We start from the raw sequence: 115,343 nt of genomic DNA on the forward strand, positions 1-115,343 counted from the left end.
GCGCTTTAGTGGTATTTTTAGAGATGTATATTTATATACGACACCAAAGACACATATCTATGATTACTGTGTTCGAACAGAACTTGATGCTCAATATCAGAATGCTGAATTCCAGCTTGATGTGAAACTGATTGATTATTTCGAAAGCACCTCCGGAAACGTCACGGTTGAAGCCAGGCTGTATGATCACGAGCATAAGCTTGTATTCGATAGTCCACTTTCGCAGATGGTCAACTTCCATGATGCATCTACTCAAACGTTAAAATTTACAACTACCGTCATCGATCCATTGAAATGGAGTGCTGAACAACCCAATCTATATACGTTGATCTTATCGCTACACAATCACAACGGAGATTTGCTTGAGGCCATTTCCTGCCGGGTGGGTTTCCGTAAGTTCGAGCTGAAGGACGGCTTAATGAAGATCAATGGGCAGCGGATTGTATTTAAAGGCGTTAACCGCCATGAATTCTCATGCGATGAAGGCAGAGCAATAGGTGTCGACGACATGATCCGAGATATTCAATTAATGAAGGCCCATAACATCAATGCCGTTCGAACATCTCATTACCCGAATCAAACGATATGGTATGACCTGTGTGATGAATATGGTCTTTATGTCATCGATGAGACAAACCTGGAAACACACGGGTCGTGGAATTATGGGCAGACCGAACTCGGTGAAATCACCGTGCCAGGAAGTAAACCTGAGTGGCGTGAGAATGTATTGGATCGATGTAATTCAATGTTTCAACGGGACAAAAACCATCCTTCCGTTGTCATATGGTCACTTGGTAACGAATCATTTGGTGGAGATAATTTTATCGCTATGCATGATTATCTTAAGCAGCAGGACCCTACACGACTTATCCATTACGAAGGTCAATTCCACTACCGCGCAAGTAGCGCAGCTTCCGACATTGAAAGTACGATGTACGCCAAACCGGTTGAAGTGGAGCAATACGCCCTAAATGATCCTAAGAAACCTTATATTATATGCGAGTATAGTCATGCGATGGGTAACTCTTGTGGTGGTCTACATCTCTATTGGGAACTGTTTGAAAAGTATGACATTTTACAAGGTGCGTTTATTTGGGACTGGATCGATCAGGCAATTAGAATTGAGCACGCAGATGGGACTGTACAAATGGCTTACGGGGGAGACTTTGGTGAATCACCTCATGACGGGAATTTCTGTGGAAATGGCTTAATCTTTGCAGACGGGTCTGTATCTCCGAAGCTATATGAAGTGAAAAAATGCTACCAGAACGTCAAGTTTGAAGCCGTTGATATAGAACGTGGATGTTTCCGCGTAACGAACCGCAATCTATTTATTGATCTAGCAGAGTATGATCTGAAGTGGGAAGTAGCTTGCAACGGCAAAACAGTTCAAGCTGGCCAAGTCGATCTTGCTGTACCAGCGGGAGAAGCTGCTGAAATTACCGTTCCTTTTGACCCTACAACTGAAACGAGCTCAGCAGGCGAATATGTGCTGACACTCAGCATGGTACTTAAAGAAGCTACGCTGTGGGCAGCAGTTGGGCATGAAGTTGCCTGGGAACAATTCGTATTACCTGCGTCTAGTTATGAGCATCAACCAGCCCAGACAACAAACAGTAGCATTGTTCATGTGCAGGAGCAGGCGGATCAATTGATCGTTCAAGTTGCAGATATCTCCTTACAATTCAATACGTCTAACGGTTGTCTATCCTCGATTCAGAACGAGGGCGAAGAGCTTCTACTTGAGCCCGTACGTCCAAACTTCTGGCGTGCTGTTACGGATAACGATTTGGGTAACAAGCTTAACGAACGCTGCGCCATTTGGAGAACGGTATGGGATACGAATACACTCCGCTCATTTGAATGGAGTAAAGATGGAGAAGACGTTATCGTTCGTGCCGAGTACTTATTGCATACCGAGCCTGTCTCCTCACTTACATTGGAGTACAAAGTCGGTAGTAATGGATCCATCAACGTATTTGAAGAGTTCTCACCAGGCCAAGGGCTGCCGGAAATCCCCGAGATCGGAATGTTATTTGTGTTAAAAGATTCGCTCAATACCGTATCGTGGTATGGGCGTGGACCTCATGAGAACTATTGGGATCGCAAAACGGGAGCACGCCTTGGTTATTTCTCGGGACGAATTCAGGATCAATTTGTCCCTTACATCCGGCCTCAAGAATGCGGCAACAAGACGGATGTTCGCTATGCTAACATCACTCAAGGGACGGATGGCGCTGGTATCCATATCGAAGGTGACCCGGTACTAGAACTTAATGCCCTTCCATGGACACCAAATGAACTTGAAGCTCACGATCATGTGTATAAACTACCTGCTAGTAATAAAACAGTAGTACGCGTGAACCACAAACAAATGGGTGTAGGTGGAGATGATAGCTGGAATGCACCAACACATGAAGAGTTCACCCTGCCAGCGGGTACAACTTATGGATTCCGCTTTGCATTTCGAGCTATTTAACAGCTAGATGAAAGAACAACTACAAGTTAAGTGAACTATGACCCGTAAGATGGAAACTTTGAAAAAAAGTGATCCCCTTACGGGTCATTTATGTGTTGACATGACAAAAAGAGAACCGCTCGAGAGCGATTCCCTTTATTTCCTGAACTTATTCCGTTAATAACTCTTTCATTCTTGCTACAGCTTGGACACGACTATTCACCTCTAGTTTCTGATAAAGGTTATGTACATAGCGTTTGACCGTCCCTGGAGCAATAAAGAGTTGTTCGGCAATTTCACTGTTCGATCGTCCTTCCGTGATCAAGAGCATAATCTGCTTCTCCCGTTCGGTCAAAGAAACCAAAGCTGTATTGTCATCATTCCGACCAGCCGCTCGCTTCTGTCTTAGACTCGAAGTAGTCAAGCTGAACGCTTGAAGCAGACGTTCTACATAGATGCTCAATACTTCCTCATCTAATTGCTTCTCCTTCAACCACCAGCTTAACAACCGTAGCAGTGGTTTGCCTTCGTCTAGGAAAATACGAATATATCCTTCTGGCTCCGCTAGCTTTAAAGCCTGATCTATTCGTTCAACTGCGAGCGAATGCTGCCTAAGGGCATAATGAGACAGTCCAATCAGGAGTAGAATTTCGATCTGGCTCCCTAGACGATCCGTCCGCTTGGCTTCGTTTAATAGCACGGTTAACCACCGAATAGCTTCTTCTTCCTGATGATTAGCCATTAGGACACGCGCGAGTGTCACATGTTCGTACTCTCTTTGCACGCTACTTTTGTCTTGTACCTGTAGATGACGTAAGCGAATCCACTCTAGACCTGCCTCCACATCTCCTCTTGTCAGCTTGATCCGAATAAGCCTCGCCTCAAGTAACAACTGCCAATACGGCGAATGAATAGCCTCCATTTCACTTATGGCCCCTGTTATCGTCTGCTCTGCTTCCAATAGATGACCTTCAGCCTGATAGATCTTGGATTGCAGTATGTACCCTGGAGTTATCACACCCAGATTAGGCTCGATAACATTTGCAGACAAACATTGATCCAGTGCGATCCTCGCTTCATCTAACCGATTCCATTCGTAATTCAAATCAGCTAGAAACACAAACCCATGTCCTTGCAACGTAGCGTGGATGATAGCTCTTCGTTCTTCGGAAGTTGAGACCAGTGAGATCAAATGAGCCATTTTCTTCAATCTACCGCCAAACCCAATCGGTCCGCGATACAGCAGTGCTTCACCTAAATTAACAACATGTACAATCGAAGGAAACCGCAATAATCCCTCTCGGTTGACATCCAGTGCTTGGATAAACGAATCTACATTCCCCTGGTAGAAATCGAGCGATGCACCATATAGCCCCATCCGCATCTGGACTTCCGTCCTTACCTCGGGAGCAAAACTAGATGCCTCCACAGTAAGGATCTGTTCAACACGTTCTAGGAAACGTCTAGCATCTGTAATATGACCCGACCTTGCCATGGCTCCCGCCTGAAAATAAAATAAATCAGGACGACGAATAATGTTCACCAGCGGAGTCTGTTCCAGCCATAGCTTAAGCCTCAACTCTTCTCCTTGTGTGATAATCGCAGAGAAATTCTGTTCCATCATTTGCGCCGCTATATCATGGTCACCGCTATTTAGCGCATGTTGGATCGCTTCTATAAACAATCCTTGGCTCTCATACCATCGGTAGGCTCTACGATGCAGTTCAGAGATTTCCTCAGCGTTACATTTATGTTGTAATCGTTCCCTCAGCATATCAGCAAAAAGATGATGATACCGATACCAGACCCGGTTATCATCCAGTGGTATGAGAAACATTTGAGCGCTCTCAAGCGTATGAACTAATTCAGCTGAATGAGGGTTCCCTGTAACTGCTTCAGCAAGCAACGCACTGAACCGATCCAATATAGATGTTTGCAATAATAAAGACTGAAGTTGTTCTGATTGCCTTAGCAGCACTTCATCCATTAAGTAGTCAAGCACATAGCGATGATTACCAGCGAACGACTCTATAAAGGAGGAATGATCACTTCTCCCCGACATGGATAGGAAAGCAAGGATCAGACCTGCTGCCCATCCTTCCGTCTTCTCTTCCAATAAGATAAGATCTTCCGAAGAGAGCACGTGACCCAGCGACTTGTGTTCTAGTGATTTAATCTCATTCCTTGTGAACCGTAAATCTAAGCTATCTAGCTGCATCAATTGCGAACGAACTCTTAAGCGTGATAATGGATAAGAAGCAGGAGGAAGATTTCTGCTCATCAAGATCAGATGAAGATGAGGAGGGAGATGTTCAAGAAGAAAGCAAATACTATCATGAATATCTGGATTCTCAATCACATGATAATCGTCTAGCACGAGAACCAGTTCATGCGATAGTTGATTCAATTCGTGCAACATAAATGAAACCATCGCTTCCACAGATGCGCCGCGGGAGGATTGATAAAAATAATCTGCCCTTCTTATAAAACCAGGTGAACACTTATCAACCGCAGCTACTATATAAGTCCAGAATCGATTGAAATCATTATCTACGGATTCCAAGGAAACCCAGCATGTTTTGATATTACACTGTGTAACCCAGCTACTAACAAGCGTTGTCTTGCCAGATCCCGCTGGAGCTGTAACGAGTATCAGCCTGTATCTCACACTCTCATTAAGCTGCTCCATTAACCGTGCCCTTGGCACATAATGACTGCTAACCGATGGAATTGAAATTTTGGAAGCTAACATGGGTGGTCTCATATGAATAACTTTATCCATATATAATTGTCGATTATTATCCATAAACTAACCTACTTTCCATGAAAAAAGGCACATCTCTAAGATTAATTCGACAATTATCGCTAAACCCCTTTTGAGTTGTCCTATTTTTTCGATAGTTATATTTCATATCCAATATCAGAAACAGACGTTTAAACTGATATCCATTGACTGGACAGTTCGCCAAAAAGGTGTTTAGGGAAGACAAAAAATGACTCCTGTAAAGTACAGGAATCATTACAATGAGTGAGCCTTTGGTCTCAAATACTTGACACGCTGAATATCGGTTTTCCCAGCATTTGAGGCAAGATTCTCTAATTTATTTACTTGCTTATTTCATAGCTTTTGAGAGCTCCGTGAAAATAACACCTAATGCATAAGCTCCTGCATCTGGATAACCAATACTGCGTTCACCTACCGTACCGGCTCTTCCCATCCGAGCAACAATAGCCTCGGTTTGTTGTGCGCCAGATACCGCGGCCTCTGCCGCCTTGATCGACGCTGTCTTGATATCCTCTCCGTGTACAGCGCTATGTTCCCAAGATGAAGCATACGGAACAAGAGCATCAATCAATGTTTTATCTCCAACGACAGCTCCTCTACCAAACGATCTTTCCCCGGTATCTTGAATTCCTTTGACAACGGCAGACATCATACCGGCAATCTCATCAATAGTTAGCGATTGCTTATTCCAGGTATATTTGCTGGCAGCACGGAACGCAGATCCCCAAATCGGACCCGATGCTCCTCCGCAATGCTCCATAATAACTAATGAGCATGCATCCAGAAAACTTCCAATATCCTGTGTACTATGCGATAAAATATCCTTCCACTCTACCTTTAATTGCTTGAATCCCTTGGCGACACTCATTCCGAAATCACCGTCTCCTGCATGGGCATCCAGCTCACAAAAGGGTACCTCATTCTCAATAATGATTTCACTCATTTGATCGATCAGATACTCGATATTGTGCAGGGATAATTGGTTATCTTTAATGATTGCACCCGTTGGGTCCGTCTCATTCTTATAAGAAACCAACTGATTCACGCTTTGTCCTTCCACGACTTCCATAAAATTTACAGGTTCAAAAGGTTCTTGAACGAATAGAGCTGGCGTATTACATGGTTCTGATAACAACTTCTTAAGTGTAGGGTTCAGCTTCATGATCGTGACCGATGCTCCTGCCATATCAATACTGGTCATGTAATTACCTACAAACCCTTTGAATATTTTCTTATTCTTCGCTACTAATTCACGAGTGACCGAATTATTCAGCAAATACAATTCTTGTAGCGGTGTGCCGCCAAATCCATTGATCAACACCGCCACTTCTTGTTCTGTGTCATCCTCCAGCTGCAAGTTATTGAGCAAAGCCGTCACCATCCGGTGAGCTAACTCATCAGCCGATATTGCAGTCTCCCTCCTGATGCCAGGTTCACCATGAATGCCTACACCATACTCCATTTCATGATCTTCAATGTGGAATGTAGGTGAGCCCTTTGCAGGAACAGTGCAAGAAGTAAAAGCAAAGCCAATACTTCGAATATTGTCTATGGCTTGTTGAGCTACTTCTTTTACTTCACGCAAAGACAATCCTGTTTCAGCAGCCGCTCCCGCAATTTTATGAACAAGAACCGTACCCGCTACACCTCTTCTTCCCACGGTATAGAGACTATCTTCCACTGCAATATCATCATCAACTTTTACAAAATCCACTTCGATCCCATCTTCACTAGCAAGATGAGCCGCATTTTTAAAATTCATGATATCGCCGCTGTAATTTTTTATAATTAACAACGTTCCTTTGTTACTGGTGGAGTTACGAATCGCTTGATAGACCTGAATTTGCGACGGAGAAGCAAATACATCCCCGCATACCGCTACATCCAGCATCCCCTTCCCAATAAATCCGGCATGTGCAGGCTCATGTCCACTTCCACCACCACTGATCAGCGTTACCTTATCCTGATTCATTTCACGTTTGGCTATGATTTTATATTTGCTATTAAACACTAAATTCGGATATGCCAAGACTAATCCATTACACATTTCACGAACGAGGGTTTCAGGTTGATTGATTATTTTCTTCATCTTACATCCCCTTGCTTATTTTAAATTCACGCCCAATTTGGTCTGCAACGGTAATCGCTGCTGCTACTGCTTCTGCCGTAATCGGGAATGGCATCGAATGAATGGATTCTTCCTTAATACAAGCCTTCTCGGCAACTTCCATCAATTCTTCATCCGACATGTGAACTACACCAATATCGGCCAGACAAATTGGAAGACCAACCGCAGCGCAGAACGTTATCACTTCCTGGATCTCAGCTTTATCCGCATTTTCGAGGACCAATTGCGCGATAGTACTAAAGGCTACCTTTTCCCCATGATAATAATGATGAGTTCCTTCTAATGAAGTTAACCCATTATGAATAGCATGAGCAGCCGCTAATCCTCCGCTTTCAAACCCTAGGCCCGATAGCAAAATATTTGTTTCAATAATATTCTCCAACGCAGGCGTTACAACATTTCGATCACTAGATAGTTTGGCCTTCACACCATCTTCCAATAATGTCTCATAGCATAATTTCGCGAGTGCTAATGCCGTCTTGGTTCCTTTTGCCTCGGCACATACACCTTCATTAACACCACAGGGCAATCCAGCATTCACATTGGAATAGGATCTTGAGGTTGCTCTCGCTTCAAAATAAGTAGAAAGTGCATCACCCATACCGGATACAAGAAATCTTGTTGGGGCGTTCGCAATGACTGTCGTATCAATCATGACCACGCTTGGGCTTTGCTTGAAATAGGCATAGTCGTCAAAAGCTCCTTCAGGTGTATATAGCACGGCTGAATGACTTGTTGGTGCATCGGTAGCAGCAATCGTTGGAACGATGATCAAGGCTTCCCCTTCCGCTACACATTTCGCAGTATCAATCGCTTTCCCACCGCCTAATCCGATCGTACAGGAGCAGCTATATTCCGTGGCCAATGCTTGTAGTCGCGCAACTTCTTCTCTAGAACACTCTCCATGGAAATCGCTTTCAACAAGCTTGATATTAAATTTATTTATAGTAAAATCCAACTTTTCCTTCACACGCGACACATCATCAGGGTGAGCGATCAATAAGGCAGAATCTCCAAAAGTTTTGACAAAGTAACCTAAATTAAGTAGTTCATCTTCACCTTGAACATATTTCGTTGGACTAATAAATGCTTTTCTCATAACACGATTCCTCCCTTGACGAATTTAACTCTATTATAGGCGGACGTTAGAGGTTAATCATGGAAGGATGATCTCTATTTAAAGCGTTTTCAAATCGTATTTTTTTGTCATTTTGCTGCAATTTCATACTATCTTGTCCTATCGCATATCGAAATCTAGTATAATAATAGCAAGTTACGTCGAAGACAACTACATTCAAACGGAGAATATACAATTATGGTAAAATCTCGTTTTGATTTAGAGCATATTATTGATTTGGAAAAATGGCACAAACTACAAGACTCTCTGTCGCTCGTAACCAAAATGGCAATCATTACAGTAGACTACAAAGGGGTTCCTGTAACCAAGCACAGTTATTGCCAGTCCTTTTGTCAGGGAGTAAGACAAGATTCTTATCTCTCTGAATATTGTCAAAAATGCGATGCACGCGGCGGATTGGAAGCCGTTCGGTTAAATAAGCCTTATATCTATTTATGTCATTTCAATATTCTTGATATCGCGATCCCGATCATTGTCGATAATCAATATATCGGAGCCATTATGGCTGGACAAATAAAGCTACGCGATACAGATGTGCCACTACTTGAACAAATCGTATCCAGACCAACTAATACGGAAACAAACGGTAAATTCAAAGCGCTTAAAGATGACTATCATTCATTGCCCATCTTATCCTACGAAGAAGTGACTATTATTGCTGATATGCTATTTCACTTATGCACCTACATCGTAGAAGAAGCAATCCATAAGAATACGACACTTGATATGTACAAAAAAGCTCTATCACATGATATAAATCAACCATCACTCGATACCATAAGCACTTCAGACCGTACATATAGAAATATCCAAGCGATTCAAAATGAACTATCTAGCGCCCTCATTGAGACAAAAGTCAAAAAGTCTGCTTCTCATCCTTTCACTTCTTCAAATCCAGTGCTTCAACCTGCATTTGATTACATATACTCCCATAAAAATGAAAATTTCACACTACAAGAGATGGCGGGAAGGTGCCATATAAGTCCTAGCTATTTTAGTCGCATTTTCACGAAGGAAATGGGGGAGAACTTCTCACTCTTCATAGCGCGTCTCAAAGTCGAATGGGCTAAGCAGCTCTTGGAGACAACAAATCTAACCATAAATCAGATAAGTGATGATTTGGGATTCTGTGATGCAGGGTATTTTATTAAAACATTCAGAAAGTTCGAAAATCTAACTCCAAGCGTATACCGAAATGCATATAAGAATCCTTAATAACACTCTTACTACTTGCTTTAGAAAATGAAAATTTCATCTAAAGACCTTCCGTCACAATGATTAAAATCAATCCCTAAAATTTTTGCCATCGTAGGGGCTATATCTACCATTTTAATATCCCCGATATGATAGTCATTTTTAACCTTATTTCCGGAGACAACTACGTTGCATCTATAATCGTCTTTATCGGGAGAATAGCCATGCGTCGCATATTTAACGCCTTGCTTGTCCAAATCGACAATCGTTGGTTCATCCATGCTCTCATCGAAACAATAACCTCGCTTAGCTTCAAGCATATACTTTGTTGTTTGACCCACATGAAGATGATCCAGTTCATCTCTAGCATACAATTCCTCTATGCCAGAAGCTTCATCTTTCATATCATCCCGAATCACAGCTAATGCTAATTGTTCGGCTTCTACATCCCCCTGTTTGATATGTAGATAAGCCGATCCGCCTCCACACTGAAAGTAAGCTCTCCACTTCATTTCACCGTTTTCTTCATAGATCAGCCCTTTTTCCTGCAAAAGATTGTTCAAATGTACTTTGTACCTAACATTGAACTGTCCATGGTCTCCCAAAATCAAAAAAATCGTATCATCCTTTATACCGGCTTCATCCACTGCCTGCAAAATATCGCCTAACCGTTTATCCATACGCGTGATGACCTGCTTCACTTCGTTGCTGTCAGTTCCATACACATGCTTAGCATCATCCAAATCAATCATATGCATCATGAGAAGATTGGGCTTTTTGCGTTTAATCGTGTCTACTGCACACTTGGTCGTGAAGTCATCCAGATAGGGCTGCTCGATCCCTTTGCGAACCCGTCCGTATTTCAGCTCCATTTCGATACAGTATAAGGGACTCCCACTTTTCAATATCTTCAGTGCTTGATTTTCGTTATTAATGGCTCTGATTTCAGGTATATTGTATTGGATTGCGGATTTACCGGATACCGGCCATAGGATTCCGGCTGTGCTCAGGTTATGTTCGCGCGCAGCATCGTAAATCGTGGGCACCTTGATATCATTTCTAAACCAGAACCAGCTTTGCTCCTCTTCCTTAACAAACGGCTGAAGCGGATTATTGTGATGTATGCCATGTTTATCCGGGTATACGCCGGTTGCAATTGTAGTGTGCACCACATAAGTGAGCGTGGGATACACACTTTTCAATATATTGCTATACGCTCCGTTTTTAATTAATCTCGATAAGTTTGGAAGATGGCTTGCCGTTTCCCATTGATCTTCTGAAAAGGCATCGTAGGAGATGACGATCAGATGTTTGGCCATTGCCGTTTGTTCTGTCATTGATTTCATAAGGTTACCCCTTGTCTATCATCATGTTCAGGCTGCTCTTTAGGTAAAGTTATAAATACGAAAAATCCAATAATAAATAGTGGGATAATCGCTAAAATACTAAATTTTGCATTGCCTGTTAAGGTTGTTGTTAAAGACATCACCGCAGGACCAACAATCGCCGCAAACTTGCCAAAGATATTGTAAAAGCCAAAGAATTCATTGGATTTTTCCTTAGGAATAATCTTCGCATAATAAGACCTGCTAAGCGCCTGAATTCCCCCCTGAGCAGAACCAATTAATGCACCTAGAATAAATATATGCCAAATTGAAGTGATAAAGTAAGCCGCGATACAGGAAATGATGTATGTAAAAATTCCTACGATAATCATCGTTCTCGCTGAGTATTTTTTAGCTAGATTACCATAAATAATGGCACACGGAAATGCGACGATCTGGATAATTAGTAAAATTCCCAGTAAGCTGAAGGTGTCTAAGGCATCCGCACCCAGAATCGATGTGGCATAGGGTACTACCATTTTAATAATTGTATCTACCCCATCTATATAGAGAAAGTAGGCAATTAAAAAAACAAATACCACTTTATGCTGTCTGACATTCTTGAATGTGTCTCCCAGTCTTTTAAAGCTATTCATAATCGGTTTTGGTTCAGGCTCAATATAATATCTCTGCTGCACATCCTTGATCATAGGCATGGTCAACAATCCCCACCAAAGGGCAGTGATTATAAATCCAATCTGATAACCGATCGATTTATCCATCCCCATAAAGAGAATCAATATTAGACTGATACCAAATGGAATGACGCTGGCGATATATCCAAAAGCAAAACCTTTTGAGGATACCTTATCCATCCTATCGTCAGTGGTTATATCCACCAGAAACGAGTCATAAAAAATATTGGCTCCCGCAAAGCCTATGACTGACAAAATATAAAATACAATCAATAACTGCCACTGTCCACTCGCAGGTGCAACGAAAGCCAGCGAAGCCGTAGCCAGCACACCGATCAAAGTAAAAAATACGAAGAAGCGCTTTTTCTTATCCTTGTAATCTGCAATCGTCCCTAAAATCGGACTAAGGATAGCCACCAGAATACTTGCAATCGAATTAAAATACCCTAAATCCATGCTGTTGTTAACATTCGAAAACATCCCAAATACGATAGGCAGTAAAGCAGTTGTAACCGCCATGGAATAGGCCGAATTACCGCAGTCATATAAAATCCATGATTTTTCCTCTTTGCTTAGTTTCATCTAACAGCCACCTTTTCACCTAGTTCTTACTGTTATATCACTTAAGCATAAGAGTCGTGTTAAATGACTGTTAAACTACATATCGATAACGTTACTCGATTCAAATAAATCATGAAAAAACCATCAAGACCTTACTCCGAGCAGCAGGTTATGATGGCTTTTAACAATTTTGGTTTGAGTTTTCAGTTAGTCTTGGAAGACTTACTATATAATTTCACTAGGTGACACTCACCTTAAAAGCATCGACACTGAACGTTGCCCCATTGATAGTCAATGTACCATTGTAGTAGCCCCGCTCACCATTTGGCTTGCATTTATAATCTCCAGAACATCCACAAACAAAAAATTTAGTCTTGGTGTAACCAGGATAGATGTTATTCAGTTTCCGGTAGAATTTATGCCCGTGATGCGTAAAAATCGCTAGCACGTTATCTCTCACCTTTGTAGGAATGGCCGCAAAAAACTTACTGGTCTCCGCTGCACTTAACACATGACTAGGATCAACCGTAATCCCGCTCACTTTCAAGGGCCAATGAAAATCAATAATATAATAATGCTGATCATCCAAATTTCTTAACAAACTTAAACTAGCTGGAGTGAACTTTCCAAGTGCACAATCGAGCCATACGTACTTCACCTTTGCTTGTGTTCCCGGGAAATTCAATTTCCCAGCAACAGCCCCTAAATATGTTGTAAATAAAGACTGAGTACTTGCCTCCCAATTTCCGATAGAAGCTTTATAAGGGATGCTCCCGAGTGTGCTTGTCACCGTATTCTTAAAGTCCGTATAGTAAGCATCCGCGTTATTTCCATGATTTGCTCCCGCTTGTGTATTATCTCCCCCAAAAATAATAAACTTTTTATTCCCACTGCTCACTACTTTAGGCAAAAGCTTACTAAAAATGCTTGAACTATTCCCATACCCTACATGACTATCACCAACAACCGCAAATTCTATGATCTTGGGTGTCGCTTTAGGATTAAAGCTGCGTTTAGGTTGAAGTCTAGAGAGAAGACTCCTTCTTCTTGTGGGCTTTACCTGCCTGTTTATCTTGAACCACCCCTTTGAAATGGATTAAGTACACCTAGTGTTATTTATATTCGGTACGGGTTGGCAACTCTTGGACCAACAGATTCTTCACGAAAAATATAGATTTACTCCCCCGAATGAGATATTTTAAGGTCTCTTAAAATTCCATCTACTAAAAAACAGACTACGAATTTTCGTAGTCTGTTTTTTTTATATTATTAGATCTAGAACTATCCTTATAACGCATGCCGCCGTTTTCTCCACATATAGGCAAGGAATAGCGCACCAATACCGATTAGAATATAAATGGCGCTCATGTTCCAGGCATTCAAACCGGCACCAGTTACCCATGAGTCCTCCGATGTCCCCACCTCACCCATAAAATTGAGAAAAGGCATTTTATTAAATGGACCCAGATACCAGATGATCATGTACAATACTTCAAAGGTTCGATTCGTCTTCGTCAGCACACCGGAAGCTAAAGCTAGACTTGGGATCAAAATAACACCCGCCACCCAATACGCTAAAGCTTCCACATTTCCCTCCAGAATGAACCTTATGGCCATACCGCTCCCGGTTAGACAGGTCAGCATGACAGCGGCAATCCATACTGCCGATAACTGCCTTATGACGAATCGGGGAGTTGAAGCAACTAGATCATATGTCTGATGGCGTGCTTCTCGACTTCCTATACCCGACCATAACATTAACGGCCAAATCCAAGCTACCGATCCTATCATCCCCTGTGAGGCAGATGATGCAGGAAGAAGGAGGCAGAGAATGATTAAAATGCTTGTTATCCCGAACCAAACCATAGAAGCACCACTCATCATCAAGCGCCATTCTGCAAACACCAAAGCTAGGAAGGACTTACGGACTTTCACCGGAGTTAGATCAGCTACGTGAATGCTTCGGAGCGATTCCCCCTGATCATTATCAATCAAATCGGCAATCTCACGATCTCTATCCTTCTGCTGACTGCTTCTACTCTCTTTCTTTCTCTTGATTGAATCCTCTTTAAAGCCACGAAACGACAAGGTTGCCCCTATAATGACTATGAAGGACAGAATGAAATACAAAGCTCGTTGTTGCATGATTGCTGCTGTCCATTCTACGCCTTGCCATTCGAACAGTTCTAGTGGTTGCTCTAGAACGAGAATCCCAATACTATAGGAACCCGTAAAGTCCGGGTGAATCGACACAACTTCATTCATCATATCTGACGTAATGATTTCCGTTCCAAATGCCGAAAAGCTAGAGCTAGTACCAATAATTATATACAGGAAGAAATAGATTACATTCCCTAGCCCTCCTTGCAGAAATGGCCTTGTTTCGAACAACACAGCTAAGGCAGCAACGACAGCCATGACAGGCAACGCCATGAATAGAAATGGAGACACCAATTGCCACAGCTCAACTTGCATCACCTCTCCCCTCACCACCTGCATGATCAGAGCGACGATTAGGATAAAGAATACGATAATCGATAATACTGCGAAGTTGCTGAGCGCTTTCCCTAGTAAGTAGTGGAATTTTTTCACCGAGGTCGATGCGATGATTTGTCCAACTCGGGTTCGTTCGTCCCGGAGAATGCTGTTCTTCACCAAATAGAATCCAAACAAACTGAGGAATAAGGTTGTAGAGAGGGCGACGGCTCCACCTACCCAGGCTGAATTATAGATCCCTCGATATTTATCGAAATAAAGCGTTACGAATCCAGCATCCGCGGGAGGTATGAAGAAATAAGCAACCAGCATGGTGATGGCCAGTGTGACTAAAAAGGAATATTGTCTGATTCTTTCGAGAAGATCAGCCCGGGCAATATGATAGATCGTACGAATGCCATTCATCCTAGGCTTCCCCCTGTTTCATCCTGATGTAGAGATAGGCATCTTCAAGAGTGGGGGTCGCTTCTATTGCTTCAGGTAACGGCGGAACATTCGAGACGATACGAAGCTGCAAGCCATTATCCTGCCTTATTGTACCGCTGATTGTCCATTTGGCACGGGCATTCTGAATCTCTTCATCAGGAATGATCACAGACCAGACCTTTCCTCGAACACTCCGTAGGAGACTAGATGGATCGGAGTGAGCGAGCAGTCTTCCTTCGGATAGAATAGCAATCTGATCTGCGGTCGCTTCAATATCCGATAGGATGTGTGTGGAGAAGACGATGATTCGATCGCCAGACAAATCGGTCAGCAAGCTACGAAACCTTACACGCTCTTCCGGGTCCAGTCCAACGGTGGGCTCGTCGATTACCAACAATCGCGGATCATTGAGAAGAGCCTGTGCAATGCCAATTCGTTGGCGCATACCACCAGAAAAGCTGCCGATTGGACGCTTCAGTGCATGATGTAAGTTCAGAAGCTCCAAAAGCTCCATGATTCGCTGCTTCGTCTGGCGTCCACCCAGGCCTTTTAATGCTGCCGCATATTCCAAAAATTCGATAGGGTTTAAATGAGGATACACTCCAAAATCCTGTGGCAAATAACCAAGCATCTGCCGCAGCTCATCGGGTTCTTTCCTAATATCGATCCCATTCCAGTTAATCGTTCCAGTCGTTGGTTGCGAGATCGTTGCAAGAATACGCATAAGTGTTGATTTGCCAGCGCCATTTGGACCAAGCAAACCGACTATTCCTTTTTTCATATGTAGATTCATTTCCCGTAAAGCCCAGACATCACCTTTATATTGTTTACTCACTTGTTTAATCTCCAGCTGCATGTACTTTCCTCCTTATCTGCTATCCTCTATGGACTATAAGAGAAATTGTAGAGGTTGAAAGTAACATTCAGGTAAACGACAGATGAAATCCAGGCTAACTTTACTGCGGAAGCATGACCGTTATACTTGTGCCGACGTTAACAGTGCTAGTCACATGGATGTCCCCTCCATGGGCCAACACCAGCTGTTTGGCAATCGCCATACCAAGTCCCGTTCCCTCCGAGCGCGAATCGGTTGTCGTCCCTCGGTAATATTTATTGAAAAGACCCTCCAATGATTCCTCGTCCATCCCAATTCCATCATCGGTAATCCTAATGTTTAGGTGAGTGGTTCGCGAGATTTGGATGTGGACCTTCGTCCCAGCTGGATTATGTAAAATGGCGTTAAGCAGCAGATTATGCAACGCCCGTCCAAGCAATTTAATGTCCAACAGCTTCTCCATAAAGGGTTCATCGGTTTCAAAAGACAAATGATAACCAACAGCCCTCGGATCATTAGCTACATCAACCATTATTCTTTTCACATATTCAACAAGATCAGTTGATTCAAGCTTTAGAGGAAGCTGTTGGTCATCCATCCGAAAAGATAAATTCAAATCGCCAATGAGCTCTTGCATATGATCGGCTTTATGCTCAATCTCCATCAGAAACTTTCTTTTTTCTTCTGTATTCCAGTCATAGTGAGGGGTAAGCAGCATGGAGGAATACCCCTTAATATAGGTGAGAGGGGTTTTTAAATCGTGGGAAATACCAGCAATCCACTCTTTTTGCATGTTATCGCTACGGATTCTAGCCTGCTTGCTTGTCTCTAAAACGTCCGCTAAAGTATGTAATTGAACAATCAGCTCTTTATACAAGTGATAGGGTCTCTTTAGCTTTTTTTTGTTTCTGGCATAAATTTTGCGATGATGGTCTGGTCTCACATATATACCACTGGCCAACTGATTAATCCAACCTATGATGTAGAATAACGGCTTTCCTATCGTCCAGCCAAGAAATAGGATAAAGAATAGGATGATGAAGAGCATACCGTTCAGAACGAAAGCATCCTGCCTATCTCCCGACTGTGGCAATAGCCATTCTGTTAGAACATAAAGTTCGACGTTAATGAGCACAACTACAAGAACCAGACTTAAGGTTACATGAATAGCAAGACGAAAGATGAGTCGAAAATTAACCTTCATGAGCAGATCCTTTCTTCGGCGGAAGGAACTTGTAACCGATACCGCGCAAATTTACAATAAGCTTCGGAGCAGCCGGATCTGCCTCCAACTTTTTTCTAAGTCTCGATAGATGGATAACCACTGTTTTCTCATCCCCCATCAGCGCCCTCCCCCATACTTGCTCATACAATTGAAGGGCAGTGAACACCTGGTTTGGATTCTCGCACAGAAAAACTAGCAGCTCGAATTCTTTGGCTGGGCAATGAATATCGATACCATTGACCATCACCTGAGCAGAAGATTTATTCACAACAAATACACCATAATCAAATATGTTTGATTTATGTGAGACACGTGCTTGATACAGACTTTGCCGACGTAGGTGAGTCTGGATTCTCGCAACGACCTCAAGCGGGTTAAAGGGCTTGGTGATATAATCGTCCCCACCAATGCCGAGCCCCATTAATTTATCCAAATCACCCGAACGTGCAGTCAGGAACAAAATCGGAACCGACGTAAACCTGCGGATGTCTTGACACAAAGCAAAACCATCCGTATCAGGAAGCATGACATCGAGCACGATAAGATCAAATGAAGTAGCCTCAACTAGGCGCAGAGCCTCATTTCCCGTAGTCGCTGTAACTACCCGCTCGAATCCTTCTTTTTTCAATAATGTTTCTAGCATGATCAAAATACCTTGTTCGTCATCAACCAATAAGATAGTTTCGCTACGCAATCTTACCCCTGCCTTTATATGTATAATGTAGAATGGAAGTAGTCTCGGACATAATAAATCACTTTCCTCACATTCAATATTTTACCACATAAACCCTCTGTGGCTGGCGGTGAATCTCCCCTTATCTGCATTGCCCCCGGGACGAAAAAGAAGAAGCATACTTGACCCGTGAACGAGTTTACGGATCGAGCATGCTTCTTTTGTTATCTTAACTTTTCTCCTAATTTACCTGCGTATCTACATCACACTCTATGCTTTAGGACAAGTGTATCTCCAAGATCCTCAATCAAGAAAAAACAAGGCCGCTCATACATCGTGGTGTTTGGCTGGTGAATGGTTAGCATCAGCTCATTTTGCCAAGTATAAAATAACATGCCGTGTCCTCCATCTTGAGCGAACAGTGGTTGTGGATCATGGAGCCATGGTCCTTGGATCGTACCACTTTCTGATCGGGCAAGGCCAATCGTATATCCGGTGGTAGAGTAGCTTGACCAGAGCATGACCAGCGTTCCATTTTGTGTACGATGCAACCAGGGTCCATCTGTCACATAATTTTCTCCTGATTGTATCACCACATCGCCAGTGTTAGGTACGCTCCAACCCGATTGTGATGCATAAAACATGATCTGTGGTGGCGCAGTAGCTTCGCGCAAATCCATGGTTAGCGGCATGCAGCACATCGCTCCATCTGAAATCTGTGTCCATTCATGCGAGAATACAAACCAAGGTATTTGATCCTCATCTATATACAAGGTGCCATCTAGACAATCCCATTCGAGCGGTGTGATAGGCTCTTCACTAATAGGGATAAAAGGACCAAGTGGTGTTTCAGCTCTCAGAATATGAACTCCGCGTGACCGGTTGTCAGCTTTGAAGCTCGCCAGCATATAATAAGCACCCTGATATGGATGTACCTCTGGTGCCCAAAATTGTTGATCTGCCCAGAAGCCTAGTGGTGGTGTAAATACTGTAAATGGACCTTCCCATTCATTTAAATCATGGCTACGATAGGTTTGGAAACCTTGCCCCTTTCCCGTCCAAGGATTAGCATCGGTCGTGCCATATAGATAATAGAGCTGTTCATCATCGACACGCAAAATAAACGGGTCCCTCAACTGTATTTCTGTAGTTTGCATATTTATGTTCTCCTAACCCCAACTTATATCGGTAATAGTTCAATCAACGAATGTAATCTCTGGTGTCCAAGTGGTCGAATCGTAGCTAGTGGTGCCGCGTTTGTCCACTCGGAACGAAATAACATCGCCTTTTTGCAAAGAGGTAGAACAAGAAGTGTCATATCCTTGGCTGTCATTATATTCAATGACTTGCCACTGTCCGTTTGAAGGCCAAATCATCTGATTGTTCTTCCAAATACTCACTGTGACTCCGTCGCCGCCATCAATAACCGCTTTCTTCACGATGCCGCTAATATCTACCTGACCTGCACGCGGCGATACCCAATCGAGCAAAATCTGCGTTACATCAGGGTGAAAAAAGAGTTCACCATTTGACTTCCAGATGGCATCCCAATCTTTAGGACCACGCCAATGCTCGGAATTGTCAGGATTCCAGACCATATCGCGCGTGCCGACACCTGCTTGCCATGTGCGATAGAACCATTGGTTCACTCCTTGTTCCTGAGAAAACTGCTGCGCCGCATTATGAATGGAACCCACTGGTAAAATCGGACCATCTGCAGTCAGCCCATCCGGGTATGTTGGAGAGATTAAATGCAGATTGCGGGCAAAAGCATTGACCTTGAAATGCGAATCGTTGAATGTGGATACATACTCATTGCCTATTTGAACGTTTTCAAACGTAACATTGTCAATGAGGTGAGATGCATCTCTGCCATAAATTCGGATCTCATTCGAACCATCCGAGCTTGACTGGATATTTTTATAATGGATATTACGAATAACTCCAGGCCACTGCCAGTTGCCTTGCAAGCTACCGAACCAGAAATCATCCTCCATGGTGATATTAATAAGGCGTTTGGCTTTTTCTACGCGGATATCTTCGAATGTGATATTCTGGATCGTGGTCGCGTTAAGCGCACAAATATTGATTGCCGATCGTTCTACTAGTTGATCTGGGTAATTAAGATCATCGTAGTTTCGTAAGATATCGATATTCTTAAACGTTATATTGTCAAAGCTACTTGCTAATGTCTCTGCTCCGATACCGATCGCATTGTTGCTATCACTCCAAAGCTGAGAATTTTGATAGGTAATATTATAAGTCGGTGGTGCGGTTGCGGGATTAGCCGCTGGGTTGTATCCGGCATCACCGGTACCTTTGATCGCTACGCTGTCATCACTCGTATGAATAAAGACATGATCAAACAATACATCATGACTGTTAGCGATATTGAATCCGTCAGAGGAAGCGTAACGTGCATTAATTGCTTTGTAATTTAGCACTTTGACCTCTTCGCACTTCCACATGAATGCCGTCCATGCATTCTTATCACGCGCTATGATCAGGTCGCGAATCTCAATGTTTTTGCTTCTTTTCAGAGCAAGGGCAACCTCATCATAACCATCCCCACTTGTATAATCATTGAGCAAAATCCCCCTACCTCGAATCACCACATTCTCTGCGTCTTGCACGAGGAAACGACCACGTACTATGGCGCCGCCTGAAACATATACGGTCTTGCCAGATGTAATTTGAACAGGACCCTGTGCAGACAAATCATGATATCCGGGTGGGTAATATATCACATTACTGTCCTGTGCAGAAGGCATATCTGTTTCAGGCGCTCGAGAAAATAGATGCAGCACACGACCATTATAGTCACCGTCCAGCAGCAAAGTTACGTCTGTGGAAGGGCTTATTTGAAATGAAACGCTATTCCCATTCTTTGTCCCTGCAAGTCCGAGCGAATCCGGTAGCAGCTTAAAGGAATCGAAAGGAAAGTTGACTGTAATCTTCACGTTGGTAGAGGCAGTCGTATCAAACGTTGCATAGGAGACCTTCTTGCCCCAAGCGTTCTCCCCGGAAACATAGACCGGAACCGATGTATTGCCGGCTGTTATCGAAAAATCAGAAGATTTATATTTCGCTGGAAGATCGCTCGGTGTTGGATACGCTGTAACAACTGCGCCTTCTGGCTCCTGAGCATAGCCAAATGGGGTCGACTGATTAAACATGAAAAGAAAAGACAAAGAAAAAAGCAGAACAACAACCGACCTCTGTAACAACAACTTAGACTGAGTCATGATGATCCTTCCTTTCATTTTTTAATGTGTATATGACTTACATAAGGGTTTGTTTCAAGCCACAGTGTATCCTCCGTGTGAACGACGCCATCACTTGCACAAATATGTTCAAGTAATACATCCTCCACCCTATGTTTCGCATCATAGCCCCAGAGCCGAATCGGTGCATTGGCTGGAATCGTGATATTTTTGAATCGAACACCTCTAATTTGACCTGCATCGTTGTCGGTAGACCAGCGGTCGCGCATCAGTATGCAATTAATCGAACTAGAATCTTCTTGATGGATGGTTATGTTTTCAAATAGAATATCTGACACCGTACCACTGTCACATAGTGCAATACACAGTGAACCTAGCTCATACGCCCAGCGAGCCAAGCTATGAAATACCGTACAATGGCGGAATGTCACATTGCGAATATCGCTTTTCGATTCTCCCGCGATACCTAGTCCACGTACTTTGTCATTCCAAACCTCGCAATATTCTACAAGAATATCATCTCCGCCAAGATTAGGAGGGGGTAGCATTGCCTTTACGCAAATAGCATCATCACCTGTACGCACAAAGCAATGGCGAACGCGCACATGTTGCGAGCTGACGATATCAATACCATCGCTATTCTCACGGTAACCAAACAAAGCAAGCTGCTCAAACAACACATTTTTACAATGAAATGCTTCTACCGTCCAATGTGACGCGCCTACCATGATCGGACCATCTACGATAATGTCTTCACAATCCGTGAAGCACATCGTGCGACGTGCGTGCCAATCTAGAGCTGAAGTATCGATAATTCCGCGCCCGAGAATACGTATACCTCGCTTACCATTAGCAAAGATAAAGTCTTTGTAATTCGGCTTACCTGCCCAGTCTGAAGCGAGTACAGGTTCCTCATCTTCCTGAGGAGGTACTGCCTTTAACACGGCACCTCCAGCGATGTATACCGTCTGATGATCATTAAGCTCCAAATAACTAACCTCGTGTAAACCCGGCGCAAAATAAAGCACATTAGGCGATGTAACATCGGGAATATTCTTCTCCGGCGGCCTAACAAAAATAGAAAGGGGTGTATGAATACGTCCGTTCACTTCCACAAGTAAATGACATGCGCCTACTACGGTACAATGAATCTGATTTCCCACAACACGGGATGAAACACATTTTTCTTGCGGTAAAATCGTAGCCGAATGCAGCGTCCCCTGAAAAGTTATGCATAAATCTAGCGAAGCATCTTCGTCTAGCAACTCAATAGTACAAAAGCTATGGGGTCCTCCTGAAGTCACTGGCACAGCATATACAAGGACCAACTGTTCCTGCACGGTTACGTTCCAATCTAGAGAAAGGGCTAGGCTATCACAATAGCCACCATAAGCGTCGGCGCCACGTCTCATAAAATCAAGCCGATTCTGTACGGGTTTGATCTGCGAAGGTGCTTCGAAAATACGAAATGTTGTTTCCATACTAGAACTCATCCTTTCACCGCCCCAGCTGTCATACCAGAAATAATCTGCTTCTGGGCAAGAAAATACACGATAATAACGGGAAGCGACACGATAATTACATTGGCGAACACAAGGTTCCAATCCGAACTATGTACGCCGAAGAAGTTAAAGATGGTTAGCGTTAACGTGAAATTTTTTGTGTTGTTCAGAAAATAGATCGTTGTTCCAAAATCATTCCAAATGGCCATGAATGTAATGATAAATAACGTTACAGTAATAGGCTGTAGCAACGGATAGATGATTTGAAAGAATAGCCTCAATGGACTACACCCGTCGAGAATGGCGGATTCATCTATTTCAGTTGGGATACTCTTGCAAAAGCCCATATAAAGGAACACGCCCATAGGAATATTGGCAGCAATCAAGACGAGCGCGGCTGCAAGAAACGAGGAGACATGGAGATACTGACAGATGAAATAAGTAGGAATGATCTGCCCAGGGACAAAAAGTCCCAATACAATAAGTGAAGACATCAGAGACGATGCCTTGTGCTTGCGGCGTTGTAGTACAAACGCGGTCATAGCACATAGCAATATGATCACAAGGACACTCGGAACGGTGAGTAAAATACTATTCTTAAACGCCGTCCACACGCCGCCCTCTTGGAACATCGTTATATAGTTTGAGATCGCTTGCCATTGAGTGGGAGCATGTAAGTTAACAAGAGCAGCATCCTCTTTGTTTTTAAAAGAATTCACAAGGATCATATAGAAAGGAATGATAACTACAAGACTAAGCAATAGCCCTAGCGCCTCTATAACCCAGCGCCCCTTCTTGTTGGACATCACATTTCCACCTCCTTGTTGGACAAGAACTTGTACACGGGTAACACAACCAGAAGTACGACCACGCACAAGATAATACTTGCTGCAGTACCCTCACCGTAGCGGCCGCTACCAAACGATTTGTATACGAGCGTACCGAATACTTCAGTTGCAGAACCGGGACCACCTTGAGTAACAGATTGTACGATATCGAACGCTTTAAGCCCGCCAATGAGGTTAACCACAAGAGCATTCGTAAATGCCGGCATAATAAGCGGAAAAGTCACAAATTTAAATTTCATCCATGCCGTTGCACCATCGATCTCCGCTGCCTCGTAATAACTTTCTGGAATGGTCTGCAGTCCTGCAAGTAAGATCACCATGGTAAATCCGGTCCACTTCCATACTTCAATAAATGCAACAGAGAAAATAGCGATATGCGGATTGGTCAACCAATTTTGCGCCAATACATCCAGCCCAATCGTATTTAGGAAAACATTAATAATGCCGCGTGTTGGGTGCATCATTGCTGTAAATATAAGTCCCACTGCAACGCTACTGAGTACAGCAGGCAAGAAAAATACCGTACGAAGTAAATTGGTTGTCTTCAGTTTGGTATTTAAAAACACCGCCAGTATCATACCAAGTACCACTTTCAGTACCGTGGTAACAATGGCAAATATAAATGAATTTTTAATTGCAATATTTAGGTAGCTGTCTGTAAACACATTAATATAATTTTGCAACCCCGCAAAAGAGGCTGAGGAGAAGTTAAAGCTACGTATATTAAGGAATGAAATTCCTAATCCCATTACGGAAGGTAATAAAAAGAACAGGCCATAGATAAGGAAACATGGGATCACCAACCAGTATGCATAGATGTTCTTGAGTTGTTTCGGCATTTCATCACCCATTTCACAAAATTCAATAAGAATAGTCAGAATTATGATGTACTTAGAATTTAGGGATTGGTTCGATCTAAATTCTAAGTACAATCACAACCCATTGTTGTATTTACAAGGTTATTTCCAGTTTGAATCTTTGGCAGCCATTGCGTTCTTTGCGGTTTCTTCGTCCATCGCTTTGAGCACTTCATCTACGGATTTGGAGCTAACATAATAATCTTGTAGGAACTTATCGTAAGAGCCATAGCCGTAGTTATTTCCTGATCCTTGCCACAATGCCATGCTCTTGCCTTCTTTCATCAGATTTAAAAGATCTTGATGTCCTGGCGAAAGCGTCACATTCACATTTTTATTAAGATAAATTCCTGGCTGGGCTTCAGCGTAAATCTGTTGTGCTTTGGCAGAACTAATAAAATCGATGGCTTTCTTTGTCGCTTCAATATCTTTTGCGCTGGTCGTAATGCTAAGGGAGCTAGGCAATGAAGAGTCGGTGTAATTCTCACTTGCATCATACAGAGGCAATGCAAACGCTCCGATATCCTGCACCGCATCTGGATACTTACTTGAAATTTCATCAATGACCCAAGTTGCGTTTATATACATGCCAGCTTCGCCTTGTGCCAATGCAGTCTGAGCCATGTCATAGGTGTCAGAGAGGTAGGTTTCGTTAACATAACCTAGTTCAATCATTTCTTTGGACTTGGCAATGGCATTAGCAAATTGCTTGTTCTCTGCATAATGACGTTTGTTCGTGTTCATGTCTTGCCAGAACTCGCTATATGATTTCCCACTATCGAATACTTCTTTGTTAAATCCAAAGTGAGTGAAGCATTGCAGCGTCCAGGCATCTTTACCAGAGTAGTAAAGTGGTGTTTTACCCGTTGCTTTTATCTTGTCAGATACGGCGATAAACTGTTCCCAGTTTTGAGGTAGTTCCGTGATTCCGGCTTCTTCAAATACCTTTTTGTTATAAAACACACCTAAGAGATTAGTAGTGTCCATAGGCATTCCGTACAATTTGCCATCGTAGCGGTAACCGCCTTCTTCAAGCGTAGCGGCGTCATATTCGGCTTCGCTAGAAAGTGATCCCATATCCACGATTTTATCTAATCCGTTTACCTGGGTGTCAATCCACTTTGCACCATAGGTTTGAATAATGTCCGGTAGATCTCCTGTGGCAAACCGTGCTTTAACAACATCCTCGCCTTGCGATCCCCCCGCGATTTTTTGAATATCTAATTTGAAGCCAAGCTCCTGAGCGTTATTGTTTATGTAGCTTTCAAGTGCTTTCCAGCCATCTTTATACCATTCTGTAAATGTTAGTAGCGTAACTGTTTTTACATCATTTGCTGCACCAGGACTGTTATCGGTTGACTTGGATGCTCCATTCTCTTTCTCTCCGCAACCAGCCAAGGACATAGCCATGACAGATGCTACCGTTGCAATAAGTACTTTTTTAAATTTCATTGTTGTATCCTCCCTTTTGTTTATCTTTGCCTGTACTATCAGCTTATCAGGATTTAAAGTGAGTTGAATTGTTCTTTTTTAAACAATGCTGTCCATTTTTAATAGATTAACGTTTTTCGTTTTTACTCGCAGTGTTATTCATTGACTTAACTAAAGATAGAATGATAAGTTCAGATTACTATCACTTGTTACATCATTCTCTTCTAGAAGGGAGCATCTCTGTGAGAAAGTTCTTCCCCCACACCGTACATAGCTTACAGTTTAAGTTAATGTGTGTTACGTTGACCCTTTTTTGCCTGTTTGCTACCGTTACGACTTATTCCTGGTCCAATAGCCTGACCAAACAAGCCACTACCACATCCGTTAACAATTTGTATTCGATGCTGCAAATATCCAATAGCAACTTTGAAACCGCTCTCAAAGATATTGATCGGGTGACCGCACTTATTTCTAGCAATTTCGGTAACAACCTGAACAGTCGAATCTTTAACTATCTTATGAACAAGGAGACGGAGGACGCTACATTATTGCAATACCGTCGTGAAGCAGAAGACTATATCATTAGCTTGTGCAATTTCAAGTCGTATCTCAATGGTCTGGCAGTATATGATCTTGATGGGAATAGCCTCGCCTACGGACCTACGATGGATGGTAGAAGAGTCCTGAATCAAGACTGGTACCAAGAGTTAATGAACTCCGACAAAGATGTCTTGTTTATTCCGCCTCACTACTATAGTCCTTATACTACACAAGACTCTGATCTCGTCTTTTCGATTGCTCGCCCGATCAGATATCATGGAGAATTAATTGGTCTTGTCGTAGCAGATATTAAGTGCTCGCTACTTCAGGATATGTTCGATATTGAGAATATTAATGATTACTCGTTACTTGTATTAGACGAAGAAACAGGTACGCCTATATTCCCAGCTGGATCTGCCGCCAATCTACTCAATGAAACGGAATTGCGTAGTCTTATGGACAAATCATCAACAAGTGACGGACGATTCTTCACCATGTTGAATGGGCAGAATAGCCTCGCCGTTTCACAACAGACCTTTATCACCGGATGGAGAGTCATCGGTTTTGTACCCTATAACGGTATATTAGCTGATTTCCTCAACATACGCGGCCAAGTCATTTTTATTGCGCTCTTTTGCGGGATATTGTTTATTTTATTGGTCTCGTTATGCACGTTTTTACTATCGCGAAATTTACGGAGGTTATCCCGTGCCGTCAAAAAAATAGACCAAGAAAATCTTCATTTAGATGTTGATATACGCTCAAAAGATGAAAGCGGGCAGCTCTATCAGCAAATCACGTTCATGATCGAACGGATTCGTGAATTGATTGCTGGCATCCAGCGCAGTGAAAAGGAGAAAAGAAAATCAGAAATGCGAGCCCTACAGGCCCAGATTAACCCCCATTTCCTTTACAACACTTTAAATACGATCAAGTATCTCGCCACGCTTCGTGGTGCACATAATATTGAGACGGTTTCAGTGGCGCTCTCCGATATGTTACATGTCAATTTAAGCCATGATCGATTCATTTCGGTAGAGGAAGAAATTCATTATCTTCAGCAATATCTAGAAATCCAAGAATACCGATATAGTGGAAAATTTACATGTTATTTCTCCGTGGATGAAGATGTGCGTGACAAAATGGTTCCGAAGCTCTTATTACAGCCACTCGTGGAAAATGCCTTACTGCATGGACTGGTGCCGCAAAATGAACAAGGGATTCTTCAAGTACGTGTCTTTGCAGAGGACGACAAATTACATATACGGATCAAAGACAATGGGAAAGGAATGGACGAGAAGAAGCTTGCCTCTATACTTGAGAGCACAGAGACAAATTCAGCACATATCGGCATAACCAATGTCCGCTCCAGGCTTAGTCTCCTGTTCGGAGAACATAGCAGCTTTTCCGTGTGGAGTGAACCCAACCTTTATACGACCGTTGAAATTGAAATGCCCATCATGTTAAAGGCGGTGGATTATGATTAAAGTCATGATCGTGGACGATGATTTGCTTGTACGCAACAATCTCAAATACATGCTCAGTACAGAATTGCCGCAATTGCATGGCAGCTCTGAGTTTATTTTATGTGGGGAAGCTAATGACGGGCGTGAAGCTCTGGACAAAATATCTGATTATGCTCCCGACATTATTCTATCGGATATGAAAATGCCGAACATGGATGGACTCATATTGTGCGAAGCTCTGCACACTAGATATCCAGATATCCAGTTTATCGCGCTCAGTAACTACGATGATTTTAATTATGTACACGGTACTCTGCAAAATGGGGCCGTCGATTACATTCTGAAACATAAAATGTCGGCCGTTACGTTAATTGCAGCATTGCGAAAAGCAAGTCGTTCGTTGATCCAGAATTCCAAGCAACCTGATCACGCGCTCGATATTAACAATATCAATGCATTGAAACAAGATTTTCTCATCTATCTACTAACTGGCTTTTATAGCGATGTGGATGAGATTTCAGCTCACATGGATACCCTCGGGCTGAAATTAGATCTAACACAGGTACTTGTGATCGTAATGTGTATCGACGACTACCAGTCTATGGATCTAAAAAAAACCACGCTGCTTCAATTTTCAGTCATCAATATTGCTTCCGAAATACTCGAAGATCAACGAAATGGAGCCATCTGTCATATTGCTAATGAGAATTATGCAATTCTACTATCATTTGCCGATATCTTTAGCCAACAAAAGATTCAGGATATCGTTCAAAACACCATGTCACGCCTCTCATCCTGCATGAAGAACTTCCTGAACCTTTCGGTCAGTTTCAGCATAGGACAGGTATGCAGCCAGATTCATCAGCTTCCACAGAGCTACCTGCAAGCCGAGAAGAAGCTAAAGAATAAATTTTATTACGACGCTGGAGCCGTATTTACGAACACGGATGAGCAACAAGGGGCAGCTATGCTCAATTATTTTGACATCAAAAAGGAATCGACGCTCTCACATTTCATCTCCATTCAGGACCGAGAGGGCATCCATACCGTACTATCCAACTTATTCAGTGAGATCCGCGCAAATAAACCACCGCTTGCGATTGCCCAGATGGTGTTCACTGATTTGCTCAGCTTAATCAACAAGACCTGCAAGAATCATTCCATCGATTTGCGTGAGGTGTACGCAGATAACATCTTGCCGGAAAAACATCTCAGCGATTTTTCGTCTCTATCATCCGTTCAGGATTGGTTATTATCTTTATTCGAAAGGCTCTGCGATGCTCTTACGATGCGCGAAGCAGCTCCAACCTCCATTTATGTAAGAGAGGCACTGGACTATATCCATCTCCATTTCGCGGAAGATATTTCACTCAGTCTGGTAGCGGATAAAATCAACATCAGCAACGTTTATTTGAGCAAATTGTTCAAACAGGAAATTGGCATCGGGTTTGCCGAGTATTTAACGAAATATCGATTAAAGCTAGCCCAGTCATTGCTACGTCAACATCAGCTCTCGATCCACGATATTGCGGCAGCAAGCGGATTCAATGATTACATCTATTTCCTAAAAACATTTAAAAAACATATAGGCGTAACGCCGACGGAATATGTAAAGAATGATGTGAAAGGTTGAAAACGATCAGGGTCTAGCATCTCTAAAGGTGCTAGACCCTAACAAAAAGGATCGCATATGCGATCCTTTTTACTGAAATATTCCCGTTGGGTCCGTTTTTCTCCAACTTAAGCTATAACCGATCAAGAAGCTCATCCCTCCGTAATATCCTATTTGTGAGCAAGAACCAAAACACCCTTTTTCTTGACAAGCATTAAACATTTTATGTTAATATTATTATTACGTTGATATATCATCTATTTTTATAAAAGGAGAGATCATATGGCTTCAAGAGATCCTATAGGTTTGCTTCTTCGAGATTTGCATTTAGAAGTAACCAATTATCTAACGAAGTTACTTGCTCCTGTTCGGCTTGCTCCTGAGCAACATTTACTTATGGCTTTGTTGCTTGAGCAAGAAGGTCTATCTCAAAACGAGATTGCTAATCATTTGAGCAAAGACAAAGCGAGTGTTGCCCGAATGATCGCTAGCTTAGAGAACAAGGGATATATTCGAAAAGTAATAAGTAAGCAAGATCGTCGTTCGGTAAATGTGTTTGTAACAGAAGAAGGCAGGAAATTAGAAACTATCATAAACGAGGTGACGATCAAATTAAACGAAATTATCGAGACGGGATTATCTGCTTCAGAATACTCAACGTTAAAGACTTTATTAACTCGTGTACAAAATAATGTAAAAGATGCTTAAATCAGCTTTCATTTTTCGTGCCATATAGTTGATATATCATCTATTTTACTAGAAGTAATCCGCATCAAAATTCTGAAAAGAGGTTTATCATTATAATGGAATCTACATCTACTGCTCAAGTTAAACAGCCAGGCCTTATGGCCTTCTCCCTTATGTTAGGTGCCTTCGTTGGTCTATTTAGTGAAACGGCCTTAAACATGGCTTTTACCAACTTAATGGATGAATTTTCAATCAACGCCTCAACGGTTCAATGGCTAACAACGGGATATTTACTAGTATTAGGAATCCTTGTTCCTATTTCTGCTTTATTAATGCAATGGTTTACTACTAGACAATTATTCACGGCTTCTTTGCTATTATCTATCATCGGTACATTAATTGCTGCCCTCTCACCTAATTTCACCTCATTATTAATTGCGCGTATAGTGCAAGCCTTGGGGACTGGTTTATTGCTTCCATTAATGACCAATATTATTCTTATTATTTTTCCTGCACATAAACGTGGGACCATTATGGGGTTGATGGGGCTGGTTATTATGTGTGCGCCGGCAATTGGGCCAACTCTTTCTGGTTTAATTGTAGACCATTTGGGCTGGGAGTATATTTTTTGGATCAGCTTACCTTTACTTTTATTTACATTCGGCTTCGGATTAACATTCATCAAAAATGTAGCGTACATTTCAAAGCCTAAAATTGATATCTTATCCATCCTGCTTTCTACTTTAGGATTTGGTGGAATCGTATTTGGATTTAGTAACCTAGCTGAACACTCTTTAAGTGAAATCATTGTCCTCCTGCCACTTATCATTGGTATCATAAGCCTGATCTGGTTTGTATTACGACAATTTAAATTGGAAACTCCAATGCTGAATTTACGTGTTTTTAAATATCCGATGTTTACATTAGGACTTATTATGCTTTTTTTAGGAATGATGATCATCTTATCCTCTGCGATTTTATTACCGTTATATTTAAAAGGAGGTCTATTGTTATCTGCAACAGTTGCAGGAGTTCAACTACTTCCTGGTAGTGTGCTTAACGGAGCTATGGCTCCAGTTACTGGTAAAATTTTCGATAAATACGGACCTAAATTATTGCTGCCTGTTGGGTTTTTTATTGCAACAATTGCGGTTTTTTTGTTTACAACTAACTCTACTGAAACCAGTAGTATGACCTTTATTTTAATACACTGTACATTGTTTATCGGACTAGCAATGGTCATTATGCCAGCTCAAACCAATGGCTTGAATCAATTACCAGTGAAATACTACCCGGATGGTGCTGCCGTCATGAATACATTACAACAAATAGCAGGTGCTCTTGGTACAACCTTCGCTATTACACTAATGTCTAGTGGGGAAACTCGATTTGCTAATACACATCCAGACGCTGTCCAAACTGAGATATTAACCGCTGGAATTACGCATGCTTACTTGTTTATTACAGCACTTGCAGGTATCGGTTTAATTTTATCGTTCTTTGTTAAACGGATTCGCGTTTAATTTAAAAATAAATGACCGCTAAGCTCATCCTTCGGCGATTGCAGAGATCGCGAAATCTATCGAGAAGAACAAAAGACGGGAAGGCTAATGCCCCCGTCTTTTTATAGCACCTTCAGACGTCCATAATCACCAAAGAACACATCATAAGCTGTGCTCGATTAGTGTTCCAAGCCCCGAATCCATACCGGATTCGTTTTTTTATACGAATCAATCAAGGACTCATTACGCTTTCGTCAACTCGTGCGCTTGCTCGCTCTGTTGCAACATTTCTGCCAAGTAAGGATTCAAGAATACGCCCGAAGGATCAAGCTCTTGCCTGAGGCGAAGAAATGCATCCCACTTCGGATATACCGAGCGGAGCTGCTCCGCGTTCATTGTGTGCATTTTCCCCCAGTGCGGTCTCCCGCCATACTGTCTACAGATATCCTCTACTTTGGCAAAAAAGTCAGCATACTCCATCCCCCGATACATATGTACAGCGATATAGGCAGAATCACGTCCAGTCGCCGGACTAAGCCATACATCGTCTCCCCGTACATAGCGGCATTCAATTGGGAAATGAACAGCAAATTGGTACCGATCTATCGTATTACGTATTTCCTCCAGTACGATTCGCATGTGATCTGCCGGTACGCTGTACTCCATTTCGTTAAATCGAACGAGCCGCGGCGTTGCGAAAATCCGGTGGCTATACCCCACTTCCTGCATATCCGGTACGCCCGCTGCCGACAATCGGCTTATCAGCTTACAAAGGCGCGGAATGAAGCGGCAGCACTCCGATAGAACCCAGAACAGCGCATTCTCCATTAGCAAGACTTTCCAGTAACTCCAGCGGCTTGGTGCTCCGGGGACCTCATCCGTTGTATTGGTCAGTTTTATTTGAGCGGTATCCGTATATGGGAACCAATAAAATTCGAAATGACGGTTCTCCTTTTTGAATAGATCAAGCTGCTCAAGGCATTGAGAGAATGATATTTTGTGGCTCGTATAGCGGAGCGCGTACGCAGGCACAACACGTAGCTTCAACTTCACGATAATCCCGAACATCCCAAGTGACACCTGCATCGCCCGAAAAAGCTCTTCATTCTGCTCAACTGAACATTCGAGGATTTCCCCTGTTGCTGTCACTACCGTTAAGCCTACCGCTTGCGTTGCGAGGCTCCCGAACTGCTCTCCCGTCCCATGTGTTCCTGTACTGATCGCTCCTGCAATGGATTGCGCATTAATATCGCCCAGATTCTCTTGCGCAACCCCAATGGCATGCAATTCTTCCCCGAGACGGTCCAGCTTCGTTCCGCCCCACACCTGGGCAATCCCCATCTCCGAATCAACAGCAATCACGCCCTGCAATCGATCCAAGGAGACCAGTACATCATCGGTCTGGACGAGCCTCGTAAATGAATGTCCGGATCCGACGACACGCAGCTTCCGTCCTTCGGCGGCACATGTCTTAACTATCCCGACCACCTCTTCTATGCTTGCCGGATATACGATGCTCCGCGGCAGTCCGCGTACGAGTCCTGACCAATTGCGCCATTCTTTCGTATTGCGTTCCTTCAAATTTATAGAAAGCATAGTCCGTCCCCCCGATATGTCGTTGTCTCCCCAACGATACTGCCATTTGAAATGTAGTAGAGGTGTGTAAATCGTTCGCATAACTCTCCTGCTTTGCTATGACGCATAAAGATCGGATCGCCGAGTTCCAGCGTTTCTTGCCCGTTGTAGCGAATCGGCGTCTGGACTTCACCTGCGCCTTCCATCGCTAGGAGAGTCGCACCTTGCGGCAGGTATGGACGCGGCAATCTGTCGCTTCCTGCAATTCCCGAAGCCGTGTACCCACCGCCTAAACAGGTGTAGAGATCACCGCGCGGCTGACGCACGATCTCGATCGCATATCCTGCGGCGGGAACCAAGGTGAAATCCCGGTAGTTGTCAAACAGACCGGGCGAATAGAACCCCGAACCAGCCGTGACCTCGGTGACGACTGGTTCCACGCTACTTGTATGCAGGCTGCCCGTGCCGCCTGCATTCACGAACCGCAGCGGAGGAAGACCCATTCGATCGATCGCCGCGACCAGCTCCGCACGCCGGGCAGCGGCATCACGGATCGAGCGGTGTTTAAGTAGCCTTACGATCGCATTCTTCAGAACCTGCCCCGGCACGCGGTCGCCTAAGCCAGCAACCTGCGCTTCGTAACCCATGAGCCCCTCGAGCACGACGTGCTTCGACTGTGCGATCCGCTTGATGAGGTTGAGCGCTGCATCTGTGGAGCGTATAGGCGAGCGCCATACGCCGAAGTGCAGCCCCGGGACATCGATCGACATATCGATGTCCACACAGAGCGGCAGCCGCACGCCGTACTTGGCGGCAGCCGCTTCCGCCTGCTCGACATGCGTCTCGCAGTCTACCATCAGCGTGATGTTACACCCTTCACGCTGATGCATGGCGACAGACGCGAGCAGACTTGCGTCCATCGCAGGGTAACCCAGCAGCAAGTCGGTGAAACCTTGCTGCGCGAGATAGAGTGCTTCGGGCACCGTGAAGCACATGATCCCCTGAAACTGCGCATTTGCCTGCAGAATGCGCCGGAGCATATCAACAGAACGGATCGATTTGCTCGCAATGCGGACGTTCTTCCCATTCGCCCGATGGAGAACGTTAAGAATATTCTGCTGAAGCATATCCAGATCAACGAAAGCAAAGGGCATCGGAAGCCCGGTGCACACTTCTTTATAGTAACGATAATCACGCACTCTACCGACCTCCTATATATGGAGATACATAATTTCCTGTATTATTAATATTCTCACAACAGAGAGATAGTCCATTATTTCGGGACTCTACTATTCAATACTATCTTAATTAGATATTCTTTAATCTGATCTTTCCATAAAAAAGAAACCTACAAGGAATTGCTCCTACGTAGATTTCCCAGTGTCATTATTCATATATTCTTCATCGCTTCGCCTTATAAAACTCATGATACAGCTTCATAAGCGCTCGCTTCTCTATCCGGGACACATAAGAGCGGGAAATGCCGAGCTCTTTGGCGATTTCGCGTTGGGTCCGTTCTTCTCCCCCATGCTCCAACCCGAATCTTCCTTTAATCACTTCCTGCTCTCTAGCGTCCAGGATATCAAGATTCCGATAAATTTTACTCTTCTCCATCTTGAGCTGTACCCGATCAAGAACCTCGTCCGCCTCCGTACCCAGGATATCGATAAGGGTAATTTCATTCCCTTCCTTGTCCGTCCCGATAGGGTCGTGCAGCGAAACATCCTTACGTGTCTTTTTGAGCGACCGAAGGTGCATCAATATTTCATTCTCAATACAACGAGCCGCAAAAGTTGCCAGTTTCGTACCTTTGTTGGGGCGGAAGCTCTCAATAGCCTTGATGAGTCCAATCGTCCCGATCGAGATCAAGTCCTCCATATCCTCGCCGGTGTTATCGAATTTCTTGACGATATGCGCCACCAGCCGCAGATTGTGCTCAATCAGCAAATTACGAGAGATCGGATCGCCTTCAGCCATCCGCGCCAAATGCTTCGTCTCCTCCTCTTCCGTCAATGGTTGGGGAAAAGCGTTATTCTTCACATACGACACGAGCAGAGTTAGTTGTTTAATAAACAGAGCAATAGTAGTAAATAATCCAGGCAAAGATGACACCTCCTGCTGAGTAACAATGCTACAATCTTTAATCGTTCCTGATCATTTCATTGTATGTAGGCCAGTGCCTATCTGTGCCTGTACGGTGAAAAATGATATCCCTTTAAAAGATCGGCTCAATCTAACGAAAGCAGTAACCTTTATTGACCTTATTCCATCCAAATGACTGGAGATTCGTTACAGCGACTCGCACAAAAAAACCTCTCAAAAATTCGCAGAGCGAACTTCCGAAAGGCCATTTGTGTCTCGATGATTTTTTATCTCTTACTTAATTTATCTCTAACTCATTTTACCTACAACTTTTACTCTTAACCTTGTCGCATTCTCAGGATGATAAGCTAGCGGAGTTTCTTCCACCTCAACCAATTCAATCGTATCGGAAACGGCTCCGGCTAATACGGCTTGTTGTACTGCTTTGCGCTCAGCATCCTTCAACGAAGCTTCACGCGGTTCCCGTGAATAGATATATATCTGCTCATATTGCCCGCTGATTTGCGCAATGGACGCCCCGATAGCATTGGCAACAGTTCCGTTTTCCGCTTTGATCATGCTTGCTACCCCACGAATCGAATCCGGGATAATAATACTACCCCCGCCGACAAGAACGAGCTGAACATCTTCGGAGGATGTTTTCATTTTATCAATTGCTTGCCCGACGATAGAGGAAATTTCAGCCTGCACAGCGAGCGCAAACTCCTCCTCAATATGGGACACTAAGCTCTTGTCACCTATATCAGCCATGCCTAACCGGACAGCGATATCCGTGGCCGTGAGCGTACTTCCGCCAAAGACAAGCGCTTCCTCGCTGATCCGATAACCAACGCTGTCAGGTCCGACTGAAATCTTGCCGTTGTCGTCCACACGAACAATACTGCCTCCGCCCAGTCCAACGGAGATAATGTCCGGCATTCTAAAATTGGTCCGAATATCACCGACTTCAACGGCTACAGAGGATTCTCTTGGGAATCCATCCTGCAGGACGCCGATATCCGAAGTTGTACCGCCAACATCGAGAACCATCGTATCCTTGATTTGTGCCAAATAAGATGCGCCGCGAATGCTATTCGTCGGACCGCAGGCAATCGTGAATATCGGGAACTGTTTAGCGTAGTCAATGGACATTAAGGTGCCGTCGTTCTGACATAAATACACTACCGCATCCGTAATTCCTTCTTCTTCTAACGCATGTACGAACCCTTCGGTTGTCGTCTCAATCACCTTGTACAATGCCGCATTCAAAATAGTCGCATTTTCACGTTCAATGAGTCCAACGGAGCCGATCAGGGAAGAGCAGGAAACCGGATACTCCTCTCCATATACCTCATGAATAAGATCACGAACTCTGAGCTCTTGGTCATTCTTAATGGAAGAGAATACGCCGATTACCGCGATGGACTCGACTTTTTCCCGCCACTTTGCTAAAAGCTCACGAATTTCATCCTCATCGACTTCGCTCAGTACTTGACCATCGTATTCATATCCGCCATGAACTAAAGCGTAGTTTCCTGACAGCTTCTCAACCATATCTTTCGGCCAAGCCGTATACGGAGGGACGGAAGCCGTTGCAGGATAGCCTAAGCGAATAATACCGACGCTCGCCAGCTTTTTACGTTCCACAATCGCATTGGTGCATTGCGTCGTGCCTAGCATGGCATGAGTAATTTGGGTCTTATCAATTTTCGATTCTTGCAGCAAATTCCGCAGTGACGTTTCAATTCCCGTCTTGATGTCTAGACTCGTAGGAGATTTGACAGCGTGAATCAGCTTATGATGCTCGTCCAAAATAATGGCGTCTGTATTCGTTCCGCCCACATCGATCCCGATTCTATACATGATCAGCCACCGCCTTTTTTATCAATTCTTCAATCGGAACATAATCGTAATCATATCCAAAATATCTTGGTCCTGCCGTTTGGATTCCTTTTTCCGTTCTCCATTTTTCGTTAGCGGGGAGTCCGATCACCCGTACGCGTTTACCATACTTCAGGCTCTCGGTCGTAACAGGCAATAACGTTTCATAATCGACCAGACAGAGTAAATCCGGGGTCATCCCTACAACTTGCCCGTCCCTCTCCGCAACGAGATTCTCATTTTGAAAATGAACTTGCATATTTCCGCCTTTATGGGCTTCGATTCCTTCCAGATTCATTTTGCCGAGATTAAATCCACCCTTGATCTCACGGATCACATCGACGATTTTTCCATGGAATAGCTCATAACCGGATACCAAAGTTAAGAGTTCTTGCAGTTTTTCATTTGCATCTCTATGGTTCGAGGAAATAATCTCCCCGATTTGTTCAGACAATGTAACGATGTGATGAACTCCGCTCTTCTTCATTTGAGCCCCTGTCGTTGGGTACAAGCTCACCATAGCGCTTGCCCCCATTTCCACAGTGGCTACCCGGGCTAAACGTTCCGTCCATTTGTTATCGATGGTTTCGAAAATGCCGATATTTCCCTTTTCATCCGTAATCGCCATCGGTGTCGCCGAAATACCATCCAGGTTAAACGTCACCATCTGAAGCTCAGGAAAGGCTCTGCCCATTCCGTCACAATCGACCAGCGGCAAACCGAGCTGCGCCGCGACGACGATCGGAATCATGGAATTGACGCCGCCAGCTTCCATCGGATACGTGCCTGCGATTTTGTCTTTCCCTAAATACTGAGCCAGCTTTTGAAAAACTTTAACGAACTCGCTTCCGTTCGGAAATTTCTCGGATGACACGGAAGGTGCTCCCATCATGGCAGCCGGGATAAAAAAGTCTTCGTCGTCAATTTCATCGACCGAATATAATCTTACGGGACCATTCTTCTCAATAGCCGAAATCGCCATTAGTTTTCCGATATAAGGATCTCCGCCTCCGCCTGTCCCCAGGAATGCGGCTCCAATTGCAATATTTTCAATAGCAGCTTTATCTAAATATCTCATCAATTTTCCTCCAATATGACAGTCTTTGAAGCAGTTAAACGATAGCCAACAATATACAGAACAAATGAAATGACAATGCCGATCAAAGGTTGATTTGATACTTGCGGCAAGCTCGGGAATAATGACAAAATGACGGGAATACAAGCAATGATCGAACCAATCAGCCAAGAGTATATGCCTAGGCGGTTTACTCCCTCTGTTTCCTTCCAGCTGTTCTTATCCCCTTTGTTCATCACCCAATAGGAGGCGATCATGACGCCCGCTACAGGAGGGACCATCGCCGACAAAATGGACATCACAGGTGTGAAGTAATCCAAGATGCCAATTACCGCGAGTACAGTCCCAATCAACCCGGCAACACCCACTGCCCATTTTTCTTTTTCCTTAGAGATGTTAAAGACATTGGTTAACGCGAACCCACCCGAGATCGCATTGACCATATTGGTCTTCCATGCCGCCAAGATCAACACGACACCGCCGATAAATGGAGTAGCGATATTCAAAAAGACAGCCGTAACATCATTCGTTTGGTAAGCCAGCGTCAAGACAGCCCCTACACTGATCATAAGTGCGCCTGCCGGTATAATTCCGAAGATAGCCGCTTTCCACACATCGGAACGCTTCCTGGAAAATTGCGAATAATCACCGGCAATGACTGCACCGAGTGCAAAGGAACCTATCGTTACCGCCAGCCCGTCCATAAAGCTCATATTCTGCTCCGGTCTGTAATTCGAAATGAACTGCAAAGTTTCCCCATTTAAAGCTTTAATCAAACCATATACGCAAAGAACGACCAGCAAAGGCACAGCAATATAGCTTAGAACACGCAGCACTTTCATTCCATACATCGCGGATACCACCATCACCAAACCGCTGATCAGAGAGGCTACTGGTACAGGTATATTGATGTTAAACTCAGCTAATAAATTCGCGAGTGCAGCCCCGCATACATTAGCCTGAATTCCAAACCACCCAAGGCATGCAATGGTCAGAATAATGGAGAGGATGGTACGCGACCCTTTTTTGCCGAATACTTGACTTGCAACTTGAACGGTCGTCTTACCTAAATCCGTGCTTTGAATTCCCTGAAAAATCATGATGGCAACGATAATGGCATACCCGATCAACGTGACGACTAATGTCTTCGATAAGCTCATCCCTGTAATCAACGTGTTCCCTACCAAAAGACCTGGTATACTAATCATTGCTCCGGCCCAAACCATCCCCAGAGTGAACCAAGACTGAGGTTTTTCTTGATTGCTCATACATTCCACTCCTCTAATCTCGATCGATTAACTAAAACTATTTTTATTATTGTAAAACAAGAGAGGGAAAGCGTCTTTTTCAGAAATAAAAATAAAAATCCGAATTTTTGTCTTTTTCGACAAGAAATTCGGATTTCTTTGACTTAGTTGTTAATTAACCGATAGATCATGCAGGCTAGATACACATCGTAAAATTCAGAATTCATCGTGATATCGTATCCCAACAGCTCGCTGATTTTCTTGATGCGGTACTTTACTGTATTTTTGTGGACAAAGAGAAGTTTGGCGCAGACATCATAATTACCCTTCGCATCCAATAGAAAAACCATTAATGTTCTAACCGACTCAAGATCATCCAGAATAGGAGCGATCACCGACATCCATTCCTCAGTGACTTCTTCTCCTTGCACACTCAAGTCAATAGCCCGCTTCATGGAGCGAATTTCTGCGGCTGTAAACCATTTCCGCTGATGATAAATCAGATGCACTTTCTTCCCGACTTGATTCACGAGCTGATACATCCTGCGTACATCCGTCGTATTCCTCATTCTTGGCGCGTACACCATTTCAGATATGGATGATAAGAAACTCGTCGTTTCGATATACTCCTCAGCAACTTCAACCTCATTGTATTTGTAAGAGTAATTGCCTAATAGCACGATAATGCAATTATCGATCGTTTGAATCACAGCCGTTTTATAATATTTGGAGAGATACTCCGACAGTTCCTCCCTTATGCACTTTTCCTCCGATAAATCCTGAATATAGACGAGCCATATCATCTGAATAGCCGCTACGTCGATATGAAGCTGGTGAGCAAGTCTCCGCATTTTTTCGCTTTCATCATTAATAATCGCCTTCACTAAGGCGTATTCGCTGACCTCGTTATGCTTGTCTCCCCATAAATTGATGGCTACCTGCACGACCTCGCTGATTTTATCCATGGTCTTTCCCGGTAGCTTCGAATTTTCTTTGATTAAAAAAAGGTAGAGGGCCTCTCCATTCTTTTGGCGGATGATCTTATGATCAACAAAGCAGGAGATGTCGGGTTTTTCTGCTCCGGTCCCGCCGTTCATCGTATAAGGTGCGTACCCCTGAATGATTGTCACAACATCCAAAGTAGAGTTGCGCGGCCACATGACTTGATTCACAACTTCTAAATTCGTATTCGTCAGTACAATGTTAGCTTTCAGCCGGTCGGATAACAATTTCAACATGATTTCCACACTGCGCGAATGCTCCGGAAGGATCGACACTTTTTCCAGCGATTCATTTACAAAATTATCATTGATCGTCTGATTGTCCAGAACAATTGCTTCCATCACTTCATAAATCACTTCATTATAGCGCAGAGAATAATCGTTCTTGGGCATACAGATGATAATAAAATTTTGGGACTCGGCTAATTGCAGCACTTCCTCTGGCACTTTTGGAATGATGATTCCTACATAATATAAAATCAGTCCCACTTCACCGAGATCAATCAAGTATTGAACCGTTTCGCACTGTTTGTCCACATTATCCTTGATGGAATATAACGAACTGATCACAATTTCTTCCGCATACCACTCTTCTTGAACAGTTTTAACGATCTTTGAAGAAAAATCAGCGTTAGAAACCTCTAATACGGATAATGAGGAGACCGTACGATGAAGGCTCTTCCTTCCGGTCAATACTTTAGCACCTCGGAATGAAGGCAATTGCAGAATATTTTTAACGGTTACCCCCATATCATTCACCACTTCTTCTTGTTCAAATAATAAAGTTATTATCCTACCGAATAGGATAACTCATTCTTGAATGCTTTTCATTTACATTAGCCTTCTAGAATAGTTGATTCGCTACTGGATTTGTTAGCTTTATCTCGCAAATTCAAGCGATTCTCAATGATCTTGACGACTTCCATGAGAATCACGGCCGTTAATGCAAGTCCTGCAGCAATTGTCCACTCACTCATTCCGAATGAAGCAGGAATTGAGAAGATTCCGCGAACAGCGGGTAGAACGGTGATTCCATACAGCACTAAGCAAAATGTTACGGCGTAAATAACGTACTTATTGCTGAAAAATCCAGCACCAATAGCCGTTTTCACGTTAGAGCGAGCTGCGAAGGTTTGAAGCGTCCGAGCCAAAATCAAGGTTGTAAACGCCATAGCAACTCCCATTTCTGAAGATATCTGCATACCCACATATTGTGATACAATGACGGCCGCCCCAATTAACACGCCTCTGACAATGATTGACTTTAATGTGTTTCCCGAGAAAATTCCTTCATTAATATTACGAGGTTTATTGTTCATTACATTAGGCTCAGCTTTTTCCATACCGAGTGCGATCGCTGGAAGTGAGTCATTAATAAGATTAATTAACAATAACTGTAATGCAGTGAAAGGATTGGGGAAATTTAAAAAGACGGCAAACACGATAGCGATGATCGCACCAAGATTACCAGCAAACAAATAACCAATCGCTTTCCTAATATTATTGAACACGGTTCTTCCGACACCAACAGCATTGACAATGGATACGAAATTATCATTGGCAAGAATCATGGCTGAAGCGTCCTTTGCAACGTCTGTTCCGCTTCCCATCGCAATACCAATGTCAGCCTGTTTCAATGCAGGAGCATCATTGACGCCATCACCCGTCATGGCTGTAATATGTCCTTTTTTCTGCCAAGCACGGACGATTCTAATTTTATTCTCCGGGGATACTCGGGCATAGACTGAGATACTTTCCAGCTTTTGATCAAGCTCTTCATCGGTTAATTCATCAAGCTCTTGCCCTGTCAGAGCAATATCGTTTTCTTCCACCAAGCCGATCTCCTTACCAATGGCTTGAGCGGTCGTTTTGTGATCCCCCGTAATCATTACGGTACGAATTCCGGCACTCTTGGCATTTTTAATAGAATCATATACAGCTTCTCTTGGTGGATCTATCATTGCGGTTAATCCGACTAATACAAGTCCATTCTCATCTTCCAGATCGATCGACTGCTGATCAGTCGAGAGACGTTTGTAACCATACGCTAGAACCCGAAGCGCATCATTTGAGAATTGTTCATTTCTTTCACTAAAACGGCGCAAAATCTTCTCCGTGATTGGCTCCTCTTTTCCATCCAAGAACACATAGTCACAGCGACTGAACATCACATCAGGACCGCCTTTGGTCAGCATCAGCTTAGTATCTCCGATCATATGAACGGTAGACATCAATTTTCGATCAGAATCAAACGGCAATTCCGCTACACGTGCATATGAATTTCGAATTTCACGGTAATCTTTATGATTTTTATTGCTAAAAGCAAGTAAAGCTACTTCAGTTGGATCACCGATTTCTTGTCCATCATCCGTAATATGCGAATCGTTACAGAGTACGGCGATATGCATCAACATTTGCTGTGCTTCGTTCCATTCAAACGGGTTGTCCGATAATGGAACATTTGAGTTGCCTGGCAGAAAGTGTTTCGTTACTGTCATTTTGTTCTGAGTTAACGTGCCGGTTTTGTCAGTACAAATGACACTGGTCGAGCCAAGTGTTTCCACAGCGGGCAATTTACGAATTATCGCATTCTGTTTCGCCATTTTCGTGGTTCCTACTGCGAGAACAATCGTAACAATTGAAGACAAAGCTTCAGGAATAGCTGCTACAGCAACCGCAACAGCAAACATAAATGCAGTCAGAATACCTTCACCCAAATTTGTGGTTTCTGTTCCGAACCAAATACGACCTGCCTCCACGGCAAAAATCACAACACAAAGGATTAAAATACCAATGCTCAGCTTCTTACTAAAATCATCCAGTTTACGCTGCAATGGCGTCTGTTTGGCTTCTGCAGAAGTAATCATATCTGCAATCTTACCAATCTCTGTATTGTTCGCTGTCCCTGTAACTATAAATGTACCACGACCATATACAACGAGCGAACCACTATATACCATGTTACGACGATCACCAAGCGGTACTTCACCGGATATGACAGCTACATCTTTATCGGCAGCCTCCGATTCACCGGTTAACATACCTTCATTTACTTTTAATGATCTTGTCTCTATCAGCCTTCCATCAGCAGGAACGTAATCACCTGCATCTAAGAGAACAATATCGCCTGGAACAAGTTCTCGCGCCGAAATCGTCATATTTTCATTGTTTCGAATAACCTTTGCAGTAGGAGCAGACATTTTACGTAATGCATCTATGGAACTTTCCGCTTTACGTGTCTGTACAACACTGATCACCGAATTCATGAGAAGGACCGCAAAAATGATTAACGATTCAACAACTTCGCCCAAGATCAATTGAACTAGAACTACAACCATTAATATTATAACCATTGAATCTTTAAATGTGGCTAAGAACAGCTGCCAAGTGGGTACTTTCTCTTTGCTTTCAAGCTCATTATAGCCGTTTTTCACAAGTCGCTCTTGCGCTTCAGCAGTGGGCAATCCTTCCTCTGTAACCTTCATCCTCTGCAATACTTCCTCAGTACTTGAACGATAAAACTCCACTGAAAAATCCCCTTTCCTTAACTCTGTTTATTCGTGTTGATACACTAGCAAAAGAAGCGTCAAGTATTTATGTGTGAATTATGAAAAGCTAACCTTTTTGTGCAACCTTAAATTTCCACACAAAAAAGCGAGACCTTTGCCATATAGAATGGCAAAGGTCTCGCTGAACAATTTCTTGTTAATAAAGCCGAAGTATTAATTCAAGTAATTAATAACATGTATTGACGACTTTATTTTGAAGTAATAGTCTACTTCAACGCTACTCCCCTTTGAAACAATAATTAATGATATCATTTTAAATTATTTGATGCAAATGAATAGGTATACAAATTGACTCGTTATTTATTTATGTCTCCCATATTGCTTGGAATAAGAAACGATTCGTTGATAAACTTTTTTATCCTTCATCTTCTTTAAGGGGTAAAATTGTGGTCTCGTATTCACTTCCAAAATCCACGGTTTTGCCTTAGAATCCAATGCTACGTCCAGTCCTAACTCTTTGAATCCATTTCTATGTTGGTCGAAGGTTTTCCCCACGGAAACGCCTAATTCTTTTAGCCTTGATTCCATTTGTTGAATATCAGCACTTTTATATCCTGCTCCCAACATCGTTTCATGAAAATAGCCGATTTTTCCACCTTGATTATAATTTGTGGCCACTCTACCGCTCTTGCCTATTTTCGTGAAAACAGCACTACTAACCCATGTTCCTTTATTCGTCTTCTGAACCATGACACGAATATCGAAGGGTCTTCCTTTCGTCTTAGCCAGATCTATTCCATACTGTAGCAAAAAAGACCTTTTGTTTGAAAAGCGATGTAGCTTATTGTACAAACGATCAATCGTCGAATAAGTAGATTTGACTGTGTTGTATTGGGTTTGGTAGCTTTTATCCTTTTTTGTAATACGCATAATATTAAATCCGCCCGAGCCACCCGTCGGCTTGAAGTACACCGTAGAATAAGAAGATAACATGGAAGTCAAATTTTCTTTATTAAAAAGCAACGTTTTGGGAACATAATTACTTAATTCCGGATTCATTAACAACCAGCTGCTTTTTTCCCATTTACTTTTGATTGTGGTGCTCTTATATTTCACTAAGCAGACCTCCTATTCATTGCTTAACATATGAATGAAGGTAATAGCTTGTCAGTGCTCTTGCCTATAATCCCTGTCTCATTTTGGATTGCAGTGATGCAGCCTTAAAGAGCAACATCTGTTACTTTATATATAACTTGTCCTCCGTTATTTTGGATCTCTTCTTGTATCTTCTTTAAACGTTCTTCACGACGCGCCGCTAACACTAATTTTGCACCTTTAGATGCAAGTTCTTTTGCAGTAGCTTCTCCAATTCCACTAGACGCACCCGTAACAATGACAACTTTATCTTGAATATTTGGCATCTAAAAAACATCCTTTCGTTTTTTTATTTGTCGATTCTATTTTCGTATTCTGCGGAATAGCGGTGGCCCGAAATCTCGATCTTCGAGAGCGCCTCGTTCAAATCACTAAGTTCGTCGTGAGTCAGCTCAACATCCACCGCACCAAGATTCTCTTCCAGACGCTCCAATTTACGTGTACCAGGAATCGGAACAACCCAAGGCTTTTGAGCGAGCACCCAGGCTAATGCAATTTGAGCCGGTTTAGCGTTTTTCGCTAAAGCCATTTTTGTTATCAGTTCGACCAATACTTGATTGGCCTCCAGATTCTCCGGTTGAAAGCGAGGAACCGTACTTCGAAAGTCAGAGTCAGCGAATGTAGCATTTTTATCTATTTTCCCGGTAAGGAAGCCCTTGCCCAGCGGGGCGAATGGAACGAAACCTATACCGAGTTCTTCGAGTGCAGGCAGCAGTTCAACTTCAGGACTCCTCCACATCATGGAGTATTCGCTCTGGATTGCGGTGAGCGGATGAACGGCATGTGCACGACGGATCGTCTTCACTCCTGCCTCAGAAAGTCCCCAATACTTAACCTTACCTTCTTTGATCAGATCTTTGACGGCTCCCGCTACCTCTTCGATTGGAACGTCCGGATCAACCCGATGTTGATAGTATAGGTCTATCGCTTCGACTTTAAGCCGTTTAAGTGAGCCTTCGACAGATTCTTTGATATGCTCAGGTCGACTATCAAGCATCGTCTGTTTCTTGCCTTTCAGGTCAAATCCAAACTTGGAGGCAATCACCACTTCATCCCGAAAGTGCTGAAGAGCTTCTCCTAAGAGTTCTTCGTTCGTGTAGGGTCCGTACACTTCAGCGGTATCGAAGAAAGTAACACCTCGGTCTATCGCCGCATGAATCAACGCTATCATTTCTTTCGTATCTGATGCCGGCCCGAAACCATGACTCATTCCCATACATCCTAGTCCGATTGCAGAAACTTCTAGTCCACTTTTCCCTAATTTACGATTTTGCACGATATATCTTCCTTTCTTTTTAATGATTATCACTTTAACTTCAAGTGTTGTTCATTGTGTTCTAAAATAATTATGCAATTTAGAAAAAAGTGACTGGTAGCATATTCTTATCAAATGGTTGCCTAATACTCTTCTAGTCACTTTTGAAAGCGAAGAATATATGCATTAGAATAGAACTTACAAAATATGTAGAAGCATGGGGGTTCTTATGTCTGATCAAATTTATAAACAGCAGGTTGAGCTCGCTGAACTCATAGAGCGTTATTCAGGACAAGATGGTGTTCACGCGACTGCGATTCCATCTTTATATTTTATTCGACGATCTGTTGTCACTGATTCAAACCATAGTGTCTACAGACCTTCCTTATGTATTATCGTTCAGGGGGCGAAGGAAGTAATGCTCGCGCAGGAGTGCTTTAGGTATAGTCCTACAGATTACCTTGTAGCGTCGGTCGATCTGCCGGTTAAGGGGCAAGTTGTAGAAGCCTCATCCGAATTTCCCTATTTGGCTCTCAATCTTGTATTTACACCAAGTCAAATCTTTGAAGTTTTACGTGATTTGAAAATTCAAGGCGGAAAGAAAAAGAATGCGAAGCGAGGTTTGTTTGTCAGCCCGATGAAGTTATCCATGTTGGATGCGGTCACCAGATTGGCTCGTTTGCTAGACAACCCGAAAGATATTCCGATTCTTGCTCCACTATTTACAAAGGAAGTTATCTATAGGGTTCTTGAAGGGCAGCATGGGGATACGCTGGAACAAATTGCACTTGAGGGGAGCTATACCAATCAAATTAGTAACGTCATCGAACATATTATTAATAACTATGAAAGTTCTTTTCGGATTGAGGAGCTCGCGGAAATAGCAAATATGAGTGTTTCTTCACTTCATAGGCATTTTAAAGAGGTAACCGCTATGACTCCAATTCAGTTCCAAAAACAAATGAGACTGCAGGAAGCCCGGCGCTTGTTATTATCGGAGTCAACAGATGCGGCTGATGTTGCTTTCCAAGTAGGATATGAAAGTCCTTCGCAATTCAGCCGTGAATATTCTCGCATGTTTGGTTTACCTCCTAAAGAAGACATAAAACGCCTGAGGGAGAATCGTGACCAAACAATACATGTGTGAATCCTGCGAAGACATACTCAAATAGCAGCATTCGACTATAAAGTTCTCAAGCCGAATGCTGCATTTTTATATTCCATCATACGGTTAAATAGGTTTATTAAGAACTCGAAAGGTTCCCGTTCCAAAAGCGCATAAATCTCCGTTCTCCGTTCTAGCAAAAGCTTGAGTTGTGATCATTTTGCGGGAACTATGGATGATTTCAGCGGTTACAAATACTCTCCCTTTCTCTGTCGGCGCTACATAGTTCATCGTTAGATTGCTTGTCACTACGTTGTCATTAGGTCTGGCAATCATCGCAATCAACCCCATTCCTGAATCGATTAACGTCGCATGGACACCTCCATGAAGAATGCCGATTAGGTTCAAATGATGTGGCTTAATGTCAATGGACACGATCACCTTTGACGGACTCAATTCTTCAATTTCACAGCCAACGAATCCCCAAAACGTAGATTCAGCTATTTTTCCCCAATGCTCCAAATCGGGATATATCTCATTTGAATCGGCATTCATAAATAGTCCTCCTAACTACTTAAGCGTGTTATCATGGTCTTCCTCAATCAATTTGCGACGAAGTACTTTCCCAACCAACGTTTTTGGAAATGAATCACGAAACTCATAAATTTTAGGCACTTTATACACCGCCAATTTATCCTTACACCAACGTTGTAGCTCCTCCTCATTAGCTGTGGAACCCTCTTTGAGTATAATGTACGCTTTTACCGTCTCGCCGCGATAAGAATCCACCACCCCAGCAACAACAGCTTCTTCCACGTCCGGATGCTCAAACAATACTTCTTCTACTTCACGCGGGTAAATATTATAACCTCCAGCTATAATCAAATCCTTGCGGCGATCTAATATATAGAAGAACCCTTCTTCGTCCATCCTCGCCAAATCCCCTGTAAATAGCCACCCATCGCGAAGTGCCTTATACGTTTCTTCAGGTTGCTGCCAATATCCCCTCATGACCTGAGGACCTCGAATAATCAACTCTCCAATTTCACCTAGTGGCATCTCCTCACCCGTATCGGGATGAACAATACGCGCTTCGGTATCTGGAAAAGGAATGCCGATAGATCCTATTTTGCGCTTCTCCCAAATATTGTTGGCATGTGTGACGGGAGAAGCTTCTGTCAGACCATAACCTTCGATCAACTTGCCTCCCGTAATACTCTCGAACCGTTCCTGGACCTCACGAGGCAACGAAGCCGCACCACTAATACAAATATTTACCGACGACAAATCGTATTTCTGAACCTCAGGGTGGTTAATCACGGCAATATACATCGTTGGTGCTCCCGGAAACACAGTTGGTTTCAAACGATCCATCGTCTTCAGCACCTGATTAATGTCAAACCGCGGCATAAGTATCAAGGTTCCCGCCATAAGAACCGATTGATTAAGCAACACCGTCATTCCGAATACATGAAAAAAAGGGAGTGCTGCTAAATATCGTTCCTTCCCCATTTGTGCTCGGTAAAACCAGAGCTTGCTCTGAATCGTATTAGCAACAAGGTTACAGTGTGTGAGCATGACACCTTTGGCGAATCCAGTTGTCCCGCCCGTATATTGAATAAGTGCCAAATCCTCATCGGCATCGACCGCAGTCTGAGTTGGGATCGATGTTGACTGTTTCAAGAATGAAAGGAAAGACATCATATTATTGTTATAGATGATCGGACTCGTCTTCTTAGTTGTCAGTGGGTATAACCAATTTTTAGGGAACGGTAAGTAGTCCTTAACCGATGTTACTAGAATATAATTTAACGGTTCTTTTTCCGTCGCTTTCTTCACCCGATCGACTAGAATATCTAACGTTATGATCATTTGGACACTGGCATCTCTCAACTGATACTCTAGTTCACGTGGCATATATAGTGGGTTCGTCATAACAACGATGCCGCCCATCAGAAGGGTTCCATAATACGCGATAACGGCTTGCGGGCAGTTCGGTAACATAATCGCTACTCGATCCCCCTTACGGATACCTAGCTTAAGGAGGGCATTCGTAAAACGGTACACCGAGTCCAATAGATCTTTATAAGAAATCTTTTTCCCTAGGAAATCAAGTGCTATATGCTCTGGAAATAATTCTGCGGACTGTACTAAAAATTGCGCCAAATTTTGCTTCGGATAATCATAGGTTATGGGTACTTCAACCGGATAATGTTCTAACCATGGTTTGTCATTCACACTGGTCACCCCATTCTCAGTCATCTTTTGATCACGAAGCATATCGAAGAAGCAAGTTCGACATCAAATCTTGAATTCAGCCGGGACTTTTACAGAACATAACTCTCTGCTTCAATTACCCTTGCAGCAATTTGGCGTTTCAATCCTAACGAGTTGATCGGGGTTCTTTTGGTTAGCTTTTTCAGAACAGAAAGCCCTGTTCGAAGGGTATCTCCTGATTCCATCGCAGCAAGAACTTCCCGCGCCCGACATTCGATCACATCAAATTGTTCGTGGATAAAAGCCGTCGTCATGTGAATCGCATTGGCTGCTTTGGTCTCGCCTACTTGATCAATCGACTTCTTGGTACGGAGTAAAGCGCTTTCCATTGCAAACGTCAAGATCATCATATCTGCCAGATGGCTAAGGATCTCTTGTTCCTGCTCTAACTTCAATTGGTACTTTTGCACGGCTTGCGCCCCAACCATCAGGAATATCTTCTTCGACATGGACAATAAATGGCTTTCTTGTTCAAGTGTACCTTGAAAGGATTGACTCGGAACCAGCCCTAATAACTCCGACTGTAGTGCTAACGCTTTTTGCATCAAAGGTAATTCGCCCTTCATCGCCCGCTTGATCAGCGTCCCCGGAATAAGTAAACGATTAATCTCATTTGTCCCTTCAAAAATACGATTAATTCTCGAATCACGGTAATTACGCTCAATGCGGTATTCTTGGATAAATCCATATCCTCCGTGAATTTGAACACCCTCATCCACGATGAAGTCGAGTGTTTCGGAACCAAACACTTTATTAATGGAGCATTCTAGCTGATACTCCGCAATAGCTTTAGCAGATTGATATCCCACATTTGGGCTATCATAATCGACTTCAGCCAACCCGATATCAAATAGCCCTGCTGTCCGGTATACCATACTTTCCAACACATAAGTCCGAATATTCATGTCCGCCAGTTTTTTGCCGATGAGGGGGAAGGAGGAAATCTTGCGGTCAAATTGTGTACGTTCATTGGCATAACTTGCAGCGTACTCAATAGAATCTTTCGCAGCACCAACACAACCAGCAGCCAATTTATATCGTCCAATATTCAAAATATTAAAGGCGATTAAATGACCTTTCCCAACTTCCCACAGCAAATTTTCTACGGGTACTTTGACATCCTCCAGAATTAACGGACATGTTGATGAACCTTTGATGCCCATTTTCTTCTCTTCCGGACCGATACTAACTCCTGACATAGTACGCTCGACAATAAAGGTGCTGAAATCCTTGCCATTAACCTTGGCGTACACAATAAAAATATCAGCAAAACCAGCATTCGTAATGAATTGCTTACTCCCATTAAGCACGTAATATTGACCATCTTCACTCAATGTTGCTATCGTCTTGGCGCCTAGTGCATCCGAGCCCGAAGAGGGTTCGGTCAAACAATAAGCCGCTATTTTCTCCCCCGTAGCAAGCGTCGGCAAATACTTCTGCTTCTGCTCCTCCGTACCAAAATAAACGATGGGCAACGTACCAATTCCTACATGTGCTCCATGAGACAAGGAGAAGGAAGAGGCCTTTGTCAGTTTCTCCGTAATCAACGTGGAGCTCACTTTATCCAGTCCGAAGCCTCCATAGCTTTCTGGAACTTCAGCACCGAGGAGACCAAGGTCACCTGCTTTTTGCAATAATTCCACGGTCAGACCATAGTTCAACTTCTCAATTTCTTCATCTCTGGGTATAATTTCGCCTGCTACGAATTTTTCTGTAGTCTCCGCGATCATCCGATGCTCTTCGGTGAAGTCCTCCGGTGTCACGATCTCGCGATAATCAATATCGTCAATCATGAAGCTTCCACCTAACACTTTGTTCGTCATTTTACTCACCATTCCCCTTTCCTCTAACCTCATCAGTGAATATCATTGCTTCCTACGGATGGATGAACTTCAAATACACCTGCCGCCCCCATTCCACCCCCGATACACATCGAGACAACTCCGTACCCCCCACCACGCCGTCCGAGTTCGTGAACCAACGTTGTCGTAAGCTTTGTGCCCGTACATCCTAGCGGATGACCAAGTGCAATCGCTCCACCGTTCACATTGACTTTCTCTTCATCGATCCCAAGCTCCCGTATAACATGCACGCACTGTGAGGCAAAAGCTTCGTTAATCTCAAAGAGACTTACCTCTTCAAGACTAATTCCTGCCATCTGCAATGCTTTGGGAATAGCTTTGACAGGTCCAACCCCCATAATTTCCGGCTCGACCCCCGCCACGGCGAACGATCTAAACGTTGCAAGCGGCGTAAGCCCAAGTTCATCCGCTTTCTCCCTACTCATCATCACAACCGCTGCTGCACCGTCGCTCGTCTGCGACGCATTGCCCGCTGTAACCGTTCCTCCCCATTTAAATGCCGGCTTTAGCTTACGAAGCGCTTCCATCGAAGTATCAGGACGAACACCTTCATCGGTATCAAACACAAATGATTTAACCTGGACTTGGCCGCTTTCATCCACACTTTTTAACTCCACCTGAATGGGGATAATCTCATCCTTGAATTTCCCCTCAGCTATCGCCTTAGCTGCTTTCTCATGTGATCTTGCCGCAAAAATATCCTGGTCTTCACGAGATACGTTAAATCTCTCCGCAACACGTTCAGCTGTATGCCCCATTCCGATATAGACTTCCGGCATTTCCTCCACAATTCTCGGATTAGGTGAAACCTTAAAGCCTGTCATCGGTACTTGGCTCATGCTTTCCACCCCACCAGCAATCAGAACATCAGCATGACCTAACATGATTCGTTCCGCGGCAAAGGCAATGGATTGTAACCCGGAAGAACAAAAACGATTGATCGTGATGGCGGGAACCGTCGCTGGAAACCCGGCATATAGCGAGATAATGCGGGCAAAGTTCAATCCCTGCCCACCTTCCGGCATGGCGCAGCCGATAATAATGTCCTCTACATCTTCCTTTTTCAGACCAGGAGCTCGATCTACGGCCGCTTCCAGAACGACTTTCCCCAACTCATCCGCACGCGTCTGCACGAGACTTCCCTTTTTGGATTTGCCTATCGCAGTTCGTGCCATGGATACGATGACCGCTTCCTTCATACCATCTTCACTCCCCGGAATGTTAATTTAATTTCGTAACGCCTTACCTTTGGTCAGCATATGGTGCATCCGTTGTTGAGTCTTTGGTTCCCCACATAAACTTAAGAATGCCTCTCGTTCCAAATCGAGCATATATTGTTCACTCACAAGTGTACCTGCGGGGACATCACCTCCAGCAAGGATATGAGCCAGCTTCTTGGCAATGAGGAGATCGTGATCGCTGATAAAGCCGCCTTCTCTCATTCCCATAGCCCCTAGTTGCAGCACTGCCTTTCCCTCACTACCTACGACCTGAAATTTCTCTCCAGGTATCGGTTCATAACCTGCCTTGCTCATCCGTAGCACAGACTGTTTGGCTTCGTAGATCAAATGATCTTGATTAGCAATAATGCGATCCGTTGCACGAAGATATCCTAATCTTTTGGCATCATGACCACTCGTTGAGACTTTAGCCATTCCGATCGTTTCAAACACCTGATTGATGTATGGCTGAAGATCCGCCTCGGAATGTCCGACACGCTGACTTGCTCGCATCGTTAATTCTTTGCAGCCTCCACCTGCAGGAATGAGTCCTACACCAAATTCCACTAAGCCGTAATACGTTTCCACTGCTGCGATAACTTGATCCGCTGGTAAACAGGACTCAACTCCCCCTCCAAGGGTCATCCGATGCGGTGCGGCGACAACGGGTTTTTCAAATCTTTTCACTTGGTACATCGTGTTCTGGAACATGCGGATAATGCTATCAATCTCATCCCATTCCTCATCCTGGGCTTCCATTAATAGCAACATGATATTGGCCCCTACACAGAAATTTCGTCCTTGATTAGCAATGACCATGCCTTCAAAGTTACTGCGAACTTCTTCCAAGCTCTGCTGAATCATCATTAAGATATCTGCACCAATCGCATTGTTAGGCGAATGAAACTCTAGACAGGCTACTCCGTCTCCAAGATCGATTAGACTTGCCCCTTCATTCCCTTTCACAATCTTGTTATTCTCCTTCAAATTGCGGAGCGAAATAATCTCCGGTGGCTGTTCAATCTGCTTATATCTCTGCTCAGATACATAATATAGAGTCCCGTTTTCCTTCTGATAGAACGACTGATTCCCCTGTGCGATCCATTCCTTCACCCACACCGGAATACTTAAACCTTCCTTTTCCATGCGCTCCACGGATTTGACTAAGCCAATAGCATCCCAGGTCTCAAACGGGCCTAACTCCCAATTGAAGCCCCATTTCATCGCTTCGTCTATTTCATAAATGGAATCGGCGATTTCACCAACTTTTTCCGCGGAGTAAACCAGTACCTGCTTAAGAATATTCCAGGCAAATTCAGAATAACGATCTCCCGCTGTAATGAGTGCTTTCGTCTTGCCCCGTGCACCTTTCGCCAGTTTGGCCGCTTCCAGCGATCCGGAAGTGATCTTCTTCTGCGGAGCATATTCCATGGTTAAGAGTTGAAGAGATGATATTTCACTACCGTTTGGTCCTTTTTTCTTCAAATAAAAACCTTGCCCAGATTTCTCGCCTAACCAGCCTCTTTCGACCATGCTTTTCATGACTTCTGGGACAATAAAAGCTGCTCTTTCTGTTTCATCAGTTACATTAGCGTATACGTTGTCTGCCACATGAATGAATGTATCAAGTCCGACCATATCGAGGGTGCGAAAGGTTGCACTCTTCGGACGCCCCATGGCGGGTCCGGTTACTGCATCTACTTCCTCCACGGTAAAACCTTGCTCTACCATTGCTTGTAATGTGATAAGTAGTCCATAAGTACCGATTCTGTTGGCGATAAAATTTGGTGTATCCTTGGCTAAGACGACGCCTTTGCCTAGTACTTTTTCACCCAAAACTCTCATTTGTTGAACTATCTGTGGATCTGTATGCATTCCGGGAATGATCTCTAGCAACTTCATATACCGTGGTGGATTGAAAAAGTGTGTACCTAAAAAATACTGCTGAAAGTCTTCACTACAATCCGCCACCATTTCATCAATCGAAATCCCTGACGTATTGGAGCTCACAATCGTTCCGGGCTTCCAATACCGTTCTACCTTGCTGAGGAGATCCTTTTTAACCTGGAGATTCTCAACAACAACCTCAATGACCCAGTCCACTTCTGCTATGTGGGACAAGTGATCCTCTAGATTCCCCGGAGTGATCCTGTCTGCAAAAGCAATGTCATAAAGGGGGGAGGGCGTACTCTTCTGCAGCTTTGCAACTGCTCCTGTAGCCAAACGATTTCTAACCGCTGGATGTTCGGGAGTATAACCTTTCTTTACCTCCTCATCAGTCATGTCTTGCGGCACCATATCCAGCAATAAACATGGAATTCCAACGTTAGCTAGATGCGCTGCAATGCCGGAGCCCATAATTCCCGAGCCAATGACTGCCGCCTTGCGAATGGATTTATTCATTTTCTTCCCTCCAGTTCAGCTTCTATTTAACGGATGGGATGATCCCCAAATACGGATTGCTCCAAAATTTCTGCTATATCTTTCGCTTTGATATGCTCCTCAACTTCCTTCATCTTGGTACCGTCCTCCATCATCGTGAGGCAATAAGGACATGCACTACTAATGACCGTTGGATTCACCTCTAGCGCCTGCTCGGTACGGGCCAAATTTACACGCTTACCCGCCTTCTCCTCCAGCCACATCATCCCGCCACCGGCACCACAGCACATCCCATTCTGCCGAGATCGCTTCATTTCGGCTACTTCCACACCGGGGATAGCCTTCAAGATATTACGCGGCTCATCATAAACATTGTTGTAGCGCCCTAGATAACACGAGTCGTGATACGTAATTCTCTCCTTCACTTCATGATGGGGATTCAACTTCCCAGCTTGAATGAGCTGGTCAAGTAACTGTGTGTGGTGGTAGACTTCCACCCCCTCAAGTCCAAATTCGGGATACTCGTTCTTCAATGTATTGAATGTATGTGGGCATGCGGTAACAATCTTACGAACCCCGTATTTTTGGAAAATCTCAATGTTGTCCGCGCACAGTTGTTGAAATAACATTTCATTGCCCATCCGACGCGGGGTATCACCCGAATTCTTCTCCTCATTGCCCAGAATGGCGAATGAAATTCCCGATTCATTGAGTAGCCTAGCAAAAGCTCGCGAAATCGAGCGACTTCGAAGATCATAGGAACCCATCGAACCTACAAAAAACAAGTATTCAAAATCAGGATTCTCCTTCACCGTGGGAACCTGAATCCCCTCGATTTCTCCAGTCCATGTGGCTCGGTCATTGCGACTCAACCCCCAAGGATTACCCTGCCGCTCAATATTCTGCATGGCGCGTTGCCCCTCGTGAGGAACACTCCCCTGCATTAAAACTAGATGTCTGCGCAGATCAATAATCTTATCGACGTGCTCATTACTTACCGGACATTGATCCTCACAATTACGGCAGGTCGTACAGGACCAGATTTCCTCTTCTGATATGACCTCACCGATGAGTTCTAATTGTTCAGAATTCTTCTCACCTTTGTTCCAGGTTGATTTATGCCAATCTATTGTCGGTACGATGTTCGTAATCATATCTTCATTCGCATGCCATAGGACGGGCTCTTTCTGCTCCGTAACTAGTGCATGACTTCCACTCGTAGCAAACAAATAACTAGGCACCCACGGGGATTTTCCTGTTACTGCAGTTCCTTTCTCCACGGCATGATCCCTTAATTTCGTAATGAGGTGCATAGGGGATAACACCTTGCCAGTATTACTTGCAGGACAAGCATCGGTACACCGCCCACATTCCACACAAGCATAGAAATCGAGCATTTGTTTCTGTGTGAAGTCCTCAATCTTACCAACGCCAAAAGTCTCTGCATCTTCGTCTTCCAAATCCAATTTTGTGAGGCGACCTACAGGCTCGCTACGACGAAACCAAATGTTAAGGGGTGCGGTCATAATATGAAAATGCTTCGACTGCGGCACATAGACCAGAAATGACAAGAGAATTAGCAAATGCATCCACCAAAATCCAATAAACCAGCCGTAGGCCGTGGAGCTTGAGATTCCAGTAAAGGCTAGCGCAAGGACGGAGGAGATCGGAGCGTAGCCACTAAACTCAAGGTCCTGCCACACACGCTCGAAGCTTAAACTGAACACAACAGATAACATCAAGAAGAAAATGAAGAAGATAACTAAGCTTGGCTTCCAACCCTTTTTTAAACGAGTCAACTTCTCCCCATAACGTCGATAAGCGGCGTACCCCATAGAGAATAAAATCAGAATGACCGTGATTTCCTGCATGAGCCCAAACACTTCATAACCCGGAATCGGCAGATGTTTACCTGCTGTTAATCCTTTTACAATCAGATCTAAGGCTCCGAACTGTAAAATAATGAATCCATAAAAAATAAGGAAGTGCATCACCCCACTTTTGGGATCCTTCAACAACTTTTTCTGACCAAATACCTGTGATAAGAACTCCCCCCATCTTCCTTCACCTCGTTGCCGGAAGTTCGAAGGTTCTCCAAGCTTTAGATACAAGTAGCGATGATACACAGCTTTATAGAATAAATAGAAGGCATATCCCGTTACCGCCAGAAACAATACGAAATTCGCAATTTGCCACCCCATCTCTTCGCATCCTTTCTTTGATTGTAAAAAGACCATCCATCGATGCATTAAGAAACCGTTCACATAATATACATTTATTGATAACGCATGAACTTCATGCCCATTTTCCAAAAAAATGAATGAGTCCTCATTCATTAAATTCGAATGCTTATGCCGAGGTGTCTCCATGACAAATAAAAGACAAGAAAAATATGAACTCATCTTGGGGGCCGCCCTAAAAGTCATTGCAGAGAATGGTTTTCATGGATCACAAATATCCAAAATCGCTAAGGAAGCGGGGATCGCTGATGGGACCGTTTATCTTTATTTTAAGAACAAAGAAGATATCCTCGTTTCCCTCTTTCAACAACGATTAGGTGACTTGGTCAGCAGGTTTAACAGCAGTATTCGCGAGACACATTCAGCGGAAGAGGCTCTGCGTAAGATTTGTGAGATTCATTTCACCGAGCTGGAACAAAACGTAGATCTAGCTTATGTAACTCAGATCGAACTCCGCCAAAGTTCGTTTGAACTTCGTAAAGCGATCGGTCTCTCGGTGAAACCTTATATCCAACTGATTGAGAACATTCTCGAACGAGGAGTGCAAGAAAAGGGGTTCCGACCTGATCTCGATATTAAGCTAACCCGTTTGCTATTATTTGGGGGATTAGATGAAGTGGTGACCTCTTGGATCATATCCGGAAGGAAATACTCGTTATCTGCTCAAGTAGACAAAACCGTAGAATTTTTCTTGAAAGGCTTGAAATAATCCATAAAGAGGGGAGCATGCAGATGAATATCTATGTCATTCTCAAACAAACATTTGACACGGAGGAGAAAATCGCAATTCAAGAGGGGGTTATTTCCGACGACGGAGTCAAGTTCATCATAAATCCCTATGACGAATATGCCGTTGAAGAAGCTTTGCACCTCAAGGAGCAACATGGGGGGAGCGTGACCGTCCTTTCTATCGGGCCTAATCGCACAACAGAAGCGTTAAGAACCGCACTTGCCATGGGGGCAGATGAAGCCGTGCTAATTTCTGATGATCAAATCAGTAGTGGTGATGAATTCAGTGTCTCCAAAGTATTAGCTGCTTATCTCGACAAGCAATCCTTCGATCTTATATTAGGAGGCAATTTCTCCATTGATAGTGGAGGGGGCCAAGTGGCCATCCGACTCTCTCAATTACTCAATATTCCGCATGTTGCGTCGATTATCAAGCTCGATGTTAGTGGAGATCAAGCTTTTGTTCATCGTGATTCCGAAGGGGATATCGAAACGTTGATGGTTACCCTGCCTGCATTATTCACCGCACAACAGGGTTTGAATGAACCACGCTACCCGTCGTTACCCGGGATTATGAAAGCAAAGAAGAAACCCTTTCATCAGCTCACTCTAGATGATGTAGGACTTACAGAATCTGAAATCAGCGCCAAAACAGAGCGTCTATCCCTCTTCTTACCTCCTACACGTAAATCAGGTCAAATCTTACAAGGTGAGCTTAACGATCAAGCTGCAGAGCTCGTTCAGCTTCTTCAGCATTCTGATGTGAAGGCGATTTAATCCAGAAAAGGAGATGTACCTATGAGTAAAACTTACGTTGTCGTCGCAGAAGTACGTGACAGTAAGCTACGCCAAGTCACGCTGGAAGCGCTGAATTCTGTTGCTTTGGCACAAGAAGATGACGACCTCCTTGCGGTCATTCTAATGGGACATCAGCTTGCGGCGATTACAGAACAGTTATCCCAGTATGTTGCCGGGCAGATTCATGTTATCGACCATATTGATTTGGGAACATACAACTCTGAAACCTACTTTGCTGCTATTAAAGATGTATTGGACAGCTTGAACCCGCATGTTGTGTTCTTGGGGCATACGGCATCAGGACGTGACCTCGCTCCAATGATCGCAGCATATTTAAATGCAGGTCAACTATCAGATGTAATTGCCATAGAGAAGGCGGATGCAGAAGTACTGTATACCAGACCTCTTTATGCAGGGAAGGCATTTGAACAAAAAAAATTCATTGAAAGCCCCCAAGTCGTTACGATACGCCCAAACAATATAGCTGCCGCTACCGCTAATCCTTCTAACCCGCAAGCAGAGGTCATTACAACCGACTACGCTCCACCTGCATCACTTCGTTCCATCGTGAAAGACGTTATTCGTAAAACCTCAGGCAAAGTAGATCTGACAGAAGCTAAAATTGTCGTGTCCGGTGGAAGAGGTGTCAAGAGTAGCGATGGCTTCAAGCCGTTGCAAGAATTAGCTGAGGTATTAAATGGGGCAGTTGGTGCATCGCGGGGAGCATGTGATGCCGGGTATTGCGATTATGCCTTGCAGATTGGTCAAACGGGTAAAGTCGTCACACCCGAAATTTATATCGCCTGCGGAATCAGCGGCGCCATTCAGCATTTAGCCGGCATGAGCCAATCTCGCATCATCATCGCCATCAATAAGGACCCGGAAGCACCGATATTCAAATTGGCCGATTACGGCATCGTAGGCGACCTATTCGTCGTCGTTCCCCTGTTGACGGAAGAATTCAAAAAAGCGTTGGCTTAATATTGGAAAGACCCGCAGCTCACTTTGTGAGTAGCTGCGGGTCTTTTATTAGTTGGAGGCAGATAAACAAAAAGTAGGAATCCATCCATATTCATCATTTTCTGTTTTACAGTATGTCCAATCGTTTAAATGCTCTAAACCCAATAGTAAATCACCTTGATTAGCTGTTAATTCATGAGCTGAATAATCTTTAGTAGCCATTGCTATACCCTGTTTATTTGGGGTTGTTAAAATCTGCTTCGGAACCCATCCTTCTTTTTGTGTAGCCATTGATGTACAAAAAATCCAATTAGGAAATTGAGTATCTTCTTTTCCATATAAAACTTCTTGTTCTTTTCTTAAAATTATTGGGTCAGGGTAACTCGATATATGATCTTTAATTACAGTGTAGTGTTGCAAGGTACACTCTCCTTTCGTCTATTAATTATAAATGAAGGTAGTAGGCTATGCATTAAGCGTTATTTAATTGTTTTTTCTAGCAAGCCACTATAGTATTAATAGACACACATGATATAGCTTTTCATGATTACACGAATACTAAGGAGTTCTTACATATGGATTTTGTTGCAATAGACTTTGAAACAGCCAACGCGAATCGATCAAGCGCCTGCTCTTTAGGCCTTGTTGAAGTCCAAGGAGGCGTTATTACCTCAGAACAGGTCTGGTTAATCGATCCGGAGCAACCTTTTGACTATCGAAATATACAGATTCATGGGATCACTCCTGCAATGGTTAGCGGTATGCCTACGTTCCATGAGCTGTGGCCGACGCTTGAACCCTACCTACAAGGAAAACAGGTTGTCGCGCACAATGCCTCTTTTGATATGAGCGTTTTACGTTATTGCTTAGACCAATGTGATGTAGCGTACCCTTCCTTCCAATATTTCTGTACCTACCTACTGAGCAAAAAAATGTTACCAGACATGTCTTCCTACAAATTAAATGTGATCGCTGCATACTATGACATCGCGCTCAACCATCATGAAGCATTAGATGATGCTCGTGCGTGTGCGAAGATTCTACTAAAGTTATTAGCTCAAGATAATCACGCTGATCCTGTACAACTCTCCAAAGCTCATGGTTGTAAAGTAGGATCGATCTTCGCTGAAGGTTATACTCCCTTCTCGGCTCCAGCGAAGAAACGTCCGAAGAAGGCGGCATCAAGTTACCTCAACAACCGTCCCACTTTCCCGAGCTCTTACTTTTGACTAAAAGCTTGTACATCTAGCGGATTTATACTGGGATTTCAGGTCACATTAGAGGGAAAACCTCCCATTAATTTGTGTAGTGGGCACCTCACTCAACAATTTACTGGAATAACTCCCGTTAATTTAACCATTCTTAATAACAACGGGGCTAAAGCGTTAAATTAGATGGAGAAAATCCAGTTAATTAGCCCCCTGTTTACAATGGCCACCAATTTAGCTGGAGAAATTCCAGTTATTCGTACTCCATAGGCGTTGAATCTTTGTTTAAGCAATAATCTTCGTTTTCTTAGCATTTTCCGCGGAACGTTTGGTGAGGTTGCTAAGTGGTCGTTTCAGTGCAAGGGCAAAGAACAGACTGATCCCCATAAACACAATCAGGAACACCATATCCTTGATCGCCGTTTGCCACAATATGCCCCCAACAGCCTCCCGAAGCAAGCTAATTGCATAGGTAAACGGCATAAATGGATTAAGCACTTGGAAGAAAGGCGCTGACATGCTGATTGGAAAGGTCCCCCCTGAGCTAGAGAATTGTAATACCATGAATACAATCGCTAACCCCTTGCCTATATTGCCAAATACGGACAGCAACATATAAGTGATTGAGACGAATACAGCACTAACTAGAAGGGCAAAGACGACAAACCAGTACTTATTTGCTACATAGGTATCTAGAAAGATGAAATTACCCAAGGATATACATACTGCCTGCATTAACCCGATCGACATAAATGTGAACATTCTCCCCAGGTAAAGCTCATGTCCCCGAAAGCTTCCGGTAGGATTCTCTGCTTCAGCACGTAACAAGGAAATCAACAAAGTTGACCCTACCCACAAAGCAAGCACACAGTAAAAGGGCATCATCGCTGACCCGTAATTGGGAATTGGATAGAGCTGATTTTCTTTAATTTGCACCGGACTAGCAAGAAACTCACTTTCCTTCTGAATATCTCCGCGGAGCAACCTAGCAAGCTCATCTATGTTATTGTTACTATTCACATCTCTAAGTGTTGCTGCTGCTTTTTTGATCGCAGCCTCAAGCAACGGCAAATCATCCCTTACCAATCCCGCGACACGATGAACACCATGCTGCACCTCAGGCAGTTTAGTTGTGACGAAATCCGATACTTTACCTATCTCAGTCTCCGCTTTTGGCAAATCATTTTGCACAAAAGAAGCTGCAGCATCGATTTTACCACCTACTTTGGGCAATTCATTCTGTACAAAAGGAGCAACGATATTAATCGCCGTTGTAAAAGCTTCTGTCTTGCTCTTCAAGTTCTCGGCCATCTCATGAACCTTCGCCCTAATATCCGGCAGCTCTGTCTGAAGACGCTGGAGCTCGCCTTGACCAAAACTCATGACTTGATTAGCCGAAGCCAATATCTCGGCAATATCCGGTAACTTTCCTTGTGCAGTCTGCAAAGTCTTCGAAGTGACTGAAGCCGTTTCTTGGAGCTTGTCTAATCCCCCAGTAATGGCCGGGACAAGCTCACTATCATAGGAAGCGATCAATTCATCCAATGAGCTAGATATATTCTTTGAGATGGCATTTAATTGCGAAACGGCTTCGCTTGGCGGTGTCTCGTTATTGTTTACTGCTTTTTTTACAAGATTAAGCAATTGAATCTGTGTATTCAGCTTCTTTGAAATCGAATTTATCCGATCAACTTTACCAGTCAAATTGTTACCCGGCAAATAACTGCCTATATTCCCAAGCAAATCTTTCAAGCTTTCGGTAGCGTGTAGCCCCGTAGAGAGCCGCGCTAATACTTGATCTATTTGTTCTACGGTCACAGTCGAAGCGGTGTCGATATTCACGTCCGTTAACTTAGCTGAGATGAGCTCCACTGAACTCGCAATCTGATTGAGCAGAATTAAATTTTGCTTAATGGCTGGGGCCATCGACTGAAACGCCTCTTTATTCGAAGTAAGAAAACTATTCATTTCATTCGTAAACTGTATCCCAGTTGTAGCTATTGTTCCTATCTTCTCCAACTGACTTTGAGCGGCTGTTACAATTTCCAGTGCTTTGTTTGTTTTAACCAGTGCTTCTTCAATTGTTTTGCTTATACGATCAAAGTTAGCATCTGCTTCCTGAATCCGATCAGCAGCCTCTTGAATTTGCGGCAGTCTTTGCTGGATTGCCAACACTTCGGACGTAGCCTGACTTATTTGCGGCCAATATTGCTGAAGCTTTAACACATAGTTAGCTGCCTCTGAAATTTCCGGAAGCATCTGCTGAACGGCAACGATCTTTTGCGCCTTATCATTAATCTCAGGTAACCTGCTCTCCACTTCAAATACTTTTTGCCCAGCAGCTTCAATCGTCGGTATATCGCTTTCTAGTGCAAATATCCCGTCTTCTATTCTTCGGATCATAGGTAGGTTGTTCTGTAACTCTATGTTAGCTTCACTTAACTTACTCAATATGACCTCACTCACCGACTCCGTAAAGCTTTCATTGATCTGCTTCGCAACTGCAGATACTCCAGAGCCTGTGATTTTGGGAGCAATAGCGTTTACCTTTTCATTGATCGTATATATAACTTCCGGTCGGTCCACCTTTCCTTCAATAATCCCGGTTATTTTAGAAGAAAAGTCAGCAGGTACAAGTAAACTAGCATAAAAGGTTCCCTTCATTACGCCGTCATACGCCTCATGCTCATCGACAAACGTCCATCCAAGCTTATTATTTCCTTTCAAATTCTCAATCAGCGTTGCTCCCATATTAAGATTAAGGCCATTAACTACCGCACCCTCATCCAGACTAGTCACCGCAATCTTAATTCCCTGCGTATTGTTATATGGATCCCAAACCGATTTAACATTGATCCAATCGTACAATCCAGGCAATATAATAATTGCAGCAATGAGGAATATCCCTGTCGGAACACGTAAGATATGAATCCAATCACTTTTGAAAATATGCCAAATGTTACGCATCAAAAGACCACCTATTCTAGATGTGATATCGAAAAGTATTAGTCAGCTAATAGGTATTTTAGACAAAGGACCCAAGGCAAATGCCCTAGGTCCCCAAAATATGCCTTCTTATTTATGTTCTAAGATGTTACTTTTTATGCGTCAGAAGTGTATTCAGTCCATGAAGCTCTTAATATGACATTCCTCTGTCACATATTTACGCTATACTAATATCGAGGTGACTAAGCATGCAAATAAATAGGCTATTTGAAATTGTATATATGCTATTTAATAAGAAGACCGTTACGGCAAGGGAACTGGCTCAGCATTTTGAGGTTTCACAACGGACTATATATAGAGATATTGAGACGCTTAGTCAAGCGGGGATTCCTATCTACACCAATAAAGGTAAGGGCGGGGGTATCAGCATTCTCCCCCAGTTTGTTCTAAATAAGTCTGTGCTGTCAGACGTAGAGCAAAATGATATTTTATCGGCATTACAAGGGTTGAATGCACTGAATATTCCAAATATAGATCCTGTCCTGTCCAAGCTTGGAGCTCTATTTAATAAGAATAATACAAGCTGGATTGATGTGAATTTCTCCCATTGGGGTAGTGATGACAGCGAAATAGAGAAGTTTATGTCCTTGAAACATGCGATTCTTAATAAAAAAGTGATTATGTTTGATTATTACAGTTCCTATGGAGAAAAGTTAACACGGTCCGTAGAACCGCTAAAGCTTGTTTTTAAAGGACGAGGTTGGTATCTCTATGGGTACTGTAGGTTGAAAAAGGATACCCGCATGTTCAAAATTACACGTATTCGAAATTTGCTCACTTCAGACGAGGTCTTCAACAGGGATATTCCTGAAGATATTTGGAGCCCCTCAGAGAACACGGGCAACAGAGGCGACATCATCACATTAGTTATGAAAATAGATGCCCAATTGACCTATCGATTGTACGATGAATTTCAACCTGAGAATATTTCACGCAACGACGACGGAAGCTTTACGGTTACAACTTCTATGCCCGAAAACGAATGGGTGTATGGATATATCATGTCGTACGGAGAATATGCAGAGGTCATAGAACCAACTCATATAAAAGACATTATTGTGAGCAAATATAAAAAAGCACTTAAAAAATATTTATAATATGACATACTGTTGTCAATTTATGAATGTTACACTGACTTCATTAACTGAGAAGAGGTGTATTCAATGAAATATGAAGTAGTGGAAATAAGCGAGAAAAAGGTAGTAGGAATCACAGCCCGCACAAGGAATTCTGATGCCGATATGCCTCAAATCATCGGAGGACTATGGCAGCGTTTTTGGACTGATGGCATTTATCAATCCATATCACATAAGCAGAATGATTGTAGTATAGGATTATACTCGAACTATGAGAACGACGTAAATGGAGCTTATGATATCACGGTTTGTTGTGAAGTTTCTGAATTGGACCACTTACCATCTGGCGTTGAGGCAAAGATCATCTCCTCTGGCAAATACGCTAAGTTTGTCGTTCATGGACATATGCAACATGCCGTTGGAGAATTTTGGACAAAGCTATGGGGGATGAATCTAGACCGAAGATATGGCTATGATTTTGAAGAGTATCAAAGTGGTGGCGATATGGACAACGCCGAAATTCATATATACATCGCAATTAATTAAATAAAAGGGAAAGAAAGTGTGCTTATCATGAAGCATGAATGGAAAAAACATGAGAAATCGTTGTATTTGCCAAAAAACAAACCTGAGCTTATTATCGTCCCAAGCTTTAACTTTTTCACGATAGAAGGATCAGGTAATCCTAATCAGGAGTCATTCTCTGAAGCGGTAGGTGTGCTATATTCCTTATCGTATGGGATCAAAATGTCTCCTAAGAAAGGCATCATCCCAAATGGTTATTTTGAGCATAGTATCTATCCGCTTGAGGGAATTTGGGATATAAGTGATGAAGCTAAAGCTAATAACAATCATACTCTAGATAAGAACGAGTTAGTTTACAAAATTATGATTCGCCAGCCTGACTTTGTAACTAAAGAGCTTGCTTGCGAGATCATCGAAACGGTCAAAAGTAAAAAGCCTCATCCTCTACTTGAAAAGGTTCAGTTTGAAGCCATTGAGGATGGTCTCTCCGTGCAGATCCTGCACACGGGTCCTTATGATAACGAACCTGAAAGTTTTGAGCTTATGGATCAGTATTGTAGTGCAAATGGATTAGTGCGAACTGTACTTACCCACAGGGAAATCTATATTACAGATGCAAGAAAAACTGCAATTGATAAGTTGAAAACCGTGTTACGAATTTCGGTAAAACACCTAGAACACTAATAAAGGACCTAAGGCAGACACCTTAGGTCCTTTATCTCTATCTATTATAACTTCAAACGATAAACCGCCTTATTCTCCAATCCCCTGATAAACGGTGTCCATTCCTCCGTAGCCGGAGTCGTAGCCAAAGCATCCTCTACCATTTGTAGCTTGGCATCGAGCGAATCTATATGATGAAGAGCAACAGCCTCAGCCGTCTGCGGCTGAACTGGGCTACCCCATTCACCCAAGTTGTGGTGCGACAATACCAAGTGCTGTAAACCAAGCACTTTCTGCGAATCTAGGTCATAATCTAAGCGGATCGCCGCCTCTGTGATCCAATTGGATGCCATGGAGATATGCCCAACCAGCTTCCCTTGGACACTGTACTCAGACACAATCCCCAACTGGGCAACCATTTCCTCCGTTTTGGCGATATCATGCAGAATGATGCCTGCCTTTAGGAAATCGGAATTCAAGAACGGTCGTTGCTTACACAAGAATTCACCAATTTCCAACATCCGAACCATATGATAAGCGAGTCCCGCAAAATAGTCATGATGATGCGTTTTAGCAGCAGGATAATGCATTAATTTATCTTCTACCTTATCTACGCAAAATGATACGATTGCGGCAATTTCCTCATCGGAAATGCTCGAAATTACCCCTTTAATAGTATTAATCAGATCATTCGGACTGATCGGAGCCGAGCGAACAAAATCAGTTAACGTGACACCGTCCTCAGCAGTAGCGGGCCTAATTTTTATAATTTTAACCTGCAATCGCTCGCGATAGGTTTGCACGAGCCCCTGTACCTTTACTAACCCCATCGGAAAAAAAGTTTCTTTATCGGTAGCCGATGCATCCCACAGCTTGGCTGGTAGCTGACCACTGGAGTCACACAGGACGATATCTAAATACTCCTTGGGTGGAGTACTATTGGTCTGTTTAACCTCAAGTTCTTTCAATAAATAAAATCCTACAAATTCATCTTGGCTAGTGAGCTGATTAATCAAGGTCATATATTTTCCTCCTAATAGTACAGGTTACTATAATAGTAGATACATTCTCATCATAAAAGAAAACACCGCTTCTAATAGATAAGTGAGTGTGACAAGTCATCTCTCCCACAAAGAAGGGGTGTTCTCAATTATAATAGAACATAACATAAGATAGAATCAACGTCTAACTGGAATCATTTAAATTCAACTAAATTGAGAACAACTATCTTGTTTCTTTACGGCCTGCAAGCAAGTAGGTGATGGGTCCAATTGTGGCAATAAAAATGATGATAAGCTCCCAAATCCATTTTTTTTCGCCTCTAACCTGTGTGCTATCTCTTCGAGAGATGTCTGCCAAAGCAGTAATGATGAGAATAAGCCAAATGACAACCAATGGAATTATATAAATCAGTTCCACACTCTCACTCCCTATCTCAACTATTTTGTTTGATGAAAGGTGATATCTCCATTCTCACTGGACATTTGGACCTCTAGGTTACCCTCCCCCAGAGACCGAGCCAGAAATTGATCACTATCTTGGGATAGCTCCAGACCAGCTATATCCGTTCGAATCTTTCCGGTGCCGGTATGAAGTACCGTTTGTACAGCTTTAACAGGTTTGCCCACGTACAGTGTTATATCTCCTGTCATCGTATTCGCTTGAATATCCCCAGCTAATTCAGCCAATTTGATAACAATTTCACCTGTTGTTGAATTGAGGTCAAGAGAAACCGTATTTCCATCTAACTCGATATCACCTGTTACTGTTCTTATCTTATTTAATCGACTATCAGTGCCATTCACCTGAACGTGGCCCGTTTCTGATTTCAAGGTATTATTAATGGAGTGAATATTGTTCAACTGGATATCACCTGTAATGGTAGTAACGGTAATAGCTTCAAAAATTTTATCCGGTACAGACAGCGTTAGATCAACATCATAACTTGCATTGATTGTAAACCGTTGTTTCTTCAACTCCAGAACAGTGATATCTAATGTACCGTTATCGATCGACGTGTTCAGTGCTAATCTCTCTGAGTATTGAACCGATTGGGAGCCAAGTCTAGTTAATGTAATAGCATCACCGGAAATTCGCTCGATTTGAATATCGTCCATAGCAGCATTTATCACAATATTATTAATGCTGTCACTCTTGAATGATCTATTTTCACTAACCGCCACTGTATTAAAGGGAGATATGCCCATAAAATACAAAATAAAGTTACCCATAAGTCCGATTATGATACAAGTAAGTGCAATTCGTAATAAAGAACGTCTCCATATCATCATAGAATGGGTTTCCTCGCTCTCCTTAATGTTTCTAACAAATAACTAAGTACCCCTTTGGAGTACCAGACTGTAAATTGCATCATCAGTGTAAGTAGTAAGAGACCGAATCCGAAGAAGCTCAAGAAGACGAATCCGAATTTAAGAAGTTCGACCGAAAATCCGTTGTCCATTAAGATCATACTAGGAACGACGAACATACAAACGATACCGAACCCAATGAAAGCGAATTGGACGAGATAGAGTACGCTGACGGGGAATAGAACGAAAAATACATGTAGAATTCCCAGACGTACGGTTGAGAAAATGGCACGAATCGTACTTTTTATTTTTGGATTTTCACGAGCTTGTTCAATTTTCATCTCAGCTATAAGACTTTCTGCAAGCTTGGTGGGAGGTTCCAAATTGCTCAATACCGTCTGCTCGTCAATTCCGCTTGATATGGCCATATAAATATGGCTATATATTTCTTTAACTGCATCCTCTTTATCAGCCTTGGGTAAGGAACGAAGCGATCGTTCCAGCTCTTCAATGTACGCATCGATTTGAACACTCATGGTTTTTCCTCCGTTTGCTCCAATTGATCGATTTGTTGAATGGCATCTACAAGGTTCTTCCATTCTCCTGACATTTCTTCTAGAAGCTCCTCCCCCAATGGAGTCAACATATAATATTTCCTAGGGGGTCCTGACGCTGATTCCTGCCAGAATGATTCAATGTATTTTTCTTTGGAAAGTCGCCTTAACAAGGGGTACAGAGTCCCTTCTGTAACGGAAAGAATTTGCCATTTGCTTAATAAAGTAGTGAACTCATATCCATAACGCTTATTTTGTTTGAGAAGAAGCAAAATGGAATACTCAACAATCCCTCTTCGGACTTGGGAAATCCATTCATTCATATTCATATTCATCACCTTGCCAAGAGTGTAGCACAAGGTACTGTGTACTGCAAGGTACGATGTAATAATTTTCTAAAAAATATTCGAACGATAACAAAAGTGTGCTCCACCATTTCCATGTTCTATGGATATCCTCAAGTTTTTTTCTACTATTAAACAAATAGTTTCTATAAATAAAGAAAGGTTGTTGCTCCCTTTAGAGAATACTTATTTTTTTAGGGTACTAGATCTAATGACCTAATGTAAAATAAAGGAATAGTTCTCTAATCTTGCATTTTATTAACCTATAAGGAAATTAACTCGTATCCTAATTATTAAGGACTACACCATGTTGATATTTGCTGAATTTCGGCTTTTGTTGAATATTTTCTCCCATTCTAATGGAGCATTGTCTATCCATGACAATCTAGTATATTAAAAATGTAAACGCTATCTTTAAGAGAAACTAACGAATTACAAAATCAAATGAGAATGGAGTGATTGTTTAATGAAAGTGAACAGTCGAAAAAGGTACTCAAGAAGGATCTTTACCATCTCTGTTATGGCAGTCTTGTTATTCGTAACTACTCTGACCCCAATCTATACTAGCGGCCATGACAGCAAGGCATATGCCGCAAGTACGACAAAAGAAGTTCGAAATGTCATGTATTATGGGGATTGGTCCATCTGGGGTGGTCAAGGGAATTTCTACCCCAAAGATATTCCTGCAGATCAATTGACACATTTGAATTTTGCATTTCTGGATTTTGATGCAAATGGAAATTTAGTCTTTACGGACAAAGATGCAGCTGTAGGCGCTCCTGTCGGACAAGCCGGCGTACAATGGGGAGCAGCAAACGCAGGGATTCTTATGGCACTCCAACAATTAAGGGCTGAAAATCCGAATTTGAAAATCGGTATTTCTATCGGTGGATGGTCCAAATCGGGTGATTTCTCCGTCGTTGCTGCGGACTCGACAAAACGCGCAAAGCTCGTCTCCAACGTGATGAAGTTCGTGAAATATACTAATATGGATTTCGTTGATTTGGACTGGGAATTCCCGGGTGATGTTCGTCAACCAGACTTGGTCGACAACAAAAACGATGAAGGTACAAAATACGCGAGACCAGAGGATAAAGCAAACTTTATTACATTGTTGCAGGATTTAAGAGCAGCATTGAATACACAAGGTGCAGACATCGGCAAGTATTATGAACTCACTGTAGCCTTACCTGCACCAAAAGCGAAGGTTGATCTTGGCATTGACGTCGCCAAACTATTCGCAGTCGTTGATTTTGCGAATATTATGTCCTACGACATGCGCGGAGCATGGGATGAATATAGTGGCCACCATACAGGTCTATATCCTAACCCTAATGATCCGTTGAAAGGCAATAATTTATCTGTACATGAGACAGTTCAATACTTGTTGCAAAAAGGGGCACAGCCGAATCAAATTGTTGTAGGTGCTGCTTACTATACAAGAGGATGGGAAAAAGTAAGTGTCGGACCTGATGCTAGCCTTCCTGGTCTATTCGGTAAAGCTGAATTGATCGCAAAAGACGCAGACCTCACCCCTACCTATGGTGCTGCGAACGAAGCGGCGCTGACAGTAGGAGATGGCGGTCGACGCTCTGGGTCTTGGGCTTATCGCAGCATTAACGCGCTTAAAGCGAAATATCCTAATTTGAAAGAATATTGGGATAATACAGCAAAAGCTCCATATCTGTATGATGCGGCATCAGGTGCATTTTTCACCTACGATAATGTCAGATCCATTCAAGAAAAAGCAAAATATGTACTAGATAATAATTTGGGCGGTATGATTGCCTGGATGGCTTCAGAAGATAATCCAACAACATCCACTAAACGCGATGAGCTTGCAAAAGCGACGAAGCAAGGGCTTTTTGGCAGCAGTCCACTTGCAGCACGTGAGATAAAATATTCGAAACTTAATGTTACAGTAACCATCACTCCATACACGGAGAACTGGGGAACAGGTAAGGGCTATGACATCAAAATTGTAAATAATGAGCGTTTATCTGAAAGTGATGCCGTGTTGAAGGAAGTTGAACTGGGTGCAAAATCGATTAAACTGCCGAAGTATTATATTAAAGCAAATGGAGCACTAACTTCAGGTGATTATTCAGCAGGTACAGTAACTCAAGAAAATGGGTACACCGTTGTTGATTTGAAATCGGTATATGATGGCAAGTTGCTATCACCAAATGGCACATATACCTTTAAACTTAAAGGGGATGCCGTCATTGATAGCATCGAGCTTGTACAACGCGTATCCGACAACAGTCCGGAAATCGGCAGACAAACGGTCTTTGGCAGTACCACGCCTGTTAATCAAGCCCCTGTATTAAGTGGTGTAGCGAATAAAACGATTACAGTTGGGGACTCTTTTGATCCAAAAAGCGGCGTATCCGCAACGGATAAAGAGGACGGCGATTTGACGGCCGCCATTCAAATTACAGGCACAGTGAACACGGCCGTTGCAGGTAACTACACGTTGACCTATAGCGTTGCCGATTCCAAAGGATTGGTCACGCAGCAGCAGCGCATCATTACGGTTGCAGCTGTTGTTAACGAAGCGCCAGTATTTAGCGGTGTTACGAACAAAACGATTACGGTTGGAGAATCCTTTGATCCTAAGAGCGGCGTAACCGCGACGGATAAAGAGGATGGCGATTTGACCGTAGCTATTCAAATTACAGGAACGGTCAATCCTGCTGTTGCAGGAACGTATACTCTGACTTACAGTGTTGCAGATTCCAAAGGATTGGTCACGCAGCAGCAGCGCATCATAACGGTTGCAGCTGTTGTCAACGAAGCACCAGTATTTAGCGGTGTTACGAACAAAACGATTACGGTTGGAGAAGCCTTTGATCCTAAGAGCGGCGTAACCGCGACGGATAAAGAGGATGGCGATTTGACGGCAGCTATTCAAATTACAGGCACGATCAATCCTACCATTGCTGGAACCTACACGCTGACTTATAGTGTGACGGATTCCAAGGGATTATCGACACAGCTACAGCGTGTCATTACCGTTACAGCTGCATCAACCGATACGTTTGATCCGGCGAAGGTATATGTCAAAGGAGATGTCGTGATCTATAAAGGCGTGAAATATACTGCCAAATGGTGGACACAGGGCGGTACTCCTGATAGTTCACAAGCATGGGAAAAAGAAACGGTATCGAACGGAGATGGAAGCGTAGACTATATTTCGGGTACAGCTTACACGGCTGGCAACAAGGTCCGTTATGATGGAAAGGTGTATGAAGCCAAATGGTGGACGAATTCCGTGCCGGGCAGCGATTCTTCATGGCAGTTGATTAGTTAATTAAAAGGATTGTGGTAGATACAAAACAAGCGGAGCAGATATTTCTGTTCCGCTTGTTCATTGTTCTATCTCGCTATCAATAATTAGGTTTCACTACGCTCTTCCATTAATCTCGAACAACATGTGTATTCTGAAACACTTTGACTTCCTCCAAAGTAGATACCCGTTGTGCCCCGCCTACACGTTGCGTAGATAATGCCCCACAAGCATTGGCGAAGAGCATCAGTTCCATATCACGTTTTCCGTTTAGATATCCATGAATTAGTCCAGCATTAAAAGAATCGCCAGCACCAGTTGTATCGATCGGTGTGATCATATAAGAATTAATCTCAACTAGCCGCTTATCCTCACTATAGAGCGTGGCACCTTTAGAGCCTCTTTTCACCGCCACTCCATGATGCCCCTCGGGTAGTAAACCCCACACATCCTCCAGTGTAGGTACTCCGTAGATATGAAGAAGTTCTTCTTCACTCGGGATAAAGAGATCTGTTTCTTCCAGAAGAGAGTGAATTCCCTCCCTCACCCATTGATTACGAACATCCCAGCCTGTATCGAAGGAGGTTGTAGCTCCATTTTTCCGCACCTGCTTAAATATTTCCTGCCAATGATCTCGCATCCCGTCTTGCAAGAAGTACGATCCAAAATGAACATGATCGGCCTCTTCATATAGAGCTTCCGGCAAATCTCCAGGAGTAAGATCCGGGATACTCCCCATAAAGGTTAGCAAACCTCTGTCTTGCGGAGTTGAGAGAGATAAAGTAACTCCCGTCTTCGCTGTCTGTCTCTTCATAATGAAATCCGTATTTACACCTTTACTTTGCAACTGCTCGATGCAATAATTACCGAACTCATCATCTCCTACCACACTTACAAAGCGTACATCCAACCCTAGACCTGCTAGCGCACACGCAGTTATCGCGGATGAAGATCCAAGAACGATATCGAACGAGTCCACTAATTTCTCGCGGTTCCACTCCGGGATCACATCAGTTCCAGTAATGATCATGTCCACATTCAATTCACCAAGCACGTATACCGTCTTCATCAGATATCCCTTACCTTTCTTAACTACACTAATTCAGAAATAAGATGACGTTCCTTCTCATATAATTCTTCGAACATCGCCTTGATCTCAGACAATGAGCATACAGAAGCCGTCAGTGGATCTACCATCAAGGCATGCATCGCCATCTCTTTATCCCGCTCCAGAACCGCCGATACAGCAAGTTCGAAGAAAGACATGTTACTCTTGCATAACGCGGCTAAATGTTCAGGGAGCTTCCCGAAATGGGTTGGCTGGATGCCGTTCGCATCTACCATACATGCCACCTCAACAATACCATCTTGAGGCAAGTTCGAGATCAATCCTTTGTTTAGAACATTACCATGAATAACTTTCGGCGTATTTTTCAGAATTCCTTCAATAATGACGGCAGCATATTCATTCGAGCTTTCAAATTCGATCTCTATGTCACCGGATAACAAATTCATGATCAAATTTTCATTCTCTTGTCGCCAGGTTGGCCAGTTATTGGCATAGAACCCTGTCGCCCCGTTATATCCATCATTGCAGTGAAAATCTATTAAATCCTGTCTCTTACGATAATAAGGAATATATTCAGAGAAATGTCCGCTAGATTCTGAGACAAATGCACCAAGATATTTCATCGCATCTAACCGGACGGGATCTTTGGCCAAGATGGTTGGATCCTTCATATTTTCCAAGAGTACAGGGTATAGGTCTTTGCCTTTGTGCGACAATTCCAGGAACCATGACATATGGTTGATGCCGCCTGCTCGCCATTTCATTTCTTCATAAGGAATACCAGCATACTCAGCGAGCTGGCGGGAGCTATTTTGAATCGAATGGCATAAGCCCACGACAGGGATATTCGTGATTTTGGTTGTTGCTAGTGTCACAGCCGACATCGGATTTGTATAGTTAAGAATCGTCGCGTTTGGACTCAGTTCCTCAATATCCTTCACAATGGATATCCAGGTTGGTAAAGTACGCAGCGTTTTAAATAGACCGCCTGGACCTAAAGTATCGCCTATGCATTGATTTACCCCATATTTAAGCGGGATTTCAAATTCATTACGAACCGTCTCCAGTCCATTCACTTCAATTTGGTTAATAACGAAGGTTGAATCCGCCAATACTTTGCGACGGTCAGACGAAGATATGACAGACCAGTTTTTACCAGATATTTCAATCAGCTTTTCGACTAACTGATGAACGATCTCCAACCGTCTTTCATCAATATCTACAAGGGCTATGACCCCACCCTCTATATCCGTGATATTCAAAATATCAATGACCAATCCTTTGGTAAAAAAACTCCCCGCTCCGATAATCGTTATCTTTGTCATCCTAAACACTCCTATATCGTATTCGTATATTTAAGAGAACCAACTACTTTTTCAATTCAATAGCAATGACTGTGTCCGCCTCATCTGGCAATGGATAAGTGAAGTGAGCAATACTGCCCAAACAAGCAAATAAAATATTCTCATAAGCTTTCGTGATCCAGCTATCCCCACGTTGCACTTCCACACCATCTGCTAGACGATACATGGATTTCACTTGATCAACCGGCACGCCTGTTAACGCCAAAGGACCGATCGGTGCTTCGAACACATGCGCATAAATCATATTTCCATTCCGCGTATAACGTCCCCATTCCGGCTTATCGATATCAGCATAACCGCAGCTATAGATGCTCTCCGCATTCTTATCCATCCATTCACCTATGGCTTCAAGGGTATCCATTGACTGCTTGTTGAAATTGCCTTTCGCATCAGGACCTACATTAAGGATCATGTTCCCTCCCTTGCTCACACATTCTACAAGTTTTCTAATTAGCAGTGCAGCAGGTTTATAGGCAATATCATTCGGAGTATATCCCCATGTATTGTTCATAGTGGTGCACATTTCCCAAGGAATCGAAACTCCAAGCTCGTTCTTAATTCCTTCTTGTGGAATGATCTGTTCCGGACTTGAGAAGTCACCGCTCCAAGCTGTAGGATTCGCTGTCAAAAGACTGCCCCCACCCTCCCCACTCGTCTCCAATCGATTATCGATAATAACCTCTGGTTGTAGGGACCGTACCATTTCCATCAGCTCTTTGGCATGCCAAGTTTCGCCTCTCATGTGTTCATAGGAATAATCAAACCATAAAATATCGATCTTGCCATAGTTCCTGCAGAGCTCTTTAATTTGCCCGTGCATATAAGCTAAATAATTATCGAAGTTATACGTATTATCCTTATATGCCTCGTTATCGCGCATAGGATGAATGAGATCGCCATATTTCGGGTAATCCTCGTGATGCCAGTCAATCAAAGAGTAGTATAAACCTACCTTCAATCCCTCAGCACGGACAGCATCAACAAATTCACGGGTCAAATCGCGCTTACAGACGGTATTGGTTGACTTATAATCCGTAAGTGCACTGTCAAACAGACAGAAACCATCATGATGCTTAACCGTCATCACTACATATTTCATACCGGCCTTCTTTGCGGCCTTCACCCATTTAACAGGGTCATAATCGACCGGATTAAACTGCTCGAAATATTGCTCATACATATCAACAGGGATACGCTCGTCACTCATCACCCATTCGCCACGACCGGGAATGGCGTACAATCCCCAGTGAATAAACATGCCAAAACGTTCCTTCAGAAACCACTCTGTTCTAGTAAATAAATCAGACATTGTATTCTCCTTATCCCTTTACTGCGCCAGCAGTAAGGCTCTTAATGAATAGTTTCGATGTAAAACTAAAAACAAGAATCGTTGGTAACACAGATACGATAATCGCTGAGAACATACCATTCAGATCACGCGCATAAGCAGATCTAAATTGACCTAACAGGGCGGGGATCGTCATGTTCGTTTTACTTTCAAGCAATATCGTTGCAAAATAAAATTCGTTCCAGTTGTTCAAGAAAGCAAGTACGGCTGCCGTGGCCAATCCTGGCTTGGCAAGCGGAACAATGATTTGTACAAATGTTCTCACATGGCCACAACCGTCCATTTGTGCGGCTTCCTCCATCTCTGCAGGAATCGTGAGAAAATAGCTACGAATGACGAAAAAGGTAATCGCGATACCTAATCCGGAATAGACGAGTACGACACCAGTCCGTGTATCATAAAGTCCCAATGTGTCAATGAGACGATAGAGTGGAAAGCTGATCGAAATCGGTGGGATAAAGAGAGTCGTTGCGAACATCAGCGTAATTAGACCTTTACCTTTGAAATCCATCCGTGCCGATACATAAGCAGCCATAGCTACGAATATCACGCTAAGTAATGTCGAGATGACACTGACAATGATACTATTCGAGAAATAGGTTCCAATTTGGAGCTTGGTAAATATCGTGATATAGCCATCAAACTTCCAAGTCTCTGGAAGTCCAAGACCTCCCGGTCTTTCTTTGAATGATGAGATGAATACCCAAATGATCGGATATATTGAAATTAAGATAACGAAGATTAGCAAAGCATATTTGCATATACCGGCAACAATTCCTCGAAGCATTCCATTATGATTGTCATCCATGGTGGTTACCTCCCGTGTTAATAACTTTCATTCGTTTTGAACACGCGGGTGATAAGCACAACGAGTACAACACCAAGGATGAACTGTATAACACCTGCGGTATTCGCTAATGCGAAGTTCAATTTGCTACTTCCCATCGCGGTTTGGAAGATGTAATAGCTCAAACTGAAGGTCGCATCATCAGGTCCACCCTTCGTCAATAACTGAATCTCGTTGAACAATAGCAAACTATAGTTCGTAGCTAGAATAGCCACGGTCCCAATCATGGGTCTTAAAAGTGGCAATGTAATGTACCTTTCAGTCTGAATACCATTTGCTCCATCAATCTTCGCCGCTTCATATAAATCTGGGGATATCGACGCGATTTGCGACATGAGCAATATACAGTTCGTTCCACCAAACAAGATAAAGGCAAAGGTAACACCCCAGAACGCGGTTCCCTGATTCGCAAGAATATTAAGGTTAGCCTCGGGATTAAATACCTTGATGATTTCCGTTACGAAACCAAGAGATGGGTCATACAGATTAACAAAGATTAATCCGATCGCCGCTGTCGAAATAATGTTCGGAATGAGAAAGGCATTTCTAGCGAATACCCATCCCCGCGGTTTTTTGGACAACACTAGCGCAACTAGAATTGAAAAAGGAACCTGAACGACTAGGGCCAGCGCAACCCATTTAAGCGAGTTCAATAGAGCTGTTTTGAAATAATAGTCTGTAGTAAATAGCTTGGTGAAGTTATCAAATACATGGGACCACCCTAGAAACTGTGGTGATTGAAGGTTCTTGAAATCCCATTTGCTAAATGAGGTTAAAAATATAGTTACTAGTGGATACGCGTATATAAACAAAAACATAACAACTGCCGGCAACAAAAAACAAAAAATAAAGATCTTTTTCTGCATGCGTGTCTTGTTTTTGTTTACAGCAGCGTTGTTGTTCCTACGCAATTCAGTCTGTGCTTCCATCGAACCTATCCCCCCTCTATAGAATGAACAGCTAATGCCGAACCCAACAATGATGCCCAACCCTATCGAAACACCATTGTTGTGGTTATTGACATCCAAAGCTTGATTCACAACTTATTGCACGATTTGATCCATTTCTTTAACTATCTGATCTACATCTTTACTACCATCATGCATGGCAGAGTATTTTCCATTGAGTGCACTTGTAATATCTTGATTCCAGTTCGAGCTCATCGCTTTGGTCTGATAATCAGCATTAACTGCAAGCTGACAAGCTTCAGCCAGCTTCTTCAGCTCAGCATTGTCGCCATTAATGTACTTGTCATAATCAAGGCCATTGTAGGCCGGCATTGCAAGTACTTTCGAGAAGATACGATCCGCAATTTCTGGGCTTGTCATGTATTTCACAAATTCAACACTGGCTGCAATCTTTGCTTCGTCTTGTTTGCTGCTGATCACATATCCTGTTGAAGCTGATACAATAGCGGCTTTCTTCCCAGCTTCGTTTGTTGGGAATACTGCTGGTTTAATATGTTCAGGCTTCACCTTAATATCACTTGTAAAGCTGCCCGCTTCCCATACCCCGTTAAAGAGCATAGCCGCATCACCATTCATGAAATCATCACGATATGATTCAGAGTCGGCAGCACCAAAGTATGCTGTCTTAATTTTGCCTAAAGCATGTTTGGACACAAAATCAACGGTGTCTTTGAAAGCAGGATTATCAAAAGATGTAGGTAGAGTAGCTGCGAAATCTCGACCTTCTTGTGTGCTAACTAGATGAGCATTAAACAGAATATCTACCGGCCATCCTTGGTTCATGGAGAATGGAGTTTTAACATCCGGTGATGCAGCGAGTTTATCCACTGCGGCGTTGAAGTCATCCCAAGTTTGCCATTGATCAGGAGTAGTTGCTCCAGCTTTGTTAAATAAGTCTTCGTTATACCAGAACCCCATCGTCTCTAATTGCTCGCGGACGGTATAAATTTTCCCATCGACGTTGTTTTGAACATAGTTAATTCCGACGCCTTGTTTGAACACTGGATCTTCATCGATATAGGGCTTCAAATCCAGGATCAGGTCTGCCTCTGAAGCGGCGGGAACAATGTTATAACCTGCAACATCAACGATATCGGGAAATTGACCTCGTGAAATTTCTTGAATCGCTTTGTCGTAAACCCCTTGTGGTCCAGTTTCTAGTGCAACGGCCTTAAACGTAAATTCATCTTTGTGAAGCTCTGCGAATTCATCGTAAATTTTTCTCATTTCAACAGCAGGCTGCCAGTCATCTTGGAAAAAGGAATGATAGAATGTGATCGTAGGCTTTTCACCGCTTGTTTGAGTGCCTTCAGTACCAGACTTGTCATTTGCTGACGCGTTTTCGGCATTCTTATTGTTTGAACAACCGCTAAGAACAAGCACCGAAACAAAACACAACACAAACATGGTTGATAGGATCTTCTTCATCGTAAAACCCCTTTTTTGTATGAAATAGACTAGTTGTGCACTAATCCTTGAATCTATTCTCACAAAAAAGAGACTTCATATTAATCAATTAAATTGACTTATGTTTGAGTTTATTTTGTTGAAACGCTTTCATTTAGGGTCCGTCTTACTTTGCCCTATCAAAACTTTGTGTTTTTTTTGGATAGTTGATTATTTTTTACCAAATAAATCGCTTAAGCAACAAAAAAAGGGGATGACCCCAGCCAATTTCTTGGCTTTGAAGGCATCCCACGATTAAACTTAGCATTTAATTGATTTATTTAGTGACTTAACATTTCCGATAATTCTGACGGCGATAAAGAGCCGTTTATCACTCGTTTCAGATTATTCTTCAGCGTATCAATAGCCTTCTCATCGCTGAGCGAATCTAGCGTTCTAATTTGAATATCCGCATGGTTTGCTACTCCGAGTGCCATTCCGAGCATTGGTGCTGCCTCTTTAATCCAATCATAGTCTACATTAGGATTCGATGGGGCTTGTTTGGTTTCCACAACCAACCTTTTTTGCACCTTATCGCTAAGCATATACTTCAAAAACCTGACGCAGGCTTCAATTTTTTGCGGATCACCTGTATTTCCAATGACATAACCCGATGAAGGGGATACATAAGAGACCGTTTTGTTATCATAAGCCGGAAATGCAGCATAATTAATATGATCGTGGTTGGATGATTGATTGAGTTCATCGCTATCCCACACTCCGCTGAGGAAAAAGGCAATTTCTGAATCTTTAAACATTTGCAATGCATCATTTCTGCTGATCGGTTGATCACCATAAGTATTAGCTTTACGTAAATCCTCAATAGCCCTTCTAAACTCATCCGTATTGAAATTCGTAGCTGAGCTACTCATAAATTCTGTACCGTTGATATTTTCACCAGCAATTCTTGCACCTAAAAAAATCATATTTTGTTCATTCTCCATCATCAATGGCTTTATCGTTTGACCACGATTTAACGACCATTGTTTCACTTTGTCACAAGCGCTCCAAAATTCGTCCCAAGACAATGGTAACTTCACAGCCGAGTTCGATGTGGAATCTTCCGTTACCCCTGCTTGTTGTAAAATATCCTCGTTGTACCAATACCCTGCGATTTCTAATGCGTCAGGCAGTGTATATATCTCATTATCTGTCATCCAAACTTTAAATATGGATGGGTGTATACTTCTTTTAAACTCTTCATCAGCATCAATATACGGCTTCAAATTCAGCGCTTTGCCCCTAATAATCGCGTTGGACAAAAACTGACTTGCTCCATTCGTCGAAATGATATCCGGCATCTTGTCCGCAGCTAATTTATCATTGGCTTTGTCGATTACAACCGCAAGATCAGGAGAGGAATCAAAGGTTAGCTTAATATCTGGATTAGCCCGTTCAAAATCTTTATATATTTTTCTCATATTGACATGATTTGGTGACGAACCACCCCATCCGTGCATTAAGGTTATTTCAATTTTCTCTTTGGTAGGTGAATTAGAGCATGATACTAGACTTACCGCAGCGAATAATACTGTGATCATCAGAGCTATGGCACGCAATTTCATAACAAGCACCCCTTTTGGTTGACGATGGATCTAGTTGCATATTAACATTAGAAAAAAAATTTAAGCTATCATTTTTTTGCGAAAGTGCTACTCTATTTTATAAACATATAAAGGGAAAGAGAGAGTGGGGGACAATTTCAAATGAACGATATAAGTAAAAAGCGAACGTTCCGTTCCAAAATTATTCTCTTTGATATTACCACTACATTAATCCCAATTATCTTATGTGCGATCATCTTAGGCATTCTCATGTTCACTCTGTTAACCGGTTACATTCGTAATGATATCGTATTCTTTATCAAAGAAACCAACAACAATTTCCAGAACAAGACCGTGCTAGTTGAGGATACGTTACTACGAATTAGAAACAACAAGAGTATATCGGACTATTTAACCGATATCAAAGACCGTTCTACAAGCGATGTCGATTATACCGAAGTCGAAACACAGTTTAGACAATCTGTTGATCTCTATTCCGATAAAAATACGGCCAAGCGAGACAGTCCTTTCCTAGATAAAATTTATCTGTACGATCATGACGGCAATGCCTTCAAAGCTTTTTATAATCCCCCACTCCAGACCTTGCAATTAGAATATGACAAGAATTACGACATGATTTATCAAGATTTTCTCCGAAGTAAAGAGGATGTGAAATTTGTTGTAGATGGCGAGAACATCAATTTGCTGTTCACTGTATATTCTGACTCCATGCAGAACATAGGCACCCTCATATTCGTAATCAACATGAGCAACGTCAACGAAATTATGCAACAGGTCGATCATTACGATCATTCCTTTTGGTATATGTTTGATGGGGATGGAAATACAATTGTAGCTCACAATGCTGACATGATCACTACGGAAGATAAGCATCAAATTATAAATACATACAAACAGGATGCATATGAGCACAAGATTGAGAATACCAATTACCTAATTTACACGGAACGTATGAACATGGATTTCAATTGTGCCATAGGTATTCCCAGTAATCATTTATTCACATTATTGTTTAATTCCATCAAATCTTATGTGTATATTTTCTCAGCTATCATCTTATTGGTCCTTGTATTCACCGTAATTTTCATCCGAAAATTAACCAAGCCTTTGGATGAAGTTGCCTCTAGTATCAGGCTGGTAGGGAAAGGCAAGTTTGATATTAAAATGCCTGAATTCACCAGCCGTGAGTTCGCTTATATCAGTGAGGTGTTCAACTCAATGACGGACAGGATTAATTATTTGATCAAAGATGTCTATGAGAAGCAGTTAATTATCAAAGAATCTGAGCTTAAATTTCTCCAAACTCAAGTGAATCCTCATTTTATGTTTAATGTGCTTAATACGATTGCCCTCAAGGCCAAGATGGATAACAATGACGACGTGAGCAAAATGATCAGTTCATTTGCTGGATTAATTCAAGCAAGTATTTACCGTACCGATAAGGAAAAAGTACCGATTAAGCAGGAATTAATCTACTTGGAGTTTTATCTTTATTTGCAAAGCTACCGATTCGGGGATAAGCTGAACTATAAAATTAAGTATGATGACGAAAGACTACTTGAACTTTATGTTCCGAAACTAGCGATACAATTTATTGTTGAGAACGCTGTCACCCATGGGATCGAGCCGAAGTTCGAAAATGGATTTGTAGAAGTGAATATTTATGCAAAAAATAATTGTCTGTTTATCGAAGTCAAAGATGACGGAGTTGGCTTCGATAGCTTGGAGGGACGAGTGGAACTCCCCCTAAAAACGACAAATAACAAGACAGATCATAATCATGTAGGGCTTAATAATACCTATAAAATCATTCAATATTTTTATGGAAACGATTATGGGATTGACATTTATACCAAGAAAAATGAGGGTACCATCGTAACGATTCAAATTCCATTTGATAACGGCAGCAATGCGGAGGATGATCAACATGTATAAAGTGATGATCGCAGACGATGAACCGATGGTTCGTAAAGGTCTTATTCATCTCATTAATTGGCAAGAACTAGACTGCGAATTAGCTTATGTAGCTGAGGATGGTAAAGAACTGATCGATAATATTGATCGTTACGATCCCGATATTATTATTTGCGATATCAAAATGCCCAGGGTAGATGGCATCGAAGTGGCTCGCTACATTTGGGAGCATGACCTCCGGGCAAAGGTTACTCTTCTCACGGCCTATGCAGATTTTCAGTATGCGCAATCTGCGATTCAATATGGCGTTGTTCAATATGTAACAAAAACGGGTGCGCTTGATGGAATTATCGATGCCATTGAGAAATCGAAAGACCTAATTAAACGTGCACGGCTCGAAAGTAATCACCATCATCTCGACAAAGACCTCATGAAACTGAATATTATGAAATCAATTATTGATAGCTCGCTGTATAATATCGATGAGATCAAGAAAAATGCGATCGAATATGACATCAGCCTACAGAAATTTCTTGCACTTGCTGTGAAACTTGAGACCGATCAAAATGATGATCACCTTAAAAGTCAGATGCATACTAGTCTTTCTAACATCTTCACCATGGCGCTTAGTGATAGTGGATTCGAATCCTATACCATTCCTATGGCTAAAGATATGTTCTGTATTATTATCAATTCATTACATCAGAACTACAAAGAGAAGATTCAAACGATTTGCTCAGATATCGTTGATACGGTACATAGCTTTATGAACGAGAGTGTCTACATTGGGATCAGCGAGCCTGCCGAAGGCCCGTATCATCTCAACGCCACTTATCAACAAGCTACCTCAGCATTGTCTAGGCGTTTTTTAGATGAGCAAATAAAAATCTATCCTTACACATCTATCACTCAAGTAAATAACACTTATTCTGCGCAAATCGAAATGCTCATCGAACAGATTAGTTTAGAAATACAAAAGGGCATGGCGGATACGGCTACCGAATATCTTGAGCAATTATTCTCGTTCCAGAAAACAAACCAGCTATCTGAGATCGATATAAAAAATGTAGGCATTCTCATTGAAAATAAATGCAGAAAGTTTGTTGCTGCGCATCATACTACGCTATCTACGATCTATGATTATCAAAGTGATGCGGGAACCGACATTAGTGACAGTGTGTTTTTTAGCCAATATTCTGATGTATTAACTCAAATCGTACTTGCTACTTGCGAGTTTATGCTTACGGTATCAAAAGGGAGAAACAACATTATCATTGACGCATTGCACTATATCGATAACCATTTCAAACAGGATATTACCCTTAATGACATAGCCAACCACATCAATGTAAACAGCAGTTATCTCAGCCGGTTATTCAAAGAGAAAACCGGGGATACGATCATCAATACGATTAACCATAAAAAGATTGAAAGAGCTAAAGATTCTTTAAGAAATACCGACAAAAAGATATATGAAATTGCTGAAGAGATTGGGATAGATGACACCAGCTACTTTTCTCATTTTTTCAAAAAATATACCGGCGTCTCTCCTAAACAATATAAAGGTTCGTACAATAAGGAGATGTCCCCAGAATAGACACAAGGAGCAGTTTCCCTAGTAGATAACACTACTGAGGTTAGCTGCTCCTTATGTATTCTCACCTATTCTTTAATCAAATCAATAAACTTCGCTTCAACAGTATCTGCAAGAAGTGTTGGTTCAAGCTCCATCTGCATGCCAATTTTCCCGGCACTAACAGCCATCTTCTTCTGTTGTTCTGCACTACTGTCTATAAAAGTTGGATAAAGTTTCTTCATTCCAACCGGAGAACATCCTCCGCGAATGTAGCCTGTCCATTTCTGCAAATCCTTCATAGGCAGCATTTCGATCTTCTTCTCTCCAGCAGCTTTGGCTGCCTTCTTGAGATCGAGTTCTTCTGCAACAGGGATCACAAACACATATAGGTTAGGCCCGCTATGTGCTACCAGTGTCTTAAAAACACATTCTGGTTCTCTGCCAATCTTCTCAGCTACAGCTGTTCCATGAATCATTCCATCCTCATTATCGTAGGAAAGAACTTCATACTGTATCTTCTTCGCATCAAGCATTCGCAGCGCATTTGTTTTTGTAACTTGCATGAGCAATCTACCTTTCTAAATCCTATTCATTAACGATCCCTCAGATGTCCCGTTTTGAATCACTGATTCTAGCCTACTGAATAAGAATTAGAAATGCAAGATTATACCGAATATTTATCAAACGATACCGGACTTCCGTTTATAGTGGCCTTTACCGTCTTCTTCTCACCTGTTTGGAGTTGTAACCGATCTCCACTTAAGCTTGTGTATTCAGCCTGAAGTGGTGTTGTTTCGCTTAGACTGAACGCCGGCGACTGTACCATCATCTTGTCGGCAAACTCCTTGAGTCCACCGATTCCAAGTTTCGCAGCCTCCTTCACGCTAATAGCTTCCACTACAACTCCACCCGGCAATCCACCCTCAGAAACCTCAATAAAATTACTTCGCTCAATTAACTCATACGAATGAGACAAATAAACAGCAAAGTAGACATTTCCCACCTGCCCAAACAGCGATTGTTGCTCTTTATGCCATTCACCTTTTGGTAGTACGCCAATGAGTTGGTTAGGTTCCCCCTTCGGAACAGGGTATAGCTCCATAACAACACTCTTATGATATAGAACTTCTCCATAACCACTTTGATGGCGGGGGTCGCCCTCGTTGTAACCTTCACCCGGATGGAAGAAGTATAGCTGATTTGTTCCGGCTCGTTCCGTTATTGGTAGCGAATACGTCCAGCGGAGCTGTTCATTATCAAATTCCTCGACCCGCTCCCACATGCCTCCGGCAGCATAATCCTCCGTAATATAAGCGTAAGAATGCAGCAACGGTTGAGGCTCGGGATCAGTTGGAATAACTTTTTGTGTCACTTTGGCTACTTCCATCGGAATCCTACGATCCAGCGCCACCTTACGCGCACTCGCTGGTGCCTCATAGAATAGAAACCCGGCATACTCTGTACGCGGCATAATTTCAGGTAACTGGAAATCGCCAAATTGTACATAATCATGAAGGACATTGGCGTCACCAGGAACATCATGCGGCCACCCCCGAGAATGAGCACCTACCCATGAACCCTGAAGATAAAATTGCGCTCGCACACTCCATAAATAATCTAGCATCTCTCCCAATTCATGCTGGATTTCTTCATCTTCGGGACTCATCAGCTCCAGTGCACAGGTAAAGGCTTGAACCCAATGCCAGAACCACGGTAGACAACCATACTCCGGCATCCCCTTGGATTGAATATAGGTTAGTGTTTCTTTAAGACTTCGTTTGCCATCTTCAATCAACTCTTCATCCTCAAATAGTGTGCCAAATATTAGCTTGGCCGCCGTATATTTTGCTTCATGATGACCATAATTCATCACTGGTTTACGGAAGAAATCACTGTGGTAAATATGTGTCAACGCTGTTTGAAATTTAATTTGTAGATCGGCGTTCATCCATCCTCTATACTCGCTGAAGAAGTAAGCCATCAAACTGCCCATGATCTCAACAGGTAGCTCATGTGGCTTCGATTCTCTTGGAATGGGACTTAGTCCTAGCGGCCAATGGCCGTACAATATAGTACCGGGTTGTTGGTTTTGCAACATGAGAACCTCTAGCAACACGGCTTCCGCTTTCCTCTTAGCTTCCTCCCGATCGAAAGAAACCTCTGCTTGAATATCTACTGCGGCAGCGAATAAATAAGATGCATAGTAAAAGTTGTTACGAACATCGTTATGAAACCACAAACCACTTTCCAATAACGAATCATGATACGCTGCCTCACTAATCTTATGTACAAGCTCAGACTGTCGTTTCTTATACGGACTAGGAGTACTTTGTAATCCCTCCATTGATGAACACCCTCTCCATTTTGTAATACAAGATATTTTGTTAGTACAGATCATTATTATGATTTAATTTTTCAGTTCATTTTCTATTGTGCATACTTAACTTCCATTTTGCAACTATATGAACCGCTAAATAAACCTATATAAACAATAAAACAAATATAAACACTTGATAAATGAACTTAAATGGAGTAGATTGTACTTATACGAACGATAAATCATAACTGACAGGAGAATGAATATCCAATGGAAAGACGTTATGCTTCTCACCCGAATGAAGTTAAGAAGTTTGATACCGAGCGGCTCCGCGAGGAATTTCACATCCCAACTATTTTTGCTCCCGATGAGCTGAAGCTCGTACTTACACATGAGGATCGCATGATTGTTGGCGGCGCACAGCCCGTGACTAAAGAAGTTGTTCTTACAACAGATTTGAAGGAACTTGGTGTTTCCTACTTTTTAGAGCGTCGTGAACTGGGAATCATTAATGTAGGTGGTAAAGGTATCGTGGTTGTTGATGGAACAGAATATGAAATCGATACAAAGGAATGCCTCTATGTAGGTCAAGGCTCCAAAGATGTCGTATTCAAAAGCGTTGATGCTGCAAAGCCTGCTAAATTCTATCTGAACTCGGCACCTGCACACCAATCTTACCCAACTACCAAAACAACACTGGCTGAGTCGGAATCCGGAGCGCTAGGTGATATCACGAACTCAAATGAACGTACGATTCATCGTCTTATTCATACAAACGGAGTGCAAAGTGCTCAACTCGTGATGGGTATGACCCAACTAAAACCAGGAAACATGTGGAACACAATGCCTGCACATACACATCCAAGACGTATGGAGGCTTATATGTACTTCGATCTTCCGGATGATTCCGTAGTCATTCATCTCATGGGCGAACCAAGCGAAACACGCCATATCGTTATGCGTAACGAACAAGCCGTGATCTCCCCAAGCTGGTCGATTCACAGCGGCGTTGGAACAAGCAATTATACATTTATCTGGAGCATGGCCGGAGATAATAAAAGATATGATGATATGGACCCTGTATCCATAAAAGATTTACAATAGAGGGGTAGTTCAATAGAGGTAAATTACTTACGGAAAGATGAGGCAAGTTATGAATCCGATACGACGATACGAGATGATTATGGAAGTTCTGCTGAACAAAAAAGATGTAACGGTGAACGAGCTAAGTGAAAGGCTCCAGGTGACAGGGAAAACGATACGCGAGGATTTAAGCAAGCTGGAGGAGCAGGGTTTGATCGTACGTGTGCATGGCGGAGCTGTACTTGCACATAGTGATCAATTCGGAATTTTACCTACCAAGAAGCCACTCGATAAGTATTCCGAGGAAAAAACGGAGATTGCGCTCCGTGCACTTGCACACATTGAAGTGGATGATATCGTCGCTCTCGACGGCGGAAGCACTACACTAGAAATCGCTCGTCGGCTGGACAACATTCCTCTAACCGTAGTCACCAATGATGTCTACATCATTAGCGAACTCGTTCCAAAAGATAACATTCGTCTTGTCGTACCCGGTGGTTACCGTGTCCGCAACATGCTGGCCGGACCTGAAGCCGTCTCTTACGTGCAAAAACTTAATATTAAAAAAGCATTTCTATCGGCTACGGCCGTTCATATCGAGAATGGACTTTCCATTTATACAGGAGATTTAATTGAATTCAAACAGGCCCTTGTGTCCACATCCCGTGAGGTGTACGCCGTTGTGGATCATCATAAATTTGGACACACCGCGCTCCGTACCTTTGCTACTCTCCATGAGGTTAACGCAATTATTACGAACAAAGGCCTGTCACCCGAAATAGCTGAGCAGTTCCGCAGTGCAGGTATAACGATCGAATGCTAACCAATTAAGCTTTCTAATTCATCATTTTAAAGGAGCGAACCATTATATGTCATCATTATTCAGTTTAGCAGGAAAAACAGCACTCGTAACCGGAGCTGCTAGCGGACTCGGACAAGGTATTGCTTTGGCATTTGCTGAAGCAGGTGCAGATATCGTATCTGCCTCCCTTACTTCAAGCCATGATACGGTAAAAGCTGCTGAGGCTTTGGGCGTAAAAGCACATGGAATTGAAGCTGACCTTGGAGATCACAGCACCCTTCAAGCAACTTTTGATGAAGCTCTAAAACTTACAGGCCATATCGATATTCTCGTAAATAACGCCGGTATCATTCGTCGTACTCCAGCGAAAGATCATAGCGAAAAAGACTGGTTCGATGTGATCAACCTGAACCTGAACACCGTGTTCTTAATGTCGCAAATCGCTGGCCGTCACTTTATCGAAAGAGGATCCGGCAAAATCATTAACATCTGCTCTATGCTTTCCTATCAAGGTGGTATCAATGTACCAGGATATACTGCTAGTAAGCACGGCGTAGCTGGATTAACCAAAGCATTCGCGAACGAATGGGCTGGTTCCGGGATTAACATTAACGCTATCGCTCCTGGTTACATGGCAACCGACAATACGGCTCCAATTCGTGCTGATGAGAACCGTTCTAATGCTATTCTTGAGCGTATCCCTGCTGCACGTTGGGGTACTCCTGAAGATGTTAAAGGTCCTGCTGTCTTCTTAGCTTCCGCGGCTTCCGACTACCTGAATGGTCATGTATTGGCTGTTGACGGTGGATGGTTGGCTAGATAAAAAGCCATCAATAAATGATATCAACACCCCCGATACACTTCTTAGTGTACGGGGGTGTTGTTGTGTTGCGGTTATTTTTCTGAAGACGTATCCTTCCCCTACTTTTATTTGTACACTTATTCCTATACTATGTAGGGATAAGCCTTGAAAGAAAGGAAGCTTACGATGAGACTACCGGTAACCCAAGGGGTTATGAAGTTGTTCGAAGATAGGAAGCAACGTCCAATCGGTACCCGCTCTCTTTTCGAGACAAGAGCACTCCTGGATGTTCAGTTTATTATTTCGCCATTTCCCTACGGATATCATAAATATATGTTTGGCATTGAGATGAAGGTCGGATCAAAACGCATGTATATCGTACAGCGAATACGAGAATTTCTTAATCAAATGGAGCGAGGAGAGCCGTATACGTTCTCCAGACATTTTACCTATGATCCGGAAATACACTGTTTTCAAAAAAATGATAATGACGTGCTTAAAGCATTAATAGAGGTTTATCACCATGAAATCATGTATCGCGAAACGTTTAGTACCTATTCTGGGCTTAGCAACAATATAAGTGGCGATCGGATGCTGCTCATCCCTCCACATCTTTGGGACTCCGTCTGTCCCTTACTTGTAAGTGCCCCCTCGGTGCAACTTGTTCAGGATGACATGACATTCGACACGATCTCGATATCCGATGAACCCATCCCACTACACTTCGAATTTGATCAAGCAATGGATGATGGTTACCAATTGGACGTTCAAGGACTGAATCAAATGAACATTATGGAGTCCTATGGAATCGTTATTTCACAAGGGAAATTGCTGAAGCTGCCAGAGCAACAGTGTAAGCGACTCTCCGAGCTCAAGCAACTGCTTGAGCGTACAGATAACTCTCAAATCGAGATTTCGCCAGAGCAAATAGAGCCTTTTATGGAAAAAGTCATCCCTGGACTATTGAAGCTTGGTCAAGTCAAAATTGCTAATTCGATATCTGACAAAGTCGTACGAACTCCACTAAAAGCTAAGCTTTATTTGGACCGCGTAAGAGATCGTTTGCTTGCCGGACTGGAATTCCATTATGGAGACCTCGTCATCAATCCATTAGAAGAACATGCCACAAAACGCTCCAACAACGTCATTCTCATGCGAGATGGAGATCAGGAGGGACGAATTCTTGAGCTCATGGAGCAAAGCTCTTTTGCCCGCACAGAAAGTGGTTACTTCATGAACGATGAGGACGGAGAATATGATTTCCTATACCATATCGTTCCACAACTTGAGAAGTTATTGGATGTATACGCTACTACAGCTGTAAAAGTAAAACTACTCACCGGACTTACTCCACCTAAAGTAACAGTAGATGTGGACGAACGAACCGATTGGCTGGAGCTACGCTTTGAAATGGACGGTATTCCAGAGACAGAAATTCGTAAGTTGCTTCAATCTCTTCAAGATAAGAATAAATACTATCGTCTCCCGAACGGGGCATTATTACCGCTAGAGAGTTCAGAGTTTCAAGAGATTATCGCCTTAATCAATGAAATGGGATTCCAGAAACGAGATCTGACAGGACCTATTCTCCGTCTTCCTGCAATACGTGGACTTCATTTGATGGACTCTCAGCATAAACGAGATGCGATTAAGCTTAGTAAGGCGTTCCGTCAATTACTCGACAATATGAGATTTCCAGACAATATGGATTTCCCTGTTCCAAATTCTCTGATAAATGTCTTACGAGACTATCAGAAATATGGATTCCAATGGCTAAAGACACTTGCCCATTATCGTTTTGGAGGCATTCTGGCAGACGATATGGGACTTGGCAAGACACTGCAAAGCATCGCCTTTCTCGCCTCTGTACTACCAGAGATTAGAAATCAAAAATTGCCGGCATTAATCATTTGCCCAGCTTCTCTGATGTATAACTGGCTTAATGAGCTTAGAAAATTTGCACCGGATATTGTGACTGTTATTGCCGATGGCAGCCGTAGCGAACGAGAAAAGACACTGAACCTTATCTCCGGTGTAGACGTCATTATTACTTCCTACCCGCTACTACGCAGAGATATCAAATTCATTGCTAGCTTAAGTTTCCATACGCTTATTTTGGATGAAGCACAAGCCTTTAAGAACTACACCACTCAGACTGCGCAGGCAGTAAAAGTGATCCAAGCACGTTATCGATTTGCACTTACCGGAACTCCTATAGAGAACAAACTAGAAGAGATATGGTCGATCTTTGACGCCGTATTCCCTGATTTATTTGCTAGCAGAAAAGCCTTTAACGACCTACCACAGGATCTTATAGCCAAGCGAATTGCTCCATTCCTGCTACGCCGATTGAAGACTGACGTGTTAAAGGAACTACCTGAGAAGATTGAATCGCAACAAACATCCCAGCTGCTACCAGAGCAGAAAAAGCTATATATCGCTTATTTGGCAAAGCTACAGCAGGAAACTTTAAAGCATCTGGATGAACAGGATTTCCAGAAGAATCGTATCAAAATCCTAGCCGGATTAACTCGGCTTCGCCAGCTTTGTTGTCATCCGGCTCTATTTGTGGATGACTATGCAGGCAGCTCAGCCAAATTTGAACAGCTAATGGAGATCATCGATGAATGCCGGAATGCTGGTAAAAGAGTGCTCATCTTCTCTCAATTTACAGAAATGCTGAGTCTAATCCGTAAAGACCTAGGAATTCAAGGTGTGCCCTTATTCTATCTGGATGGTAATACCCCTGCCTCTGAGCGCGTCGAGCTATGCAACAGGTTCAATGAAGGAGAGCGCGAGTTGTTCCTCGCTTCATTAAAAGCTGGTGGTACTGGACTTAACTTGACCGGAGCAGATACCGTAATCCTGTATGATCTTTGGTGGAACCCCGCCGTGGAACAACAGGCTGCCGATCGTGCACATCGGATCGGACAGAGGAATGTAGTTCAAGTCATCCGCCTTATCACTCAAGATACGGTTGAGGAGAAAATGTACGAACTTCAGCAGAGAAAAAAAGACCTCATTGATGAGATCATTCAACCAGGTCATGAATCCTTATCGACGCTAACAGAGGAAGATATTCGTGAAATTTTGATGCTATAGCCAAAGACTGTGTACAAGGAAAAGGTCCCCGACATTATAATCGGGGACCTTTTTTATTCATAGTATTTTGTCACTTTAATTAAACCCAACCCTGAGCATTACTCCGAACATACTCCGTTAAGAAATCCAGCCATGTGGCTTGATCATTTAGACAAGGGGCCATCGTATAAAGTTCACCAGGACCACCCGCATTTTCGAATACTTCACGACCTTCAACTCCGATTTCATGAAGTGTCTCCAAGCAATCGGTAGCAAAACCTGGTGCAAATAAGAAGGGACGCTTCACGCCCTGACGTGCTAGGTCACCGAGTACATCAAATGTCGCTGGGCCAACCCAAGGTTCTCTCCCAAAGCGTGACTGATAGACGATCCCCCACTGATCCCGAGCCCATCCCATCTCTCTCGCGAGTAATTCCGCCGTTTCAAGACATTGATCAGGATAAGGATCCCCCGTGTCAGCATAACGCTGTGGAATTCCGTGAAATGTGAGGATGAACTTATCTGGTGGTGACTGTAGTGACTTTAATTGTTGCTCTAAATGATGCTTCATTGCCGCGATATAACCAGGATGATTGTAATAAGCATCAACAAATCGCAACGTAGGTACAAACCGCTTAGCTGTCGAACCTGAAGCACTACGCCTACCTAAGGCTGCAAAACAAGCTTCATCATATACCGATGCCGTAGTTGTTGATGAGTACTGTGGAAACAGCGGCATAATAATAATTCTCGTAATCCCTTCATTTTCAAGTACTCTCATCGCTTGCTCAATGCTTGGTTCACTGTATGCCATTCCCACTTCAACCCGAAACCCTTCTCCCAACCGTTCTTGCAAACCAACTTGCTGTTTGTGCAAATAAACTCGCAGCGGCGAGCCTTGCTCCGTCCAAATTTCTTTATATAACTTAGCCGAACGTTTTGGGCGAACGGTAAGAATGACACCTTGCAGCAGCGGCTGCCACAGTAGAGGATGATAGTCAACAATCCGCCGATCAGATAGAAATCTTTTTAAATAGGGACGGACTGCCTTCGCTGTAGGTTCACTTGGGGTACCAATCTGAGCCAATATAACTCCAATCTTCTCTTGTTTCATGTTGACCTCCCAAAACGTTCAGAACCCTCTCAGAATTTGATTCTGAAAGGGCTCTGCTGTTTATCGTATGTGACTCTACTATATCAATTATCTTCCAGCTATTTCAAGTGCAACTTTTATTGCATCGACTACTTTACCTGAAAGAGCCTTCAATGCATCGGTGTCGCCAAATGCTGCCGGACGATAGGCATATTTGTGCATTGTATCTTTTTCGGTCATTGGAGTTTCAATTTCAGCCTTCACTGCTAGCTCATCAGCTGACAATTTGTCTGCTGCCTTTACTTTTCCAGCGGCATCTAGATAAGAAACTTCCATTTTCACAGGAACATTGTGTTCCACTGTAACCATCACATATACTGATTTATCCGCATTCACACCCGCATGGATCCCATTCAGATATGCTGCTTTGTACGGTTCAACAATCTCAGCTTTCTTGTAAACTCGATCTATAGCTTGTTTAAATGCATTGCTACTGCTAGTAGCTCCTGAGATTGCATCGACCTTTTGAGCTTGTTCCCTTGTTCCAGCGTCAAGGAAATCCTTCAACATTTGTGGAAGACCCTTTACAAGATCTGCATACGCTGTTTCTCCCTTATCAACAAGATTGTTGCCCACTCGATAAAGATCGATTCCAACGATGTTACCATTTCTTAAAGTTACGTCCGCTCTGTTCGAACCTACATTAGAAGCATCACCATAGGCAGTGAATTTACCATCTTTATAATTACTTTGCTTAACAGAAGCATTTTGCATAGCGTCAGTGAAAGCAGCTTTAGCTGCAAGAGACACGACTTCCTGTCCATTAATTATGGCTGTTTTTGCTCCGTCTTTGGTCAAGCCTTCATTCAATTTAGCAACTGCGGCTTTTTGATCTTCAGTCAATTTATCTTCTGCGATCAGCTTTCCGTCTGCTCCAAATAGGGAAACTGCTGTTTTCGTTACTTTATCAGCACTCATATCAACAAGAACTAGAACTCTAGACTTATTATCTACACCAGCAAAAGTACCTTCAAAGTACTGGCTACCTGTAGGAACTTTACGTGCTTTTTCAAATGCTCTTTCGACAGCTAGATTCCAGCTATGACTGCTCTCAGTAGCTCCTGATATAGCATCAACGCTATTATCAAAGTTCTCGATATAAGAACCGTTCTTCAGCAACTTTGCAACCATAGGCGCATTAGCCTTCACTACTTCAGCATAAGCCGTGTCACCTCTGTCGATTAGGTTCGAACCTAATCTATAGAGCTTAACATCAACTAACTTACCGTTTCTAATCACTACGTCTGCTCTTTCTACACCTTTATCTCTAGCAGATCCGTAAGCAGAATATACACCATCTATATATTCTACAACGTTATTAACCTTCGCGTTCAACTCAGCATCACGGAAAGCATTAACTGCTGCCTTAGTTTCAGCATCGTAACCATTTAGAGCTACAGCATTTGTACCTCTATATAGTAATTCACCAGCGAGCGTATACACCATTTTCGCTTGCTCAGCGCTCATACTGGCTTCATCAATGACATCACCTTTTTCATTAAGCGGGTACACTTTTACGCCTAGGCGTTTCGTCTTGTCATAATTTACAAAAACCATGAATTTACCTTCAGGGTCAACCCCCATATGTTCGCCTTCAAAGTAGATTTCATCAGCAGGCTTCTCTACAAGAGCTCGTGAGAATGCTCTATCTACTGATAATTTCCATCCATCACTTGAGCGAGTTGCACCGGAGACAACGTCTACCTTAGCTGCTTCATCTCTAGTTGTTCCTACCAATTTTGCCTTCATTGCTTCATATGCATTCCATAGGCCGCTATAGTTATAACGAGCATCTCTGTCAATCAACTTAGGACTTGTTCTCAAAAGTTCAATTGCGGCTACCTTACCATCCTTAATTGTAACTTTTGCGCCCTCAGTTCCTTTGGAGTAAGCATTACCGTAAGTTACATATACTCCATCTGCATAGGTCTTCTCAGCAATTTTAACTGGAGTAGCTTCAGTTGCTGCTTTAGTTACTTCTTTTGTTGCCTGTGTTGTCGTAGCCTCTTTAGTCGTATTCTCTTTCGTTGTTGTCTTATTTGGCTGTGTTGTTTTGCTTGGTGTTGTTGTTTTACTTGGTGTTGTTGTTTTTGCAGGTGCCTTCGTTTCTTCTTTAACCGCTTCCGATGCGGCAGATACAACATCTATCGTTGAGAATTTAGATGCCGATGTATCCACCACTAGAAGAAGTGATGACAGAACAAATGTAGCACATAGAGTTAAAGAAATTAGCTTTTTCATTTACTACCCTCTCCCTTTATCATATTTGAGCTCAAAAAAATAAATTCAGTCCATATGTAGTCTTCTACTTGAACGCTATAAACCGTGTTCCCCCCTCCTCAATTCAATCACCATCAGTAAATTGTGAATTGTTTCACATTATTAGTGAAATAAATCACTTATAAAAATGCCCAAAAAAATATATGTAGGTGATTTGGATTCATCATATTCAATCTTCACTGTTATTATCTGTATACAAAATCACATATTCAAATTTTTATGTATTATTTACATGAAATTAATAAAATCCTCGAAATTCACATCATCTTTTTTTCTAATTCATAGGTTTCTTGCTCTATGTCCCCGGGATTGAGAATATTGATTAGCTTAAAACCACATTTGTCGATGTAGAAGTGATGGTTTCTTTTTGAAGTGCCTGGCGTAGCCGTTTTCCACATTTTTGCGTCAGGATATTTACTCTCTATCATTCTCCATATTCTCGTCCCAATCCCCATGTTTTGGATCGAAGAATCAATAAATAAACTCTCTAGGTAGTAATTACCTTCGTCTTGAATCCACACGATAGCAACTCCAATGGCCTCACCATGCATCAATATTGTAAAAGAGTCATTAGAAGCGAGTACCCCATATCTCATCAAAAATTCGCCATTATCATACCCTGCAGGTCCATCTCGATGCCCTTCACCCAAATGAATTCTCGCATCCTCATCAAAAGACCTAGTCATTATAGTTGTCAGAAGCACGATGTCTTCCTCTTGTAGTGGTACGAACTCAATTTTACCATGATCACTCATATCAGCTTTCCTCCATAAAATCGATTGTTACAACAATACATTCATTATAACAACCGAACTTTCACAAGGGATGTCTTTTTTCTAGAATAAGTGCAAACAACCTTAATGGCCACATGTACATGAGTGATCATTAAGGTTGTTTTGTTGGTTAAGACTCGATGTCAGTTCAAACTTCCGATGCTAATCCACGTAACAAATCCGTAATTTTTATCAATTTCCTTCAGCCTGGATATCTCCAGAACAGCACAATCTGGGAACTGTTCCTTCAAAGTTACATAATAAGCAGGACTATTGGACATTGCCACGATGATATAGTGAGAATTGGGAAATGGCTCTTCAAACTGAATAGTAACCTCGGTTATATCTTCATGACGTTGTAACAAGAAAGCAGCCATTCCGAATTGTTGTAGTGAAGGCTCACCTGAAATCCCTTGAATTGGAGTCAATGCTAAGTGCTCAACCCCCACAGATCCCAACTCCAAATGAGCAGATCCCACAGCTCTTTCTGCAAGATGCTGACCTTGCACGGAGTTCTCACTCAAATGTTGGCTTTGTATTGACAGCGGCTTAAGATGGATTGACCCTACTGATTCGTCCTGAAGGACATCTTCATCTACTGCATCCGCCTGCAATTGAACGCGGGAGATCGACTGAGGTTTGATATCTTCTCCGTTTATTCCACCTTGCGGGAATAAACCATTTTGTTGAAGTTCGGCTGATAAGTTCGTAAATGTAACCACTTGTTCCCCGAGATGCACAGTTCCTACTGTTGCTTCACCTATATGGCGTCCTTCTACACTGCCCTCTACCAGATGCTGTGATCCTACGGACCCTTCTGCCAGATGTTGACTTTGTACGATTGCTTCACCTAAATGCTGACTTTGCACAGATAGTGACTTAAGATGGATCGATCCAACCGATTCGTCCTGAAGGACATCTTCATCCACTGCATCCGCCTGCAACTGAACGCGGGAGATCGACTGAGGTTTGATGCTTTCTCCGTTTATTCCACCTTGCGGGAATAAACCACTTTCTTGTAGTTCTGCTGACAAATGCGTAAATGTAACTACTTGTTCCCCAAGATGCTGGCTTCCTACTACCGCTTCGCCTATATGACGACCTTCTACACTGCCATCTACCAGATGCTGTGATCCAACGGATCCTTCTGTCAGATGTTGACTTTGTACAGTTGCCTCACCCAAATGCTGGCTTTGCACAGATAGCAGCTTAAGATGGATGGAGCCCACCGATTCGTCCTGAAGGACATCTTCATCTACTGCATCCGCCTGTAACTGAACGCGGGAGATCGACTGAGGTTTGATGCTTTCTCCGTTTATTCCACCTTGCGGGAATAAACCATTTTGTTGTAACTCGGCTGACAAGTGTGTAAATGTCACCACTTGTTCCCCAAGATGCTGGCTTCCTACTACCGCTTCACCTATATGACGACCTTCTACACTGCCATCTACCAGATGCTGTGATCCAACGGATCCTTCTGTCAGATGTTGACTTTGTACGGTTGCCTCGCCCAAATGCTGGCTTTGTACAGATAGCGGCTTAAGATGGGTGGAGCCCACCGACCCATCTTGTAGTATCTCTTCGTCAACTGCATCCGCCTGCAACTGAACGCGGGAGATCGACTGAGGTTTGATGCTTTCTCCGTTTATTCCACCTTGCGGGAATAAACCACTTTCTTGTAGTTCTGCTGACAAATGCGTAAATGTAACTACTTGTTCCCCAAGATGCTGGCTTCCTACTACCGCTTCACCTATATGACGACCTTCTACACTGCCATCTACCAGATGCTGTGATCCAACGGATCCTTCTGTCAGATGTTGACTTTGTACGGTTGCCTCGCCCAAATGCTGGCTTTGTACAGATAGCGGCTTAAGATGGGTGGAGCCCACCGACCCATCTTGTAGTACCTCTTCGTCAACTGCATCCGCCTGCAACTGAACGCGGGAGATCGACTGAGGTTTGATGTTTTCTCCATCTATTCCACCTTGCGGGAACAAACCGTTTTGTTGAAGCTCCGCCGACAAGTGTGTAAATGTGACCACTTGTTCCCCGAGATGCTGGCTTCCTATTGCTGACTCATCAATATGACGACCTTCTACGCTGCCATCCAACAGATGCCGTGATCTCACAGATCCTTCTTTCAGGTGTTTGCTTCGTATAATAGCATCGCCCAAATGCTGGCTTTGTACAGATAGCGGCTTCAAGTGAATGGACCCGACCGATTCCTCCTGTAGGACATCTTCATCCACTGCATCCACCTGTAAGTGAATCCTAGAAATGGATTCAGATCTAATGTCTTCTCCATTAATACCACCTTGCGGTAGCAAACCACCTTGCTGAAGCTCCTCTGACAAGTGTGTGAACGTGACTGCTTGATTCCCGATATGCTTACTCTCTAGAACTGCTTCGCCTATATGACGACCTTCTACACTGCCATCCAATAGATGCTGTGATTCTACGGATCCTTCTCCCAGATGTTGACTTTGTATGATAGCCTCACCCAAATGCTGGCTTTGTACAGATGACCGCTTCAGATGAATGGAACCAACCGACTCATCTTGCAAAATCTCTTCGTCGACGGATTCCGCTTGTAAGTGATCACGTGAGATTGAGCGTGGTTTAATATTTTCTCCATCTATTCCACCCTGCGGTAACAAACCTCCTTGTTGGAGCTCCTCTGATAAGTGTGTAAATGTAACTGCTTGTTCCCGGAGATGGTCGGTCCCTACTACCGCTTTACCTATATGCCGACTTTCAACACTGCCATTCACCAAGTGCTGTGATCTAACGGATTCTTCAGTTAGATGATAACCTTGCACGGATGCTTCATTCAAATGATAACTTTGTACAGACAATGGCTTAAGATGAACCGATCCTACGGACTCATCTTGCAGAACTACTTCATCTACTGCATCCGGCACTAGCTGAATACGTGAGATCGACTGGGGTTTAATGTCTTCTCCACTTATTCCATCTTGCGGTAGCAAACCATTTTGCTGAAGCTCAGCTGATAAATGTGTAAATGTAACTGTTTGATTCCCGATATGCCGAGTTCCTACTGCTGCATTACTAATATGATAACTTTCTATACTATCATCCACGAAATGCTGCGATCCGATGGATCCTACTGCTAGATGTTGACCTTGTATAATAGCCTCACTCAAATGATGGCTTTGTACAGACCCTTTCTTAAGGTGAATTGATCCTACAGAATCATCCTGCAGAACCTCTTCATCTACTGCATTTACACGCAATTGAGCACGTGAGATCGATTGCGGTTTAATATCCTCTCCATTCACACCATCATGAGGTAACAGACCACCTTGTTGGAGCTCCTCTGACAAATTTGTAAATGTTACTACCTGTTCCCCGAGATGCTCGGTTCTTATCGCTTTCTCAACAATATGACGACCTTCAACACTGTTACCTAGCAATTGCTCTGAACCCACGGATCCTTCGCTCAGATGTTGGCGTTGCACCGATGAAGCGCTCAAATGATGACTTTCTACTGATAAGGGCTTCAGGTGAATTGATCCTACGGACTCATTCTGCAGAACTTCTTCGTCAACTGCATCCGCCTCCAACTGAACACGTGAGATCGACTGAGGCTTAATATTTGCTCCATCGACACCATCTTGAGGTAGCAAACCACCTTGCTGGAGCTGGGCTGATAAGTTCATAAATGTAACCACTTGCTCCCCAAAATGCCTTGTTCCTACGACACCTTCAGCAATATGCTGACCTTCTACACTTCCGTCCAGTAAATGATGGGATCCCACAGAATCTTCAGCTAACTTGTCAAAAGTGACCGACTGATTTTGCAGAACTCGCTCTGATACAGACTCGGTAGTGAAATGACGCTCTTCAATTGTATTTGAATGTACATGCTTAGAAATAACACTATCTAAAGCCAGATGTTCTGTGTGAACAACTTCTGGAGATAAACTAACGGACTGAATAGCTCCCGCAGCAAAATGCTCTGAGCGAAGAGTATGAGGATGGATTTTGGAAGCAGTAACGCTACCTTCTGCCAACTTAGAGCTTGTGACCGCTAAATCATTAATTTTATCGCTAGTTACGCTCTCCGGAGATAATTTCAAAGCAGTTACGGCATGATCTTGTAAATGAATGGAGAACACAGCACCTTCACTTAGATGCTCATCTTTAACTACCCCAGCTTGCAAAGAAGCCGGTCCGATACTGTTGTCGGCTAAATGTATTTGATTAATTGAACCAGGGATAATGTGAAAAGAAGAAATCTGCTCAGTATCAATAGCCTCACCTGTAACAGCCCCAGGTCTTATCTTACTCGCAGTTACACTACTCTCTGCCAGTTTCTCTGTCGTTATGATCTCTTTTTTCAGATGCTTTGTAGTCACTGAATCATTTGCTAAATGATATTCTTTGATTGAACTGCTTTCTATTTTATCTTCTTTGACACTCCCTGCAGCAATATGCCAATCTTGAATCGCTTCAGTCTCAATATGTTCACTCTGTACAGATCCGTTGGATAAATGCTGCGAAGAAACACTGAAAGGAGCTAATTTAGTCCCCTCTACGGCTGCCCTACCCAAGTGACGGGTAAGAACCGCCTCATCAGCAATTTTCTGAGGTAAAATGCTCTGATCAGCAATTTTAGAAGAGGTAACCGCCTGTTCAACGATTTGTGCTGTTCCAACAGCCTGATCAGACAATTTGGTTGAGAGAATACTCCGATCGGCTAAATGCCTGCCCTTAATTTCACCAGCAGCGATCTGATCCTGCCCGATACTTCCTGGCTTCAAATGCACATTCTCAATCGAACCCGGTGCAATGTGACGAGCTCCAATTGCTTGCTCTTTGATATGGTGTGAACCAATTACATCTCCTTCTAGTTGGTCTGTACCTACACTCGGAGTAGCAAGATGCTGTTTTCCTATCAAGCCTGATGCCAGATTACGGATAGATATCGCATTTTCAGCGAGATGTCTACCCTCAATCGTTCCGTCTTGCAGTTTGGTTCCTGTAATGGATCCATCACGAAGTTTGGCCGAGGTTACCGATTGATCGCCTAATTTAGAGTTATCAATGGCTCCGTTTGCTAAATTATACGATTGGATACTCCCGCTACGTATTTTATCAGCAGTAACTGCCTGATCTTGTATTAAGTCTGTTGTAACAATCCACTCTTTGAGATGGCGGCTTTCGATCGATCCATTCGCCAGCTTATCCCCATGAATCATGTCATCCGCTAGCTTATCCGAGGTAATACTACCTTCTTCTAGCTTATCCCCGCTAATGGAGCGATTTCTAATCATTTTCCCTTCAATTGTACCTTCCGCTAAATGATTACCTGTAATGGAATGTGGGGCGATCTTGGAAGATGTCACAGACGCTTCCGCAATCTTAATGCTGTGCACCGCATAATCAGCCAACCACGCCGTTTCTATTGTACCGTGCTTTAATTTGGTGGAATCAATCGTATAAGGTGCGATCTTCTCCCCTGTAATGGCAGCATTTGTTATATCATCTGTGTATATGATACCTTTATCCGTTGAATCAGCGGCTTTTTCTTCTAGCTCATGAATTAGAGTGCTTCGTTTTGAATCAGCCGTGAGATTCTCTTCAGCGACTTCCTCAACAGCGACTTCCTCAACAGCCACTTCCCCCACGAACGCTTCTTCTTCCAATACCTCCTTTACCAGCGCTTCCTGTGGTGCAAACACCGGAGCGGCATGAACCTTAGCGTTCTCCAGCAGCTTTAATTCATTTAAATCCGGATTGTCCACGTAGTAGAGCGGCTTTCTTCCTTTACCAGGTTTGTTGGTTTTAAATTTCTTATTCAGAGCTGCCCTCTCCTTTACCAAAAGTTTTTCGTCTTTGGCATCATATGCGGAGGGCTGGGCACTTGTCACAAGTCTTCTTCTATTTCGGCTAATAGGAATGACAAAGAGAGGGATCTTCCCAATGGAAGATCCCTCTCTGATTAATTTCTATTACATGCTAGTTTGAGTAGTTGTCTCGCTCTCATCTACAGAGCTTAGTTCCGCTTTATTCGCTGCAAACAGCATGCTTATGATCAACACGAAGGCAATTAATGCGAGGAACGGTATTGTAATAAAGCCCCACCAGTTAAGATAGTCAACGTTACACGGAACTCCAATCTTACATGGAGTCAATTTTGCCAGAGCAGGAAGCTTTTGTTCTGCATAGTGATATAGGGAAATAGATCCTCCAATAAAGCTAAGCGGAAGTACATACCTGATGATAGCACGATCATTGCGGAAGGCTGCTATTCCGAGCAGAAATACCTGAGGATACATGAAAATACGCTGGAACCAGCACAATTTACACGGTTCATAGTGCAAAATTTCGCTTAGATACAAACTCCCTGCCGTTGCAACTAATGAGACAAGCCAGGCCAGATAAATACCATAGTCCTTAAAGAAGGATCGCATAGGTCCCCATCCCTTCGATTACTTAGATTGATCTTGTATCGCTTGATCAATAGCTTGCTTCATAGCATTGTAATCTGCATAGTTCTGGTTGACATATTCTACACCATTAATGAATATCGTTGGTGTTCCTCCAAGTCTTAATTCATCGGCTTTAGCGATATGCGCATCTACTTCGTTCTTATACGTCTTGTCTTCAATATCCTTCCTCAGTAGCTCATAATCAATTGGAAGATTCTCCTGCTTCGCTAGATTTACAAGAAAATCAGTTGTAGCCCATACTGTATTTTCATCCCCCTGATTATTATATAACGCATCTAGATAAGTCCAGAATAGCTCTTTGTCCTGATGGTATACGGATTGAACCGCTAAAGCTGCTGTGTAGGAATCAGGGCCAATAAAAGCTAGGTTCATAAAATAAAAGGCCACTTTACCCTGATCAATATAATCACTCTGTAGTTGTTTTTTGATTGTATCGTTAAAAGCTTTACAACTTGGGCATTTAAAATCACCGAATTCTACGATTTTTACAGGTGCATCAACGTTACCAAGCACAGGCAAATTAGCATAATCAAATATGCCCTCTTTGGAAGCCGATTTAGGCTGGAGGAGAATTCCCACGATAACAAGAATAAGTACAACTCCAAGCGTCCCAAACCAGATGATCCGTCTCATTTTTTGTTTCTGTTTTATTTTGATCGCCTCTGCTTTGCGTTGTGCCAATACATTGCTACTTTTCTTTGGCGGCATACAACCCCTTCTTCCATTTTAAAATTAAAAATCTTATTTTTCTGTAACTATTCTAGTTACAAAAGTAGGCTTAGTCAAGTTATTACTCCTATTGTTATAGTTATAAAAGAATCGATCCCAAGTAAAATAACAAAAGACGGCCTTATGGCCGTCCTCCTTGATTGTACCTTCATTATATTGGCCAGAATACCAGCTTATATTCAAACAAATATTACTCCTGATTCTTGCTATCGTCACTGGTTTCAGCAGCTTCTTCCTCATCACTCGTATCTGCAGCTTCTCCGCGAGTCGTAATAATCGAAGCCAGTAGTTCTTCTCCAGAAGACAACAAGGTGACTCCTTCAGGAAGCGACACATCTGCCGCTACAAGCTTATCCCCGATTCCGAGTGAAGTCACATCTATGTTCAAGCCAGATGGTAGTGCATCTGGTAACCCTTCAACTTCAAGTTCCGTAGCTTGTACTTGGAGTGCACCCGCTCCCTTTGTACCTTCGGCTGTACCGATATAATGCAGCGGTATTTTGACGCGAATGGGTTTATTCTTAGCTACCTGCTGAAAATCAACATGTACCCATTTCCCGTTCTGTTGCTGAACTTCCTTGATCAACGCTGGGAAGCTACTTCCATCGTCCACCTTCAATTCAAAAAACTCTGAGCGACCCGTGCGCGCCACCTTATTAAGCTCCTTCGCATCCACATGAATCGCTTGACTTCCCGCTTTCTCACCATACACAACACCCGGGACACGTCCGCTTTGTCTCAATTGGCGAAGCGAAGCGCTAGTAAACTCCGTTCTTTGCACAGCATTCAAATGCAAAGTTTGATGATTCATACTCATAGCGCAACAACCTCCTAGTTAAATTACTATACTTGGCCAAAGCCATATTATTATATTACCCAAATATGTCGAGAAGCTAACAGGTAGGACATAATTATTCTCTGAGTTTTACATCAATTTTACACTGCGTTTACAATTTTCATTATTTTTCACGAAAGGAAAAGAGTAAAATAATAGTGATTGGATTTACTACGATTTTTGATCAATAACATCGGAGGTCGTCAAGAATGACGTTAATGGAAATGAACGGCTCTCGATATTTGAATCGGGATTTAAGTTGGGTCGAGTTTAATAGACGTGTTCTGCAAGAAGCTAAAGACCCCAGTACACCACTACTAGAGCGAGCCAAATTTTTGTCCATTGTTTCAAGTAATCTGGATGAATTTATAAGCGTACGTTTAGCAGGTATTCAGGACCAGATCCGGGCAGGATACACCAAAAAAGATTTTACTGGATACACGCCCGCTGGTTTGTACAAGCGTCTCAATTCGCGTATTTCAGGAATGGTTGCTGAGCAATATCGAACTTTTCGAGATTTGTCCAGACAACTTAGCAAAGAAAATATTATGTTTCTAAATTATGAAGATCTTAATGTAACGCAGCGTAAATCGATGGAAAAATACTATCACGATATTATTTTCCCCGTCCTTACTCCTATGGCCGTAGACCAAAGCCGTCCTTTTCCATTGGTTCATACGGGATTTGTGTATCTTTCGGTCGTATTGAAACGTACTGAATTTACATCTGACAAAGAGGAACCTTATTTCGCCATTGTACAAATCCCATCGAATCTCTCAAGATGTATTCCTTTACCTCGTCATATGAACAGCAAGAAGCAATCTTTTATTCTCATTGAAGAACTAATTCGTCATCATATTCAATCGTTGTTTAGTGGATATACGCCACTTGCTGTAGATGAATTCCGACTGACACGTAATGCCGATCTAACTATTGATGAAGACGGTGCAGAGGACTTGTTAGAGGAGATCGAAAAGGAACTACGGAAACGCCGCTGGGGAGCTCCGGTACGGCTGGAGATTCAGAAGGGGATTCATCCTTATGCGCTAGAAATGCTAGAGGAAGAATTCGAAGTGACCGATTCTGTGTTTGAAATTGATGGGCCGCTAGATTTGAGTTTCCTTAGTAAACTTTCATCCGTAATTAAGGGAAACCAAAAACTACGGTATCCGCAGATTGAACCCGTCTATCCGCTTGAATTCGAAGAAAATGATAATTTTTTCGAGGTTATCACAAAAAAAGATGTTCTAGTCTATCACCCTTACGAAAGCTTTGATGCAGTTACGGATTTCATCATTCAAGCTTCCGAAGACCCGTCCGTTATGGCAATCAAAATGACCCTATATCGAGTTAGTGGAAATTCTCCACTAATAAAAGCGCTCGCCAGTGCTGCCGAGTCGGGTAAACAAGTGACCGTAGTCGTTGAGCTCAAAGCTAGGTTCGATGAAGAAAGAAATATTGCATGGGCACGTACACTTGAGAAAGCTGGTTGTCATGTTGTATATGGATTAATAGGACTTAAAACTCATGCCAAAATTCTGCTCGTTGTCCGTCAGGAAGGCCAGGATTTGAAGCGTTATGTTCATATAGGAACTGGCAATTATAACGATATTACTGCACAACTTTATACCGATATCGGGTTATTCACCACAGATACCGCAATCGGGGAGGATGCATCTGAACTATTTAACCTGATTACAGGTTATTCATCGGCAGATCGTTGGCAGGCCCTAACACCAGCTCCAACCGACATGAAGGACAAGTTATTTGCACTCATCCGTCGTGAAGCCGAACATGCTGCAGCCGGTCGTCCTGCTAAGATCATCGCGAAAATGAACTCCCTGTCCAATCAGGAAATGATCGATGAATTATATGAAGCTTCACAAGCAGGGGTCAATATTGACCTCATCATACGTGGTGTTTGCTGTCTTCGCCCTGGAATTAAAGGGTTGAGCGAGTTGATCACCGTGCGAAGCATTGTTGACCGCTTCCTTGAGCACTCTCGGATCTATTATTTTGAGAACGGTGGTAAACCTGAGGTTTGGATATCAAGCGCGGATTGGATGACACGAAACTTAACAAGACGTCTTGAACTCATGTGTCCCGTGTACAAAAATGATACACGAGACATTATCGTTCAAATTCTGATGCTCTCATTAGCGGACAACGTTAAAGCGAAGCGATTGGTTCAGAACGGTAAATATGAAGCTGTTACAAACGACTTGCCACCTTGCCGCAGTCAGTTTGCAGCTCTAGATATCAACAAGTGGAAGAAGATTCCAACTTCCAATCTAAGCTAAACTTCCATATTTTTTTAAAATTCCTTGCCGCAGATTCAAGCCCTTTCATCTCTAGAGGAGCTTGACTGCGGTATTTCAATGTAAGCATAAGCTTCTCATCTCCAATCTCCGCATGCATCTGCTCCACAACCTGTGTCTCACTTATATCTAATGCAACTGCTATTTCAAGTAACGAACCTAATCTCCCAATAAATTCAGGATCCGTGGGTTCAAGTATACTTCGATATTCCCCCAGATTAACACCCTTACCATTCCCGGACAAACGTCCAGCAATATAAGCACACATCACATTTTCACGATGTGTTAAACCTGCAATCGGGGCGTGGGTTAGCCAATACAACGTATGTTTGTCATATTGGTGATACCGGACTCCACTACCTATTTTATAGAGCATAGAAGCTACGTAGAGAAGTTTTCTCGCCAATGGATCATGATCCTGTGATAATGACTCCAACAGTATTTCAGCGAATCTATGAACCTGGTGCAAATGGCTTAGTTGAACCGTTGAATGGAATGCAAGCAGCGAATTTACCTGACGAGGTAGAACCTGTGCAGCTGCTGGCAGGCCTTGCTCCAAGGATTCTAGTAGCAGACCTTCTCTAAGACCCGTCCCACTAACGAGACATAGGGAAGCGTCAATATACTGCAGAATCGTATGTAGAATGATTACACCTGGAACAATGATGTCAGCACGGGACTTGGAGAGCCCGTCCATCCGCTTACGCTTAGTTAGAGATAAAGAGGGGAGCAACTGTGCAAAATGTTGTATGCTTTCTCTCTCAAGCAAATAATGATGAGCGATCGGCATAGGATATTTGGCTCTTCGCTGATCTAATTTACCGAGAGCACGGATACTCCCTCCTAGTCCGATTAACGGTAACCCCGGATGACTATTCATCCACTGATGCTCAGAAAGTAAGTCATGTATGTCATCCTGAAGCTTAACGATATCGCTGTCTGACCAAGATTCGGGACTTCCCCCATACTTCAATTGTGAGTTCACAGCACCGATCGGTAAAGACACGCTAGAGATCCATTCGCGATTACGGAATAATGTTATTTCTGTACTTCCTCCGCCGATATCGATGATGTATCCATCCTGAACCTCGATCCCGCCAACAACGCCCAAGAAGCCGTAATAAGCTTCTTTCTCCCCAGACAAAACCTCAATTTGCAGACCGGTAGCTTGATATAGCGTATCGACAATCTCTTGTGAATTCGTAGCGTTTCGAATAGCTGCTGTAGCAGCCACACGAATTTCCTTGCATTCGTATTGGATGCAAATATGATGAAACTGGCTGAGTATAGGTACAATTTGGACAATATCCCCTATTTCCAACCTTCCGTCTGGCTTTATCTTTTCACTTAAACGTGCGGATTCCTTGTTCTCATTAATCAAGCGGTAATCCCCACGCGGTGTTACTTCATAAATGGCTAATCTTATGGAGTTGGATCCAATGTCCATGATTCCAATCGTCGTATGGTTGTTCTCCATTGTAAGACTCCTTGTCATCTAAGATTGTAATACCATCACTTTATCCCACTTATATGAAAAAATAAACCTTATACAGAGTAGAAAATAGAAAAAAACCGACACCACTCGGTGTCGGTCAACAAAATAAGCGTTGGTAAAAGATGTTACAGCCCATAAAGATAGGCTTCACGAAGGAAATTATGCATTAATATTACGTACCAATTGGACAACTTCCTGAGCCGTACTCATTTGTAATGCCTGCGCCGCCAAATTCTCCATGTCCCCTTTGGACAACTTGGAGATTTGAGAACGTGCTGGAAGTATGGATGTGGCACTCATACTAAATTCATCTAAGCCAAGGCCAAGTAATAGTGGAATAGCCGTAGCATCGCCCGCCATTTCACCACACATGCCTACCCAGCGACCTTCCTTATGAGCGGCGTCAATAACCATTTTAACAAGGCGTAGGATAGATGGATTATAAGGCTGATACAAATAAGATACCCGCTCGTTCATGCGATCAGCAGCCATTGTATATTGAATAAGATCATTTGTACCAATACTGAAGAAATCGACTTCTTTAGCAAATTGATCTGCGAGCACAGCTGTTGAAGGAATTTCAACCATGATTCCAAGTTGGATCGTATCAGAGACAGATACTCCTTCGCTTACCAACTTCTCTTTCTCCTCCAATAGCAAAGCTTTTGCTTGCCTAAATTCATCAAGCGTAGCGATCATCGGGAACATAATGCGCAGATTTCCATATACACTCGCCCGAAGCAATGCACGAAGCTGCGTGCGGAAAATGTCTTGGCGTTCTAGACATAGCCGAACAGCACGGAAACCGAGAAACGGATTCATTTCCTTTGGCATCTCGAGATATGACAGCTCTTTATCGCCACCGATGTCGAGCGTCCGTACGACAACAGGTTTGCCATCCATTTTCTCAAGCACTGTTTTGTACGAATTAAATTGAACTTCCTCCGAAGGTAATTCAGTACGTCCCATATATAAGAACTCCGTACGGTATAGTCCTACCCCTTCGCCACCATTCTCTAGAACCCCTGTGACATCATTTGGAGTTCCAATGTTCGCGGCAAGTTCAACATGTACACCGTCCGTTGAAATAGTCGGCACTTCACGAAGCTTCTTCCATTCCTCAATTTTCTGTAAATGCTGTTCTCTTTTTGCTTTATACTCTTCTACCAAGTCTGGAGTAGGATTAATTATAACGGTGCCATCCAATCCATCGACAATAATCAGATCACCACTCTTCACTTGGCTCATGACTTCCTTGGTTCCTACAACAGCAGGGATCTCCAATGACCGAGCCATAATGGCTGAGTGAGAGGTTCTACCTCCGATATTTGTCGCAAATCCTTTTACATATTTGCGGTTTAATTGCGCTGTATCCGATGGAGTTAAATCCTCGGCAATGACAACAACCTCTTGATCGATATCCGTTGGATTCACATACGTAAGTTCTAGCAGATGAATTAATACACGTTTCGTTACATCACGCATGTCTGCGGCACGTTCTTTAAGGTAATCACTCTTCATGTTCTCGAACATAGAAATGAACTCTTGGGCGGTTTCGTTCAGTGCATATTCTGCACAAATCTTCTCAGTGGAGATTTTATCACGGACCGGTGTAAGTAGTTCAGGGTCACTCAATATGAGCAAATGAGATTCAAATATTTCTGCTTTCTTCTCACCAAGCTCTTGAAGCGTACGTTCCTTAATCGCTTCAAGCTCTTTCTCTGATTTCGCTAGAGCTTCATCCAACCGGATAAGTTCGGCTTCCGGGTCCAAGACTTCACGGCGGTTCACCGTGAAATCTGGATCCTCCAATCTGAAGGCAGAAGCAATAGCTACACCTGGCGATGCAGCAATTCCATCTATCTTAAGCATTTACTTCGCCTAGCCCTTCTTTAACCATCACATCTGTAAGCGCCTGAAGAGCTTCCTCAGCATTCTCGCCAACGGATGACAGTGTAATGGAATCACCTTTTTCCAACCCTAGGGATAATACACCTAGAATTGATTTTAGAGTCACTTTTTTACCGTTTGCTTCTGCAAAAGATTCGACTCCCTTAAATTTGTTAGCTGTATTAACCAGCGCTGTCGCAGGGCGTGCATGAATTCCGTCTTCATCAGTAATTCTGAATATTTTTTCCATTTGTTTTCTCTCGCTTTCTTTATATAGGTATATTTCTTATTTAACGACCTATCAAGACTAGTCAAACTTGCTCGATAATTCGTTATTAATACTCGCCATCATTCAGGGATTTAGATTTAGATGCTTTCTCTAGTTCCCTCCTTAAGAAATAGTGATGATATCACCCTCACCGCTCCCAAGCTCTCCCGATTTATTTAACTTAACCTCAGCACCTTCTGGAAGATTAGAGAAAATAATTGGAGAGATTATAGATGGAGCGTGCTCTTTCACATAAGCCAAATCAACTTCCATAATCGGTTGACCCGCCGCGATAAGATCGCCTTCCTTGACTAGAACATGGAAGCCCTGACCCTTTAACTTTACCGTATTTACTCCAATATGCACCAGTACTTCTTTGCCTCCATCAGACATAATACCGATCGCATGTTTGCTCGGAAATACGTTAAATACCTTGCCGTAGACCGGAGAACATATCGTTCCATCATGTGGCAATACTGCAAATCCATCCCCAGTCATTTTCTCTGAGAAGACGGGATCCGGAACTTTGGTAATCTCCATGAGCTCACCGTTTACCGGCATGACGATATCTTCTTTAATAATAGCCTCTCCATCTTGTGCCGCTTCCTGTTCCACAACCGCGGCCTTATCTACGGTAGATACTGGCGCTGCTTCTGGTGTTCTACCACTTATTATATCGGCAATTTGCGTTTTAATTGTATCCGAACGGGTACCAAATATCGCTTGGATATTATTCCCGACTTCGAGGACACCTGATGCCCCCAGCTTTTTCAGTTGATCCTTACGAACATTCCCTTTGTCCCTCACTTCTACCCGCAGGCGAGTAATGCAGGCATCTAGATGGGCAATGTTCTCTTTTCCTCCAAGTGCTATTAAAATGTTGTTCGGCAATTCATCTTTAGTGACCGCCCCCTCTTGGTTTGTTCCCTTGTCTCCTTCAATTTCGGGTTCCTCGCGTCCTGGTGTCCTCAAGTTAAACTTACGGATAACAAACCGGAAGCCAAAATAATACACCACTGCGAGAATTAATCCTACGATAATGACGTTCCACCATGGTGTACGTCCCGGAATAACACCAAAAATCAAGTAATCAATAAGCCCACCTGAAAAGGTCATGCCGATCTTGACGTGTAGAATATGCATCGTCATGAAGGACAATCCTGCAAATACACAGTGTACCGCGAACAATAAAGGTGCGACAAACAAGAAAGAGAACTCAAGTGGTTCTGTGATCCCTGTTAAAAATGAAGTTAATGCTGCTGAGCCCATTATACCAGCAACATATTTCTTATGCTCAGGTCTTGCTTCATGGTAGATAGCAAGCGCTGCTGCTGGTAATCCGAACATCATAAACGGGAACTTACCGGTCATAAATGTGCCTGCTGTAAATTCTACACCATCACGGAGTTGAGCCATAAATATTTGTTGGTCCCCACGGACTAAATGCCCCGCCTTGTTCACATATTCTCCAAACTCGTACCAGAAAGGCGAGTAGAAAATATGATGAAGACCAAACGGAATTAGTGCACGCTCCACCATTCCGAATATCAAAGCGGACAAGGTCCGATTTTGTTCTAGCATGAAGTGCGAGACTGTATTTAATCCCGACTGTATCGGAGGCCAAATGATAACCATCAATAGACCAAGTAACACGGATGTCGCTGCGGTCATAATCGGAACAAAACGTTTTCCTGCAAAAAATCCAAGGTACGAAGGTAATTCAATTTTAAAGAAACGATTGTACATACTCGCCGCCAAAACCCCGACGATAATACCACCAAACACCCCTGTTGCAAGTGTCGGAATCCCAAGTACATCAGCATAAGCTGGATCTGTACCGATCATCGCTGGTGTGACACCAATAACGGTTCCCATAGTTACATTCATAACAAGATAACCGATAATGGCCGCGAGCCCAGCGACCCCTTCTCCCCCTGCTAAACCTACCGCAACACCAACAGCAAATAACAACGCTAGGTTTGTGAATACAATTTGCCCTGCATTCATCATGACAGTAGCAACAGCTGATACAGTTTGGTTATCCAATACCGGGACTAAATCCAGAAATTCTGGACTTACCAACATGTTACCTATCCCTAGAAGTAATCCTGCTGCAGGTAACAACGCCACAGGTAGCATCAGAGCCTTACCAACTCTTTGTAAGACACCAAACAGACGCTTAAACATAAAATACCCTCCTGTAATCTAAGATGCCCAAACAACAAAAAAGGCACCAGTCAATAAAGTTTTTGTTGTACTTCCTGTCTAGGGTTATAATACCCAGCAGACTGGTAATACAATCAAAAAACTTTTATCAACTCATGCCTGATCGAATCAGTCACACATTGTGATTATCTTATTGTTGTTATCGGTTCAGATTATAGCAAACCTGCCAATCAATCGCAAGTCAGTTTTATCGTATATGTGGAGGAGCTACACGGTGAAGATGCATTGTTAAATAGCTAACTTCAGCAGGGTATATTGTCTTATTTAAGCGCTGTTGCATTACCTGTGTCAACTTCCGAGCTATTTGATATAAAGATGGGTACTCTTGTTGAAGCAACGTGTCCAACATGTGGATTTCTCCAACCCGCTCACCACGCCGCACCCGTTCGATCGCAAATCTCAAATGGGTAAGGAGCCGTGAATAATCCAATGAATTACGTAAAATTGTAAATTGAAGTTCTTCCTCAACAATACGAACCAAGTCAGCAATTAGTTCTGCTTGCCCTCTTACCTCGCTAATATGGCGGTTGGTCATCGCGCTGTTAATATGAAGCGCAACAAATCCGACTTCATCCTCGCCCAAATCCACGCCCATCTTTCTGTGAATCAAATCAATAGCATACTGAGCTAGCTCATATTCAACAGTATAGATTTCTTTCGTCTCGAATAGAAACGGGTTGTGAATAGCTAGATCTTGCTGTGCTCTCTTGAGAGCAAACGAGAGGTGATCGGTAAGGGCAATGTGAATGTGCTCATTCAGTTCGGTCTGAGTTTTCCGGGAAATATACGTGATAACTTCGCCGATGACCTCAATTAACTTCTCATCTACGTGAGGAACAAGTTGCTTATACTGTTCCTGTTCCTTTTGATCCTTGAGAATAAACAACTTCTCTACCGATTCAAGTGGAACAAAATCATTGGATTTCATGTTGAATCCAATACCTTTGCCAATGACTACTACCTCGTCATGCTGGGGATGCTTTGCAATGATGACGTTGTTATTCAACACCTTAGCGACTTGCAAGCTATTACTCATAATTGCCCCCTTCTACTTGCGAAGTCAATTCCTAGAAAGCTTACGCTTACGAACATTATAATCGACCTTTCAACTCCTTGCTAGTAAATTACAAAAAATACAAAAGCGCCTCGCAAAAAGTCGCGGGACGCTCGTAGCGTAATATGAATATTTACATGCGTAGGTAGTAAATGTCAAGAATCGATCGTTGGAAATTTAATTACTTTCATCCTTAGACACCTTTTTGTCAATAATGATAGGAGCATTATCAAGAACAACAGGGTCATTCTTAGATGTTACAATTGGAACTGAAGGCGTCGATAGATTCTTTCCACCTTTAGTTAAGCCGTTAATGAGTTTTTCCAAATCGATACCTGACACACTCTTCAGCATCTCAGGAGCTGTAGCCATTAATTCCGTCACATAATTGCTCACCCGGGCTGCTCCTTCGCCTTTACCGGTATCCACTACAGTCAACTTGTCAATGGACGACAATGGACCGGCAATTTTTCCAGCTAGCTCTGGAAGCATTTTGACAACAATATCAAGGATAGCGGCTTCACCAAATTTTTGGAATGCTTCAGCCAATTTTTCTTTCGCTTCCGCCTCCGCAAGACCTCGTAAACGGATAATTTCTGCGTCTGCAGTACCTTTAGCCCGCTCTGCGTCGGCAATAGCCATACCTTCCAACCGCTTCTGCTCCGCTGATGCTCGAGCTTGAGTCTCTATTGAGTATTGTAGCGCATCCGCTTCCCGCATTTTACGTGC

The 115,343-nt window shown here is 42.9% G+C and carries 82 protein-coding genes and 2 pseudogenes (2 of these 84 only partly in view); 22 read left to right on the top strand and 62 right to left on the bottom strand.

Going from position 1 to position 115,343, the window contains the following annotated elements:
- A protein-coding gene (gene lacZ / locus IEW05_RS15420; protein ID WP_188540313.1) for a beta-galactosidase, LacZ type crosses the window boundary here: on the top strand, positions 1-2,479 show its 3' portion. 641 nt of this gene lie to the left of the window's left edge; 2,479 of the gene's 3,120 nt are visible here — the last part of the coding sequence; the start codon falls outside the window, past its left edge; its stop codon occupies positions 2,477-2,479.
- Positions 2,480-2,627: 148 nt separating this feature from the next.
- Here lacZ and IEW05_RS15425 read toward each other — a convergent pair whose 3' ends face one another.
- From IEW05_RS15425 to IEW05_RS15435, 3 genes are all read right to left on the bottom strand, one after another.
- Positions 2,628-5,264 (bottom strand): winged helix-turn-helix domain-containing protein, encoded by a 2,637-nt coding sequence (locus IEW05_RS15425; protein WP_188540315.1) that lies wholly within the window; start codon positions 5,262-5,264, stop codon positions 2,628-2,630.
- Positions 5,265-5,571: 307 nt separating this feature from the next.
- Positions 5,572-7,332: a dihydroxyacetone kinase subunit DhaK gene (gene dhaK, locus IEW05_RS15430; RefSeq protein WP_188540317.1), complete on the bottom strand. Its 1,761-nt coding sequence runs from the start codon at positions 7,330-7,332 to the stop codon at positions 5,572-5,574.
- A 1-nt stretch (position 7,333) separates the two neighbouring features.
- Positions 7,334-8,470 carry a glycerol dehydrogenase gene (locus IEW05_RS15435; protein WP_188540319.1) on the bottom strand — a complete coding sequence of 379 codons (1,137 nt, stop codon included), beginning with the start codon at positions 8,468-8,470 and terminating at the stop codon, positions 7,334-7,336.
- A gap of 216 nt (positions 8,471-8,686) precedes the next feature.
- Between IEW05_RS15435 and IEW05_RS15440 the strand changes: the two genes are divergently transcribed.
- On the top strand, positions 8,687-9,724 hold the full coding sequence (locus IEW05_RS15440) for a PocR ligand-binding domain-containing protein (protein ID WP_188540321.1): 1,038 nt from the start codon (positions 8,687-8,689) through the stop codon (positions 9,722-9,724).
- A gap of 20 nt (positions 9,725-9,744) precedes the next feature.
- Here the strand turns inward: IEW05_RS15440 and IEW05_RS15445 are convergent, their stop codons facing one another.
- The 13 genes from IEW05_RS15445 to IEW05_RS15505 form a co-directional block, all read right to left on the bottom strand.
- The gene (locus tag IEW05_RS15445) at positions 9,745-11,049 is read right to left on the bottom strand and encodes an alkaline phosphatase family protein (protein WP_188540323.1); all 1,305 of its coding nucleotides are present in this window, start codon (positions 11,047-11,049) and stop codon (positions 9,745-9,747) included.
- Complete coding sequence (locus IEW05_RS15450) at positions 11,046-12,305, bottom strand: MFS transporter (RefSeq protein WP_188540325.1); 1,260 nt, start codon at positions 12,303-12,305, stop codon at positions 11,046-11,048. The genes IEW05_RS15445 and IEW05_RS15450 overlap by 4 nt, the downstream gene beginning before the upstream one ends.
- 217 nt (positions 12,306-12,522) lie before the next feature.
- Entirely contained in the window at positions 12,523-13,377 is an 855-nt protein-coding gene (locus tag IEW05_RS15455; RefSeq protein WP_308420426.1) for a metallophosphoesterase, read from the bottom strand.
- 194 nt (positions 13,378-13,571) lie between these two features.
- Positions 13,572-15,185 carry a hypothetical protein gene (locus IEW05_RS15460; RefSeq protein WP_188540327.1) on the bottom strand — a complete coding sequence of 538 codons (1,614 nt, stop codon included), beginning with the start codon at positions 15,183-15,185 and terminating at the stop codon, positions 13,572-13,574.
- 1 nt (position 15,186) lies between these two features.
- Positions 15,187-16,062, bottom strand: coding sequence for an ABC transporter ATP-binding protein (locus IEW05_RS15465; RefSeq protein ID WP_188540329.1), 876 nt, complete (start codon positions 16,060-16,062; stop codon positions 15,187-15,189).
- Between the two features lie 100 nt (positions 16,063-16,162).
- Positions 16,163-17,245 (bottom strand): sensor histidine kinase, encoded by a 1,083-nt coding sequence (locus tag IEW05_RS15470; RefSeq protein WP_188540331.1) that lies wholly within the window; start codon positions 17,243-17,245, stop codon positions 16,163-16,165.
- Positions 17,235-17,960, bottom strand: a complete 726-nt coding sequence (locus IEW05_RS15475; protein ID WP_188540333.1) for a response regulator transcription factor — start codon at positions 17,958-17,960, stop codon at positions 17,235-17,237. Before IEW05_RS15475 ends, IEW05_RS15470 begins: the two co-directional genes overlap by 11 nt.
- Positions 17,961-18,202: 242 nt before the next feature.
- The gene (locus IEW05_RS15480; protein WP_188540335.1) at positions 18,203-19,096 is read right to left on the bottom strand and encodes a glycoside hydrolase family 43 protein; all 894 of its coding nucleotides are present in this window, start codon (positions 19,094-19,096) and stop codon (positions 18,203-18,205) included.
- 39 nt (positions 19,097-19,135) lie between these two features.
- Complete coding sequence (locus tag IEW05_RS15485; RefSeq protein WP_188540337.1) at positions 19,136-21,184, bottom strand: glycoside hydrolase family protein; 2,049 nt, start codon at positions 21,182-21,184, stop codon at positions 19,136-19,138.
- 14 nt (positions 21,185-21,198) lie between these two features.
- On the bottom strand, positions 21,199-22,644 hold the full coding sequence (locus IEW05_RS15490) for a glycosyl hydrolase family 28 protein (protein ID WP_188540339.1): 1,446 nt from the start codon (positions 22,642-22,644) through the stop codon (positions 21,199-21,201).
- Positions 22,645-22,652: 8 nt separating this feature from the next.
- Entirely contained in the window at positions 22,653-23,471 is an 819-nt protein-coding gene (locus IEW05_RS15495) for a carbohydrate ABC transporter permease (RefSeq protein WP_188540341.1), read from the bottom strand.
- Positions 23,471-24,352 carry a carbohydrate ABC transporter permease gene (locus tag IEW05_RS15500; RefSeq protein ID WP_188540344.1) on the bottom strand — a complete coding sequence of 294 codons (882 nt, stop codon included), beginning with the start codon at positions 24,350-24,352 and terminating at the stop codon, positions 23,471-23,473. The genes IEW05_RS15495 and IEW05_RS15500 overlap by 1 nt, the downstream gene beginning before the upstream one ends.
- 120 nt (positions 24,353-24,472) lie before the next feature.
- Positions 24,473-25,822, bottom strand: coding sequence for an ABC transporter substrate-binding protein (locus IEW05_RS15505; RefSeq protein WP_188540346.1), 1,350 nt, complete (start codon positions 25,820-25,822; stop codon positions 24,473-24,475).
- Positions 25,823-26,043: 221 nt separating this feature from the next.
- Between IEW05_RS15505 and IEW05_RS15510 the strand changes: the two genes are divergently transcribed.
- From IEW05_RS15510 to IEW05_RS15525, 4 genes are all read left to right on the top strand, one after another.
- The gene (locus tag IEW05_RS15510; protein WP_188540348.1) at positions 26,044-27,828 is read left to right on the top strand and encodes a sensor histidine kinase family protein; all 1,785 of its coding nucleotides are present in this window, start codon (positions 26,044-26,046) and stop codon (positions 27,826-27,828) included.
- Positions 27,821-29,440: a helix-turn-helix domain-containing protein gene (locus IEW05_RS15515; RefSeq protein WP_188540350.1), complete on the top strand. Its 1,620-nt coding sequence runs from the start codon at positions 27,821-27,823 to the stop codon at positions 29,438-29,440. Before IEW05_RS15510 ends, IEW05_RS15515 begins: the two co-directional genes overlap by 8 nt.
- Before the next feature lie 261 nt (positions 29,441-29,701).
- Positions 29,702-30,127 carry a MarR family winged helix-turn-helix transcriptional regulator gene (locus tag IEW05_RS15520; protein ID WP_188540351.1) on the top strand — a complete coding sequence of 142 codons (426 nt, stop codon included), beginning with the start codon at positions 29,702-29,704 and terminating at the stop codon, positions 30,125-30,127.
- Positions 30,128-30,216: 89 nt separating this feature from the next.
- The gene (locus IEW05_RS15525) at positions 30,217-31,629 is read left to right on the top strand and encodes an MDR family MFS transporter (protein WP_188540901.1); all 1,413 of its coding nucleotides are present in this window, start codon (positions 30,217-30,219) and stop codon (positions 31,627-31,629) included.
- A gap of 222 nt (positions 31,630-31,851) precedes the next feature.
- On the opposite strand, the gene IEW05_RS15530 is transcribed toward IEW05_RS15525, so the two are convergent.
- The 11 genes and pseudogenes from IEW05_RS15530 to IEW05_RS15580 form a co-directional block, all read right to left on the bottom strand.
- Positions 31,852-33,204, bottom strand: a complete 1,353-nt coding sequence (locus IEW05_RS15530) for a D-arabinono-1,4-lactone oxidase (RefSeq protein WP_188540353.1) — start codon at positions 33,202-33,204, stop codon at positions 31,852-31,854.
- The gene (locus tag IEW05_RS15535; RefSeq protein WP_444543951.1) at positions 33,192-34,337 is read right to left on the bottom strand and encodes an amino acid deaminase/aldolase; all 1,146 of its coding nucleotides are present in this window, start codon (positions 34,335-34,337) and stop codon (positions 33,192-33,194) included. Before IEW05_RS15535 ends, IEW05_RS15530 begins: the two co-directional genes overlap by 13 nt.
- Before the next feature lie 247 nt (positions 34,338-34,584).
- On the bottom strand, positions 34,585-35,286 hold the full coding sequence (gene sigK / locus IEW05_RS15540) for an RNA polymerase sporulation sigma factor SigK (protein WP_188540358.1): 702 nt from the start codon (positions 35,284-35,286) through the stop codon (positions 34,585-34,587).
- Positions 35,287-35,574: 288 nt separating this feature from the next.
- Entirely contained in the window at positions 35,575-37,128 is a 1,554-nt protein-coding gene (locus IEW05_RS15545; RefSeq protein ID WP_188540360.1) for a hydantoinase/oxoprolinase N-terminal domain-containing protein, read from the bottom strand.
- Positions 37,121-38,224, bottom strand: coding sequence for an S-methyl thiohydantoin desulfurase family protein (locus IEW05_RS15550; protein WP_188540362.1), 1,104 nt, complete (start codon positions 38,222-38,224; stop codon positions 37,121-37,123). The genes IEW05_RS15545 and IEW05_RS15550 overlap by 8 nt, the downstream gene beginning before the upstream one ends.
- Positions 38,224-39,489, bottom strand: coding sequence for a cytosine permease (locus IEW05_RS15555; RefSeq protein WP_188540364.1), 1,266 nt, complete (start codon positions 39,487-39,489; stop codon positions 38,224-38,226). Before IEW05_RS15555 ends, IEW05_RS15550 begins: the two co-directional genes overlap by 1 nt.
- A 143-nt stretch (positions 39,490-39,632) precedes the next feature.
- Positions 39,633-41,219, bottom strand: a complete 1,587-nt coding sequence (locus tag IEW05_RS15560) for a PucR family transcriptional regulator (protein ID WP_229753394.1) — start codon at positions 41,217-41,219, stop codon at positions 39,633-39,635.
- A gap of 86 nt (positions 41,220-41,305) precedes the next feature.
- On the bottom strand, positions 41,306-43,996 hold the full coding sequence (locus IEW05_RS15565) for a cation-translocating P-type ATPase (protein ID WP_188540368.1): 2,691 nt from the start codon (positions 43,994-43,996) through the stop codon (positions 41,306-41,308).
- A 342-nt stretch (positions 43,997-44,338) separates the two neighbouring features.
- Positions 44,339-45,094: a YheC/YheD family protein gene (locus tag IEW05_RS15570; RefSeq protein ID WP_188540370.1), complete on the bottom strand. Its 756-nt coding sequence runs from the start codon at positions 45,092-45,094 to the stop codon at positions 44,339-44,341.
- Between the two features lie 113 nt (positions 45,095-45,207).
- Positions 45,208-45,399 (bottom strand): annotated as a pseudogene (locus IEW05_RS15575) (SDR family NAD(P)-dependent oxidoreductase); the annotation flags it as partial.
- Positions 45,400-45,422: 23 nt separating this feature from the next.
- The gene (locus IEW05_RS15580; protein WP_188540374.1) at positions 45,423-46,409 is read right to left on the bottom strand and encodes an aldo/keto reductase; all 987 of its coding nucleotides are present in this window, start codon (positions 46,407-46,409) and stop codon (positions 45,423-45,425) included.
- A 208-nt stretch (positions 46,410-46,617) separates the two neighbouring features.
- On the opposite strand from IEW05_RS15580, the gene IEW05_RS15585 reads away from it, so the two are divergent.
- Positions 46,618-47,535 carry an AraC family transcriptional regulator gene (locus tag IEW05_RS15585; protein ID WP_188540376.1) on the top strand — a complete coding sequence of 306 codons (918 nt, stop codon included), beginning with the start codon at positions 46,618-46,620 and terminating at the stop codon, positions 47,533-47,535.
- A gap of 84 nt (positions 47,536-47,619) precedes the next feature.
- Here IEW05_RS15585 and IEW05_RS15590 read toward each other — a convergent pair whose 3' ends face one another.
- From IEW05_RS15590 to IEW05_RS15615, 6 genes are read right to left on the bottom strand one after another with little or no spacing between them, the layout of a single operon-like run.
- Positions 47,620-48,048, bottom strand: a complete 429-nt coding sequence (locus tag IEW05_RS15590; protein ID WP_188540379.1) for a PaaI family thioesterase — start codon at positions 48,046-48,048, stop codon at positions 47,620-47,622.
- 15 nt (positions 48,049-48,063) lie between these two features.
- Positions 48,064-49,773, bottom strand: coding sequence for an AMP-binding protein (locus IEW05_RS15595; protein WP_229753395.1), 1,710 nt, complete (start codon positions 49,771-49,773; stop codon positions 48,064-48,066).
- A 47-nt stretch (positions 49,774-49,820) separates the two neighbouring features.
- Complete coding sequence (locus IEW05_RS15600) at positions 49,821-51,593, bottom strand: acyl-CoA dehydrogenase FadE (protein WP_373285808.1); 1,773 nt, start codon at positions 51,591-51,593, stop codon at positions 49,821-49,823.
- Between the two features lie 32 nt (positions 51,594-51,625).
- Positions 51,626-52,831, bottom strand: coding sequence for an acetyl-CoA C-acetyltransferase (locus IEW05_RS15605; RefSeq protein WP_188540385.1), 1,206 nt, complete (start codon positions 52,829-52,831; stop codon positions 51,626-51,628).
- 27 nt (positions 52,832-52,858) lie between these two features.
- Complete coding sequence (locus IEW05_RS15610; protein ID WP_188540387.1) at positions 52,859-55,255, bottom strand: 3-hydroxyacyl-CoA dehydrogenase/enoyl-CoA hydratase family protein; 2,397 nt, start codon at positions 55,253-55,255, stop codon at positions 52,859-52,861.
- A gap of 26 nt (positions 55,256-55,281) precedes the next feature.
- A complete protein-coding gene (locus IEW05_RS15615; RefSeq protein WP_188540389.1) occupies positions 55,282-57,435 on the bottom strand; it encodes a (Fe-S)-binding protein in 2,154 nt (717 codons plus the stop codon).
- A gap of 166 nt (positions 57,436-57,601) precedes the next feature.
- Here IEW05_RS15615 and fadR point away from each other — a divergent pair, with 166 nt between their 5' ends.
- The 3 genes from fadR to IEW05_RS15630 are packed head-to-tail and all read left to right on the top strand — an operon-like array spanning position 57,602 to position 59,982.
- Positions 57,602-58,183 carry a fatty acid metabolism transcriptional regulator FadR gene (fadR, locus tag IEW05_RS15620; protein WP_188540390.1) on the top strand — a complete coding sequence of 194 codons (582 nt, stop codon included), beginning with the start codon at positions 57,602-57,604 and terminating at the stop codon, positions 58,181-58,183.
- Between the two features lie 23 nt (positions 58,184-58,206).
- Positions 58,207-58,980, top strand: a complete 774-nt coding sequence (locus IEW05_RS15625; protein WP_188540392.1) for an electron transfer flavoprotein subunit beta/FixA family protein — start codon at positions 58,207-58,209, stop codon at positions 58,978-58,980.
- Between the two features lie 21 nt (positions 58,981-59,001).
- Complete coding sequence (locus IEW05_RS15630; RefSeq protein WP_188540394.1) at positions 59,002-59,982, top strand: electron transfer flavoprotein subunit alpha/FixB family protein; 981 nt, start codon at positions 59,002-59,004, stop codon at positions 59,980-59,982.
- 48 nt (positions 59,983-60,030) lie between these two features.
- Here the strand turns inward: IEW05_RS15630 and IEW05_RS15635 are convergent, their stop codons facing one another.
- Positions 60,031-60,381: an SH3 domain-containing protein gene (locus IEW05_RS15635; protein ID WP_188540396.1), complete on the bottom strand. Its 351-nt coding sequence runs from the start codon at positions 60,379-60,381 to the stop codon at positions 60,031-60,033.
- A gap of 155 nt (positions 60,382-60,536) precedes the next feature.
- Between IEW05_RS15635 and IEW05_RS15640 the strand changes: the two genes are divergently transcribed.
- Entirely contained in the window at positions 60,537-61,190 is a 654-nt protein-coding gene (locus tag IEW05_RS15640; RefSeq protein WP_188540398.1) for a 3'-5' exonuclease, read from the top strand.
- 264 nt (positions 61,191-61,454) lie between these two features.
- Here IEW05_RS15640 and IEW05_RS15645 read toward each other — a convergent pair whose 3' ends face one another.
- Positions 61,455-64,136 (bottom strand): YhgE/Pip domain-containing protein, encoded by a 2,682-nt coding sequence (locus IEW05_RS15645; protein WP_188540400.1) that lies wholly within the window; start codon positions 64,134-64,136, stop codon positions 61,455-61,457.
- 227 nt (positions 64,137-64,363) lie between these two features.
- Between IEW05_RS15645 and IEW05_RS15650 the strand changes: the two genes are divergently transcribed.
- The 3 genes from IEW05_RS15650 (at position 64,364) to IEW05_RS15660 (ending at position 66,460) form a co-directional block, all read left to right on the top strand.
- A complete protein-coding gene (locus IEW05_RS15650) occupies positions 64,364-65,272 on the top strand; it encodes a helix-turn-helix transcriptional regulator (RefSeq protein WP_188540402.1) in 909 nt (302 codons plus the stop codon).
- A 66-nt stretch (positions 65,273-65,338) separates the two neighbouring features.
- Positions 65,339-65,797: a GyrI-like domain-containing protein gene (locus tag IEW05_RS15655; RefSeq protein ID WP_188540403.1), complete on the top strand. Its 459-nt coding sequence runs from the start codon at positions 65,339-65,341 to the stop codon at positions 65,795-65,797.
- Between the two features lie 27 nt (positions 65,798-65,824).
- Positions 65,825-66,460 carry a GyrI-like domain-containing protein gene (locus IEW05_RS15660; RefSeq protein WP_188540405.1) on the top strand — a complete coding sequence of 212 codons (636 nt, stop codon included), beginning with the start codon at positions 65,825-65,827 and terminating at the stop codon, positions 66,458-66,460.
- Between the two features lie 44 nt (positions 66,461-66,504).
- Here IEW05_RS15660 and IEW05_RS15665 read toward each other — a convergent pair whose 3' ends face one another.
- The 5 genes from IEW05_RS15665 to IEW05_RS15685 all read right to left on the bottom strand — a co-directional run bounded on the left by IEW05_RS15665 (position 66,505) and on the right by IEW05_RS15685 (position 69,625).
- Complete coding sequence (locus IEW05_RS15665; RefSeq protein WP_188540407.1) at positions 66,505-67,461, bottom strand: 3'-5' exoribonuclease YhaM family protein; 957 nt, start codon at positions 67,459-67,461, stop codon at positions 66,505-66,507.
- A 202-nt stretch (positions 67,462-67,663) separates the two neighbouring features.
- On the bottom strand, positions 67,664-67,858 hold the full coding sequence (locus IEW05_RS15670; RefSeq protein WP_188540409.1) for a PLDc N-terminal domain-containing protein: 195 nt from the start codon (positions 67,856-67,858) through the stop codon (positions 67,664-67,666).
- Between the two features lie 20 nt (positions 67,859-67,878).
- Positions 67,879-68,730 carry a DUF4097 family beta strand repeat-containing protein gene (locus tag IEW05_RS15675; protein WP_188540411.1) on the bottom strand — a complete coding sequence of 284 codons (852 nt, stop codon included), beginning with the start codon at positions 68,728-68,730 and terminating at the stop codon, positions 67,879-67,881.
- Positions 68,727-69,284, bottom strand: coding sequence for an HAAS signaling domain-containing protein (locus IEW05_RS15680; protein ID WP_188540413.1), 558 nt, complete (start codon positions 69,282-69,284; stop codon positions 68,727-68,729). The genes IEW05_RS15675 and IEW05_RS15680 overlap by 4 nt, the downstream gene beginning before the upstream one ends.
- The gene (locus IEW05_RS15685) at positions 69,281-69,625 is read right to left on the bottom strand and encodes a PadR family transcriptional regulator (RefSeq protein WP_229753396.1); all 345 of its coding nucleotides are present in this window, start codon (positions 69,623-69,625) and stop codon (positions 69,281-69,283) included. The genes IEW05_RS15680 and IEW05_RS15685 overlap by 4 nt, the downstream gene beginning before the upstream one ends.
- A 487-nt stretch (positions 69,626-70,112) precedes the next feature.
- Between IEW05_RS15685 and IEW05_RS26015 the strand changes: the two are divergent.
- Positions 70,113-72,941: pseudogene (locus IEW05_RS26015) on the top strand (glycosyl hydrolase family 18 protein); the annotation flags it as partial.
- A gap of 124 nt (positions 72,942-73,065) precedes the next feature.
- Here the strand turns inward: IEW05_RS26015 and IEW05_RS15695 are convergent.
- The 7 genes from IEW05_RS15695 to IEW05_RS15725 all read right to left on the bottom strand — a co-directional run bounded on the left by IEW05_RS15695 (position 73,066) and on the right by IEW05_RS15725 (position 81,542).
- Positions 73,066-74,004, bottom strand: a complete 939-nt coding sequence (locus IEW05_RS15695; protein ID WP_188540419.1) for a carbohydrate kinase family protein — start codon at positions 74,002-74,004, stop codon at positions 73,066-73,068.
- Positions 74,005-74,027: 23 nt separating this feature from the next.
- Entirely contained in the window at positions 74,028-75,329 is a 1,302-nt protein-coding gene (melA, locus tag IEW05_RS15700; protein ID WP_188540421.1) for an alpha-galactosidase, read from the bottom strand.
- A 43-nt stretch (positions 75,330-75,372) separates the two neighbouring features.
- Positions 75,373-76,677, bottom strand: coding sequence for an alpha-L-fucosidase (locus IEW05_RS15705; protein ID WP_188540422.1), 1,305 nt, complete (start codon positions 76,675-76,677; stop codon positions 75,373-75,375).
- A gap of 10 nt (positions 76,678-76,687) precedes the next feature.
- Complete coding sequence (locus tag IEW05_RS15710) at positions 76,688-77,524, bottom strand: carbohydrate ABC transporter permease (protein ID WP_188540424.1); 837 nt, start codon at positions 77,522-77,524, stop codon at positions 76,688-76,690.
- Positions 77,525-77,541: 17 nt separating this feature from the next.
- Positions 77,542-78,492, bottom strand: a complete 951-nt coding sequence (locus tag IEW05_RS15715) for a carbohydrate ABC transporter permease (RefSeq protein ID WP_188540426.1) — start codon at positions 78,490-78,492, stop codon at positions 77,542-77,544.
- 114 nt (positions 78,493-78,606) lie between these two features.
- Entirely contained in the window at positions 78,607-79,959 is a 1,353-nt protein-coding gene (locus IEW05_RS15720; RefSeq protein ID WP_188540429.1) for an ABC transporter substrate-binding protein, read from the bottom strand.
- 299 nt (positions 79,960-80,258) lie between these two features.
- Positions 80,259-81,542 carry an ABC transporter substrate-binding protein gene (locus IEW05_RS15725; protein WP_188540431.1) on the bottom strand — a complete coding sequence of 428 codons (1,284 nt, stop codon included), beginning with the start codon at positions 81,540-81,542 and terminating at the stop codon, positions 80,259-80,261.
- A 141-nt stretch (positions 81,543-81,683) separates the two neighbouring features.
- Here IEW05_RS15725 and IEW05_RS15730 point away from each other — a divergent pair, with 141 nt between their 5' ends.
- Positions 81,684-83,477 (top strand): sensor histidine kinase, encoded by a 1,794-nt coding sequence (locus tag IEW05_RS15730; protein WP_188540433.1) that lies wholly within the window; start codon positions 81,684-81,686, stop codon positions 83,475-83,477.
- Positions 83,470-85,053, top strand: a complete 1,584-nt coding sequence (locus IEW05_RS15735; protein ID WP_188540435.1) for a response regulator — start codon at positions 83,470-83,472, stop codon at positions 85,051-85,053. Before IEW05_RS15730 ends, IEW05_RS15735 begins: the two co-directional genes overlap by 8 nt.
- Positions 85,054-85,118: 65 nt before the next feature.
- Here the strand turns inward: IEW05_RS15735 and ybaK are convergent, their stop codons facing one another.
- A complete protein-coding gene (gene ybaK, locus IEW05_RS15740; protein WP_188540437.1) occupies positions 85,119-85,595 on the bottom strand; it encodes a Cys-tRNA(Pro) deacylase in 477 nt (158 codons plus the stop codon).
- A 101-nt stretch (positions 85,596-85,696) separates the two neighbouring features.
- Positions 85,697-87,376, bottom strand: coding sequence for a hypothetical protein (locus IEW05_RS15745; protein ID WP_188540438.1), 1,680 nt, complete (start codon positions 87,374-87,376; stop codon positions 85,697-85,699).
- Positions 87,377-87,619: 243 nt separating this feature from the next.
- Here IEW05_RS15745 and kduI point away from each other — a divergent pair, with 243 nt between their 5' ends.
- The 4 genes from kduI to IEW05_RS15765 all read left to right on the top strand — a co-directional run bounded on the left by kduI (position 87,620) and on the right by IEW05_RS15765 (position 93,138).
- Positions 87,620-88,453, top strand: coding sequence for a 5-dehydro-4-deoxy-D-glucuronate isomerase (gene kduI, locus IEW05_RS15750; RefSeq protein ID WP_188540440.1), 834 nt, complete (start codon positions 87,620-87,622; stop codon positions 88,451-88,453).
- Positions 88,454-88,502: 49 nt separating this feature from the next.
- Positions 88,503-89,255, top strand: a complete 753-nt coding sequence (locus IEW05_RS15755; RefSeq protein WP_188540442.1) for a DeoR/GlpR family DNA-binding transcription regulator — start codon at positions 88,503-88,505, stop codon at positions 89,253-89,255.
- 46 nt (positions 89,256-89,301) lie between these two features.
- Positions 89,302-90,057: a 2-dehydro-3-deoxy-D-gluconate 5-dehydrogenase KduD gene (gene kduD, locus IEW05_RS15760; protein WP_188540445.1), complete on the top strand. Its 756-nt coding sequence runs from the start codon at positions 89,302-89,304 to the stop codon at positions 90,055-90,057.
- Positions 90,058-90,222: 165 nt separating this feature from the next.
- Positions 90,223-93,138, top strand: coding sequence for a DEAD/DEAH box helicase (locus IEW05_RS15765; RefSeq protein WP_188540447.1), 2,916 nt, complete (start codon positions 90,223-90,225; stop codon positions 93,136-93,138).
- A 79-nt stretch (positions 93,139-93,217) separates the two neighbouring features.
- Here the strand turns inward: IEW05_RS15765 and hemH are convergent, their stop codons facing one another.
- The 7 genes from hemH to IEW05_RS15800 all read right to left on the bottom strand — a co-directional run bounded on the left by hemH (position 93,218) and on the right by IEW05_RS15800 (position 105,345).
- Positions 93,218-94,231, bottom strand: a complete 1,014-nt coding sequence (hemH, locus tag IEW05_RS15770; RefSeq protein ID WP_188540449.1) for a ferrochelatase — start codon at positions 94,229-94,231, stop codon at positions 93,218-93,220.
- An 87-nt stretch (positions 94,232-94,318) separates the two neighbouring features.
- Positions 94,319-96,511, bottom strand: a complete 2,193-nt coding sequence (locus IEW05_RS15775; RefSeq protein ID WP_188540451.1) for an FMN-binding protein — start codon at positions 96,509-96,511, stop codon at positions 94,319-94,321.
- 296 nt (positions 96,512-96,807) lie between these two features.
- Positions 96,808-97,305 carry a GNAT family N-acetyltransferase gene (locus IEW05_RS15780; RefSeq protein ID WP_188540453.1) on the bottom strand — a complete coding sequence of 166 codons (498 nt, stop codon included), beginning with the start codon at positions 97,303-97,305 and terminating at the stop codon, positions 96,808-96,810.
- 161 nt (positions 97,306-97,466) lie between these two features.
- Entirely contained in the window at positions 97,467-103,169 is a 5,703-nt protein-coding gene (locus tag IEW05_RS15785; RefSeq protein ID WP_194434131.1) for a WIAG-tail domain, read from the bottom strand.
- Between the two features lie 129 nt (positions 103,170-103,298).
- On the bottom strand, positions 103,299-103,760 hold the full coding sequence (locus tag IEW05_RS15790; protein ID WP_188540458.1) for a disulfide oxidoreductase: 462 nt from the start codon (positions 103,758-103,760) through the stop codon (positions 103,299-103,301).
- A gap of 18 nt (positions 103,761-103,778) precedes the next feature.
- Positions 103,779-104,507, bottom strand: coding sequence for a DsbA family protein (locus IEW05_RS15795; protein WP_188540460.1), 729 nt, complete (start codon positions 104,505-104,507; stop codon positions 103,779-103,781).
- A 211-nt stretch (positions 104,508-104,718) separates the two neighbouring features.
- A complete protein-coding gene (locus IEW05_RS15800) occupies positions 104,719-105,345 on the bottom strand; it encodes a 50S ribosomal protein L25 (RefSeq protein ID WP_188540462.1) in 627 nt (208 codons plus the stop codon).
- A 227-nt stretch (positions 105,346-105,572) separates the two neighbouring features.
- Here IEW05_RS15800 and ppk1 point away from each other — a divergent pair, with 227 nt between their 5' ends.
- Complete coding sequence (gene ppk1, locus IEW05_RS15805) at positions 105,573-107,663, top strand: polyphosphate kinase 1 (RefSeq protein WP_188540464.1); 2,091 nt, start codon at positions 105,573-105,575, stop codon at positions 107,661-107,663.
- On the opposite strand, the gene IEW05_RS15810 is transcribed toward ppk1, so the two are convergent.
- From IEW05_RS15810 to floT, 6 genes are all read right to left on the bottom strand, one after another.
- Positions 107,623-109,158: a Ppx/GppA phosphatase family protein gene (locus IEW05_RS15810; protein ID WP_188540466.1), complete on the bottom strand. Its 1,536-nt coding sequence runs from the start codon at positions 109,156-109,158 to the stop codon at positions 107,623-107,625. The genes ppk1 and IEW05_RS15810 overlap by 41 nt on opposite strands.
- A 177-nt stretch (positions 109,159-109,335) precedes the next feature.
- Complete coding sequence (gene ptsP, locus IEW05_RS15815; RefSeq protein ID WP_188540469.1) at positions 109,336-111,048, bottom strand: phosphoenolpyruvate--protein phosphotransferase; 1,713 nt, start codon at positions 111,046-111,048, stop codon at positions 109,336-109,338.
- Positions 111,041-111,316, bottom strand: coding sequence for an HPr family phosphocarrier protein (locus IEW05_RS15820; protein ID WP_188540471.1), 276 nt, complete (start codon positions 111,314-111,316; stop codon positions 111,041-111,043). The genes ptsP and IEW05_RS15820 overlap by 8 nt, the downstream gene beginning before the upstream one ends.
- A gap of 141 nt (positions 111,317-111,457) precedes the next feature.
- A complete protein-coding gene (gene ptsG / locus IEW05_RS15825; RefSeq protein WP_188540473.1) occupies positions 111,458-113,521 on the bottom strand; it encodes a glucose-specific PTS transporter subunit IIBC in 2,064 nt (687 codons plus the stop codon).
- Between the two features lie 226 nt (positions 113,522-113,747).
- The gene (gene glcT, locus IEW05_RS15830) at positions 113,748-114,596 is read right to left on the bottom strand and encodes a glucose PTS transporter transcription antiterminator GlcT (RefSeq protein ID WP_188540475.1); all 849 of its coding nucleotides are present in this window, start codon (positions 114,594-114,596) and stop codon (positions 113,748-113,750) included.
- A 195-nt stretch (positions 114,597-114,791) separates the two neighbouring features.
- A protein-coding gene (gene floT / locus IEW05_RS15835; protein ID WP_188540902.1) for a flotillin lipid rafts scaffold protein FloT crosses the window boundary here: on the bottom strand, positions 114,792-115,343 show its end. It continues 1,008 nt past the right edge of the window; only the last 552 of its 1,560 coding nucleotides appear in the window; its start codon lies off the right edge, out of view — the gene reads right to left on this strand; the stop codon is at positions 114,792-114,794.

This window comes from Paenibacillus segetis (assembly GCF_014639155.1).
GTDB lineage: Bacteria > Bacillota > Bacilli > Paenibacillales > Paenibacillaceae > Fontibacillus > Fontibacillus segetis.

Coding starts and splice junctions, on each gene's coding strand:
- IEW05_RS15425 (WP_188540315.1), bottom strand. CDS start 5,264: ATGGATAATAATCGACAATTATATATGGATAAAGTTATTCATATGAGA.
- dhaK (WP_188540317.1), bottom strand. CDS start 7,332: ATGAAGAAAATAATCAATCAACCTGAAACCCTCGTTCGTGAAATGTGT.
- IEW05_RS15435 (WP_188540319.1), bottom strand. CDS start 8,470: ATGAGAAAAGCATTTATTAGTCCAACGAAATATGTTCAAGGTGAAGAT.
- IEW05_RS15440 (WP_188540321.1), top strand. CDS start 8,687: ATGGTAAAATCTCGTTTTGATTTAGAGCATATTATTGATTTGGAAAAA.
- IEW05_RS15445 (WP_188540323.1), bottom strand. CDS start 11,049: ATGAAATCAATGACAGAACAAACGGCAATGGCCAAACATCTGATCGTC.
- IEW05_RS15450 (WP_188540325.1), bottom strand. CDS start 12,305: ATGAAACTAAGCAAAGAGGAAAAATCATGGATTTTATATGACTGCGGT.
- IEW05_RS15460 (WP_188540327.1), bottom strand. CDS start 15,185: ATGAATGGCATTCGTACGATCTATCATATTGCCCGGGCTGATCTTCTC.
- IEW05_RS15465 (WP_188540329.1), bottom strand. CDS start 16,062: ATGCAGCTGGAGATTAAACAAGTGAGTAAACAATATAAAGGTGATGTC.
- IEW05_RS15470 (WP_188540331.1), bottom strand. CDS start 17,245: ATGAAGGTTAATTTTCGACTCATCTTTCGTCTTGCTATTCATGTAACC.
- IEW05_RS15480 (WP_188540335.1), bottom strand. CDS start 19,096: ATGCAAACTACAGAAATACAGTTGAGGGACCCGTTTATTTTGCGTGTC.
- IEW05_RS15485 (WP_188540337.1), bottom strand. CDS start 21,184: ATGACTCAGTCTAAGTTGTTGTTACAGAGGTCGGTTGTTGTTCTGCTT.
- IEW05_RS15490 (WP_188540339.1), bottom strand. CDS start 22,644: ATGGAAACAACATTTCGTATTTTCGAAGCACCTTCGCAGATCAAACCC.
- IEW05_RS15495 (WP_188540341.1), bottom strand. CDS start 23,471: ATGTCCAACAAGAAGGGGCGCTGGGTTATAGAGGCGCTAGGGCTATTG.
- IEW05_RS15500 (WP_188540344.1), bottom strand. CDS start 24,352: ATGCCGAAACAACTCAAGAACATCTATGCATACTGGTTGGTGATCCCA.
- IEW05_RS15505 (WP_188540346.1), bottom strand. CDS start 25,822: ATGAAATTTAAAAAAGTACTTATTGCAACGGTAGCATCTGTCATGGCT.
- IEW05_RS15515 (WP_188540350.1), top strand. CDS start 27,821: ATGATTAAAGTCATGATCGTGGACGATGATTTGCTTGTACGCAACAAT.
- IEW05_RS15520 (WP_188540351.1), top strand. CDS start 29,702: ATGGCTTCAAGAGATCCTATAGGTTTGCTTCTTCGAGATTTGCATTTA.
- IEW05_RS15530 (WP_188540353.1), bottom strand. CDS start 33,204: ATGCTTTCTATAAATTTGAAGGAACGCAATACGAAAGAATGGCGCAAT.
- IEW05_RS15535 (WP_444543951.1), bottom strand. CDS start 34,337: ATGCCCTTTGCTTTCGTTGATCTGGATATGCTTCAGCAGAATATTCTT.
- IEW05_RS15545 (WP_188540360.1), bottom strand. CDS start 37,128: ATGTATAGAATCGGGATCGATGTGGGCGGAACGAATACAGACGCCATT.
- IEW05_RS15550 (WP_188540362.1), bottom strand. CDS start 38,224: ATGAGATATTTAGATAAAGCTGCTATTGAAAATATTGCAATTGGAGCC.
- IEW05_RS15555 (WP_188540364.1), bottom strand. CDS start 39,489: ATGAGCAATCAAGAAAAACCTCAGTCTTGGTTCACTCTGGGGATGGTT.
- IEW05_RS15560 (WP_229753394.1), bottom strand. CDS start 41,219: ATGGGGGTAACCGTTAAAAATATTCTGCAATTGCCTTCATTCCGAGGT.
- IEW05_RS15585 (WP_188540376.1), top strand. CDS start 46,618: ATGTCTGATCAAATTTATAAACAGCAGGTTGAGCTCGCTGAACTCATA.
- IEW05_RS15590 (WP_188540379.1), bottom strand. CDS start 48,048: ATGAATGCCGATTCAAATGAGATATATCCCGATTTGGAGCATTGGGGA.
- IEW05_RS15595 (WP_229753395.1), bottom strand. CDS start 49,773: ATGCTTCGTGATCAAAAGATGACTGAGAATGGGGTGACCAGTGTGAAT.
- IEW05_RS15600 (WP_373285808.1), bottom strand. CDS start 51,593: ATGACGAACAAAGTGTTAGGTGGAAGCTTCATGATTGACGATATTGAT.
- IEW05_RS15605 (WP_188540385.1), bottom strand. CDS start 52,831: ATGAAGGAAGCGGTCATCGTATCCATGGCACGAACTGCGATAGGCAAA.
- IEW05_RS15610 (WP_188540387.1), bottom strand. CDS start 55,255: ATGAATAAATCCATTCGCAAGGCGGCAGTCATTGGCTCGGGAATTATG.
- IEW05_RS15615 (WP_188540389.1), bottom strand. CDS start 57,435: ATGGGGTGGCAAATTGCGAATTTCGTATTGTTTCTGGCGGTAACGGGA.
- fadR (WP_188540390.1), top strand. CDS start 57,602: ATGACAAATAAAAGACAAGAAAAATATGAACTCATCTTGGGGGCCGCC.
- IEW05_RS15625 (WP_188540392.1), top strand. CDS start 58,207: ATGAATATCTATGTCATTCTCAAACAAACATTTGACACGGAGGAGAAA.
- IEW05_RS15630 (WP_188540394.1), top strand. CDS start 59,002: ATGAGTAAAACTTACGTTGTCGTCGCAGAAGTACGTGACAGTAAGCTA.
- IEW05_RS15640 (WP_188540398.1), top strand. CDS start 60,537: ATGGATTTTGTTGCAATAGACTTTGAAACAGCCAACGCGAATCGATCA.
- IEW05_RS15645 (WP_188540400.1), bottom strand. CDS start 64,136: ATGCGTAACATTTGGCATATTTTCAAAAGTGATTGGATTCATATCTTA.
- IEW05_RS15650 (WP_188540402.1), top strand. CDS start 64,364: ATGCAAATAAATAGGCTATTTGAAATTGTATATATGCTATTTAATAAG.
- IEW05_RS15655 (WP_188540403.1), top strand. CDS start 65,339: ATGAAATATGAAGTAGTGGAAATAAGCGAGAAAAAGGTAGTAGGAATC.
- IEW05_RS15660 (WP_188540405.1), top strand. CDS start 65,825: ATGAAGCATGAATGGAAAAAACATGAGAAATCGTTGTATTTGCCAAAA.
- IEW05_RS15665 (WP_188540407.1), bottom strand. CDS start 67,461: ATGACCTTGATTAATCAGCTCACTAGCCAAGATGAATTTGTAGGATTT.
- IEW05_RS15675 (WP_188540411.1), bottom strand. CDS start 68,730: ATGATGATATGGAGACGTTCTTTATTACGAATTGCACTTACTTGTATC.
- IEW05_RS15680 (WP_188540413.1), bottom strand. CDS start 69,284: ATGAGTGTTCAAATCGATGCGTACATTGAAGAGCTGGAACGATCGCTT.
- IEW05_RS15685 (WP_229753396.1), bottom strand. CDS start 69,625: ATGAATGAATGGATTTCCCAAGTCCGAAGAGGGATTGTTGAGTATTCC.
- IEW05_RS15695 (WP_188540419.1), bottom strand. CDS start 74,004: ATGAAGACGGTATACGTGCTTGGTGAATTGAATGTGGACATGATCATT.
- melA (WP_188540421.1), bottom strand. CDS start 75,329: ATGACAAAGATAACGATTATCGGAGCGGGGAGTTTTTTTACCAAAGGA.
- IEW05_RS15705 (WP_188540422.1), bottom strand. CDS start 76,677: ATGTCTGATTTATTTACTAGAACAGAGTGGTTTCTGAAGGAACGTTTT.
- IEW05_RS15710 (WP_188540424.1), bottom strand. CDS start 77,524: ATGGATGACAATCATAATGGAATGCTTCGAGGAATTGTTGCCGGTATA.
- IEW05_RS15715 (WP_188540426.1), bottom strand. CDS start 78,492: ATGGAAGCACAGACTGAATTGCGTAGGAACAACAACGCTGCTGTAAAC.
- IEW05_RS15720 (WP_188540429.1), bottom strand. CDS start 79,959: ATGAAGAAGATCCTATCAACCATGTTTGTGTTGTGTTTTGTTTCGGTG.
- IEW05_RS15725 (WP_188540431.1), bottom strand. CDS start 81,542: ATGAAATTGCGTGCCATAGCTCTGATGATCACAGTATTATTCGCTGCG.
- IEW05_RS15730 (WP_188540433.1), top strand. CDS start 81,684: ATGAACGATATAAGTAAAAAGCGAACGTTCCGTTCCAAAATTATTCTC.
- IEW05_RS15735 (WP_188540435.1), top strand. CDS start 83,470: ATGTATAAAGTGATGATCGCAGACGATGAACCGATGGTTCGTAAAGGT.
- ybaK (WP_188540437.1), bottom strand. CDS start 85,595: ATGCAAGTTACAAAAACAAATGCGCTGCGAATGCTTGATGCGAAGAAG.
- IEW05_RS15745 (WP_188540438.1), bottom strand. CDS start 87,376: ATGGAGGGATTACAAAGTACTCCTAGTCCGTATAAGAAACGACAGTCT.
- kduI (WP_188540440.1), top strand. CDS start 87,620: ATGGAAAGACGTTATGCTTCTCACCCGAATGAAGTTAAGAAGTTTGAT.
- IEW05_RS15755 (WP_188540442.1), top strand. CDS start 88,503: ATGAATCCGATACGACGATACGAGATGATTATGGAAGTTCTGCTGAAC.
- kduD (WP_188540445.1), top strand. CDS start 89,302: ATGTCATCATTATTCAGTTTAGCAGGAAAAACAGCACTCGTAACCGGA.
- IEW05_RS15765 (WP_188540447.1), top strand. CDS start 90,223: ATGAGACTACCGGTAACCCAAGGGGTTATGAAGTTGTTCGAAGATAGG.
- hemH (WP_188540449.1), bottom strand. CDS start 94,231: ATGAAACAAGAGAAGATTGGAGTTATATTGGCTCAGATTGGTACCCCA.
- IEW05_RS15775 (WP_188540451.1), bottom strand. CDS start 96,511: ATGAAAAAGCTAATTTCTTTAACTCTATGTGCTACATTTGTTCTGTCA.
- IEW05_RS15780 (WP_188540453.1), bottom strand. CDS start 97,305: ATGAGTGATCATGGTAAAATTGAGTTCGTACCACTACAAGAGGAAGAC.
- IEW05_RS15790 (WP_188540458.1), bottom strand. CDS start 103,760: ATGCGATCCTTCTTTAAGGACTATGGTATTTATCTGGCCTGGCTTGTC.
- IEW05_RS15795 (WP_188540460.1), bottom strand. CDS start 104,507: ATGCCGCCAAAGAAAAGTAGCAATGTATTGGCACAACGCAAAGCAGAG.
- IEW05_RS15800 (WP_188540462.1), bottom strand. CDS start 105,345: ATGAGTATGAATCATCAAACTTTGCATTTGAATGCTGTGCAAAGAACG.
- ppk1 (WP_188540464.1), top strand. CDS start 105,573: ATGACGTTAATGGAAATGAACGGCTCTCGATATTTGAATCGGGATTTA.
- IEW05_RS15810 (WP_188540466.1), bottom strand. CDS start 109,158: ATGGAGAACAACCATACGACGATTGGAATCATGGACATTGGATCCAAC.
- ptsP (WP_188540469.1), bottom strand. CDS start 111,048: ATGCTTAAGATAGATGGAATTGCTGCATCGCCAGGTGTAGCTATTGCT.
- IEW05_RS15820 (WP_188540471.1), bottom strand. CDS start 111,316: ATGGAAAAAATATTCAGAATTACTGATGAAGACGGAATTCATGCACGC.
- ptsG (WP_188540473.1), bottom strand. CDS start 113,521: ATGTTTAAGCGTCTGTTTGGTGTCTTACAAAGAGTTGGTAAGGCTCTG.
- glcT (WP_188540475.1), bottom strand. CDS start 114,596: ATGAGTAATAGCTTGCAAGTCGCTAAGGTGTTGAATAACAACGTCATC.